This window comes from Candidatus Omnitrophota bacterium, assembly GCA_030688425.1.
GTDB lineage: Bacteria > Omnitrophota > Gorgyraeia > Zapsychrales > JANLHA01 > JAUYIB01.
This window is the reverse complement of sequence record JAUYIB010000030.1, coordinates 1-111,611: the sequence shown is the minus strand read 5'-3', so window position 1 is coordinate 111,611 and position 111,611 is coordinate 1. Positions and strand designations below refer to the sequence as shown.

Here is a 111,611-nt window from a genome sequence, read left to right as displayed (position 1 = left end):
ACCATAACCCATCATATATTGTGCCTTATTCGAACCGTCAATAATGAGAGTGTCGCCGCCTTTCAATTTGGTAGGATGCTTTGAGGGCGCGTGGGCCCAGAATGGATGGGAGAAGGCGCAAGCTTTGCCTGTGCCTGTGCCAGGATAGGGGGCGTCCGTAAGTCCTGTGCACTGGGTTGCGTCTCCCCCATCCACCCGGACGTAATATGTTGAACAAAAACCGTTATCAACCGCCCATAAGCCAAAACCCAACAACGCGACAGCGATCATCAAAATTTTCCTACTCATGACTACCCCCTTGTAATGCTTTTGCGTAAAATCTATGTGAATGCTTTCGTTCATATCAAATAAAAAACCCTATTCTTTTTTTGGACACAAAGAATAGGGTTAAAATCCCGAAATCAGGCTTTTAACTTGTCTACTCTTGTTTGGCAACTGGCTGCCCCTCCGGGATCCGCAGGATCCCGAGTGGGCCCTATAGCTTTGTGTCCCATCCTTACGAATGGTTTACCTTTTCAAACAAGAACATGAATTGCCAAGTTAAGTGTATACGGCTTTCTCCCCACTGTCAAGGCAGGGAGGCCACAATTCCCGCAAAAACAAAAGATATTGCCATTACTGACAGTTACAGCATCAATACGCCATCGTGATGCTCTTGATTTTCATGGACCCCTGGTAATAGTTCTCGTGGGGATCGCCAATGACGAAATACTCATCGGTCATCTCTCCGGAACGCCAGACATTCTGAACAGGAACCTCTCCTCTTTTGACCAGGCGGCCGTCTTCATGCGAAATACTCATGATATATTTGGCCTTTGTCTTCTCCAACTCAATCCTATACCACGCGGACGGCTCATAAGACGCGGCCTTTTCCCATTTTTTCTGCCATTCCTGCGATTCTCCGTTATAAGCCACCAGGGTGTTCTCACGATTGAAGTAAACCATAAAGATCGGATTAGGCATGCCATGGCCCCAGGAGTTGTTGTCCACATCTATCACGAGTTTGCGGTGCTGGTGCCACCAGATGTTGGTGTGATGGCCTATGGGGGCCGTGTCGGTGACGGACAACAGATAACAGCCGTTCTCATTCAACGGTCCCTCGGGATATTCCGGGTCCGTGGAAAGCCCGGCAATCTTCTCCAAACCGTAATCGATGTCGCCCACGACAACGGTGATCTTATAGGTTTTGGGCAGGGGTTTTGTGGAACGGATAAAGGCGGAATCGCGGTAACTGTCCGACCTCTGCCATGCCAGCCCGGATTGACCGTTGACGATGAACGTCCCTTCCCGGAACAATTCAAAGGTCAACTGGCCTTCCTTGCCGAAACTTTGGCCGCTGACCGCGTCAACCGGCTGGGTAAAATCTTCCTTAATCACGCGCCGGTAAGACGCAGAAGGCCAGGGAAACGCATTTTGAACGGAACGCTTGGCCTTAGAAAGATTCGCCAGGATCTGCTTGGGGGAGGTCCGGAAGCCTTTCACGTAAGCCGCCCCGCCAAGGCCGATGATGAAAACTCCTCCTAAAAAACCTATCACAAAATATTTAAGAGTATCTCTATTCATATTAAATCCTATGGCTGCGGGACGGGATCGGTCTGGGCCTTGTAAAACCGGTCAAATTCCTCGATCTTTTCCGCGATCGCGTTACGCCGGGCCTTGAGCACTTCCCCGTCCCTGGTGAATTTGTCCATGGCCTCGGCGATCTTGGCATCAACCGTGAGGAGAGACTTGCTCTGATCATAAAACTTTTCAAAAGGCCCGGCCAATTTCTGCCGCTTGATGATCTTCATTTTATCCAGAAGCGCCTGGATATATTCATAATCTTCCATCCCGTCCCGGAAGATCTCAATGCGCAAAGAAGCGATGGGGCCGTCCTCTCCCGGATACAGCAGCAGGCCGTTTGCGTTCTGCTCCCACTTGGAATTCTGGGCGTTCTTGAAGGGATCCACCTTCGGCCACCAGTTCACGCACCAGTACAGAAACCCCTTGATATCGTATTTCCAGCAGAGCCAGGGAACGATCCGGTAATCCATGGAATCGAAATCCATCGCGAGGTTCGGGGTCCCGTATCCGCCCGGTCCCGAGATATACATCCATATCTCCAGGCCGAGGTCGGTCAATTTGCGCATTTTTTCCAAATTAAAATTATCAATCTGAAAAGTCCAAATATCGATATCCTTGCCCCACCCGGGGTGCTTGTCAGGGTCCCAGAAGCCGTGATAACAAACCATATTTTTCAACCCCGGATAAGCCCGGTGAATCATGGAGCAAAGCTTGGCAACGTCCGGGTTGCCGAGCTTGCCCTCGTCCCAAGTGTAGATATAAGTGTAGGGAAGAAATTTATTCAGCTTTAACATTTCCCCATAAGTCCTGTAAAGCCCCAGCAGTCCCTCGATCCCGCCGTCATCTTTGGGCCAGTTGTTGCCGAGCGTCCCTCCCCTCTTGCCGATGGAAAAATTGTTCAATCCCAGGACCCGGTAACGGTCCACAAGCGCCAGCTCGCTATCCTTGGTCGGGTCGATATTCAAAATGGGATTGATACGGTACCGGAGCATCGCCATGATGAATTTGTCATTGATCGTGGCCAGCCGCGCGTCATAGGCCTCGGCGCTTTCCTTTTCGCCCTGCGGATAACGCTTAAACGTTTCGTGCCCGTAGAAATCAAAGGCCGTCTTAAAACGGCTTTCCACCGGCAGGGTGAAATCATAAACGCGCAGTTTCAGCGGGATCTCCACAGATGACGCCCCTTCGGCCTTGACGGTGATCAAACCGGAATAATTCCCGGCTTTCGCGTCCGGAGGCACATAAATGGTGACCCAGAACGGCTGGGTTGAGCCCGGATCCACCTCGGTCGCGGCGGCCGGCATCAGCGGATCGGGCCATAGCCCGACGTATTTCACCGGGTAGTACGGTTTGATCGTTGGGACATACCCGACGACCCTCCAGGAAATGTTCGCCTTTTCGATCTTCGATTCTCCATTTTCTTCCGTCAGATCCGATATCTCCAAGGAAACCGTCCGGACCGGCTGTTCCCCGGCCTTGACCACGACCTGAAACGACTCGTATTCATGGCGGGCCGCGGAGACATCCACGGATTTGCGGATGGCGGGTTTCACAAGCGTGTGGCCGTCCTTGAATATCCTGTCCAGACTGGAGGCCGCGTATACCAGGCCGCCTCCCGGCAAAGGAATCGTCATGTCCTCTGAAAGAGAGACCTGGTAACGCTTGGGTCTCTTGGCTTCAAGATAGACATTGTAAGCGGCGACTCCAGCTGCGGCCGCGATCCCAACGCCGGCCACGAACCCGATCAAGAGAGGAAACCACGCCCGTTTTTTATTTTTTGTCATGGATCAGTTCTCCGTAAATTTTTGTCAGCTTCTCCCCCACGATGTTCCAATCGTACTTTCCGACAACCAGCCGTCGGCCTTGCTCACCCAGGAACTTCCTCAGCTTTCCGTCAGCCAGCAAGGCCAGGATATTGTCCCTGAACGCCTCCGGCGAATCCGCGACCGACAGATGAACACCGTCCTGGTATTCGATCCCTTCCGCGCCGATCGTGGTGGAAACGACCGCTTTTTGCATGGACATCGCCTCCAAAATCTTCAGGCGCGTGCCTCCGCCGATCCTCAACGGCGTGATAAAAACCGCTGCCCTGTCCATGAACGGCCTCACATCCTCCACCCGCCCGGTCACGACAATCCGGGAATCCTGCCGGGCCCACTGGCGTAGTTGCTCGGACGGATCCTTTCCGACGATGTAAAGTTTGACCGACGGCCTGGCCTTCCATACCAGCGGCAGGATGTCCTGAATAAAATACGCCATCGCGTCGTCGTTGGGCAGCCAGTCCATGGACCCGGTAAAAACCAGCGCCTCCTCCTCTGGTTGCTGACCTCTGACTTCTGACTGAAAGTATTCCGTATCCACCCCGTTCGGGATCACATAAACGGGGACCTCTCCCCGGCACAACTGGCGCAGGAGAGCGGCGTCATCCTCGGACACAGCCGCGCAGGCTTGGAATCCCGCAATGGCCCGCGCCTCAAACCGCCGCATCTTCGCGGCCTGCAAACCGTACAACGCTCTTTTTAACAAAGATTTCTCAACAAGCGCGCATCGCTCCAAAATTTTATACTCGACGTTGTGCTCATCCACAAGGCACGGGGCATCCGCGCACTGGGCACGGTAATGCGCCATATGGATATGGTCCACATGGACAAAATCGAACTTCTGGGACCTCACCAGCGCTTCCACCGCCCTGGCCATGGCCCGGGAAAGGTATTTCCTGGTGGAATACGGCATGGGGTCCGCGATCACCGACCAGGCCTTGCCCATCAGCCCCGTCTCGGAAACCGAGACAGCCGTGGTCGCGACGTTCATCCTCCGGAACTCCTCAGTCTGGCGGGCGTCCGTTTCCTCAAAGGCAAAATAAACGAAGTGAACCTCACAGCGCCTGGCCACCTGCTTGAGGATATTGAGCGTCCGGATTTTCCCGCCGGTATCCGCCGGCAGCGGACAGCGCGGGGCGATAAAAAGAATTCTCATTGAAAGATTTATCCCAGGACTTCTTGATACACCCGTTGATATTGCTCGGCCATGTGCCTGGCGCTGAACCTGGCGCAGACATCCTCAAAGGCATGCTGCGCCAGCCGACGGCGCGTTTCGCCTTGCCCCGCCAGTTCTCTCATCGCCCCGGCCAGGACAGCAGGGTCGCCCGGTTCGATCAAAAGCCCGTTGGCCTGGTCGCGGATCACCTGCGGGACCGCCCCCACCTTCGTTGCGATGATCGCCAGCTTTGACGCCATGGCCTCGAGGATCGTCATGGGCAGCCCTTCGATCGAGGACGAATTGACCAGGACGTCGGACAGGGCATAAACCGCCGGCATGTCCTTGCGAATGCCGGTGAAAGCAACCGCGCCAGACAACCCAAGATCTTGCACCCTGGCCTCCAGCGTCTCCCGCAGAGGCCCATCACCGACAATCAGGAATCGGGCGCCCTTGAAGTCCCGGAGGACTTCAACCGCCGCCTTCAGAAAAATCTCATGCCCCTTCTCCGGGGCCAGGCGGCCGATGATCGAAAACACGATATTTTCCATCGTCCATCCCCATTCGCCGCGCAGCCGTTCGACAGGGAATGACTGCTGGAATTCCGAGACATCAATCCCGTTATGAATCACCCACACGCCGTTGTCCGTAAACCCTTTCGACAAAAGATCGCGCTTGATCTCGTCCGAGACCGCCACGACTTTATCGGCAAACTTGAGCGCGAACGCGTCCATCCGTTCGTACAACCGGAGCTTCTGGTCGGTGCTGTGCCACACGTGGTTGGTGGCAACCCACTTTTTCCCCGCTCCTTTCGCGGCGAAAAACCCGATGATATCGGATTTATAATTATGCGTATGGATCACGTCGATCCCGTTATCCCTCAAAAAATGCCTGACGCGGGACACGGCGCCCCCATCGAACCGTCCGCCCGAATCGAAGACGGCTTTCGGCAATCCCAGGCGGTCGGCTTCGCCGATGATCTCCAGGTGCGGATTGTGCCGGTTATGGAGCGCCCCCACCACAGACTCAAAGCCGCACCGGGAACCGGCCAGGGTCAGGATGACCCTCTCGGCCCCGAACAGACCGCCGCTGCTGACCAAATGAAGGACTTTCATCGCGAAATCCCAGGTCTTTGTGCGGCCAATAAAGTCTCAAACAACTGCTCGTATTTCCGGACCATCGCCCCCATGGTGAATTCCTCGGTGATCCGTTGAAACCCGCTGTTGCCCATCTCCCGGCGCAGAGAGGGGTCCTGCAAAAGGCGGAAAAGAGCATCGGCCAATTGAGGAACGTTTTCTTTCTCGACCAGGATCCCGTTGACCCCGTCCTCGATCAGTTCCGGATTTCCGCCGACACGCGTTGCCACCACGGGCTTTCCGGCCGCCATGTATTCCAGGATCGAATTGGACATCCCCTCGCTCAAAGACGGCAGGACACAAACATCCGCCAGGGGCAAAATCCTGGACACATCCATCCTTTTACCCAGAAACAAAACACGTTCGGAAATCCCCAGATCGCTTGCCAGCTTTTGCAGTGAGCCTCCGAGCTCGTCCTGGCCGATCAGCACCAGTTTGGCCGAGGGACAGCGGGCAACCACGTCCTTGAACGCCCGAATCAAATGCATATGCCCTTTCACAGGCCGGAGGTTCGCCACGTGCGCAACCACCATATCGCCGGCATTCAATCCCAGATCAGAACGGCCCAACGGGGACGATTTCGCGGAAAGCTCCACTCCATTGGAAATGACCACCACCCTGTCGTCCCCCATCCTTTCGGATTCCAGGACCATAGCCTTTATCGGCCTCGCATTGACAACAATACGCAAGACCCACCGGTTGATCAAGCGGTACGCCCAGACATGCCAGGACTTCCGCCAAAACCCCATGTCCCGACGGTTAGAGAGAATCACCGGGACACCCGCCAACCAGGCCAAAAACGCGCCCCAGATGTCGGAGCTGAAATGATACGTCTGGACAATGTCCACGCGGGAATCTTTCAAATAACGGAAAAACCGGAGTCCCTGCAAAAACCCGGACAGGCCGTAAATACGCACAACGCGGAAAATCTCCAGCCGGCAGACCGGCTCGATCACGCTCCGGGGAGCCCGGCCGTAACAATCCAGGCTGGCGATAGTCACATCATACCTGGATTTGTCCATTCCCTTCGCCAGCTCAAAAATCTGCTTTTCCGCGCCTCCGGCCAGGTCCGCCAGGCAATCCGTCAGAAGAAGGAGATTGATTTTCCTCGCACTGCCGCTCATAAAATTTTCTCATCACGGGTTTAAGGGGAAATCCCCCGGCCGGATTCCCGCGCAAACACTTTACGGACGCCGGCCGGCCTGACGCATGTTCACTTTGACTTTTTTGGGGGAAGACGCAGCATGGGAAGAAGTCTCGGCGAGGGCCCGCAGGCGGCAGACGAGCCCGGCAAAAATCCATAAATACCCGCTGAGCTCCAAATAAGTCCAACGGTTGCCGAAAAAATTATTGATCATCAGGACGACAATGCTGATGGCAAACCCGAGGCCAAGCCCTCTCTCATAGTCATCCTGCCCTTTACGATACAAGCGCCATCCTTCAAGAATGAAACACCAGACCAAAATAAAAAATATCCCAAGCCCGGTCAGGCCCTGCTCCACCAAAAGCTTCACATAAATGTTGTGCGTGTCTCCCAAGTTGTAACCCAGCCGGCTGAAGACCCCGAGCCCTATGCCGAAAACCGGATTTTCCTCAAAATACTCAAGCCCCACTTTCCATATTTCCACCCGCCTCTCGGCAGACTCTTCCAGTTCGCCGAATTCATTCGTGGTCCCCTGGATCCGCTCTACCGCTTTTTCAGGAAGGGCTACCTGCCAGAAAACCGCGACCAGGATCAGGGGGATCAACAAAACACGCTTTTTCATAGAAGCCAAAATGAACAGCCCCGCCGCCAGGGCGGCATACGCCGCGCGGGAATAAAGAAAAAGGATACAATAAATGTTCAGAAGGATCAACAGGGCCGTCAGGACCTTGTGGATCTTTTTTTTCATGAAAAAGAACATGGTGATCAAGATCATGGTGTATTGATTGAAAAACGCCCCCACCTCATTGGGCCCCAGGAACTGGAATGTCCCGCTGATTTTCGCCCGCGAAAGCAGGTTCGAAAACCAACTGATTTGCGTGCTCGTGTAATACCCCGAGATAAACATCCCCAAGCACATCACAAGAAAAACCCTCCACACCCATTTAGCGTCCGTCACGTTGTTGAAGGTGATAAAAAACAGGATCGGCAAAAGGACAAAATTCTTCCAGTCCTGGACACGGGGGTCGCTGATGTCGAAAAAACTCACGGACTTAAGGTAGGCATTCCCGGATTGCAGGGAAATGAACGTGTAAACGATCAGGACAATGGAAATCCAGTTGAGCGACGATTCGTCAAAAAGCTTCTTTTGCCCTCCCGTGAATGCGGAAACAAACCAGCCTACGATCATCGCCATGAACAAAACGTCCAGGAATTGGTTGCCCAGGGGCAGGCCCTGCAGTTTCTCAACGACGTTGCGCAGAGGCAAAAGGAAGGCCACGAGGAGCAGTGCCCAACGGACCTTGCCGACAAAGGCGGCCAGGGCCAGGGCCACGCCCAGGAGATAAAAAGCCACCGGGGCAAGAATTTTTAAATTAGCAATAATTCCAGATCCCATTTATTTCCCCTTTTAATATGGCTGAAAAATAATTATGGATGCATTCCACGGGAATCGTTTATAAATAATCTGCGGGTAAAACGCTTCAATGTTGACAGCAAAATCCTATGTTCCTTCTCGGATTAACACCCCTTTTCTTGCGATTTGGCCAAACAACAACTGGTTGAATAAAACATGCCTAACTTGAAAAAGGGTGTGCTGGCAGGCCAATTGCCACATCTCCCTGTTGGGATGCCTTAATAGAAGATACGGCAAATGATGCGGTGAACCCCAGATCCTACAGGCATACCGCGGGGCCTTTTGATAATGCGGGTTTATAGCGCATTGTATGGCCACATCCGCAAAATTGACACCATCACTCATGGAAGCGAACGTCGACGCCCAAAAACGCGGATTAACCTCAATCGCATAGACACGGCCGCTATGCTCCTCAACGCGCAGATCTACGTGAATGGGGCCCGAATATCCCGTCTTCTCAACGATTGTTTTACCAATTCGCAATATCTCATCGTTTCTAAGGAACTGGAGCCATCGCAACGGCTGTTTCTTGTCCCGCGGTATTTCAATAAATTTTTGAATAGTCCAGGCACTCAGACGCCCCTGATAACCGAACCCGTTAAAGTCAATATCAAAACCCGGGATATATTCCTGCAACAAAAGAGGCAAAGCATTACTCCCATCCTCCTTTTTTGTCTTTAAATATTGCAGGAGCTCATCTCTCCCTTGAAATGTATATATCCCCTTACTGGCGGACATCCTGAGCGGCTTGGTTAAAAGCGGAAATTTAACTAGCAACCTGTTTTCTTCGACAGCGTTCATATTCTCTAAAAGATAGGTCTGGGGATGGGGAATGCCATAATTCCGGCAGAGAGACGCAAATACGTATTTATCACTTAGTTCTTTGATCGTTTCCAAGGCCGGCACAGGCACGCAAAACTTCATCTGTGTCAGTTGATCCAGAAAAAGGCTGAGGAACTTGACGCTTTCAAAACCCGATGGGCAGATGACATCAATATCATTTTGCTCCAGGACCCTCCTAATCAATGGGACAATTTCGGGCGACTTTTTCTCAAACGAATATTCTTCTGGGATAGCATAAAATTTGCGACACAGCGGGGAATGCGGGAGCTCGGTATTTTTCGAGAGATTTCCCATGACCAGGCACTGGTGACCCGCTTCACGCAAACCCCATAAAACTACGGATTTAGCGTCACTGGCATTCGTCGCCAAAACCAAAATCCTTTTCATAGTCGCTCCTAACTAATCGATTGCTCTTTAGAATTTATCCTTTATAAAATCAGGCAACCTTCGTTCTTTAATGCAGCGGACGATTTTATTCAAATACCAGCGCAGGGACCTGTGCTTAAAGGAGGAGGCCGTGAGCTCATGCTTATCCCGGACAATACACTCGACATTATCAGTGTTATTCTCGGCAAATTTCTTTAACCACCAATCGCACGGTTGCACAGTCATGTGCAGATTTTCACCAAACTGTTCCTGCTCCTTGACGGTATCAACATAATGAATGGTTTTTCTTTTTGTTACTCTTAAAATTTCTTTGATGGTCAGATCGACCTTTTCCGTTGGGATATGTTCTAAGACAGTCGTGGAGAATGTCATGTCAAATTCCTTATCGGCGAAGGGGATTTCCCACAAAGGGGCCTCATGCAACCTGTCTTGCAGCACTTTGAACGCGGGATTAACTTCGCTCTTTTTCATCCAACCCGCGCTGGTGATATCGACACCATAGGCATCAATGCCGTTATCGACCAACCTCTTAACGACAAAGCCGTTGCCACACCCCAAATCAAGGACTTTGGATTTCGGATTCAAGCTTTTGATAATTTCAGTGATCCAGAAGCTTTGCTCAGATTGCACATATCTCCCTGTCCCCCAGCAAGATGTATATTTTCCTTTCTCGTTTTCTTTCAGGAAGTCATCTTCCATTGTTTACATCCTTTCGTAAACCCATCAATCTTGAGATTTGACACACTTTTTTCAACCCCTATCATAGATCTCTTTCATCTGGTTGGCAAATCGGTCCCAGCCGAACTTCTTGGCCTGCTGAAAGCCTTTTTCAATCATCCGCTTGCGCAGCTGCTCGTCCCGGCAGACCTGATCAATGGCCTCTGCGATCTCGGCCGGCTCCGCGGGATTGACCAGGATGCCGGCGTCCCCGGCCACTTCCGGGCATGAGGAAGAGTTCGCGGTGATGACAGGAGCTCCGCACTGCATGGCTTCCAGAATCGGCAGGCCGAAACCTTCATACAGCGACGGGAACACAAAACAATGGCAGGCGCTGTATAAGGCCACGATGTCCGCGTCCTTAAGGTTGCGCAAAATGCGCAGTCGCGGCCCCACCCCCAGGTCCTGCGCCAGGGACTGATATTTTTCAACGTCCATGTTGCAGCTTAACGCCAAAAGAAACTGGTCCTTGGACCGGGACGCCGCGAACCCGCGGATGATCCCGTCGATATTCTTCCGCGGAACGGACCCCACCGAAAGCAGAAACGGCTGGTCCAGGCCGTAGCGCGCCTTGACGTCCGCCATGTCCCTGTCAGGAGCCGGCCGAAAACGGTCATCGGCGCCAAGGTAGGTCACCCGGATCTTTTTCTCATCGATCTTAAAGTGCTGGACCAGGTCCCGCTTGGTGCATTCGGACACCACCGCGCAGGCATCGAGGGCGTTGAGGGCCCTTTTATACTTTTCGATATTCTGGGCCCAGCGGCTGTCCCCGATCGTCAGGGTCCTCAAATCATGGACCGTCAATATCTTGAAAACGCCTTTAACGTCCGGCATAGTATACCCGGCCGGCCGGTGAAAAACCTGAATTTTGCTCTTTTTCAGAAATGCCGGCAAAAGGAAATCATCAATCAGCGCCTGCCGCCCCCAGAACGGGCGGTCCGGGACCCGCAGGACCGCTTTCCGGAAATTCCCGTCCGAAGGGCCGGGCATCCCGTCCGCCGACCGGCGCAGAGAATAATACACCAGGGCATACGCGTTCGCGCGGTCGTTGCGATGGACGCCGTTCACCAGCCCCTCGGTATAGGTCATCAGACCCGACCGCCGGGGATGATTCAGCACTTGGGATTCAATGCAGACATTCATATCGTATCTCTATTATTGGCTATTTGGATTTTTCTGCAAAAGGTTTCAGAAATATTTTTGTGCCCTGGCCGGCGGCCTTCAGCGCGCAAATCCCAAAATATAAATAGGGCTTAACCAATTTGAAGGCTTTCCCCCCGGATCCGTCCCGGGACTCCCAAAACAGCGTCCCCACGTGAGGATACCGCAACAACGTCTCGGCCAGATTGCGCAGGGCGTCCGTGTACAGGCGCCTGTCATAATACGAACGGCTCAGCATATACTGGTTGGAGGCGATCCGTTTTACCATGACGTCACGGGGGGCGTCCGGGAACGTCTTGAAAATCTTTTTATAGATCCTCACCAGCCCGCCGTAGACCTTGACCTTGTCGCTTGTGGCCTGGCTGCCGTGGCGGCAGTAATACGCCAGGACCTGCCCCTCGATCTCATAAAGGTCGTAGAGCCGCGCGATGCGCAGCCACATGTCGATGTCCTGCATGGTCGTCAGGGACGTGTCGAACATCCCGGCTTTTTCAAAACAGACACGGCGGGTCATGACGGTGGACGTCGGCAGGTCTCCCCACACATCCAGCAGTTCTTTGAAATTCCTGCCGGAAACGCCGGCGGGTTTCATCCCTATCTTCTCGCCTTTTTCATTGACGATCGGCATGCGGCCATAGACAATCCCGACCTTGGGATGGGCGTCGAGGATTCTCACCTGCGCTTCCAGCTTGTCCGCGACCCAGTAATCGTCCGAATCCAGAAACGCGATGTATTCGCCTTTGGCTTCTTCAATGCCGCGGTTTCTCGCCGAAGCGCTTCCTCCATTCTTTTGACGGACATACGTCACGCGCCCTTCAAACGGCTTCATGGCTTGCGGCGTCTCGTCCGTCGACCCATCATCCACGACAATGACTTCATAATCCCTGTACGTTTGCGCCAAAACGCTGTTCAGCGCACGGGGAAGATATTGCGCGCGGTTGTATGTCGGGACAATCACGCTAACCTTGGCCATCATTCCCCCTTGCTCTCTTTGCCAAAACCCGGTACTGAAGGATCATGCCCAGTTTCCTAAAAAAGCCGCGGAAATTCCTGAAGAATTTGACCCGGTCAAAGGCGTTCAGCGCCATTCCCAAGGCATCACCGCAAATTCCCTTCAGGAGGTATCTTGGAAAACCGAAACAACAGACAAACATTTCAGATTTGTCCTCCGATTCCAAATCAGCGGCGCAGCGGCCCGCAGCCATATGCCAGCGGACCATGGGCCGGAACCGCAACCGCTTTAAATCCACCGGATGCCAAACAACGGCCTTTCCGCAATAATACAAGACCTTACCGGTTTTGATCAGCCGCCGGATAAATTCGCGATCTTCGCCGATATGAACACCGTTATATCTTAAATCCGTGCGGAACATCCCGCAATGGTCAAATACTTCCCGGTGAAAAGCGTAATTTGCCCCGATAAAAAGTTCCATTGTCTGATCAAATTCTCGCACGCCTTCGCCGTGATCATAAATGACAACGGCCCCGGCAACCTGATGGGGGTTCTCCCGGACCCAAACCGGAGTCCCCTCCGGATAGATCGGCAGCACCCGCCCCCCCACGCCGTCACAGCCATGTTCCGCGAAGCATTGATATAACTCATAAAGCCAGGATGGCGACAGAACAACATCGTCATCCGTGAACGCGACAATATCGCCTTTTGCCAAGGGAACAGCCATATTGAGCGACTCGGATTTTCCCTGGACTGGTTGAAAAAAATACTTCATCTTCCCTCCAGACCGCGGGATGAATTCCTCGACAACCGATTTACTGTGATCTGTTGAGTTATTGTCTATGACCAGGATTTCATAATCAAAGGCCCCATGGACTTCCTGGCGCAAGAGGCCGTCCAGTGTTACCTTTAAGACTTCGGCCCTGTTATAGGTGCAGACGACGATGCTGATGAGGGTCATAATGTCTTCCTTGGGGCTTTTCGAATATGCCTGATTTGCGACGCTTTTCCGTATGAAACGCATAAATCCACCCAGGCCCTCAACAATTCTCTTTGATTGAAAATATGCGTCAAAAAATACCGGGCCTCGGACGCCATTCTTTTGGCTAATGGATTCGGGACGCCGAAAAAATAGGCGGCTTCCTGGAACAAGGAATTTTGCTGTCCCATCATGACCCGATATCGTCCCAAAGCCACATACCAGGAGGTGACATATTTGAGTGTCATGCGCTCAGCCTCCACCGGGTGCCACACAAGGGCCTGACCGCAGTAGTATAAACGCTTGCCGGCCTGTAAAAAACGGTTGGTGATCTCGGTGTCCTCGCCCAGGACCTTTGTGCCGGGGCCGATATCCGTGCGGAAAAGCCCGCATTCCTCGAAAAGGCCTTTTTTAAAAGCAAAATTGGCGCCCAGGAACTCATACATGGGCTTTTGGTAAACCACCGTGCTCTCCCCCTGGTTATAGTTGACAACCGGGCCGACAATAAGGTCCTTGTTGTCAACGAGCCAACGCGGCGCATGGGGGGGATATTGCGGCAGGATCCTTCCTCCCAGGCCGTCACAGGAGAAAGTTTCAAAACAGGAGAGGATATTATTCAGCCATCGGCTGTCGACAATGACATCGTCATCCGTGAAGGCGAGGATCTCTCCGGCGGCTTCCTGGATCCCCTTATTAAGCGCGTGCGACTTCCCCTGTTTTTGTTCGAATATATAGCGCAACCGGTTGTTAAACGCCGGAGTCAAGGATTCAACGACACTTTTTGTGTTGTCTTTCGAGTTATTATCGACAACGATTACTTCAAAATCCAAGGGGCGCTCCGTCTTTTGCTCTAAGAGACTTTGAAGCATCCTGGACAGGGATTGGCTGCGATTATATGTGGCAATAATGACGCTCAGGCGCATAGCGGCCCTTTCTTGAAGGAACGTTCATTCCTTCAAACGCTGTTGGGAATCAACCATCATGTTCCAATTCTCATCCATGCACTCGGTAAACGCTTCCGGGGAGTACTGATCTTCCAGTACCGTAAAAGCGCTCCGGGTCACATTGCGATAACGCTCCTCGTCCAGTAAGCTTTCGTAAGCGTTTAAAAAAGACCGGCTGTTCTTAAAAATAAAAATATTCTTCCCGTCCTCAAAATTCAAACCTTCCATTCCTTTCGAGGTCGCCAGGACGGGCCGGCCGTAGGCGGCGGATTCCAATATCTTTAAGCGCGTCCCGCTGCCGTTCAGCAACGGGACGACCGACGCGAAACAATTTTGGTAATAAGGCAGCGTGCTGGGGACATTAACGGCGACTTCAAGATTTTCCGGGTGATTGAACAGTGAACGCACGTGCTCGGCGTCATTCCGCGTTTTTCCGACAACAGTCAGGATGCTGTTAGGATGTTTCTCATGAAACCCCGGCCAAATATCGCGGCAGAACCACTTAAGACCGTCTATGTTCGGGAAGTAATCCAGAGAGCCGATAAAGAGCAGACGATTCTTCGGGCCAGGCTCCGCGTAAAAGCCTTTCGGGTCAACATTGAAAACATTAGGGATCACCCCGGCTTTGTGCCGCCAGCTCCCAGGCACCTTCAAGAGGGCCTCCCGCGCGCAGACAAAGATCCTTTTGAAGCGGACAAGCGCCTTGTGCTGATACAGCATCAACGAATAACTGTTCTTATAAGCGGTAAAGATATTCCTGTAGTGATTCTTGTAAATATCCGAAAGAAAATCATCATAATCGACAACCGTCCGCTGGCGCCACTTGGCGGGCAGCTGAAGAAAATAGAAAACCGGCTCCAGCTTAAACACAAAAATCAAATCGTATTGATTTTCCTCGACGATAGCGTTGAGCTCTTGCTGAAAATCCTTCGCATAGTGCCCCGTGATCTGCCAAGGCAGGAGGTGTCTCAATTTCTCGAGCCTTGTCAGGCGCCGGGGATTGCCTTTCTGATTAAAGTGATAATGGCGCCGGAAATGGCGTTCTATATAATTTATATCGGCATGCCCGCTCGGAGACGTCATCGTCAACAGGTCCACCTCCCCCTTCCGGCGCAAATAATCAACGAAACGGCTTGCCCTCATTTCGGAGCCGTAATTGATGGAGTGCGGACAATATGTTCGGACAAAAAGGATTCGCATCACATTTCCCCGGCATTATTTACGACAAGTGCCCCCGCACCGCCTCATAATATTCACTCAGAGGGATGCAGGCGCTTTGAACAACCAAAAATAACGAATCGTCCCGGCGAAACGCCGAATCGATCCGATCCCGCAAGACTCTCGCGTCGGATGCCTGTTCACGATACCACACGCTGCCGCCCGCATGCAAAGCATAGCCTTGCCGCTGATCTGAATAATGGTCGCCCTTTTCGCAAAACTCCAGCAGGAACAACCAGTATAGCGTATATTCTGTCCAGGGGCCATTTTGAGAGAGATACTCAAGCAGGGTCCGGGCCCCCTTCTCCCTTGCTTTCGACATCAAATAGTCCATAAGGCGGTTGACCACGGACGTTACCAGGACCTGGGGCGTGACTGATATCACCTCGTCTTCCGGCCCAAGCTTCAAGGAGATACCGAGCACCCTGGCGGCCCCGGCCCACCAATCGTATTGCGTTTTCAGTCTGTCCCGCCCGAAGAGCGCTTTCCCATCGGGGAAAATGGTCTTTAAATTCGCGGGGCGCATCAAACACAGGTCGGAATCCACGATCAAAAAATAATCTGTGTCGACCAGCCGCGCCGCAAGAATCTTAAGTATTTGCTGCCTTCGCCAACCATTCAGAGAATGCCATCCGTCGCGAGGCCGCAAATATTCGGATAACAACCCCTCCCCGTTTAATTTACGGACAATCCTCCCCAGCCCCCTCATCATGCCGTGGACGATCCGGTCCCTCGTCCATCCCGGGACCGATTTCAGAAGCGTCTCCTCATTTTTAATGGTTATTTTGAGGCGGTCCCGGAATTCCCAAAGCTCCCGGGCGATCTGCTCCTGCTCATCGGCCGGGACGATAATCCAGAACCGGCTGATCTGGCTCAAATCGAAATATTTGGCGAGCGAAGGAAGAAGGATTTTCTTGGCCCTTTCCAGGTCGCTCCCCAGGGGATAGGCGTTAATTTTCAAGGTTAAAACAAGAGATATTTTGTCCATGGGGCCCCGTCATGAATTTTCTTTAATCAGCTGTTTCATCTGTCCCAGGTTGAACAACGCCTGGCATCGCCTGTACACTTTTTGGGTCAACGAACGGACAAAAACCGACGTCACCAGCAGCTTAACGGTCTTGGCGAGCATCGCCCACTGAATGCCGAACGGATGATAGATTTTTTCCCGGTACCGGCCCTGGAAATCCAGAAGATACCCTCTCTTGAAATACCAGCGATAATAATATTGCGGTGTTAACCGGTCGGCCGTGATTTTATGATAAACCTTGACCTCCGGCGTATAAAGGCCGCGCGCCCCTTCCCTTAAAAAACGCAGTTGAAATTCCGTATCATGTGTATGGTATTTTTCAATGTCAAAATGACCATGATGAAAAAACAGCTCTTTCCGGACCGCCATATTGGCCCCGTAAAACAGCTTGAGATCGGATAAGGGTAGGCCGCGCTTGTCGATGATGAACGGCTCTTCCCCATAATCCAGGACCGCCAAAGGTCCCCAGAAAAATTCTTTATACCACCACCCCGGCTCTAATTCGGCGAACCACGCCGGTTTGCTGCAGCCGACATACCGAGGAAGGATCCTCCCCCCGATAAAACCGATCTCCAGGCCGCCTTTCTGAAATGCTTGATAAATCTTCGCGATATAATCGCTTTCAAACGTGCAGTCATCATCAGTCAGGACAATGATTTCCCCCTGGGCTTCTTGAATGCCCTTGTTAATAGCGAAGGATTTTCCCTGCCGCGGTTCAAAGAAATACTTGAGTTTCCCGCCGAAAGACGGGATCAGCGATTCGACCACCGCCCTGGTGTCGTCATTTGAATTATTATCAATGATGATGACCTCGTGTTCCAACCCTGCGGGAAGCCGCTGGTTCAACAGACAGCCCAGGACCAGCCTGAGATCCGGACCACGGTTATATGTGGCGATGAGTGTAGAGATCATATCGGCTTCAGCTCTATTTATCTTCCAGCGTAAAGTTGCCGTCGTATCTGTTTGTCGAAACAATATCTCGCACAGTCTGTTCGAACTTCTCAAAGGAATGGACCTCCTGGACATACCGGCGGGCTTCTCTAAATAGGCTTTCCCGGTCTAATTGTCCATTGATAATCTTTTCAATCGGTTCGGAATAACGGTCCAAGGTCGCACTATCATATCCATCCCCAGTCATTTCCCCCGTATAAAAGCCGAAACGCTCAGCAATTCCATCTAAATTCCCAGAGGCAATGCTGGTTTTTCCATAGGAAAATGCCTCGACCATGGTGACGGGCAATCCTTCGTGCACACTCGTATTCACCAGAGCCCAGATACGGCGGAAAAGGGCGTCTTTTTCCACCCCAAAAACCCCGCCTAAAAATTTCAAATTGGGAACATCTTTATATTTTGCCAATACCTCTTCCATGATTTCCGGATTATTCACTTTGCCGGCAACCACAAAATCTGCGTCCTTAAAACGTTTGGCCAACTCACAGAAAATCCATGGGCGTTTGACCGGGTCAAGCCTCGCCATAAACAGAAATAACGGTTTTTCTGCATACTCAGGCCCCTCCATCTTCGGCAAAGGGATGGGTTTGGACAGGATCGCGGGATTTAAATCCTTCAAGCCATAGAGACGTTTTCCGATAGGAATAAAATCTTTGGATTCCGCGGCAAAACAGACCTTGCGGCCGAACATGCGGCTGCGCTTTAGCACAAGACGAAACGAGTTCAAAGTACGATGGGAACGCTCCACAACTTCATCCGGACCTTCATAACCCCAAGCCTTTAACTGTAAGCTCACGGTGGCGTACTTTCTAAACTTTACCTCATCCCTGGGATCCTTAAGCCAGATGACCCAGGGGATGTTCGGAAAGGCCATCAAAGGATATTCATACGATTGGAAATGGTCCACCGCGATAAAAACATCCGGTCGCTTTTCATGGATAAGCCGGGCATAGTTCCGGAAATCCTTGCCCGTATCCGGCATGCGCTTGGGCATCATGACCACATCCGCATTGTGGGCCGAAGATTGTTGGGGGCTTGCGATATCAAGCGGATACATCAGGATGACATCCGCCTTGAGTTTGCTGTTGGCCACGTTAAAATGTTCAGCAATATACTTAACCGTCATCCCATAGCCGCCGAACCCGCGGAACTTCTCATCAAAAAACTCCTCCACCAGGAACCCGATCTTGACGGAATGGTTTCTGATCAACGTCTTCCTCAACCAGAAAAAACATGCATAAAATACGATCGTGCCGTACCGGATGAGCTTATTTAACCACCTCATGCCGTTGTCCCTTTCCTCTTCTGCACCGCCTGCCGGATGACCTCATCCAGATCCTTTATCGTTTTGTCCAAAGTGAACTGAGACAACACTCTTTCCCTGGCGGCCTGCCCCATCCGTGCGGCCAATGCGGGCTCCCGGGCGATCCTGGTCATTCTTTCCGCCATGGTATCGATATCGTATTCATCAACCAGGAATCCCGTTATGCCATCATCCACCACATCCGGAATCCCGGCATGGCGAGTGGCAATCACCGGCAGGCCGGAGCCTCCGGCCTCCATCACCGCCACCGGAGTCCCTTCTGAATCTCCCGACGAAGGCGTAATGAAATGCTGGACATAAGCGCGCACTTCACGCATCAGATGGGCAACTTCCTGATGAGACTTAACCCCCGCAAACGTAACAGAGTTCTCGATCTTCAAGGCCTTTGCCAACGCTACGCTGGAATCCCAGAGCAGGCCGTCCCCAACCATGATCAATCTGGCCTCGGGGGCCTGTAGCAGGACTTTCCGAAATGCCGGCAGGAGCAGATGCGGGGCCTTTTTGTCAACAAAACGGCCGATTGTCAGAAAAACAGGGCCGGCCTTTGCGGGGTCCCCGCCATAAAACATTTTCTCGTTCATCCCGCAAGGGACATGATGGACCCTCTCCCGCGCGGCGCCGAGACCGACGAGCCGCTCGACCATGTGCCGGGACACGGCAATGACCGCGTCCGCGGTCTGAAACATCGACTGGTATTTCGCGCCGTAATCCTCAATCGTCTTCTTCCGGTAGGCATCAAAACCATGAAAATGGACGACCAGCGCGACATCCGCCTTTTTACAGGATTCCATCAAGCGCACTCCTGTCGGCCCGAACTCGGCCAACACGGCATCGATCCCGTTGTCCGTCAAGTATCTCTGAAAAGCTCGCTGCCACAAACAATGTTCATCGAACCTGACCCCGAACAAGCGGTATAAAAAAGAACGCCTCACCCTTTCCAGGAAACCCGGCGGTTTCAGCAAGGCTCTCCCATCGGCGGTAACCATGTGGAGATCTGTGCCATATAAACTCGTGACCTCTCCTGCCAGGCGCTCGATGTGGGCCCGGATAAAGGTCTCCGAGTAAATGTCCTTCTGCGGGACCACCACGCAGATATTCATAACGGATATCTCTCGTCTTTTGATTCGTTATTCGCGTACCTTAACCCGACGTAGGGGCAGCTGCACAACGGGGCCCCGCAGACCAAGTCCTCCTTTAAGAATTCCAAGGGGCCGCGGAACATATTCCCCAGATGGTACCGCTTCTCATCGATGCACCGATAAACCTCGCCGTCCTTCTCCATCCTCACCATCTTTCTGCCAGCCGAGCACCTCTTGCCCGCATAAGACGGTATTCCGGAGACCCAATGTTTGTCCAAGGCCAGGTCCACGGTCCTTTCTCTCAGGGGCACCGTATTCCCGTACCTCTGCGCCTCGTCACGCGCGCTGCGGTCAATATATTCCCTGATAAACCGCACCTGTTCCGCGGAATACGCATCTGGATACGCCCGCCCCAGATACTTCAATATCCGGTTATTGCAGGGCCGTTTAACTTTCGCGTCGAGCACCCCGTAATAATCGCCCCAATAAACCTTGGGACGGAGGATCACTCCCCGGGACTTAAAATCTTCGTAGTCCTTTGGGAACCGCTTCATCAGAGGAGGATACATCAGGTACGAAACGAAAATGTTGAACCCGGCGTTTTTCAGCATCATATAGGTATCGATAAAACGGCCGACGCCTCTCATCTTCTCCCGTTCCAGGATATGCAGGCTGACATGCATAAAATCCACTTTTTCCGGATCGACGGTCTCCGCAAAGCGCAGGACATTCTTGTGCGACAAGTTGGTGTTGATGCTGATATAGTGGCGCTCGGTCAGTCCCCGGCACAACTCCAGGAAGTTTGGAAAAAAGAACGGCTCCCCTCCCGTCATATGGACGAGCCAGGTCACTCCCTTGTTATTGAACCCTTCCAGCAGTTCCTGCGTGTCCTTGCGGCCGAGGTAACGGTCGCTTTTGGGTCGCTTTTGCAGCCAGCAAAACGGACAATCAAAATTGCACACCTCCGTGATCAGCCAGTCCACCTCCACATCATAAGGGATCATCCGGGTCTCCTCTCCGCCAATCCGCCGGCGCCAGGGGCGCCTTTCAGCCATGCGATGATTTCCATCCATGGGAAGAAGATGACCAGAGCCAGCTGGACCGTTTTCAGTTTTACCCAGAGAAAGCTCTCATTCGGCAAACCCAGGATGAACACGTACAGAAAATAAAAAAACGGCGAGTATAGAACGATCCTCTTAAAAGCCAAAAACCCCTGATAATGACCATCAAACACGTTCACCTGCAATCGGCCCTGTTCAGGGATCCATGCCGCCCGTTGATCGCAATCCACTTTCTCAATGACGGCTTTTATTGCACGGTGAAGCCGGCGCTGAGGATTGAACCGTATGGTCAACCGGTCCGGCCAAGGGACCAAGATCAAATATGAGGACAGTGTCGCGATCGTGAAAACGTAAAAATCCTGCCAGGCCAGAAGAAACGCCATTGAATGAAAATAGATCCCGGTGAATATTGTCAAACCGCGCAAAGGTCTCAACAAAAAACCGGCGGACAGGAACGCCTCGATAACAATCGTCATCCAGCCCATCATTTTGGACAGGACCATGGGAGGCAATAGCGCGGCGGCCTGGATATAAGTTTCTCTTTTTATGATCGCGCTCATCCAATGCTCAAAATACTGGCCGGAACGCCAATCGGCGTCAAATATCTTGTTGACCCAGGCCCCCAAATAAACAATCGCCATTTGACAGCGCAACACCAGCAGAGGGTTCTTGGGATCCGCCAGGGCCGTCAGCAAAAGCAAACAACTGCAAAAAAATTTGACGTTGGAATAAGCCGTCCGCGAGGACAAGACCGTTGTCAGCATAACCAGCCCTAAAATGAGGCAGCCTGTGCGTATCGCGCGGCTGAACAAAATCCCCCCCGTCCCGAGGAGAAAGAAAAACTGCAGAACAAACCTGAAAACTCCCGGCGGCCCCATGCCGTCAAAGACCGGCCAATACGGCAAAAAATGGTCGGACAGGTCGAAGAGATACCCTTTCATCAAAAGGCCGACCGCGATGAGCTTGACCATCAGGACAAGGTTTACCGGCAAGGATTCCGACCGGCACCCGAACGGGTTTACCGTTTCAAACACCGTTTTCATTTTTTCTGCGGGATGTGCCGCCATTTCCAGGGCTCCATGCGCCTTCCGTTAATCGTATAGTCCATGGCCACAAGCACTTCATCATTCCTTCCATAGGTCCGGCAATGCTGGATGACAACGGCCTTGACGTTGCCGGCCGCACGCGGGTCGCGCCCCGTTTTTCCCAACCGGAACCGCCGCGATATTTCCCGGCCATCCAGCTCTCGCCCGTTGACATTCACCGCAAGTTCATATTCCGTCTGCATGTCGTGCGGGGCCCAGCAGAAATACCGATCTTCGCCGAACCTGGCAAGAACAATTAGGGCCACCTGGATGGCCAAAAAAATAAAGGCAAAAGATTTTCGCCAGCTTATCTTCTGAAAGAAAATGAGACAATCTTCAAAACGCGCAAAGGGCCTCATGCCCGGGTTTCTCCTGTGATTGCAATAAGGCAAACTAATTTCTCGAAGCCAAAGAAACGGGGTGGGAAGGCCTCTGCATCCAACGGGACCCGGCAGGGGGATTGAGGTTTTCGGGGGAATTGAGCGCGCGGCAACCATGTCAGAAGACGGGTGGCCGGGACGGGTGCGCTCACGATCCATGTGTCATGGCTTTCCGGCAACCCTGTCATTCCCTGTTATCCGCTAAATTCCCATTTAATCTCCGGCAAGAGAACCGCGTCCGTCTGACTGTGGCGGTTGTTCGACGCAATCCTAAGGATGTCCTTGCTGCGGACCACATAGGTGTGGATCAAATTTCTGTCCCATACCGAAAGTTTGGCCATGTAAACTCCCGGGGCCAGGTATAATTTCCCCAGATCAATCTTCAGCCGCCCCCGGCCGTCAAGAATGCCGGGATTGGCTCCCGCCTCATCAGAGCGCGCGTGACTGCACACAACACCATCGGACCTGACAAGGTCCACGATAAATATCGGGCTGTCGATCTGCTCTCTCACCGCGTATTCCAGTGTCAACTCCAGGGAATCGCCGATATCGAACGTGTCTTTATGGCCGGGCGCCCCTTTAGAGAAATGGACTTCCGTGATGTCCATCAAAGGCCGCGCGTCGTCTTTCAACTGTTTGTTCAAGACATTCATGCGGTGCCTCAACTCCTTTTCCCTGTTTTCAAGCACAATGTTCTGATACAGCGGGATCACATCGCCGACGGCCCCGTCGCGGACTACTGCCCCGTTCTGCAATAAGATGACCCGGTCACACAGGCTCTGGATCATGCCTAACTGATGGGAAACGAGCACGATCGTGGCCCCGGACTTTAAAAGTTCGCGGATTTTCTGGGCGCATTTGGCCTGGAACGCGATATCCCCGACCGACAAAACTTCATCGACCAAAAGGATGTCCGGTTCCATGTGCGCCGCCACCGAGAACCCGAGCCGTGAATACATCCCCGAGGAATACCGTTTGACCGGCGTATCAATGAATTCTCCGACGCCCGAGAACTCCACGATCTCATCGAATTTATCGTCAATCTCCTTCTTGCGCATCCCCAGGATGGTGGCATTGAGGTAAACGTTTTCCCGGCCGGTCAGTTCGGGATGGAACCCGGCGGTGACCTCGATCAGGGCCGAAAGCCGGCCGTTGATCTTAATGTCCCCTTTGTTGGGCTCCATGATGCGGGAGAGCAGCTTGAGGGTCGTGCTTTTCCCGGAACCGTTGGGACCCATAATGCCGATGACGCCGCCCTTTTCAATGTTGAAGCTCACATCCTTGACCGCCCAGAATTCTTTGTCCTCAAGGGTCAGACTGCTGTCCTCCCTTTTAAAAAGATTCGGGATGGCGTCGCGAAGAGAATTGAACTTCTCCCCTTTTCTAAACTTCTTCCAAACATTGGTGAATTCGATAGCGTTCATAAAGGAGTTCTCCTGTTAACGAGTTCGATGAGTTGCGAATTATATAAGGCTTCGTAAATATTTCATGATCCCGTGATCATTTTACGGATTTCTTCAACCTCTTTGAAACAACCGGGATTAGATATTCTCCGCGAACAGCGGCTCCTTTTTATGGAACACATACATCCCGAACCAAAACGCCGCCAAGGACGTGACGACCGCGTAATTAAGCCAAAAAATGTCCGGCATCTGGTGCAGCACGACAGCGCTCCTGAGGGCTTCCAAAATGCTTCCCAGGGGGTTGATCAGCATGAGCGGTTCCCACCGGCCGAACGCATCGGAGTTATAAAAGACCGGGGTAAAGAAAATCCCGAACATGAGCAGGATCTCAACCACATATTTGACATCCCGGTAAAAAAGATTGGCGGAGGATAAAATAAGCCCCAGGCCGATGGTGTAAAGGATCAAAAGGAGCACCAGCAGGGGCACCCACAAAAGATAGATGCTGACCCCCACCTGAAAGACCGCGAGAAGAATAACCGCGACCACCAGGGCCACGCTGAAATCGAACAGGCAAGCCAAAATGGAGGCAAAGACCAAAACCGCGCGGGGGAAATAGATCTTCGTCACAAGAGAACTATTGCCGACCAGCGCCTGAACGGCGAACCGGATTGAACTGATAAAAAAGGTCCACGGCAGGGTTTTGACGATAATGGAGATAATCCCCTGAATCTCCAGGGGCTTCTGGGACACGACGGCCATGGCTTTTTTGATCAAAATCCCGGCGCAAACCGCCACAATGGGCATGAAGACGGCCCAGAGAAACCCCATGGCGGCCTGCTTATACCTGACCCGCAGGTCCCGCATTGTGAGCATCACCAATAAATCCCGGTACTGAAAAATTCCCTTGATCGCTTTAAACATTTCGTTCTCCTTTATTCTTTAGCTCAAGACCCCTGGTGTTAAAACCGTCCGAGAATATTTCACCTTCCTCTTCAATGAAAAATACGGCCAAAGATATCACCACATTACGCAAGCCTGTATGGTTTTTCGACAAAATCCGCCAACTGCGTCAAAAATAATACCCGCGGCATGGGCAGCCAGTTCAAGCTTGCCGCGTATTTGGTTGAACAAAGGCATCGCATCATGCGCGGCAACAAATAGTTCGTGTCAAATATAGACCCCCGGAATTTAAATCGTGAAAGGTAATAAAAGGCTACCCCCCGGTTGATCTCTGCCGTCTTTTTATCCAGAATGGCGGGCGATTTCTTAGGTCCTTCATTCTCAAAAGGGATATGGGCGTGCCGGGGGTAAGCCCGGCGGATGCTGTCCGTGTGAAATTCTCTGTCGCCTGCCATGTCCCCAGGCAGGGACGATAAAAACCGGAACAGTTCATGGTCGAGGTACGGCGTAAAAACGGTCGGGACTCGTTCAAGAACCCGGTAAGGCAGGAGGGCGATGTCTCTCCGTGTCCGGTTCCAAAAACGAAATGCCGTAAAAGGGTCTGCCGCCGCCGCATATTTTTTCAATTCCGACGCCAAGGCGGCAATGGCCTGATCGAAATTAATTTTCGCATAAAATTGCTTGTGAAAAAAACGGCGGAAATCATTCTCATCACAAGAATAACGCCGGAAACAGTCTATAGCCAACTCCTCATATTTCTGCTTCCGGTACAGCTCAACATAAGCCAGACTCGGGTAATTTGATTTTGATAAAGTATCGCCCGCAAGACCGTCATAGAGGACTTCTGTGCTGTCGGCGAGATACTCGGCCAGAACGTACATTTGCTGGTGTTTATCACTGCAAAAATTCGTGTGGTAATTCTTTCTGATTTCCACCGCAGAATATTTTTCCGTTTGGTTCAAACAGACATGCTTGATCTCAAGTTCCCGGCACAACGCCGCCGCAACACGGACATCTTCTCCAAAGGATTTGCCGGCGAATTGCTCGTACGTTATACAAAATTTCGGCTTGCGGCCCTGCTGGACCAACTCGAGCAGGATGTGCCGGGAGTCCCGGCCGCCGCTTAACGGGACAACGGAATCATCATCTTTCGGCAACCGCCTTGCAATCGATCTTCTGAAAAGATGGATAAACTGGTCAATGGCGTCGTCCCTGGGGATTTTATTAACCTTTTCGACTGCCATATGTGACTTGACCGACAGTTGTCCTCGCGACCATTTCAATTCGGCCCCGGGTGGCAGCGCCTTGATATGTTTAAAGACAGTGTATTCACCGATGAGAGAGCTTAAACGCAAAAATATGGCCAGCCCCGTGTAATCCAATTCTTTTGGGGCCCCTAACTCAAAGAGCTTCATAATGGATGTTGATATGGCAAATTCCTGACTGCCGCACCAATAATAGACGGGATAAAAAGCAAATTGATCCGTCTTCACCTGGAGGGCCGCCCCATCCCATTTCCATTCCACAAATACCCCTTCACTCTCCCGGCCGGATTCCCCCGGGACTTTGTGCCCCAAGAAGCAATTTTGATGCCCACGGACGACAGGGTTCCCCCCTGTGAGTTTGACATGAAAATACTGTTCCTGTTTTAAATTTCCATTCATATCAGTTCAATGGCAGCTGCTTTTGGGCCATCCCCAGCCGTTCAAGGGTCTCGCGCGTGCCTCTCTCCTGATTAAACCGGGTTAGAATACATTCCCGGGCCTTCGAAGATATTTCTCGCGCCTCTTGCCCTGACAACATCAAGGCCCGGCGCAAACCGGCGTACATGTCCTGGGTTGATTTCTGCACGATAAACCCGTTAACCCCGTTTTGCATCGCTTCGCCGGCCCCCGGGACATCCGTCACCACGGGGACCAGGCCCACGGCCATGGCTTCCAGCATCGCGTTCGAAAGCCCTTCAATATCCGAAGGCAGGGCGAAGATGTCGCTCATCTGCAAAAAATCCATAACGCACTCCTGAAACCCTACAAAGACGATCCGACCGGCATTTTTTTTCGTTCCGGCCAGCCGTTCCAAATCCTTTCTGAGCGGCCCCTCCCCCACAAGGAAAAGCCATGAGCTGGGAACGCCGTCAATTTCGCCAAACGCGTCAATCAGGCGGTCGATGCGTTTTTCCGGCGACAAGCGCGCCGTTGAAACGATCACCTTGTCACCCGGTCCGATCCCCCACGAATGGCGCAATCGGGCCTTGGCCATGGCATCCGGATGAAAAACTTCCAAATCCACGCCATGATAAACCGTCACGGTCTTGTGTCTGGGATAACCATACCACTTGACCAGCCTGTCCCTCGAATCATTACCATTGCACACAATATAGCGGCACAGCCATCCCTTTAAGCCGCAGGCCAGCATGTGCTTGTACCACCACAATCCGAACCCCGGGATAAAGCTGAAAAACTTTTTATGGCTCCTCGCCGGCGGCTCCGGCGCGCCGAGCGCTTCCAACGAATATATCCGGCCAGGGCAAACCATAAACGCGGCCCAAAAATCCGATAGGATAAAATCGGTGAACGCGCCCTGGGTCAGGACGATCACATCGGGCTTAAGAGAAGCCAGAAAACGATACCTGGCGCCCAACGGCATATGCGGCTTACTCGGATTGGCCAAGGGAAAAAGCTTAACCTCGACCGGAAGCCCCTTCTGGCGTATCCGTCCAGAATGGATATCAAAATTGGTCACCAGGGTAACACGGGTCTTGGTATAATCCACGCTTTCAAAATACTCCAAAAGCCGTTTTTCAAAGCCTCCCCAGCCGCAATTTTTTCTTAAAATACGCAAAAAAATGTAGTGTTTCATTCCGCCGTCCAAAATGATTTTACACGAAGATCGTTTAATATCCCTATCTCAATTTGAAAATCTTCAAAAAATCACCGTTTAACATGTCTGACCAAAAGAACGGATGAGCCAGAATGATCGCTTTAATCCATCGGGGCATTTTTTTTGTTTTGTCCCAACGGCCCGCGATGCCTTTCAATCCGCAGTACAGCCCGTCCAGATACGCGTCAACAGCTTCCAGACGGCCCTCCTTTTGGGAATGGCCCAGTTCCGCAAAGGTCTTAGCAAGAAATTTGCGATAAAACCGGAACTTCCGAGAACTGTATTTTTGAAAGAAAAAGAAATTGTTCCGGGTAATATAGAAAAAGAAATACGGGGGCAGGTCTGCCTGCCCTTTCACATCGATCTCATGGCAGCGGTGAAAGACCTTCGCGTCCGTGGCGACCGCGATCTTGAATCCGGCCCGGTACGCCCGCAAGGAGTACTCCTGGTCCTCGCAGTAACAAAAATATTTTTCCTCGAACAGCCCGATGACGTCAATGACCTTGCGCTTGACCAGGGTCGCGGTAAACCACACCCAGAACCGGTCCGGTGGTATCTTGTCAATATCCCGGATGTCCGTCGGGCATATCTTCGTGCATTTCTCCCAATTGATCCCGGCCCCGCAATGCTGTAAGCGCCGGGAACTAAAATAATACAAGACCGGGCTGACCAACCCGATGTCTGGAGAAGATTCGGCCTTTCGGACCATCTTCTCGATTGTGTCCGGCTCCACAAAGGCGTCGGCATTCAATAACAGCACATAATCAATCCCTTTATTCAAGGCGTCCCTCACGCCCAAATTGTTCCCACCGGCCCAGCCAAGGTTATCTTTGCTTTTGATAAAGACAATGCCCGGGATGGACTGCTCAACTTTTTCCGCGGAACCGTCGGTGGAAGCGTTGTCCACAACGATGATTTCAATATTCTGATACGTGCTTTTTTTAAGGGCCTCGACGCACTCTGCGGTGTCCTGGAAACAATTCCAATTGATAACAATGACCCCTACTCGCGGATTATTCATGTTGAAGGTCCTTGAGCTCCCGCTCAAAATACCCGATCAAAAATTGAGTAAAACGTTTGCGCGCGGGAAGTGTCAGGTGCGTGAAATCATTGAATTCGCCGGCCGTAAAGACCGGCAATTCTTTGTTGGGCGTGTAAGTAAAACCGGTCTGCCGGGACTGGTCCGCCAAGAACCCCTGATAGGCCGCCATGACCTGGGGCGAGCAAATCTTGGGGAACAGCGGATGTAAAGGACAGGAAAGCACTATAAATTTGATGTTGCGGGAAGCCACGTCCCGGACAAAGATCGTAAACAATTCCTGGTAAAGGTCAGTATAACGGGTATATCGGTAGCGCGGATTCTCTTGTTTGCTTTCAATCTGCCTTTTATAGTAGGATCCGTCATAGGGCTTCGTAAAGAATGACATTTTTTGTTCCGGGCGTTTTACGACGCCCAAAGAATATTGCAGGCTGGTGAAAAAAACTGAATCGAAATGATTGCGGAACTTGTAAAACAACGAGAAAGAGCCAATCAAGGAGTCCAGCAAGTCGCCCCGGAAATCCTTGTCGTAATCTTCCCAGCGCAGGTGCTTGGCCAGTCCGGGGATGATGTTGGGATTGAAATAATATTCCAGGTTGTTGGCGGGCTGCAGCTTATATGGTGCATAAAAAGTTTCCACGTGCGGCGAATAGACGACAACGTCGGGTTTTGTGGCAAGAATGCGATCCTTTAACATGTAAAGGTCGATGGGATGAAAGTTCCCGATGACTCCCAAGTCATAGAAACGAATATTTTGACTGCTAAAATGGGCGTTCAGAACATCAAAATCAATCCCCTCCCTGCCCTGACTTGTCCCGATCATGAGCACTTTTTTAAAAGACGCATCAGGCGGAATACGACGCAATACGCTTACCAACCGGAGGGCGTCGTCGGAATGGAAGCGGTAATTATGCTCGGCATAACGCCAGAAGGCCGGGCAGCGGTCCAGGCCGACCTGCAATAACGTGAATAAGAGCAGGCTCGCGATAAACGGCCAGGGCAGTTTCTTAGAATTGGAAATAGATAAATTGGTTACCATTGGTCACTCCGTAAACCGTAAAATAAAAAATACAAACTACATAAAAAAGGACCTTCCAGACAGGGTGCGCCTTATACACACACAGCACATCCTTTGTCCGGTATTGAATAACCTGAACGGCAAGCAGGATCCAGATGAAATAAACGGTTTTTGAGATCATCGGCACAACATTCTCGCTCATGGTAAAGTTGAATATGACAGAGGACAGCATGTGCAAAGCGACGGACGCGCCGTTAATGCTGCGAAACAGCAGCATGCCGATGGAGATCAATTGAAACATGAAAACAACGCGCGCGGCATACCATAGCGCTTTTCCCCAGCCGGATTTCGGGACGATCCAATTCTGGCAGTGCATCCGGATAAAAGTATAGGCGCACAATAAACACCCGTAATAAACCCCGAAAAGGATATAGTTCCATCCGGCCCCGTGCCACAGCCCGATCACGGTCATGTTGATCATCAGCGCCGCGTAGACCCGGACGTTCCCCGCCAAAAACCGCATCCCGCGGAACAGGGGGATATACAAATAGTCCCGCAGCCACGAGCTTAAGCTGATATGCCACCTGTTCCAGAAATCCTGGACATTGGTGACAAAAAACGGCAGATTGAAATTGATCATCAGCTCAAACCCCATGATCTTCCCCAACCCGCGCGCGATGTGGCTGTAACCGGCAAAATCACAATAGATCTGAAATGTAAAGGCGTAGGAGGCAAAGAGAACTTCCATACCGTTAAAAGGCGGTACTTTGACCGCGTAGACAGTCTCCACCACCTTGGCAAGGTTGTCCGCTATCACGGCTTTCAGAAATAATCCCCAAAAAATCAAAAAACACCCCTCGTAAAACTTGTCGAGCCGGACGATCCGGGGTTTGAGGACCTGCGGCAAAAGGTTGACGGCCCGCTCAATGGGCCCGGCAACCAGCTGGGGAAAAAAAGACACATACAGGGCGAAATCAAAGAATCTGTCCGTGGGTTTTAACGCCTTTCGATAAACATCGATGGTATAGCTCATTGTTTGAAACGTGTAAAAGGATATCCCCACCGGCAAGATAATATTCAGGTAAAACGGGTCAGCCGCGATCCCGAAGACATTTAACAACCTGCCCAAATTGCCGGCAAAAAAATTAAAATATTTAAAAAAGCCCAGGATGCTCAGACTTGAAAAAATGCTCAACATCAAAAATCGCTTGCGGACAACGGGGTTCTCTGTCCGGGAAATGTTAAGCGCGCAAAAATAGTCAACCGTGGTCGTCAGCAATATCAGGGACAAAAAACGCCAATCCCACGATCCGTAGAATACATAACTGGCGACGAGCAATAGCCGATTCTGCCACCGATGGTTTAACCGCAGGTAGAGCAGGTAAACCGGAACCAGGAAAAGAAAGAATTTTAAGGAATTAAATAACATCTGTGAGAACCTTTGTTTTACAGAAGCGGCGCCTGACCGCCAGTGACCATGATCTTCTGTCCCGTTGTGTACGATGAAAAAGACGACGCCAGAAAAACGACCGCCTGGGCCACGTCCTCCGGGGAGGCGTTGCGCTTCATCGGCGAATCGCTTTTGATCTTTTCGACAAAAACCTTGGCCATGTGCCCGGTCAGATCGGTCTCCAGAAAAGCGGGGACAACCATGTTCACCTGGATGTTCTGGCCGGCAAATTCGACCGCAAGGCTTCGGGTCAGGCCGACCAGGGCGCTCTTGGCAACGACGTATTTGGCCTGATGAGGCGGCGGATTATCCACGGCCACCGTCCCCACGTTGATGATCTTTCCCGCTTTCCTTGCCACCATCAGCGGCAAAACTTCCTGACAGCAGTTGAACGCGCCCTTCACGATCACGTCCATATCCTTCTGGGCCTCTTCCCACGTCGTTTCAAGAAACGGCGTCGGCCGAAAATCCCGGACCGCGTTGTTAACGAGGATATCGATCCGGCCGAACTTCTCAACGGCCGCCCTGACCATCGCTTCGACCTGACGGCGGTCGGCGACGTCGGCCTGGAACGCCAGGGCTTTTCCTCCGGCCTGCTCGATCTCCCGGACAACGCGCAGGGCATCCGCTTCTCCACGATGATAATTAACAACCACCGAAACCCCGAACAGGGACAACAGTTTGGCCGTGGTCTCGCCGATTCCACGGCTGGCGCCGGTGACCAAAGCGACCTTATTGTTCAACTGAAGGTCGAGGGCCCTCTCCTTCAATTCTGCAACGCTCGGCATCAATCGCCGCGGATTGTTGACACGGGTCTTTATGTCGCCTGTTGCGAGCATTGGCCCATCCCCTTCCGCATTTAGAACCTCCCATTTCTCAACCAGGATGTTGGTCGAAGGCGAGTGGAATTTGATCTCCCCGGCAAACCGGTACGTTTGATCCCATGGCAAAGAGGACAAAAATTCCGCATGAAAGTCTATAAAAGTGGCCTTTTTCCCGGGGATGCACATTCCGACAAAAGTTGAGCACAGGGAAACGGACAGCAGGTTCGCCGAGTCACAGTGCGTGTCCCACGCGTCCGCTGGGAAGGCATCTCCATTCAACAAGCCGGCGCGAAGGATGTCCAGAAGCCCTCCCTTGGTCCCGAGGGACAATCGAAAGGGAAACGAATCACTCGTCCCTTTTTCTACTGTGACATTTTCACGCTCTTTTAACGGCGTCAGCAACAAAGACCCGGCATCCGGAAGTGGCCGTTCCGGCGAGGATTCACCCGGGTGGCCATAACACAATTCAATCTTTCCCATCGTCACAACCGCCTTGGAAGCGGTATGAATGATACTGAACTCAAATGCGGCCGTATCCTGGTCCGACTGTGCCGGTTCCAGGGCCACGCGCAGTTCATCTCCCGCAAATACGGGTTTGAGAAATGTTCCTGACAATTTTTGGATCCATGCCCTTTTCCCATGCCTCCAGCACACGGACGGACAAAGCACGAAAAGAACGGGCAGCATGCCGTGCGCGACATTCGCCCGGAACGCCGAGGTCCGCCCGAAATCGGCGTCCATATGCAGAGAGCTGAAATCGCCGGTCAGGGCAGCGAACATTTTGATCATCTCCGGCGAAATGATTAACACCGCCTCAGAGACAGGCTGGTCATAACCAGCTTTGGATGGATTATGCGATGACATCTGTCGCTCCCTCGGAGATGTCCACAGTCAATTGTTCCGGGACCTCATATCCCTGGGTCATGTCCCAGACAAACAGCTGAGGTTCGGGTTCATTCACCTTCAAGCGCTGGAGAAATTCCAGGCACGGCTTGTTTTTTGCCGTCGGGAGATATCTGGCCTGCAGTTGCGTCACCCCGCGTTCCCGTGCGTATGCATAAACGACATGGAGCATAAGGTCCTCGACCTTCCGGCCGAACACCCGGCAGCTTAAAATGAAATCCACGATCAGGGCGACGGGGCCGTCGATCTCCACGCTGGCGATCCCGGTCAGGCCGGAGTCCCCGAATTTGTCGGCGACGCGGAACGTCCACAATTTTCTCGATGGATGAGCCGCCCAGGCCTCCAGCTCGGGTTCCGACATCCGGCGGGTGGAAAGGTTCATCTGGTTGGTTTTATTGAGCAATTGTGTCGTCCGGGCCAAATCCATTTTGGACAACGGAGTGACCTTCACTTTAATATCCAGACTTTTAAGCCACTCGTCTAAAGAACCGACCTGGGTCAGCATGTCTTTGCGGCCCCTCTCCTGCGCGTACATCCGGGAACGTTCCAGGTCCTCGGCCGTCACGTTTGGACTATCGAAACAGCCCAGCGACAAAAGCGTCTTGCGGTATAACAGTTTGTCCTGCGGCCAGTCCGGGACCAAAACTTCCGGCAGGGTTTCCCGGACGCGGGCCCGTTCGATCGGGTTATCGTCGATAAAAATCACGGACTGCAGGCCGAGGTTCAACTCCGCCGCAAGTTCGGCGATATTCTGCGCCTTATCGTTCCAGTTGATCCGCCAGCCGGAAAAATCTTCCTCTTTCAGGACCATCTCCGGATGCCGGCGGATGGCCTCCAGGGCTGTCGCTTCCTCGTTCTTGCTGACGATCCCCAGCAGGATGCCCTGCCGCTTGAGAGATCTTAACGCCAGCTGGAAATCCGCGAAGGCCTCGCCGATGGGGTCATGGCCTCCCAGGCGGATGTTCTCCCAACCCTCATCGCCGACGATCCCGCCCCAGAGCGTGTCGTCCAGGTCGAGAACAACGAGCTTCCGGCTCAAGCCCCTGATGCCGCGCAACGCGGCCTTGATGTCGCCGGCCGCCTCTTTGAAGACCAGGGAATCAAAAGGAATTTTTCCCATATACCACAGCTTGGGATTAAAAGCGTTCCGTCCGACGGCCTCAACCCAGCCCCGGGGATTCAGGACATGAATCGAAGAAGAATCCGCCGTGTTCTCGATCAGTCGGGCGTTCATTTTCATCAATACGTAGGACAGCCCACGCCGCTTTTTCATGTCCTGAAGAACATTGACCTTGTGCTGATACGGCGCCAGCATCCACCCGGCGATCAAAATGACCGTCTTCCCCTTCTCCCGGGACCGGAGCAGTTGGGAGAAGCGGTCTACCTCTTCCAGGATCTCCTCAAGAGAGACGTCTTCAAACGCCAAAAACCGCCGGAAAGAATCGAACAGCCGGTCCGGCTGCGTCCAGATGAACAAAAAGTCCTTCCCCCGGGCGGACGGATCGTCGGGGTTCAGCAGGACAGCCATGACCTGGTTGAAATCCGCGGACGCCACCTCCAGCGCGGGCAGACCTTCGGCGTTGTTCAGGTAGTTTGCCAGCACTTCGGCGTTGAAATCCGATATCAGCAGTCCCTGTAACGGGGAGTCATCCATTTTGTCCCTCGACCAATTGCGAAATGTACTTTGCCAGCGTGTCCACGTTCTGAAAAGGGCTTGACTCTTTTGAAAAGGCCTGGTCATTGACAAGCGTGACCCGCGCGCCCAGTTCCTCTTCGATCTTCTGCTCAAGCCCGACGATCAGGAGGGTCAATCCCAGGGAGTCCACCGCTCCGGACTCGTCAAACAAAGGGGCCTGGGGAGATTTTTGAATCCTCCTGTCCTTTGGAAGGGAATCGTTCAATGCGTCGATCGCCGCGTAAATGACATTTAGAATTTTTTCAGAATTTATGATTATCTTATCGGCCATGTTCGATTACCCCTTTCGTAAATTGGATAACAACTTCAGTGCAATATTTGCGCAGCGGCATAAACGGCTTCGGCTATTTACATTTTAACGGCCGCAAGTATGTCATTTTTTATTTAAAATACAAGCTGCAATCAAAAGTAAAAAAATAAATATTAATTCATCCCTTTTTCCTGCGCCACGCCAACTCTTGATCAAGGATCTTTTCCCCATAACCCCTATACATCAAACTGTTTTTAATAAAAATAAGTTGATTATACCGCGGGTACCCAAGACATTTAACCAAGAAAGGCGCCATGCCCCTGCGTTCTGAATACTGTTTTTCCATAAAACGGACAGCCTCCGGCATAGTCGAAGCTGTATCGATATTGAGCGCCAAACAACGTTGAAAGTAAACACGGTTTTTATCCATTAATGCTTTTAGCTGTTCCTTTCTCAACAAACCCGGTTTTTCCATCAACATGCGGCTCAGCTTATTAATTATTTTCGCTTTATCTTTAATCTTATTCTCAATCTGCTCCGATATACCCACTTTGTGAATCGTATAATCACAGAGCGTTTCATGGGTGTGCGCGACAACAGCGCCTCCAGCCAATATCCTCAAAAACAAATCGTAGTCCTCAGTATTAAACAGCGATTCGTCAAAAAAACCTGCCGCTGCGACAACATTTCTTTTTATCATCGTCGCAACTGGAGGACTTTGATTTTGAATAATCCATTGATAAAACTGGTCCTGACTTTGTATGCCGATAATAACATTTTTTCGGGTGCCATCCCAGTACACCAAGTCAAAGTCACAGACTGCCATGTCGCTCTCTGCTCTTCGCATTGTTTCTATTTGGCGTTCAAGGTATTTGGGATACAACAGGTCATCTGAATCAAAGAAAACAACAAATTCTCCCACAGCCATTCTCAAACCATTATTTCTGGCCCCTGCCGCGCCCATGTTTTTTTGATAACAATATTTGATTTTCTCTGATTTAATATTTTCCTGAACAATTTTCCCTGTGTTATCCGTTGAACCATCATCAACAATAATCAGCTCAAAGTCCTGGAATGTTTGAGCCAATACGGATCGCACGGCATTTTCGATGAATTCCGCATGGTTATACGTGGCCATGATTATGCTTACCGCAGGCATTAAGAAACCCTTTCCTTGGAATGTCCGGCGCTTAAATGGCGATAATCATGTACGAGCTGTTTCAAGAAATCTTTATCGTTAAATTGTTTTACGATTTGCATGACCTCCTGAAGAACAAAGGCTGTCTTAAAACTGCCGGGATATTGCCTTTTAATAACCTCGTAAAGCACAGAAGCTCCCTCGGTGTCATTTTTAGCCAGAAAATATTTGATAAAAGCGATTTGTCCACGGGAAAAGGCGTAATATTTACGGTAAAGATCGCCATTAAAAATACAGTCCACCCAATTCTGCCTGACGCAATTATCATCTTTAATTCGATATTCGCTTGTGCAACAGCTAATATGCTTAAAATCATAGCGGCCGGCGCAACGGATCCAGAGGTCCTCATCTTGCCCAGGGCGCAACTTTTCATTAAAAAGCCCAACTTCCCTGAGGATCCCTTTCTCGTGCAGGATGGTATTTGTTCCCATGTATGGCCTCGAAACCATGGTCCCTCTATCAAAGGGGACATCCCATACAGGGCCCATCCGCTTTGATTTAAATCGTCCCTGGTCAAGAGAGCCAATGCAAAAGACCATATTCGTATAACCGAGCTTGAATTGGCTCTCTCTCAAAAGGCCAACCAGCGCCTCCAGATGATGGGGATAATAGACATCATCATCATCCAGATAGGCCAGATATTTCCCGCGGGCCTTTAGGATCCCCAGGTTTCTGGCGGCTCCCGGGCCGGAACGCTCATCTAAACAAAAATATTGGATTTTATTTGAATGGAATGATTCGACAATCTTTTGGATTTCCTGCGGGCCGCCGTCATTGATGACAATGAGTTCAAAATCCTTGAAGGTCTGGTTTAAAACGCTTTGAATGGCCTCCTTTATTTCCTGACTATCGCGATTTGCAGGCATAATCACGGAAACTGTTATCTCATCATCCAGCAAACGTTCGGGAAACTTGTATTTGAATTCTTTTGATAATAGTTCGGCGCGCTCATAAACCTTGTCTTGTTTGCAATTCAAGCGCAACGACTCCAGAGAACACATAAGCGCCAGAAAAGTTTCATTACGGTTTATATAAATCTCGGTTAATTTATTTAAAGCAAGCCAAGGTTCACGGGAATGCATGCCTTGCAGCTGTAAATACTTTTTCACATCATCTTTGCTCTGTTCTTTAATGGTTGAGGAAGCTTGAAAGTATGCCTGGGCTCTAGCGCGATCCGCCGGGTTTTGGAAGGCTTCAGAAGCAAGCTTTTTATAATTTTCAGCAATTGGTCTTTTTGACCGGCCGCTGGACAAACGCTTCAAGAGGATTTTCAGCAGGAACAATGTCATTACAATAAATAGCGCTCCGGAACACACTGCGAGTGCCGTAAAAATTATACTGAAGGCCTCCTGCACCATACGCCCTAACCAAAACGAGACAAAAAGCAGTATCGCCGACAGTATCCAGAAACGCTTAAGGCCTATCTTTTCGAAAATGGTGATGAGCAACGCTGCCTTAAGCAGGACTTTGCCATAACTTTTCATGTCAAGGTTATAGCGTCGAAATATCTTTATGGGATGGGCGGCATGACGGCTGGCAATTTCCGCCCACGCGCGCGCCTTGTGATCCACAAAGCGTATCGACTGAAAAGAAGCCGGCCATTGCCGCAATTCTTTGGCGGTCAAGAATCTTACACGATCATCTTTCGCAAGACTGGATAAAAGGCTGTCTAACTTCTCAAAATCCGTCCCTTTAAACATCCAGGAGTGAAAAACAACATGATAAAGAACCGGGGTCCTCAGATCGCCATTGCTAAACTCCCTGGCAAACTCAAAAACATCTTCCCTGGCATTGTGAAGAGCCATCAAATTTTTAACGGAATAATAAGGCTTTTCTCCGCAAAGCGCTGTCTTGAACCTTTCATCCCTCAGGGCCTCTAAAGCGTTTCGATCTAACGTCCCCCAGGGGAAAGTAAACGTCTCGATCCTTGTCCGGAGCACCGCCTCCAAATGGTCCCTGCCTCTTTTAAATTCAGTTCTCACAAAATCCCTGTCCAACCCGTTAAACTCGCTATATCCTTTTTCCGGATAAATGGGGGCAAAAGGCAACCATTTGTATCCCAGCCCTTGATATACGGCGTCGGATAGAGCCGATTCTCTGCCGGGATGGAGATGGTTTGTTTGGTGCGTAGTCCCGTGCTGAACAATTTCTATCAGGCCTTTAGCCGAAAACTCCCGCAACAAATCGACCATGGCCGAGTTCTCGGATAATTCATGAAACCGCGGCCCGCGATAGTTGTGCGGATCCTCGCTCATAAAGGGGATCACGGAGACCACCTGAGGGATACCGTATTTGGCAAAAACATCCAGAAAACGGCGTTCATGGGCCGCGTCGCTTAACGCGCACGGGTCGTCGTTACGAAAAAGGATGTTAATGGGCTTGATATTCAAACGCATAATATGCTCGATGATAGCGGGAATCAGACCTTAAACTTTCAAATTTTCCTTAGCCGGTGGTTGCTTGCCCTGCCGCATCAGCTGCAATACCACGTTGTCTTCGGCCAAATCGATCATTTTCCAGGTCAGCGGCACGTCTTGTGGGATATCTGTATTCACAACGGCCTGTTCCGCCAGCCCCACGGGAAAAAGGTTCTGCGCCCGCACCGTTTCCGCCGCGTCGATCAGACCGTAAACCGTGTATCCCCCGATGCCGTCCAGCCGTTCCCCGGCCTTCAAATCGCGTTTGGCCACGGCGAAAACATCCGCGCTGCGGCCGATGGGGGCCATGGTCGGGACTCCCAGCAATACAACATCGGAGATCGACCGCGGGGCCTCAAAATAACACAGGTGGTGGTCCCTGAAAAAGAGATAATACGGCCCTTCGCCTTTTTTCAGATACGCCATGTCTTCGGATATCCGGTCACCCTCTCTTTTGCCGATAACAAAGATCCCTCCGCCTTGATCAACCCCGTCGATCCCAAGGGTGTAATCCACAACGCCCTTTTGAGTGATGATTTTTAAAAAATCCTGTACCAGGGAAGACTTGCTGGTTTTGGGGCCGTGCATCCCCCGCTTGTCCGGTTTTAGACCGAAAGCGTTAGCCACAGTCGCCAATTCCATGGCCTGTTTGGTCCCGTCCGTAAACGCGGTGATCATTTTCGGATTCTGCCCCGGGCGGACCCAGGGCATGATGTCTTCCGGCGTCTTGTGGACATCCAGGAACCCCTTGCAATTGCCGGCCACGATGATCTCCATGCCGAAAGATTTCGCTTCATGGATCACCCGCGCTAAACAGCCGGGCTGGTCGCCGTCACAAACGGAATAAATCACCTTGTTTTCAGCGGCGATCGCGGCCAGTTCCGGGCCAACCGCGCAGTCCAATTCCGCGCTGATCGTTATAAAATGCCGCCCGTTTTGCAGGGTGTCCAGCGCGGCCTGGGCGCCGAACAAAATATTCCCGGTCGTGTCAAAAACCGCGTCGATCCCCTTCAGTTCCGCGATCAGCTCCGAAACCTCACTGACTAAATATTGTCCCTTGTCCAGGCCACGACGTAACTCCGCCGGCGTCCGGACGGCCCGGATATTTGATCTGGAAACGCCATTGTCTGCCAGGATATCCGTCGCCTTCTCCGCATCCTGGGTGAAAACCACGCGCGGCTCCATTCCCCGATAGCGGAACAACTCCTGAATGAGCCCGCTGCCGAACCAGCCTGTTCCCAGCACAGCAATATTGATCAGGGTGTCGGCTTTCTCCCGTTTAACCAGCAGCTGATGAATATGATCACCTACCATGACGTCTCCTTTAAAGGCCCGCTTTGAACAAGGATATCCAGCATAAGCCTATTCCACAATTTTAACTTCCGGATGAGGCAGAATGAATTTTGTCTTGGTGTTGCCCCAAGAGCGTACCTTGCGGATAATTTCATCTTTATAGTTCCAAATTGTCAGCAAATAATAGTCGGGAGGATCCTGACGCCCTTCCTCTTCGCTGATTATCTTGATGTTCACTAAAGGGATGAATTTCCCATGCTTGATGCTCGTCGAATCGACAACGCAGGGGACAATATCATCCGTAATTCCGTAATAATTGAAAAGTGTCACGGATTTGGCGGATGCCCCGTAGGCATGGATCGTCGCGCCCGAAAAAGATAACGACTCTAATAACTGTTTCAGCTTTTGCTTGTTCTCCTTCAAGCCATCGATAAAGTCGCGGTAGAATTCCTTTTTGTGCATATTCTTTTCTTTCCCCAGGTATTCTCTCACGCGTCCGCTCACGGAAAGGTTTGAGGACTGCAGTTGGGCGACATACAACATGGTCCCGCCGTGAATATGGCCATGGAACACGTCGACCAATTCAAAACCGTTGCGCGTTAACATCTCGCGGATGCTGCGCAGATTGTAATAATACATATGTTCATGGTATATCTGGTCAAACTCTTGGTGCTTTACGGTATCGAGAAAATAGGCGTTTTCGATGACGAGCACGCCCCGAGGGCTCAGGATCGTTTTAACGCCATCCAGCATGAGCCATGGCTTTTCATTATGAGCAAAGCAGTGTCGGGCGATGACCATGTCCTTTTTTCCGCTTTCTTTTAAGACTTTTTCAGCAGATGCGATGTTAAAGAAATCATTGATGGTCGGGATGCCGCCCTCATTGGCCATTTTGGCGATATTTTTGGCGGGGTCCACGCCAAGGACAGAATTTACCTGCGGCTTGAGGAATTCCAGAAATTTTCCGATATTACTGCCGATTTCCAGGACATTGGCCGTGGCAGGCAGATACCTATTGTTCTGCAAAAAAGAAACAATTTGTCCGTAATGCTCTCTCAGTTCCTGGCTGTCGGGGGTAATATAATTGTACGTGTCGTAAAGCTCATGGTCATCCGCACAGTAGCTCAATTGGGCGGACGAGCATCGTTTGCAAATCAACAGGGCCAGGGGATAAATTTTGATAGGGACCAGAGTTGAATCCACTAAGGCATTCGCAAAGGGATGGTGCCGCAAATTGAGCAGCATGAAGGTCTCTCCCTCGCAAATCCGGCATAAATGCGTCTGCCCGGCATCACGCCTAAAGGATGTGCGGTCTTCTAAATTTTTGATCGTTTTGGCACTCATGATGAATCTCCCTCTACCGCTTATTTTAAAACACGTTGCGCAACCGTATGCCAAGCCTTCAACGCTAAACTCTCCGGGACCTCAACATCGTCCCAGCGAACCATCTGCCCCTCGTCGACGTCACGTTTGAAAATCACGTCCGACAACAGCCCCATCGGGACGTGGTCGGCGTGGTCCTTGATCCTGACGGCGATCCCCCGGATGTCGAAACTCCCCAAGGGATGGCGGATGGCGTGCCCTTTGACGATCTTATGCTTGGTGATCGCCGCGATGCTTACGGTCGGAGCGCTCGAATTGTCCAGCAGGACCGGGCCTCCGTTCAGGATGCGGCGCACCGTTTTGATGATCTCCATGTGGCAGAGAATCGCGTTATTATGGAAAAAGTAATAGGGCCCGGGCCCCATTTTCAAATATTCCAGCGCGTCCTTCTGCCGCGGGTCCCCCTCCGCGACGATGAAAACGCGGACGGGCGATTTGCCGTTGACCACATAGTCGCTGATGGGCTGACTGAGCTTGCGGGCGTGCTCGACGAGGTCAAAGGCGCTCTTTGCAATATTTTCAGCGTCCCATCCCAGCATCCCGTCCTGATAGATCGCCGCCCCGAAACCGTTGGCCACCAGGGCCTGCTCATACTGCAATTTGGTCCCATCGGTGGCCCCGGTCACCATTGCCAAGCTGATCCCCTGCTTTTTTGACCAAAAACGCATGTCCTCAATCGCAGGATTAGGATTATAAAACCCCTTCACATTCCCATAAACAACCGGTTTAAATCCCATCGCCGTGACGTCTTCACGCAGCGCCGCCAGGCATCCGGGCTGGTCCCCGTCCGCCTCGGTCACGACCCCCTTCCCGACAAAATAACTTCCAGTCGTCACATGGAACTCGGCATCCATCGTAACAACGGGAATCCCGGCCTTCAGGACCCGGTCAATGGTCTCTGTCGCGTGGATGACGTGCCCGCTGCATTCCAGGACAATGTCGGAATGGTCTATCAATTCCTCAATGGAATCGGTCAACAGATCCTGCCCGGGGAAATCGCGGCAGTCCCGGGGATCTCGGCGCGTCAGGGCCCTGGAAATCGCGACATCCGGCGACTGGACCGCCGAATAGTAAAATCCCTTAGAAATGAACCCGGTCCCGATAACGCCCACTCTTTTTTTAAGAGAATTCTTTTTCATGCTTTCTCGCCTATTCTGAGCCAGCCGCGGCGTATGGCATACACCGCTGCCAGGCCGCCGAATAGATTGATGGCAAGATCAATCACCGAAGGCTCCCGTCCCTGTACATTTCCTTGCAAGACCTCTATCAGGGCCCCGTAAGCGACAGCTATGGCTAACGCCGACCCTAAAACCCTGCGGCAAAACTTCATGACCCTTAAAGTGCCGGCCCACAAAAACGTTAATCCGGCATAAGCCGGCGCATGGAGAGAATTATGCAGGATCACTTTCCACAACGGCGGCTCAACCTGCCGCACATACGGCAGCAAGGAACCCCACAACAGAACGAACATATACAGTCCAGTTATGGTCAGCCATAAAGCAAAAGCGTTATCGTTCCGTTTCTCCATCAGGCGCGAACCCCCGTCGTCTCACGGTATTCGCCGCTCTTGATCCGGTCCAGCCAAGGCTTATTCTTGACATACCATTCGATGGTGGCCTTTAACCCCTTCTCAAAAGGAGTCTGCGGCTCCCATCCCAGGTCCCGCTTGATCTTGGAGGCGTCGATCGCGTAACGGCGATCGTGCCCGAGCCGGTCCGTCACGAATTGAATCAGGCTCTCGGGCTTACCCAGTGTTTTGAGCAGAAGCTTCACAATATCGATGTTGTGCCACTCGTTATTCCCGCCGATGTTATACACCTCACCCGGCTTTCCCTTTTCCCTCACCGCGTCAACGGCCCGGCAATGGTCTTCCACGTAAAGCCAGTCCCTCACATTCATCCCGTCGCCGTAAACAGGCAGTTTGATATCCGCCAGCGCGTTGGTGATCATGAGCGGGATCAGTTTTTCCGGGAATTGGTACGGACCGTAATTGTTGGAACACCGGGTGATCACGCCGGGAAACTGATAGGTGTGCCAATACGCCCGGACCAGGAAATCGCTCCCCGCCTTGCTGGCGGAATAGGGGCTGTTGGGCGCCAGCGGCGTTTCCTCCGTAAAATACCCCGTGGGGCCGAGACTTCCATAAACCTCATCAGTGGAGACATGGATGAATTTCTTGACGTTGTGCCGCATGGCGGATTCCAGCAGATGATAAGTCCCCATAACGTTGGCTTTAACAAAGAGCGACGGGTCGGCGATGCTGCGGTCGACGTGCGTTTCCGCGGCGAAATGCACGACCTCGCTGACGCCTTTCATGGCCGCTTCCACGTCCTGCAACTCGGCCAGGTCCCCCAACACAAACGTGTAGCGGGGGTCCCCTTCCATGTCCCGGAGGTTGTCGCGGTTTCCGGCATACGTCAATTTGTCCAGATTGACGATCTCAAGGTCCTCATGGGCCTGGAGCATGAAACGCACGAAGTTGGAGCCGATAAAACCGCACCCGCCTGTGACCAGGATCCTCTTCATATCTTTTGGCTCCGCATGGATGGATTACTGGGAATTTGAGTTTTCATGGACCCTTCCACAAACCGTTTGACGGCGTCCTGCCAGTCCGGGATCCGGACATTCAACGCCGCGCTGAGCTTCTCATTCGACATGGCCGAAAACGCCGGCCTGCGTGCCGGCAGGATCAAGGGACTTGATAAAACCGGCTTGATGTCCTTGTTCTTGAGATGGAAATAATACCGCGCCCATTCATAGCGGGCGCAAAACCCGCTGTTGCACAGATGGTACAGCCCTCTTAAAGATTTATGCAAAGCCAACATGACCATTTCCGCAATATCCCGGGTGTAGGAAGGAGATGAGGTCTCGCCCGAGGCTATTTTTAACATGCCCTTCTCCTGGTCCCATCCCTCCAGCTTCGAAAGGAAATTGTTCTCCCCCTCCCCGAAAACCCAGCTTAAACGGAACACCAGATAATCTTTCATTTCCTCGGGCACGCTTTTCTCCCCGGCAAGCTTGCTGGCCCCGTACACGTTCACAGGGTTGGGCCGGTCCTCCTCCTTGTAAACCGTCCCTTGAGTGCCATCAAAAACATAATCCGAGCTGAAATGGACAAGAAATATTTTGCGAGTGTTGCATAATCGGGCCATATGGCGGACCGCATCGCTGTTCACCCGGAAGGCCTGCTCCCTGCTATTTTCCGCCTCGTCGACACGGTTATACGCCGCGCAGTTGAGGACCACCCCGGGCCTGACCTCATCCAACACTTCTTCCAACCGTTCCGGATCCGTGATATCCAGGGACCGGAACTGTTCGGCCCGACAGGGAACACCTTCTTTTTCTAATTTTTCAACGAATGCCCGGGCCAACTGTCCGCCCGCACCTGTGATCAAAATTTTCTTATTTTTCGGCATAATGAAAATTATTGTCCGCATTCTTGAGAAAAGGCAAATCACTGTCTTTCTTGGACAAAAGCGGCTTTTGCAAAGGCCACGAGATACCCAAGGCGGGGTCGTCCCACCGGATACCGCGCTCTTCAGGCGGCGAATAAATCTCCGTGCAGTAATAGATCACCTGGGCCGTCGGGGTCAACGCGCAGAATCCGTGAGCGAACCCTTCAGGGACATACAGCATTTTCTTTTTCTCGGCATCCAGGTTCATTCCGAGCCAGCGGCCGAATGTCGGCGAACCCTTGCGGACATCCACGGCCACGTCAAAGACTTCCCCTTCAATAACGCTCACAAGCTTTCCCTGCGCCTTCGGGCTCTTCTGGTAATGCAGGCCACGCAACACGCCCTGGATACTGTGGGAATGATTGACTTGAACGATGTCTTTGGCGATGCCGAAACTTCTGAAATCCGTCGCCTTGACGATTTCGGCAAAATAACCGCGCTCGTCAGGAAAAACCGCGGGTTCAATCAACAGAACCTCGGGAATGTCCATTTTTTGACAACGGAACGGCATGATTAACCCTTCTTGGTCAAAGAACGCAAATACTCACCATAGTTGGTTTTGATGTTGTCGGCCAGCCGCAGAAGCTGGTCCTTGTCGATGAACTTCATGTGGTAGGCGACTTCCTCCAGACAGCCGATCTTGAGCCCCTGCCGGTCCTCAATGGTGCGGATGAACGCCGAGGCATCCAGGAGGGATTCATAGGTCCCGGTGTCCAGCCAAGCATAACCTCGCCCGAGCAGAGCCACCTTGAGCTTGTTGTTCTTCAGATAGGCCTGGTTGATGTCCGTGATCTCGACCTCGCCCCGGGCCGATGGTTTGAGGGCTTTGGCGATCGAGACAACATCATGGTCATAAAAATAAAGCCCCGTGACGGCGTAGCTTGATTTCGGGACTTTGGGTTTCTCTTCAATGGAAACGGCATTGTTGTTCTTGTCGAATTCCACAACCCCGTAGCGCTCGGGGTCCTTGACGTAATAGGCGAACACCGTGGCGCCGGTTTCCTGGCCAACAGCGTGCTTCAGTTCATCCACAAGGCCGTGGCCGAAAAAAATATTGTCCCCCAGGACCAGGGCGACGCGGTCTTCGCCGATGAATTTTTCACCGACCCGGAAGGCGTCCGCGATGCCGCGCGGCTCGTCCTGAACGGCGTAGCTGATCCGGATACCGAAGTCGCTGCCATCCCCGAACAGCTCCCGGAAAGACGGCAAGGCCTGCGATGTGGAGATCAACAGGATGTCCCTGATCCCGGCCAGCATCAGGACGGAAAGAGGGTAATACACCATCGGCTTGTCGTAAACCGGAAGAAGCTGTTTGCTGACACCCTTTGTGATGGGATAAAGCCGGGTGGCCTTCCCTCCCGCCAGAACAATTCCTTTGATCGCATTGGACATGCCGTCTCTCCCGCCGGTGCCGGTTACTTGTTAAAGATTTTCCGGAAATAATCCACGGTCCGCTTCAGCCCTTCCTCGAATTCGACAACCGGCTTGTATTTGAGCACCCGGGTGATTTTCGAGATGTCCGCTTCCGTCCTGAACACATCGCCGGCCCGGACCGGAAGAAGTTTGGGCTGAATGTTCTTGCCGATAATTTTGTTCAACGCCTCTATAAGATAAAGGACCGTCTGCGATTTCCCGTTGGCCACGTTGACCACCTCGTGCTTGATGCCGGGTGTGGTGGCGGCCAGATAATTCGCCGAGATAACGTTTTCAATGTAGGTGAAGTCCCTCGACTGCTTGCCGGTCCCGAAAACGGGCGGCTGTTCGTCATTGAGGATGCAGTGGGTGAACTTGGGGACAACGACGGCGTATTCGTCATCCAGCGCCTGCTTGGGGCCGAACACGTTGAAATACCGCAGGCAGACCGTTTCCACGCCGAAATGCGCGGAAAAAATCCGGCAGTAATACTCGCCGGCCAGTTTGCTCAGGGCGTAGGGGGAGATCAACAACGGATACTGGCTTTCCGTTTCGGGAAACTGGTCGGTGTCGCCATAGACAGAGCTTGAGGAGGCGAACACGAACCTCTTCACCTTTTGCTTGGCCGCGGCCTTGAGCATGTTGAGGATGCCGTTGATGTTCACGTCGTTGTAACTCTCGGGGTCGTTCATCGACTTGGGGACGGACCGCAGTGCCGCCTGGTGCATGACGGCGTCAACGCCCGCGCAGGCCTTTTCCGCGGAGTCCTTGTCGCGGATGTCCCCGCGGACCAGCTCGAACTTGTTCTTGCCCAGCCCCTTGGCAAAGGATAGGTTCTCTTCCTTCCCGGAATAAAAATTATCAAGCACGCGGACATAATGCCCCTGTTTGGTCAGAAGCTCCGCGATATTGGACCCGATGAAACCGGCGCCGCCGGTGATTAAAAATTTGGCCATGACTTATCCTTTCGTCAATGGTGAACGGTTAAAACTGATTCAAAACGTCAGGAATCACAAGTATCGATAAATGTACTCCGGGAGGTGGTATTCGATGTTCGTCAGGACGTGACCCAGGAGCTTGGCACGGGTCTGCTGGAGCAGTTCGGTTGCGCGCTTGACGATCCCGCGCTGGGTGCGCCCGGCCTGCACAACAAGGATAACGCCGTCGGCCAGGGGGCCGACGATCCCGGAGTCCGTGACGGAGATGATGGGGGGGGTATCTATGAAGACGTGGTCGAATTGAGTCTTAACGTCCGCGAGAAGGCGGCGCATCTGCTCGGAGCCGAGCAGTTCAGCGGGGTTGTCCGGAACGGCACCTGAGGAGATGAAGGAGAGGTTATCCATGTCGATCTTGAACAGCGCGTCGCCGAGTTCGGCATTGCCGCTCAAGACCTCCGAAAGTCCGGTTTTCTGCGAAACGCCGAGATATTTATTAAGGCGGCCGCGCCGCAAATCAGCATCGATCAGGAGGACCTTGGGCTTCTGGACGGATTGGGCCACCGCCATGGCCAGATTGATCGCCGTGATGGTTTTTCCCTCGGAATGAATGGAACTGGTGATGACAATGGCCTTCGGGGGCTTGCCCTGGTTCAGAGAGAGGACGTTGGTCCTCAAAATTTTATACTGTTCCGTGATAAGGGCCTTCGGATCAAAATAGGTGATGATCCGGGGGTCCACATGGGATCCCTCCATCTTCTTGATGATGAGAACCTCCTGCTCTTTCACCTTGCTGATTTTTTCGATGCGGTGCAACCGATCATCCGCGGCTTTCCGTAACGCTTCCGTAATTTTTCCCATGACTTTGGCTCCCTTTCGTGTTGAAATCCCGTGATTCTGAAACCGGCTGAGGCGTCCCGGCCGTTAAGGCAAGGATATGACCTCGGACATATTCTGGGCTTTCAGTTTCCTGACCTCATCATTCAAATCAAAATATTTGTTCATGATGGTCCGGTCGGAAATCTTTAGTGAATCCACCGAGACCTTGATTTTCGCCTGGTCTTCCAGGAGTTTCGAAAGCGCCTGCTCGTTCCCGTCCGCCTGCTGGACCATAGTTTGAAAACTTTTCTCAAGAGCGGTCAACTTGCGGTCCTGGAAGTCTTTCATCGCGGCGACGTCGCTTTCCAGGGCCTTGATCCTCTTGCCCTGGTTATTGGCCAGGGCAATCAACTGCTTCGAAAGTTTCCGGTCTCTTTCGACCTGTCCCGTGGTCCTCAGACTGACCACCACGGCGAGGAATCCCACAATGATCACCGAACCCAGGAGAGTATAAAACGTGGCTCCCCGGAGGACAATGGTATCGCGCGGGTGGGTTGGAGCGGCCGCCTGGGCCTCCGCGCCTTTCTGAACCGCCTGAGTGAATTTATTGACATGACTCAAATCCTGGGTCTGCGCCAACTGATTGAGAATTCTACTCATCGGTGATTATTCCTTTTTTTGGTTGATGTGATCGTCTCTGCCCGTTATCCGGTTTGGATCAATCCCTCGACTTTACCGGCCTCAAAATCGTCCAGTTTCCTGATAGTTTTCTGGGCCGAAGCCGCAATCTGCTCCATCGGAGATTCCTTGATGACCTCCTGCATGATCTTTTCATCAATGATCGAAGCGCCGTAAATGAACCCGCTCAAGAGAGCGCTGTCGCAAATCTGGTTCATGAGACGCGGGACGCCCCTGGAAAACTCATAAACGCGCTGCAGGGCCTCTTCTGTGAAGTACTCGCGGCCGGAGGCGCTGGCGACATGAAGGCGGTGCCGGATATATTTGAGGGAATCCTCTTTGTCCAAAGGGGTCAAATGAAAATACACCGCGATCCTCTGCCGGAGCTGTTCCAGCCGGGGCATCGCGAGCTTCTGCTTCAGCTCCGGCTGTCCCAAGAAAATGATCTGAATGAGTTTTTCATGCTCGGTCTCCAGGTTGGAAAGCATGCGGACTTCCTCAAGGACCGAGGGAGAAAGATTCTGGGCTTCATCGATGATCAGGACCACGTTGTGGTCGTTGCGCAGCTGCTCGATGAGATACGCGTTGAGCTGGGACAAAAGCCGCGCCTTGGATCCAGGCGTGTATTCGACCTCAAAATCCTCGAGGACAGTGCACAGAAGGTCTTTCCCGCTGATATGTGTGTTGGTGATAAGCGCGGTCTGGGTGAACGCGTTCAGACGGTTCAGGAGAGCGCGGCAGACGGTGGTCTTGCCGGAACCGATATCACCGGTGATGACCACGAACCCCTTGCGCTGTTCAATCGCGTAAACAAGGGTGCTCAACGCCTCGGTATGCTTGGCGCTCTCGAAGAAGTAACGCGAATTGGGCGTCATGTTGAACGGCGATTCGTTAAAACCATAAAATTTATTGTACATGTTGTTTCCTCCCCCGTCCTTCGCCCGGGATAAATATTTTGGCTTCCTGGGCCAAACCACCATGAATGCAAGTGAATAGGTTCGTCCCTCCCTTTTTGTTTTGCAAAGCAAAGCAGGAGGGGCTCATTTATTTCAAGAAATTCGTGAACGCCACGGTGATGATCACCAGTGCCACACCGGCCACCACCGTCAGGCTGTAAAGCCACCGGATCCGGTCCTGCTCCTGTTTGATTGTCTCCAGCGTATTGATCTTGGAAATCCCTCCCAGAAGCGGGACACCAAGGAATTCCTTGGCCTCCTCCACATCGATAAAACTCTTGTCGAGAAACTCGCACGCGACCACCAGAATAAAACCGATAAAACCGCCGAGAAACAGGCCCGTCAGCGCCACGAGGACGCGGTTGGGCTTGAAAGGTTCCAGCGGCACACGCGGCGGCTCGGTCACCAGGTAACGGGTTCCTTCTTTGGAGGACTGCAGGCGCTGGGTGATCTTGGCGGTTTCCAGTCTCTGCAGGAGAAGATTATAGATGCCCTCGTTCACCTGGACATCCCGTGCCAGGACATTGCCGATCTTGTCAAAAAGCATGACCTTGACCAGCGCGTCTTCGGGTTTTTCCGGCGCGCCGCCCGCTTCCGGCCTGGCCTCCACGGTATCAAGAGCGTTTTTGATCGTGTCGATTAGAGGGCTTGTCGTTTCCACGGCGAGCTTGTCCGGCTCCGTATACGTCAAATTCTCTTTTTCCAGCTCGTCTCTCTTCATGGAGATTCTTTCCCGTAGCTGGCGGACCATCGGATGTTTGTCGGTGGAATCCACCAAGAGCTCGTTGAGCTGGTCCTGCAGCTTGGCGATCTCGGCGGACTTGATTTTTCCCTTGTAAACTTTCAATTGTTCCTCGATGAACAGGATGGCATCGGAGGTCTCGAGGTTCTGGATTTCCTGGTTGCGCTCGATAAAGATCGTGGTGATACTCTCAACGACGTCCTTGGCGACCTGCGGGTCCTGGTCAATAAAGGAAAGATAAATGATGTTTGCACCCCGGAGTTTGAGCGAAATGTCCCCCCGGATCCGGTCGACAAGATTTTCATATTCCCGCGTGGACTTAACGTCCTTGTCCAGATGAAGCCGCTTGATCAGCTTGTTGATGTTGTCCCAGCCGAGCATTGACTCCTTGATCGTGTTCAAGCGCTGTCCGACGGTCGTGGAAACGGCCAGTTTGTCAAACAACGGATTGTCGCTTTTCCCCTCCTGGACGAGGATCACGCTTTGGGATTCGTATTGTTTGGGGAGAAGGAAGCTCGTGCAAATCCCCAGGATAAGCCCCAAAAACGCCGGGATGATAAACAGTTCCTTGCGCCTGAAAAAAATCTTCAGGTAGCTCATCACCGGGAAACTTTCTTCGTTCAATTCACTCATGACTCAACCGTCCTTTCAAAAATTCACTGAGACCGATATTTTTTTGCGCCCGTTAGAAACCAGTACCAGAGGCTGCTCTGGCACCCCCGGAGGCATCGCGGATCGGAGTGGTGACAGGGGCAATGGCTCGCATTGTTTTCGTCAAGAATGTGGGCGGGATGTAAAGGATATCCCCCGGATTCATGATCAGATTTTCCCGCAGATCACCCTCATAGAGAAGAGAATACACGTCGACCTCTTTTTTGACCATGTTCCCACCCTCGGAAGGCGTGATGAGCCGGCTCTTTTTCGTGATCCCGCTCAGAAGGGGCAAACCGGCCTGCATCAGGGCCTCGCGGACGGTGATCGTGTTGCCTCTCATAAAAATCTTGCCGGGTTGGCCGACTTCGCCAACCACATAAACGACCTTGCTGTTATATCCCACGATCGTGACCGTTACCTCGGGGTTGACGATATACTCCGAAAGCCTTTCCTTGATAGACTGGGACACCTGCTCTTTGGTCAAATCCAGGACGACAACATCCCCCACAAATCCATACTGAATTTTGCCTTCGCTGTTGACCTCGTATTGTCCGCTGACTTCCGGATGCCGCATGATGGTTACTTCAATGACGTCGGTCGGCCCAAGGGTGTAGCGCTCGGCCTCATCCGCGGTCAGGGCCGATTCCTTGGTCATGTCCACAACGGCTTTCAAATTTTCATCGCTCACCGGATCGATATGAACAACCTCGGCCGGCTGGGCGCCCTCTGCTGCCTGTGGGGCCTGGGTCTGCTCATCGGCAACCGATTGTTCTTCCATGTCCGCAAAATTCTGCGCCAATGCCACGGGACCGGCTCCTTGCCATGTCCCCGCCGCCAGCACAGCCGCCAACAAAATCCTCAATCTGCAATTCATCATGTCGCACTCTCCTTAAAATAATTCATGATTCGCGTTTATACTTCAATCAATGTGTCGTGAAATTTCTTAATTTCTGAAAGATCCCCTTCCTCATAAACCCGCCATCCCCGCCAATCCCGCTTGGGCTTGCGGATCTTGCCAAGCTTTTCCCAGCGCGTGAGAGTCTTGGGACTGATCCCGACAATGTCGGCAACCTCTGTAATTGTCAATCGCTTGTTCACTGCGCCCTCCTTACCTTCACACTATAAAATCAAGCCGCTCCCTTGGATTTCAGCTATTCCGCTATGCTCTCATAGCAGCAAGCTCTGTGCCACTTTCACCTTGACACGTTAATCAATTTTCCAAGAGTTGCAACTTATTCCAAATTAACATCTTATAGGTCTTATGTCGATCTTACCGGGTAGGTGCTGTCTTGAGTGATTCTGTACGAATGTTTAAAAGATTGGACACGTCTGTCCTGGACAAAGCAGGACATTCAGGAAAACTCTATTATAACACCGATTTACGTCATGTCTATTTTTATCACCGCACCGGGTATTTACAGGTAGCATCCTTAAAAGCCTCATTTGTCTCAAAATCCCGGGTATGGTATACTTCTTGCATATGAAAATGACCACCCAGACAGGCCAAAGGCAATTTTTGGCTCCGACCATGCAGCAATCCATTGAGGTTCTTCTCCTGCCGATCATGGACCTGACAATAGCCGTGGAGCAGGAACTCCAGAGCAATCCTCTCCTGGAGATTGATGAGGACCAGCCCAAAGAACTCTCTCCTTCCGCAGAATCACAGCTCAAACGCGACCTTGAAAACCTTCTGAAAGCCTCCAACTCCCGCCAAAGATCCGAGGACATGGAAGAGGAGGCAGAAGAAAACACCGGCCTGAAAATCCAGGAAACCCTTGAAGAGCATCTTTTAAAACAATTCCGGTTCGAATTTTCCGACCCGGTCGATTTGAAGATCGGGGAATTCGTCATCGGCAATATCGATGAAGACGGGTATCTCACGGTCACAACAGAAGAAATTGCCAGGGCCGCCGGCGTGACCGGCCTCTCCCGGATTGAGGCCGTCCTCGGGGCCATCCGAAAATTTGATCCGCAGGGCATCGCGTCCCGGGACCTGAAGGAATGCCTGTTGTCCCAGGCCGGCGAAAAACTGAACGGGCACAGCCGCCTGGCCGTCCAGATCATCGAACGGTTCCTCACCGAAATGGGACATAAAAAATATGCCCTGATCGCCCGTGAACTCGGCGTCCCTGTTGAGGAGATCAAGGAAGCCGGCCGGATGATCGCCCTCCTGGACCCCAAACCGGCCAGAAATTACCGCCCCGTCCCTTCCAACATTTATATCAAACCCGACGTAGTCGTCACAAAAGGCCCGGACGGCCGCTACCAGACCATCATGAACAAGGACGCGGTGCCACGGTTGAGGATCAACGTCACCTACAAAAATATGCTGAAAAACCAGAAGCTCCTGCCGGCGGAAAAAGAATTCATCCAGGAAAAACTCAAGAACGCCGTCCTTTTCATGCGCAGCATCGAACAGCGGGGACAGACCATCCAGGAAATCGCCAAATTCGTGGTTGAAAGGCAGAAAGAATTTTTTGAAAAGGGGCACACGTCTCTGGTCCCCATGTCCCTCAAGGACGCCGCCCAGGCCCTGGACCGCAACGAGTCCACCATCAGCCGGGCGATCAACCAAAAATACATCGATACCCCGCAGGGATTGTTTCCCCTCAAATTCTTTTTCTCGCAGGCCGTCGGCAATCCGCACGGGCCGACCTCAACAGAACCCTCCTGCAGCCGGGGAATCAAGGAAGAGATCAGAGATTTGGTCGAAAACGAGGACAAAGCCCGGCCCTTGTCGGACCAGGACATTCAGGATCACTTCAAGGGGAAAGGCGTGGACATCGCCCGCCGGACGATCAACAAGTACCGCCAGCTTCTCCGCATCCTGCCTTCCCACCTTCGAAAGCAGTAATCCGAATCAGCGGTTGTCTTTTCTGTCGTAGTCGTCCTGAAAGCGGATGATGTCTTCTTCGGAGAGATGCTTCCCGCAGGCCACTTCAATAAACACAAGGATATCTTTGCCTGTATTGCCTATCCGGTGGACGGCCCCGAGGGGAACGTCCAGGATGGACCCGGCGCTCAAGGGGATGTCCTGCCCGTCCATGACGGCAATGCCCTGGCCGGAGACGACGATCCATTTCTCGGAACGGTGCTCATGTTTTTGAAGGCTGAGCCGCTGGCCGGGCTTGACCTCGACCCGCTTGACCCAAACCCCCGATTCCTGATACAACTTGATGTAATGCCCCCAGGGACGCTGGGATACGGTGTCACCGTTCTGCATGATGTTCTCCTTGTTGACTCGCTTTACTATGCCTGGAGAAGTATACCATCTCTCCGCTTTAAAAAGCCAATGGCATCCTGAAAAGCAATCTGCCGGTGGACGTTGTCCTGCCCCGGGGCAGCTGACGTTGGTAACGCTCCAGATCTCTGCCCGTGTCGATATCAGACTTCACGCCCAGGAGTGCGCACGCCTTCTTCTCCTTGCGCAGTTTTTCTAAACTCTTGGCCAGAACCTCTCCCGTCCCCCAGACCATTCCGCGAAACAGCTCCGGAACCGGCGCCCGCAGTCCGATCAGATAATACCCGCCGTCCCGGCTGGGGCCCAGGACACAGTCGGAATTTTCCAGGTTGCGGAAAGCCTTCTCGATGTCCCGCGCCGTGATCGTCAGGCAATCTGTTCCGATCAGGACAACCCGGCCGAACCCCCGCCGGAAACAAAAGCGGAAAGCCGACGCCATCCGGTCTCCCAGCGTGCGGCCGGATTGGCGGCGAAGAGTAAAATCCTTTCGGAAACGCCCCAAAAAAAATGGACGCCCCGGAGCCCCCGCGTAAAAAATCAGCCGGGTATCACACCGCGCGTTCCGCGCGATCCCGCAAACATCGAGAACAAAGGCCTTGTATAACGCGTCGACCTGCCGGATGGACAATCGCTCCAGCAGACGGGTTTTGACCTGTCCCGGACGCGGCTCGCGCGCGAAGATTACCAGGGCTGTCCGCTCAGGTTCAGGTCTCAACGCTCCCACCGGTCAACAATCTCCCCGGGATTTGATGATCTTTCTTACGGCTTGAATGACGTCGGCCGCGTCCTCGTCGGTCAGCCTGGCCGACAACGGAAGGCTGACGGTCTGCCGGCCGATCCGGCAGGCGTTCGGATAATCCTGCGGTTTCCAGCCCAATTTTTTTTGATACAAAGGATGCTCGGGCGCACTCCGATAATGGACCCCGACGCCGATGTTTTCCCTGGCCATGGCCGCTCGGAACTCGTCCCGCGTCAATCCTGAAGTTCGCTCATCGATCAAAACGGGATACAGATGATACGCGTGCCGTGTGTCGGGATCCGGTGGTTTCGGGGTGGCGATGGGAATATCTGCAAAGGCCTCCTGGTACCTCTGCCAAATCTCTGCGCGCCGTTTCCACCTCTCCTCGAGCCGTTTCAATTGAGGGATCGCGAGGGCGGCCATAATGTCCGTCATGTTGTATTTATATCCGCATTCGACAACCTGGTAATGGTCTCCCCCTTCGCCGTCGAACCGCTTCCAGGCGTCCTTGTCCATGCCCTGCAAGGACAGGGTTCGGATTTTCCGCGCCCATTCCTCATTATCGGTCACGGCCATTCCGCCGTCCCCGGTCACAATGCTTTTCGTCGCGTAAAAGCTGAAGCACCCCGTGTCTCCGAACGTGCCGGACTTTTTTCCGTGGAATTCGGCCTCAATGGCGTGCGCGCAGTCCTCGATCACGGACAAACGGCGCTTCCGGGCGATCGTCATGACCGCGTCCATATCGCAGGGCCTGCCGGCGAAATGGACAATTAGGATCGCCCGTGTTTTCGGCGTGACCTTCGATTCAATCTCGGCAGGGCTGATGTTCATGCTGTCCGGCTCGCAGTCCGCCAGGACGGGTCGCGCCCCGCTGTGGATGATCGCGTTGATGGTGGCGCAAAACGTCATCGGGGTGGAGATCACTTCATCCCCGGGGGCGATGCCGGCCGCCAGAAGCGACAAATGAATGGCCGCGGTGCAGGAATTGAGGCCGACCGTGTGCCGGCTCCCCTTGTAATGCCGGAACATCTCTTCGAAACGACGGACCTGGGGACCGGCGCCGACCCACCCCGAACGCAACGTCGCCGTCACTTCCCGGATGTCCTCGTTCTCGATCAAGGGCTGACCGAAAACCAGAAAATTGTTTTTGGGTCTGACGGGCGAGCGGCTCGCCTTGGTGAGTGTCATCGTCTTATCCTCTTCTTGCCCTCCGGGAAATTTACCTGATCCCGAAAGACACCGGATTTCGTCCAGAGTTCCAGTAAGTTTGCCCATACCGGAGCAGTGTTCTCCAGAATCCCTCTTCAGACCACCGGCGGGCGGACACAAGAATGAAATCCTCCAGAACAACGGGCTTGGCGATCCGTCTCAATTTTCGCGAAAAGAAGATATCTTCCATGATCGGCACAGGATCGAATCCGCCGGCCCGGCGCCAGACGTCCCTGGTGAGAAACATCCCCAAATCCCCGTCGATAATACCGAGGCGCTTCGCCCGGACATTCACAAGCCATTCAAAAAAAGAAAATGCGGCCCCGCGCCGGTCGATCCTCATGGTCAAACATCCGGCCTCGGCCCCGCCGTCAAAGGCCTGCCGGACCTTCCTCAAAGTTTCCAGGGACACATCCGTGTCAACGTGAAGAAAAAAAAGATGATCGGCCAGCGCGGCCTCGGCGCCGACGTTCTTCTGGGCTCCCCGGCCCCGCCGGCTGCGGATGACCCGGCCGTATCCCGCCGCCACATCCACCGTGCGGTCCGTACTCTCTCCATCCACAAAAATCAAAGAGCATTCCCTGCCGAGCCGGGAAAAATATTGTGAACGGCCCAGCAAAACTTTTTCCTCATTATAAACGGGGACAATGATGTCAAGCACGGGCCCTCCCCGCCTCTCGGTCTTCATGGAGCCGAAAAACATACCACAGGATCAAGCTCATCACAACCATCTCGCCGCCGTCTTCCAAAATGCTGAATGGGGCTTCCCAGGACGTTTTTTGGAGAACGAGATGGAGCATGTCAAAAACAATGCCGCAAAAACCGAGAGCCAATAAGAATTTCAACAAATCGTCATTGATCTTCCGGTGCAGGCTGTCATGACAGTGGAGATACCAGCGCCCCATCCCCAGGACGAACACCAGCCCCACGGACGCACTCACGATCAGCTCTCCGAAGTCCTTGGCGCGCAACCCGAACGCGGGAACAAATTGAAAAAAATCCGCCATGATCCTGCCCAAGGACTCGTGGATACAGAGGGCATCATCGATGAGAAAATAAGAAAACAGCCCTGCCCATAAAACATAGATCCTGAACCGTGTGTTGAAGGAAAGAAGGACGAACAGAATGATCAGCCAGAATTCTTTAACATACTGGAACACCTCCGCGTAGCCCCGGTCCGTTCCAATACAATAGAAATGAAATGTAATCCAAGGTGTTCTGTGATAACCAATATCCAGCAGGATGAAGCCCAGGTCCGTCAGAAGGAGCAACCACGCCAATAAGTACCTGCCCTGGAGCCAGCGGCGCATCAGCAACATCCCCCCTGCGAAGGACTTTCCGTGTCAGCAAGCGAAGGGTTGCCGCAGGCTTTGAAGAGCCCGAAATGCCGCGACAAATCGCCGGCCACCTGGAAATGGTCCCGGAAACGCGTCTTCAGCAGCATGTCCGCCGTGTTGGCGCAGACGAGCATCGGTTTCCCGGCCTCAAAGACATGGTGGTCATCCAGAATAAAGCGGAAAGGGGTTTCTTGGACAGTGCCCTGATACACGGCTGTCTGCCCGTAGTCCTCGCAGGCGTCTTCCAGTTCAGGGATCTTGAACAAACGATACGTCCTGGATTGGAAATTGGCAAACCCGACTTTCGCGATCGTTTCCGGGTCGAACAGGCCGATCTTGGACGAAACAAAAACCCTCGGGTCACGAAACCCGGCCTTTTTCGCGAGCCGCTCAAAATCTTTCCAGTACAACGCGCCGCCAAGGCATTCCCCCAGAAGGACCGGATCTTCCTTGGCCCAGGCCGGAAGCCGGCGGTCGCAATAAACGTCGGAGAAGAAAAACTCCCCCCCCTTCTTCAGCACGCGGTAAACTTCGCGCAGCACCGCATCCTTGTCCGGGGACAGATTCACCACACAGTTGGAAACAACGATATCGAAATGATTGTCCGGCAGGCCGATGCCCCGCAGGTCCTCGATATACCCTTTCTTAAAAGCCGTGTTGGGCCGGGCATACCCGAATTTCCGCATCTGGACCGGCAGATAGCGGTTGGCGATCTCCAGCTGCTCGTCCGTCATGTCCACGCCGACGACCTCGCCCTCCTGCCCGGCCAGACAGGACAAGACAAAACAGTCCCGGCCCGTGCCGCAGCCCAGGTCCAGGACCTTCATGCCCTTTATCACAAAGGGAAACGGCGTTCCGCAGCCGTAGTATTTGTTCTGAATTTCGTCTTCAATGAGTTTGAGCGGTTCCTGCACGTAGGCCGGCAGTTTTTCCAGACTGCAGCAGGCGCTGGTCTTCAAATCTTTCCTGGATTTCAAAACCCGGCCGTAATATTCCGCGACTTTGCCGCGGACAACGCGGCTTTCAAGCGTTGACATGGGATCCTCCTCCCGGAAGTTCTTTTCTTTTCGTCCTCGCGGACTGGACCTTCAAATAAATGGTGGCGGCTGACCCCAGCAAAAGAAATCCCGCCAAGGCCGCCCAAAGCCAGGGATTATTCCAGCGGAAGCTGGACACCTGGTCGGAAAAAAACGTCTGGACCAGGACCGCCGGGAAGATGCCGATCAGCGTCCCAAAGACATAATCCCGGTAACGGATCTTGGACAGCCCTGAAACATAATTGACGATCTCCCAGGGGATCAAAGGGATCAAGCGTATGAATAGAATCGCGGCGAACCCGTTTTTATTCAGCTGGTCCTCAAAATCCCTGCCCTTGCCGCGGGCCAGTTTTTCCACAAACCTGCGCCCGATCAAACGGCTGATCAGGAAGGTCAGGCTCGTCCCTAGGAAAGATCCCGCCATGATCCCGACAGCCCCCCAGAAAACCCCGAAAATAAAACCGGCGGACAGGGACATGAAGACGATCGGAGGAAAAATGCTGACGGTATTGGCGGCGTACAAGAGGATGTAGACGGCCAGCGCCCAAGGGCCGAACCGGAGGACGGCTTCCTTGATTTCCTGAAGGCGCTGAAGTTTGCTGCTTTCCTGAGAGGAAGATTCCGCAGAATAGAGATCCGCTTGCGCAGCCGGCGCGGACGGCACAGACTGGGCATCAGCCAGCGCTCCGGACGCCAGGCTCAGGACGAAAACCATGGCCCGCAAAAAGGTGATCATGAAAGCATTTATGGAAGGGCCTGCGGTTTCCCGGCTGCCTCCATCGCTTCGCGAGGCAAAGCGCCGGGACTAATTCCGGCATTGACTTGCGTTCACTCTCGTTCCGCAAGTCAAGCCGTCATTAGAGATATTTCTCGATGGCGGTCAGGACCATTTCCGAACGCAATTTATCGCCGATCATGCCCACGCGGATCTTCATCTGCGCGGATTTCTCGGTGATCGCGTTGATGTCAATCTTGATATCCTTCCCATCGGAAAATTCAGACCGGATCTTGGCGGAAAGCCGGTCGCCCTTGTCATATTTGATGTCCAGATTCAGGCTCTTGAGGCCCTGCAGGCCGGCTTTATGGACTTGATCGGCGGGAACTTCGTATTGCTTGACCAGGATCCCCCGGACGTAAGCGTATCCGCCGGCCCCGGCCGCCGCTCCCAGAATAAGGGGAACGCATCCGGCCGCGCTCATCAAGCACCCCACAAGCAGCATCGGCATGAAAGAATTCTTCATCATCTTGAACATTTGTCCAGCTCCTTTCGAGTGACGGGCGCCTGCCTTTCGGGCAGGAAAAATGCTTTCAACTCCTCTAATAAAGTATCTAAATCCTTCTTCTTATGCAAGCCCGAGATGAAAAATGTCTCCAGGTCCGCCGGAGGCCAGTAAATGCCGGCTTTGAGCAGATGATGGAACACCCGGGCGTATTCTTTCCCATTGGACGCGGCTTGAGCGGATTTGTAATCGTTCACCGGTTTTAAAGAAAACCGCAGACTCATCATGGGACCGTAATGCGACAGCCTGGCCTCCAGGTTGTTTTGCTCAAAAAACAGATTCGCGGATTCGGCGAATTGACGGCTGCGCTCGTTGAGCGTCTGATAGAACTCCTTGCTCAAAAGCTTTAAGGTCGCCATCCCGGCCCTCATCACGACCGGCGCGCCGGCAAAGGTCCCGGCCTGGTAAACATCCCCCAAGGGAGACAAACGGCTCATGATGTCCTTGCGGCCGCCGTAGGCGCCCACGGGAAAACCGCCGCCGATGATCTTTCCCAGGCAGGTGAGGTCCGGGGCAATCCCGAATTCGTCCTGAACGCATCCCGGCCGGAAACGGAAACCCGTAATGATCTCGTCAAAGATCAGAAGGATCCCGTATTTTGTCGTCAATTCCCTCAATATCTTCAAAAACCCGGCGTCCGGAACAATCGTCCCCATGTTCCCGGCGACCGGCTCGATGATGACGCAGGCAATTTGATCCTTATGTAGTTCCAAAGTCCTAGCCAGAATTTCCGCATTATTATAGGGAAGACTGAGCGTATTTTCGATGTGTTTCTGGGGGATGCCGTTGCTGGACGACTCCGGCAGGCCGGCCACACCGGATCCTGCCGTGGTTAAAAGATCGTCGCTATGGCCGTGATAACATCCGTCAAACTTGACGATCATCGGCCGGCCGGTAAAACCCCGGGCCAGGCGGATGGCGCTCATGGTCGCCTCGGTGCCGGAGTTCACGAACCGGATCATCTCGATCGACGGCACAGCCCGGGTGATAAAACGGGCCAAGTCGATCTCGGACTTGGTCGTGGTGCCGAAGCTGATCCCGGATTCCGCGGTTTTCTTGGCCGCCAGGACAACGTTGCGGTGCGCGTGCCCGAGGATTAGCGCGCCCCAGGACAGGCAGTAATCGGTGTATTCCTTCTGGTCCTCGTCAACGAGGATCACGCCCTTGCCGTATTTCATGACCAGGGGGTTCCCCCCCACACCGAGGAAAGACCGGACCGGGCTGTTGACCCCGCCGACCATGACCTCGCGGGCCTGCTTGAACAATTCCTCGGAACGCTTCAAATCCATTTCAGGGCATCCTCGGCGTAATAAGTGATGATAACATCGGCCCCGGCGCGTTTGATCGCGGTGAGACTTTCGATGACCACGTCCTTTTCCTCGATCCACTGGTTCTTGGCCGCGGCCTTGATCATGGAATATTCCCCGCTCACATGGTAGGCGGCGATCGGCACGGTCAGTTTCCGGCGCAACAGGCTGATCACGTCCAGGTATGCCAGGGCCGGTTTGACCATCACGATGTCGGCGCCTTCAGCCACGTCCTGGCTCGCCTCTTTCAGGGATTCGCGAAGGTTCGCAAAATCCATCTGATAAGTTTTGCGGTCTCCGAACCCCGGAGCGCTGTGGGCGGCCTCGCGGAACGGGCCGTAAAAGGACGACGCGTATTTGACCGCGTAGGACAAAAGGATCGTGTCGTGAAACCCGTTTTTCTCAAGCCCCTCCCGGATGGCCCCGACGCGGAAATCCATCATGTCCGACGGCGCCACGATGTCGGCCCCGGCCTCGGCGTGCGAGACCGCCATCCTGGCCAGGACAGGAAGGCTCTTGTCATTGTCGATTTTTTTATTGTGAATGATCCCGCAATGTCCGTGATCCGTATAGGCGCACAGGCAAACGTCGGTGACGACCACGAATTCCGGGAAATGCTTCTTGATCGCCCGGATCCCGCGCTGGACAACGCCGCTGGGATCATACGACCCGCTGGCCCGGGCGTCTTTCTTGTCCGTGATCCCAAAAAACAATCCGGATTTGCCGCCGGCCTTCACGAACCTTTCCACCGCCGGCACAATCAGGTCCGCGGAATAGCGGTAAATGCCCGGCATGGACGGAATGGGCTGCTTCTGCCCCTTTCCCTCCACAAGAAAAAACGGCTGGACCAGCCCGTCCTTGGACAGCCGGACTTCCCGGACCAATTCACGGATGGCCTTGCTTGATCGTAATTTTCGGAAACGGTTCTGCATATTTTCCCCTTTAAGAACCCTTATTCTACCACGACGATCCCGTTTGTGTATCCTTCCTTTTTCAGGGCCTCCAGGGTCCTGGGCCCCTTGCCAAGGATCTGCCAGTCCGGAGGGACCGGCCCGTGGTCTTCAAGGAAATTGCGCACCGTGGAAGGGCTGGTGAAGACAATTTTCTGGATCGGAACCTGCGGCAAAGGCCGTTTCGCGGGCTTGGTGTTCCGGTAAACCGTCACCTCATCCACACGGCTGCCCAAGCGGGTCAGCCCTTCCCTTAAATAAGGGTTCGGGAGTGAGGACCTGGGAAACAGGATGCGTTTGCCCTCCAGCGCGAAGTTCTTTTCCAAAGCCTTCAGCATGCCCTCGCTCGTCTCCTCATCAGCCACCAGGGACGGCCTGATGCCAAATGGCACCAGGGCCAGGGCCGTGTCGCGGCCGACCGCGGCCACGTCCTTGCGCTGAACGATTTCCCGGGCGATCTTCTTTTCCTGCAAAATCCTGAAAAAATGCCGGACGGCAAAACGGCTGGTGAACAAGATCATGTCATAGCTGTCCAGGTCGCGGAAATTTTTCTCGAATCCCGGCGTCATCTCGGCCGCGGAGATCTCTATCATCGGGTGGTGAATGACGCGTCCCAGAGACCTGTACTTGTCCGGATTCGTGCCCAAGTAAAGGATGTTCTCGTCTTTCTCCGCTCCCGGTGTCCAGAATTTGACAACCTCCCCCACCACCATCAGCGCCGGAGGTTCTGGCTGGGCCTTGGCGGCCTCGCTCTCGATCGTGGCCAGCGTGCCATGAACGATCCTCTCCTCGACCCGGGTCCCTTTGGAAACAATGACCATCGGCGTTTTCTCTTTCCACCCGGCCTGCAACAAAGAACGGACAATGAGCCCCAGACGGGTCAACCCCATCAAAAACACAAGCGTGTCCGCTTTGGGGACGGAAAGAGACTCCGGGGGGGCATACTCTTCCTCGGAATGACCGCGGACAAACGCCACGGATGTGGAAAGCCCCCGCGCCGTCAGGGGGATGCCGAGACTGGACGGGATGCCGGTCGCGGAGGTGATCCCGGGAACCACAGAAACGTTGATATGAAAAGACCTCAGGTATTCAATCTCTTCCGCGCCGCGCGCGAAGATCAGAGGATCTCCGCCTTTGAGCCGCACAACCACCTTGCCGGCCATGGCTTTGTCTTTCAACCGTCGCGAAATTTCATCCTGCGGGATCGTGTGCACTCCCTTTCTTTTTCCGACAAAAAATTTTTCGGCCTGCGGAGCGTATTCCATGAGACTCGGGTGGACAAGAAAATCGTAAAAGACGCAGTCCGCCTGCTGAAGCGCGGCCACGGCCTTGAGCGTTATCAGCTCCGGATCGCCCGGGCCTGCGCCGACCAGAGTGACCGTGCCAAATTTTTTGCGAACGTCCAAGAGGCCAAAGACGGATTCCAGATCTTTCTCTCCCTTGCGGCCGGTGACCGCAAGCTGTCCCTGCAAAGGGGCCGCGTCAAACGGCAGGATGTCCGTGATCCGGCCCGCCAGCCCCAGCCGTTTCAAGGCGCAGGCCGCGACGATGATCCCATCCAGCTTTCCCTCGTCAATCTGGCGCAGTCGCTCCTCGATGGTCCCGCGGAGGTCGACGATTTTCAGGGATGGATTCAGGGCGTGGATACCTTGCTGGCGCGCAAGGCTGCTGGTGCCGATCCTTGCGCCGGGCTTTAAATCCGCGAATTTGCACGCGCCGACAAACGCATCGCGAGAATCGATGGGCTCCGTCAGGGCGTAAATGGCCAGCCCCGGCCTCAGGTCCTTCGGGAGATCTTTGGCGCTGTGAACGGCAACGTCGATCTCGCCGCTCAACAGGGCCTGGTCCAGGGCGTCGGTAAAAAAATCGTCCGCCGGATTTGTCGTCAGAGACGTGACCTTGTCCTTGTCTCCCCGCGTGTCGCAGACCTTCAATTCATAAGCGGTTTCCCGGCCCGCCATTTTCAGGAGATCAAAAATCTCCTTCACCTGGACAAGCGCCAGGCGGCTTCCCCGGGACCCGACACGCAATTTCTTTGATGGCCCGTTCATCGGCATAACATCCCTTTCATCAATGTTTATGGGTGCAGGTCGGATGCTTGATCCAAAGAATAGGAAAGGCGATATCACTGGCGCAACAGGGGATCATCACAGCCGCAACCGTGATCATGAAGACCCAGCCGATCTGATGAACCCAGTCATGAAGGCCGAAAGAGACCAAATAAACAATGGAGGCGGCGCTGCTGACAAAAATATGGGCCGCGTGTGTGTAGGCCGTAGAGCTCTCGATGGACTCCGCGATCACCAGCCCCGCCACCATGCCCGTTACGGCAAAGGGGATAACGATCGACGGGGTGTCGATCACGCAGACATGGAGATCCATCTTGACCCCCAGCAGCAGACCGCCAACATAGGGGATCAGGATGTCGCTCAGCGTGCAGATGACGAGAGATCCGAGGATCCCGACCACAAGAGCTTTCCACCAGGTCTTTTCGTTCTTCCAGAAGATCGCCGTTGAGGTCACGGAACTCAAAAGGACGTGGGCCGGATGAAAAACATGAAAGAGGTCTTCATAGGCTTCGGGCTCGATGTGCGGCTTACCCAGGATGGTAGCGACAAACGAAAAGAATCCGATGAGGATCAGGGCTGCAGTTACGCCGAACACGGAATACGGCAAATGATGGGCCAGCTCTATGACCAAATATTGCAACTTATTGTCAGCTTTCATCCCTTTCTCCTTTGATGTTGACGTTCGCATTTTTCGCAAAGCCCTTCGACTTTCAGCTCGGCCTCTTCCCCGGCCTTCAGGTATTTTTTCTGAATCCGGCCCAGAACGGCGTTGATCTCATGGTCTAACAAGCACTTCATTCTGCCGCAATCCCGGCAATAAAAGTGCACATGCCGGGGATTATGCTTCTCGCAGGCAACTTCATAAAGGACGGCGCCGCGCAGCGTGGGGATGCGTCGCAGGATTTCCTTTTTGGCCAAATAATCGAGCGTCCGATAAAGGGTGACCTTGTCGAAGGAGTGTTCCCGGCGCAGGAGGGACAGGATATCCACCGGAGAAAGGGCGCCGGAAGATTTTGTCAGGACGTCCAGGACAAGGGTCCGGTTGCGGCTGGCCTTGTCCCCGCATCGCTGCAGCAATTCTCTCGGAAGGCAGGTATTCTTCACGAGGGGCAGTATAGCATACTGCAACAGTGTTGCAACAAAAAACCTGCGGGCGGACCGGGGGACGATTACCGGAGGACGATGTCGAGGAGGTCGTGCTTGCTGATCACGCCGACCAGTTCTTTCCTGTCAAAAACAGGAAGGGTATGAACTTTTTTCTCGTGCATGACCGTGAGGACCTTGAGGATCTTGTCGGTGGCCTTAACCGAGATGACGCTGCGGCTGGCCACCTTCCCCACACTCGTGTCGGACACTTTCTTCAAATTCTCGGCCAGGTTGCCTTTTCGGGAAAACGCCTCGTCCAGGAGGCCAAGCATGTCTGTGGTCGTAAAGATGCCCACCAGGCGGTTCTGGTTGTTCTTGCCGACCACCAGCACGCCGTTGATCCGGTAACGCAGCAACAGATGCGCGACCATCCCCACTCGCACGTTCTCTTTGATCTTGATAGGATGGTCCGTCATGATGTTCTCGACGGGAGTGTTGAGGATATGTGTCATCGGGGCACCCTTCCTATTCCTTGACCAGGGCCTTGATCTCGTTAAGGGCGTTCAGCGCCGCCTCCCGCCCGCTCTTGAGCAGGTCGTCCACCCTGTAAAGCTCAAACCACTTCACGCTCTCGAGATTGGGGTGGATCACCACGTTGGCGGCCTGGGCGCTTCGGATCGCGGTTTCGTATTCCGTGGCCTGGAGGGTCCGGACGATGATGTCCGCGATGTTCGGGGTAAAGATCTTGGCAAGCCCTTTCTGGAAACGGTGGCTGAGGAATTCTCCGGGCGATTGCAAAAAACGGACCCGGTCATTCCTCTGGAGCAACTGCTGCTCCAGCTCATAACCTTTGATGACATGCGCCGGCGACTGCAGCACGTTGACGGCGATGATCCGGTTGATCCCCATCTGCACGAGGACATTCGTGGGCAGGGGGTTCAAAACACCCCCGTCAATGATCACCCGTCCGTCCTCCTGGACCGGCGGGATGACACCCGGGATCGCGATGCTCTTGCGGACAGCGTCGATGATCTTTCCCGATTCGATCACCAGCTCCTGCCGCTGGGCCAGATCGTAAGCCACGATCTTGAGCGGGACCCGGGTGTCAAAAAACGTCCTGTCGCCCAGGGTCTTTTTCAGCCAGCGCGCGATCGCGCCGCCGCCGACCAGTCCCCGGATGGGAAGGATCGGATGATGGAGTTTCCACATCCGCCACCCGGGTTCAAATTCTCTCGCCAGAGCTTCCAGCTCATCCGCGCTTTTCCCAATCGCCCAGAAGCTTCCCAAAAGGGCCCCCATACTGCTGCCCACCACGATGTCGATCGGGATCTTTTCCTCCTCCAGGACCTTCAGGACTCCGACGTGGGCCACGCCCAATGCCGCGCCTCCTCCCAGAACGAGCCCCACCAGCACCCCGCCGATCCGCCTCGCCACGCGCCGCACGGCCTGGGCGTATTCCGTGTCGGAAGACGGCAGCAGGATCGAGAGCCCCTTGGCGGCGACACGTTCCGTCAAAAACGAAGATTCCAGCGTCGGCAGTTTGATGAAAACCGGGTAATCCAGCTCCTGGTTAATGTCTGTCCCGGACAAGGGGTCGCTTTGCTGAAGGCCGCTGGTGATGACCTGGATCTTCAGGTGTTGAAAATTCTCCCGGAGCCGCTCTTCGAGTTTATAAATGACCTGCCGGGTCGTTTTCAAATGCTCATAACTCACCGGCGTGACCAATTGGACGATGTCGCTCTGCGTCAGGGTCTTGATCACGATCTCATCCATGTGCGACGGGAGATCGACCACGACAAAACGGTAGTTGTTCACCAGCGCGGTCACAAAATCGCTGATCTGGTGGACGATGGCGGTATCTGCCGGATGGATCGAGACGTGCATCAGGTCCAGGCCGTTGTCTTCCCGGCCCACGCTCTGGATGATGCGCTCATAATCGCCGATGATATCGCGCAGCTTCACCGGGGCGGATATCCACTGCGGCGCGGCCTCGGGGGCCGTCCCTTCGCCCGCCGCCTCTCTCTCCGCCTCGGACGAGATGTGCACCAGGATGACTTTGCGTTTGGTTTCCCTGTGCAGGCTGAACGCGAGGTTCGCCGCGTACGTTGAGCACCCCGAGCCCTTGACCGGGCTGTAGATCGAAATGATCTTGCTCTCAAACGGCGCCTTGTCCTGAACGGTCTGGTTATGGATCCGGCGGGACAGGCTCTGGCTCAGCTCCACGCCGAGCTGGGGGATGGATTTGAGGATGAGCAGAAAATCGCTTTTGACGATCTTCAGCAAGACCGAATCATTGACGACTTCGTATGTTGACGAATGGCTCTCGGAGGTCAGCAGGGAGATGATGCCGAAATGCATCCCGCGGCGGATGAAATCCACGTCCCGCTTCTCACCATCGGCGCCTGTCTTGTAGGCGAGCACGCGCCCGGAGATCAGACAGTAAAAAGCGTCCGGGGGGTCGCCCTGCCGGCGGATGATCTCGCCTTTTTTGAAATCGACAAGCCGGGACTTGCGGGCGATCCGCTGAAGCTCCATCCATCCCAGCTTCTCAAAAACAGGGATCTTCTTCAGGATGGCGTACCGGTTGAATATGGAAGAAATTTTGGGCATTTAATGAGCACATGACTTGCGGAAGGCCCGCAAAGCGGGACGACGCAAGTCATACGTGCGAACCCGTTCGACTTCTCTCAGGGTGGTTTGGCCCAGAAGGGCCAAACCATTAACCCCGGCCGATTTGCCCCGCGCAGCGGTTGGGGCAGCCGGGGTCGTTTAGACGATAATATCATTCTCCAGCCACACATAATCCCCGGCCAGAAGTTTCCGGGCGTTGCCCGCGTGAAGCCGGTCATGGTTCGACTGGTTGTCGTGGAAGGCTGCCTCGATCCTTGTTCGGGCGTCCCGGCAAAAGGCATCGGCCAGGTCCACGGCGTTCGCCTGCCCCTTCTGGGCCAGGGAATCCGCGTAGGAACAGCAGGCCGCCATCACCAGCAGGTCTGTCCCGATGTCAACAATGCGGTTCAGGACGCCCTGTTTGGCCTCCAGCTTCTGCTGATACTTGGCCATTTTGTGAAACGTGTGCCGGGCCAGGCGCTTGCTCGCCCTCTGGACATAGGCCATATGGCCTCTCAAAGGTTCCGGCAGAGCGCCGGGTTTTCCTGAGAGGAACGACGGCATCCACATCCGGGGATACCAAAACGCGTAATATTTCAACAGCGAAAGGGCCGTCGATATCTTGGCCCCCAGCGGCGTGCGCGGGCTCAACAGCGGCTTGGCCCGGCTCAGGTGCGGGTCAATCGCCTCGCGGGCGATGAACAGGTGCATGATCTCCGATGTGCCCTCGATGATCATGTTGATCCGGATGTCCCGCAAGACGCGCTCCACGGGCCAGCCGATCATCCCGCGGGCGCGCAGTGAATCCGAAGTTTCATATCCCTGACCGCCGCGGATCTGCAGGGTCTCATTGACGATCTTCCAGGCGTGTTCCGTGCAGAAATATTTGGCGATGGCCGCCTCCAGACGGATGTCTTTCTTTTTGTCATCCGCCATCGAGGACGTGAGCCAGCTGATCGCGTCCATGGCAAAGGTGTGGCTGGCGATGTATCCCAGCTTGAGGGCGACGGCCTCGTGGTCGCCGATCCGCGTGCCCCACTGCACCCTCTGCGCCGACCACTTGCGCGCCACGTGCAGACACCATTTGCCAACTCCGGTGGACGCGGCCGGAAGCGTCAGCCGCCCGGTGTTCAGGGTCATCAGCGCGAGCTTGAGCCCCTCGCCTTCGCCGAGGATGATGTTTTCCTTGGGGACTTTGACGTCGCGGAAACGCATCAGGCCGTTCTGGATGCCGTGCAGCCCCATGAACTGGCAGCGGTGGACGACCTCGACGCCGGGGGTGTTGGTCTCCACGATGAACGCGGTGATCTGTTTACGCTCTTTTCCGTGGACGATCTTCGGAGGGGTCACGGCCATGACAACGAGGACGCCGGCGATGAGGCCATTGGTGCACCACAATTTCTCGCCGTTTAAAACAAAATATTTCCCGTCCTCAACCGGTGTCGCCGTCGTCGTCATGTTGCGCGGGTCGGAGCCGGCTTCGGGTTCGGTGAGCGCGAAGGCGGACACCGTGCCATTGGCGAACATCGGGAGGTATTTTTTCTTCTGTTCATCGGTGCCGAAAAGTTTGAGCGGCTGGGGCACGCCGATGCTCTGGTGCGCGGACAACAGCACGGCTGTGGAGCCGCAATAACTGGCCACCAGATGGATGGCCCGGTTGTAATTGACCTGGCCCAATCCGAGGCCGCCATACTCTTTGGGGATTTTGATGGCAAAGGCGCCGATCTCCCCGAGGGCCTTGACGACCTCATCCGGAATGATGCAGGTGCGGTCGACCTCATCCGGGTTGAGTTTTTCGCGCAGGACCTTCTCTAATTTGGCGATAAAAACATCGCCTTCTTTTTTGTCTTCAAGAGATTGCTGGGGAAACGGCAGGATCAGGTCCCAGTCCGGGAGCCCGTGGAAAAGCCTGAGGGCGAAACTGGGGTATTTCCACTCGCTCTCGCGAGCGTCTTCGGCGAATTCGAGAGACTTCCTCTTCTCCTCCGAGATACTTTTGTCGAACATGCTCATATGGAATCTCCTCTCCGGGATGAATGGAAATCCCTGGACTAAAGCCCAGGATCTCTGAACATGCCCCGTCTCCGTCCCGCAACTTCCGTGCGGGACTTCGCCGGGTTCATCCGTCTTCGGGACCCGATTGATGGGATCCGACGTAGCCGGAGACTTCTTTTTGACATTCTGTCTCCGGCGAAAACGGATGAGACGCCGAATTATTGTATCTTCTTAAAAGATAGAGGATTACATCACTCTTAACTTAAGTATAAAAGGGCCCTGGATAAAAATCAACAGCCGGGTTGGAATTTTGCAAAGACCCGGGGGGCCAAGAGTGCTCTAAGATGCTGGGGACAAATACTTTTCCGCAAGGGCCGGAACATCGGCCAGAGTGACACCGCTGTGCCAGACATTGTCCGGGTAAGCCATGACATTGCATCCCTGGCTGCAATATCCCAGGCACTTGGCCTGGGCCACCCGGATGCGCGGATGCAGTCCCCGCTCCTTAGCGATGCGGCGGAGTTCTGTAAAAATGGCCTCGCCCTGCTGGTCACCGCAACTGGGCTTTTCGCCCTTGCGGTCATTGGTGCAGACAAAAATCTGTTTTTCATAAGGATTTTTTTCAGACTTCATTTCTTTACCTCCTCAATAAAACGAGCGTTTCCAAATGCCTGGTCTTTGGAAAGAAGTCAAAAGGAATCACCCGGGACATTGTCCAGCCCCGAGCACAAAACCCCGCCAGGTCTCTCACCAAGGTCTCCGGATGGCAGGACAGATACAACAACCGGTTGAGCCCCGCTGATGAAGCCACGCATTCCAGAGCGGTTTCCGACAATCCGGCCCGCGGCGGATCGATCATGGCCGTGATCTTCTCCCCGGAGAGCGCGGCAAGGGCCGAAGGCAGGGCCTCCTCCACTCGGCCCTGGACGACCTCAAATCCGTCCATGTGGTGGAATCCCTTGTTGTGCTGGGCAAGGCGGACGGAATGAACGTCGCTCTCGATCAGGATGGTTTTCTTTACCGCCGGATGAAAAACAACGCCGAACAGCCCGACTCCCCCGTAGAGATCAAGCAACACGGTTTCATGATCCAGGACCGCCAAAGAACGGATATTGTCCATGAGCGCCGGCAGGATGGACAAATTGGCCTGGAAAAACGTGTCCAGCGAAAAATGGATCCGCCGGCCTTCCACCTCGGTCCAGAGATAATCCGCTTCCTCCAGCCGCAAGGATCTCCGCCCGACGCCGCCCCAGAGCACCCGCCCGTCATCGCCGGTGCGGACGACCAGATTGGCGTTGCGGTGTTTTTCCTTGAGTTTGCCGACGGCTTCCTCCTTGACGCGCGGGATCGAATCGGAAACAGCCGGCATAGAGATGGGGCAGGCCTGGATCGGCACCACGTTCGGTTTTCCTTCCGGCGTAAACCCGATAAAGATCTCCCCGCTTTTCGTGCGCAGAAGACGCAAGTCCACGCGGTGGCGGTAATGATATTCCTTCGGAGACGGGACGATGGGATCAAAGACCTCTTCCCCAACCCCCAAAGCGTCCCGAAACATCCTCCGCAAAGACATCTCCTTCATCACCAATTCCTCGGAGTAAGGGATGTCCTGGTGCTGGCAACCGCCGCACTGCCCGAAGACCGGGCACAGAGGCGCCGCGCGCAAGGGCACAGCGACCGTCGGCAAGGAATCATTCTGCTTCATAGGAGGTCACACCGCGGGGTGAGTCAAACGATGGGGATCTGCGACGCCGGCATCCGTCACCGGAACTGGAAGGTTTTCAAGATGGTATCGATCTCCGGCTTATAATTATCGAAATCTTTGACAGCCGCCATATAAGTGAGAAAAAAAACCCTCTGCCCGCCGACAACCGTCCACACCTGCAGGGTCTTAACGCTCAGCTCCTTCGTCCTCATTTCAAAAACAAGCCGGTGCGCCGGCAACCCTCCCAGGCGGGTTTTCTTGGATTCGAGGACCTTGACCATCCCCTTCCACATCGTGCTGGACATCCCGTCAACCACTTGTTTGGTAAATTTACTCAAGGTGGTCGTTTGCCCGAAGTAATCGTGGACCACGATATTGAAACTTTCCGAAAATGGGTCCATGGCGCTCTGCAGCGGGGCGTTGAGCAGGACAAGGGCCCCGCTGGAATGGTTGTCCTCACGCTTCCAATAAGCCGGATACGTAAAACTGATCCCGAACTGGGGATTGACATACTCTGCTTTCGGAAAGACCTTGATGGTATTGAGAAACGCCAGGACAATGAGCAGCGAGCCCACGATGATCCCCGTCCAGATCCAACGGAGCTGCCTCTTTTTTTTCTGGCGGATGTCTGTGACAGGGGGCTGTTGAACGGGCTGGCTCATCGATAGAATCCTTTTTGTTGGTCCTTGAGGTCAAGAAGATACCGGCAAGGCCTGAAACGGTCGGCCTGGAATTCTTTCTCGAATTGAGCAAGGGCATCGACCACATTCCCGATCCCCACCTGGTCCGCGTAACGCATCAATCCTCCCCGGAACGGAGGGAACCCCGTGCCCATGATCATGCCCACGTCCACCGCGGCCGGCTCGTCCACAACCTTGTCCTCCAGGCAACGTGCCGCCTCGTTGATCATGGTATACACCATCCGGTCCCGGCATTTCTGGTAATCCTGAATGGTCATCTGCCCGCGCATGGGCTTCCCCACCAGGCCGGGGATGTCCGGGTTGGGGACCGCATGTTTGGAATGGATATAAAAACCCTTCCCCGATTTCTTGCCGAGCAATTTCTTTTCAAAAACTTTCTCAAAAATACCGACGGGTTTGAACCTCTCCCCCAGTCCCGCCTCCAGAATGTGCAGGACCTTGACGCCGATGTCCGTCCCCACTTCGTCGGACAGCAGGAACGGCCCCATGGGCATGCCGAAATCCGTCATCATCTTGTCCACAACCGCGGCAGGGACCCCCTCTTCCAATAACCGTCCGGCTTCGTTGATATAGGCCAGCAGGATTCGGTTCACCAGGAACCCCGGGGCGTCCTGGACAAGGATGGGCGTCTTGCCCAGCCGTTTGGCCAACTGCAGGGCGCCGGCCGCGGTTGCCGGCGACGTATGCCTCGTCATAATGATCTCAACAAGCGGCATCCGGTGGACGGGATTGAAAAAATGGAATCCGATCACGCGGGACGGATCGCGCGCCGCCTCGGCCATGGCCGTCACGGACAGCGCGGACGTGTTGGTGCAAAAGATCGCCTGCGGGGGGATCAGCGCGCTGACTTGCTGGAACACCGCCTTCTTCACATCCAGGTTCTCGACAACCGCCTCGATCACGCAATCCGTTGTCCCCAGGCCCGAATATTCCGTTGTCGGAGAGATCCTCGCCATCCGGGCCGCGGCCTGGGCCCTGGAGAGACGGCGGCGTTTGACGGCCTGCCGGAACAATTTTGCCGCCGCCTGCAATCCCTTGGCCACTGCGTCATGGTTGATGTCTTTCAACCGGACCAGGATCCCGTTCTGGCTCAACAACTGCGCGATCCCTCCGCCCATGACCCCGGCGCCGAGCACCGAGCATCTTTTGATCTCCGGGGATGAAATCGTCTCTCCGCCGGGGATGGACAGCTTCTTGTATTTCTCGGACAGATAAAAAACATGAATGAGATTTTTGCAAACCGGCGTGACGGACAAGTCCCCGAACGCCTTGGCCTCAAGCCGCATGCCGCTGTCCCTGTTCATATACAGCGTCTTCTCAATGACGTCCAGGGCCTTCAGCGGCGACGGGTAAAAACCTTTTGACTGTTTGAGAACATTCTTCCGGGCTTCGCGGAAAACAATGGCATGGCCGACGACCGTGCGATCAAGAATTTTCTGCGGAAGTTTCAGTTTGCGGGGCCGAATATGGCTGCTGCGGCCGGCGTTGTCCGAGACCTCCCCGGCAAACGCGCGGACATGATTCTCCAATCCCTGTTGAGGGAACTGCCGGTCCAACAATCCGAATTTCAGGGCATCCTTGGCCGGGACCACCCGGCCGCCCAGGATGATGTTCAACCCTTGCGACAACCCCAGCAGCCGGGGCAGGCGGTACGTGCCGCCGAACCCGGGAAGGATCCCCAGATTCACTTCCGGCAGTCCGATCCGGATCTTTTCATTGAACGTCGCAACACGGTACCGGCAGGCCAAAACGAGCTCGCACCCTCCGCCCAGGGCCACCCCGTCGATCACCGCCACCGTCGGCACCCGCAGATCTTCCAGTTTATCCAGGATCTTCTGCCCGGACCGGGCCTTCAGCTCGCCTTCATGGGGCTCCGTGATCCCTTCGATCTCCTTGATATCGGCTCCGGCGATGAACACGTCTTTTTTCTTGCTCTCGATGATCACCGCTTTCAAGGCGGCGTCTTTGGCGATCTCGTCCAGAAGCGTGTCCAGCCGCTTCATGACGTCGGCCGTGAGAAGATTCACTTTGGAATCCGCGAGGTCGAAGGTGATAAACCCGAAATGCCCGTCTTTCCGGTAGAAAACGCTCATCGTTATTGGGCCTCCAGAACAGCGGCCGCGCCCTGTCCGCCGCCGACGCACAACGACACCACACCGGTTTGAAGGTTGTTCCGTTTCAAATGCTTCAGCATGGTCAGGAGCAACCGCGCCCCGCTGGAGCCGACCGGATGCCCCAGGGCGATCGCCCCGCCGTTGACGTTCAGGGTATCGCGGGGAATCGCGCCGGTGTATCCTTCATAACCGAAATCTTTGGCGAACTTATCGGACTCCAAAAGACGCAGACAGGACAGGACCTGAACGGCAAAGGCCTCGTTGATCTCGACCGACTGCATATCGTTCAGGCGCAATCCGGCCTTTTTCAAGGCCTTGGGGATGGCGTGCGCCGGGCCGATGCCCATGCGGTCGGGCTCCACACCCGCAAAGGCGAACGAACGCAGATACCCCAGAGGGTTCAGGTTCATCTCCTTCGCCCGGCTCTCCTTCATCACAAGCAAAGCCACAGCCCCATCGGTGATCTGACTGGAATTGCCGGCTGTCACCGTACCGGAATTCCGGTCAAAATAGGGCTTCAATTTCGCCAGGGCTTCCATGGTCTGGCTTTCACGCGGGCCGTTGTCATCGAGAACAGCGCCCTTGTAAGCCGGCGACGGGATCACCGGAACGATCTCTTCGCGCAAAACCGCTCTCGCCTTGACCGCCTTCTGATGGCTGGCCAGCGCGAACTCATCCTGGTCTTTGCGCGTGATGCCGAATTCCTTGGCCAAAACCTCGGCGGTCTGCCCCATGTTGAGCCCGCAGACCGGATCGGTCAACCCCATCTGCAAACCGATGCGCGGGGCCAAAAACGGCAAACGGACCTTGGACAGCACCCGCAGTTTCGGAAAAAGCGCTTTTTCGCGGGACAATTGGAACAAAATCTCCTGAAGGTCCTTGGTAAAAAAATACGGAATATTGCTCATGGACTCGGTGCCGCCGACCAGCAGGCAGGACGCTTCGCCGGTCTGGATCTTCAGGGCCGCGGTCGCGACCGATTCCAGGCCCGATGCGCAGTTGCGGTGCACGGTGTAAGCCGGAACATGCTTGGGGATCCCGGCCAGGAGGGCGATCACGCGGGCGATGTTGGCGGCATCCGGCGGCTGGCCGACGTTGCCGATGATGACTTCGTCAATGAGGCCCGGGTCCATCTCGGAACGCTCGATGAGCTCGCGGGCCGCGAGAGCGCCCAGTTCCTGGGCGCTCATAAAATTGAACGCCGTGCCCATTTTGCAAAAGGGCGTCCGGACTCCGTTGACAATCGCGATGCGTTCCATAGGATCTCCTTATCGGAAGAGGCGGAGCCAAATCTTAACGGCTCTTCAAAACCTCATACCCAAACCAGCCGTCCGCCAAAATCCAACCTTTAATCCCGGTGTCGGCGTAACGCTGATCCATGTCCGTATTGAACAAAAAAAATTTCACTTTCGCATGTGTGTCTCTGATCTTTCCCCAAAACGCCAGCCATTCCGCCCTTGAATAATTCCCCTTCCCGGCATCGCTGAAATAATGCGAAAAAGACAAGGTCTTCGTGTCTGACTCCCCCTTCAAGACCGTTTCGATACGGATGCTAACCTGGCCCCATCCCACGGCCCCCTGAGCTTCAGGGGTATCAACGTCCGTCACCTGCGCGATCACGACCAGGTGCGCGGTCTCGGTCAACTGTTCGTCCGTCGGCTGGACTGTCGCAAACGCCGGGATGGCAACGGACGACATCAAAAATACGGCAAGCAGGCTAATCTTTAGGCCGGACATCCAGAATTCGTTTCTCTTTATTGGCGGTCTCCAGCTCGAGCCGTTTGATCATCTCGGCCAACGGCAGGAACACGACGGCGTTAGGGGTCACTTCCATGGAAGACAGACTCCTCTTCACCGCCTCTTCCAGGATACCCCGGTTGACCCCCTCCCTGCAAGCAATATAAACCACCAGCTCATCGATTTCAAAGGGATCGTTGTTTTTCTTGCGGATCTCCACCTGCCATTCGTCGATCTCCGGGAAGTCCGTGAGGATCTGGGAAAAATGGTTGAGATCGATGAGTGTGCCCTTGACCTTGGACATCCGCAGGTCTTTCACGTCGCTCAAACGGGTGATGTCGCTCGACAAGCGGGGAACGGTCCGCCCGCAATGCGGGCACGCCCCATACCCTATGCCGCCCTTCACGAAATCACCCGTGCGGTAACGCAACACGCTGCTGCCGCGGGAGTCGATAGACGTGTAGACGATCTCCCCGTCGCCCCCTTCCCCGACCGGTTCGCCGGTTTTGGGATCGATGACCTCAAATATCTCTTTGTCGGAATACAGGTGATACCCGCTGGATATGTCATTGACCGTCGGGCATTCCGCCCAGGCCGAACGCGCTTCGGTAAACCCGTAGGTACCGAAGACGGAGACCTCCTGCGCGCCCATGGATGTCAAGAGCTCGGCGAGCTTGAGCTTGAACGCCATGGACACGCGGGACGCTCCCAGGACGATCTTCTTCACATACTCCATCCGGATACCCTTTTCCTGGGCCATCCGCAGGACGTGATACACGTAACTGGGAACGCCCAGGACCACCGCGGGCCTCATCTTTTCCAAGACCCCGATCTGGCCTTCGGTCCCCAAGACCTTTCCGCCGCCGGTGCTCAACACCAGGGCGCAGGACGACAATCCGCCGAACACAACCTGCCAGAACGCCAGGTGCGGGGCATACGGGAACATGTTCACGATGTTCTGGCTGCGCGGAATATTGAACAGGTCCAGCATCCGGGACCCGGAAAGATGAAGGTTCCTGATGTCATGGCCGGAATAAACATACGGGACCGGCCGGTTGGTGGTGCCGGTGGTGAACGTAATGAAACACGGGTGAAATTCACGCTCCAGCCGGTCACGGACAAACTCCTTGCCGTTAATCATGGACATGGCCTTGAGCCGCAGAAGGTCCTGCAAAGGCCATGCCCCGCGGATCTTTTCCTGATCGGGCTGAAGGATAAAATCCCGGAATCGCTGGGGGTTGTCCGGCTGGATAAAGTCGAGCTTGGATGTGAATGGGATCCGCCGGAGATCATCCACGGTGCGGATGGAGCGAGGATCGATTTTGTTCTTGTCGAAAAGGCTGCGGTAATGCGGACTGAACGGATAAAGGTAGCGCGTGATGAAACGGCTGAGCTTTTGATTCTGAAGTTCGCAGGTTTCGGACTTTGAAAGCTGGGCAATGCCGGTCCAGGGGTTCAGCAAAACTCTTCCTCCTTTTGGCGGTCAGGGCATTGTCATTATAACAATTCCCGAAAAGGGCAGGGAACAAAAACAAGGAATTTTATCCCGCCACCCCGAAGGCCGGGAATCGCGGGACTCACATCTCGCTGCAGGACGCGCCCTGGGAGAAGCAGGAATAACAACGGTGGTGTTTGAGCATGACCCGGACCTTCATGCTGCCGGTGAGGGTGCGCCCAAGATCGTAATCCGGATCGTCGTCCACCAGGGTGCAGGCATAGACGCGCATCTGCCCTTCGCGTTTGACCACCATCTTGCTGTAGCTGCACATGAATTTCCGGCGGGCTTCTTCGGCCTGATAGGCGGTCATGCAGTTTTCGGTGATCTCCGGGGTCCTGACATTCGCTTGGGGAAGAAAAAAATCCGGGAAGCTGACGATCCGGGTCTCCTCCGGCAGGCCGGCTTTCTGAATAAGAGGCTGATACGCGGCGTCTCCTTCTTTCACGTTTTCCCCGGGCAGTCTCTGGCGGGCGATGGACACGCCGAATCCCGCAATGTAAAGCTCTTTCAAGCTCGCCGCAGCCTGGGCAAAATTCCCCTTCCCGCGCCCGGCATCATGCCTGGCCTCATCCGGATAATCGATGCTGACCCGAAAATTGAGCGGGTGCGGCTTTTGTAAGAACGGCACAATTTCAGAAAGGCGGGTCCGGAGAGGATCAGTGCCGTTGGTCAGCACCAGGCAGGGCCGCAGGTCCAGCGCGTAATCCAGTATCCTCACGAAATCCTTCACCACAAACGGCTCTCCGCCGGTGAACGAAAATTTTTCGACACCCAGCCGGACCGCTTCGTCCATGAATGGCCGGGCGTCCTCGAACGCGATCCTGTTCAAACGGTCGTCCCCGGGTTTGGAACCCTCCAGACAAAACGGACAGCTCAAGTTGCAGATCGTGCCGGTATGGAACCAGAGTTCTTTGAGGGATTCGGGCTGGATGTAGCCGCGAGGGTCGTTCTTTGACGTCCGGAGCCAATCCGGACGCTGAATATGATGAACAGGTTCTGTGCCGGTCGGCATAAGTTTTGGGGATACCGTTAAGCTTTCCCGCTAAGCTGTTTGGCTTTGGCTTCGATGGCCTTGAGGAGGTCCTCGAACGACGTGTCAAACGCCTTGAGCCCCTCTTCCAAAAGCTGACGGCAGGCGTCGTCGATCGAAATGCCGAATTCTCCCAGCGCCTCAAAAACGGCGCGGGCGTCCTCGACGCTGCCCTGAAGGGCAAGCTTGGCCTCTCCGTGATCGAGAAACGCCATCAGGGTTTTTTCGGGAACGGTGTTAACGGTGTCCGGGGCGATCAATTCCGCCACGTATTTGACGTCCGGATACTGCGGATTTTTCGTGGACGTGGAACCCCAGAGCACGCGTTGCCAGCGGGCGCCTTTGGCCGCGAGAGTCTGGAATCGTTCGTCTTCGGCCATTTCCTTTGATTTCTCATAAATCAAACGGCAATTGGCGACGGCGGCCTGCCCCTGCAGGGGCAGAAGTTTGTCTTTGGTGGAATCGACCATTTTGTCGTCCAATATTTTATCAATCAGGGTGTCCGTGCGGCTGACAAACACGCTCGCCACGGATGCAACACGGCTCACATCCCCGGATTTTGCCGCAAAACGATCCAGGCCGGTGATGAAGGCCTCGGCCGTGTCCATGTACTGCAGCATGGAAAAAATCAGCGTGACGTTCACGTTGACGCCGTTGGACAAAAGCTCCTCAACGACAGGAAAGCCCGCGTCTGTGGCCGGGACCTTGATCATGACGTTCGGCCGGCCGACCTTTTTGAAAAGCCGCAGGCCCTCATCGATCGAGGCCTTGGCATCGTTGGCGAGCAACGGATTGATCTCCAGACTCACATATCCGTCCAGCCCCTTGGTCTTTTCGTGAACCGGCTTGAACAGATCGCAGGCGTCCTGGATGTCGGCAATGGTGATCTCGTCATAGATATCAAAAGGAGACTTTCCCTGGCCGCTCAACGCCGAGATCTTTTCGTCATAATCCTTGCCCGCGCTGATCACCTGGTTGAAGATCGCCGGATTGGACGTCATCCCGCGAAGTCCATCGTCGATCAGGCCCTTCAGTTTGCCGCTTTCAATCATGGGGCGGTTGATATAATCAAGCCAGACGCTCTGGCCTAAATCTGCAAGGACTTCCATTTTGGATTTGGACATCAGAGGATCTCCATAATTAAACAACGGTGGGAAAATTATTTCTTGCGATTGATCGCCCGTTTGACGGCTTCAACGATGTCGACGTCTTTGAGATGATATTTTTTGAGGAGTTCCGCGGGGGTGCCGGTCTCGCCGAACGAATCACGGACCGCCACCATTTCCAAAGGGACCGGGTGCTTCTGGACCAGGACTTCGGCCACCGCGCTGCCCAGGCCGCCGTTGGCCTGGTGTTCTTCCGCCGTGACGATCGCGCCGGTCTCTTTGGCAGCGTCCACAACCGCTTTCACGTCGATCGGCTTGATCGTGTGCATGTTGATGACGCGCAGGTCGATCCCGTCTTTTTTCAGGATCTCGGCGGCCTGCAGGGCTTCGGACACCAGAGTGCCGCAGGCGATCACGGCCGCGTCCTTGCCCGGACGCATGACCTTGGCCTTGCCTATCTCAAACGGATCGTTCTCTCCAGTCAGAACAGGCAGTGCCGCGCGGGACGTGCGCAGGTACATGGGGCCATCTTCCTTGACCATGGCGCGGGTCGCCAGTCTGGCCTCGTTGGCGTCCACCGGACAAATCACCTTGATGTTAGGCAACACGCGCATGAGCGCGAAATCTTCCAGGCACTGGGCCGACGCGCCGTCCTCACCGACGGTCACGCCAGCATGGGAGCAAACGACCTTGACGTTGCGATTATTATAACAAACATCCATCCGGAGCTGATCATAAGCGCGGTTGGTCAGGAAGACCGCGAAGGAATTCACAAACGCGATAAAGCCGTGGAAGGTCAGCCCGGCCGCCATGCCAACCATGTCCTGCTCGGCGATGCCGACGCTGAAAAACCTCTCGGGGAACTCGTTCTTGAAGTACTCCGCGCGGGTGGCGTCCTCCAGGTCCGCGGAGACCATCATGATTCTTTCGTTCTGTTTGCCTAAGGCGACAAGCTCTTTGCCGAACCCGTCACGTGTGGCGATCATTTCAGGCATCGTTATACCTTTTGTAGTTGCGCCAAGGCGTCTTTCAACTGCTCGGCGTTCGGGGCCTTGCCGTGCCAGGCGGCCTTTCCTTCCATGAACGGAACGCCTTTGCCCTTCACGGTATTGGCGATGATGACCGTGGGCTTGCCTTTGACCGTTTCGAATTCGTCCAACGCCTTGACGAGCGCGCTCAAGTCGTGCCCATCCACTTCGATCGCGTGCCAGCCGAAACTTTTCCAGCGTGCCGCGAGCGGTTCCAAATTCTTAATATCGTTCACAGGCCCGTTTTCCTGGACCTTGTTGTAATCCACGATCGCGCAGACATTGTCCAGCTTGAAATGCGAGCCCGACATGGCCGCTTCCCAGACCGAGCCCTCCTGGATCTCGCCGTCGCCCATGATGCAGAAAACCCTGTTGGGTTTGTTCAGCATCTTCGCGCCCATGGCGATCCCGTTGGCCACCGAAAGCCCGTGCCCCAGCGACCCGGTATTGAACTCGACGCCCGGGGTCTTCACATGCACGTGCCCCTGCAGCCGCGTTCCGAATTTACGAAAGGTCTTTAATTCCTCTTTGGGAAAATACCCGGCATTGGCGAGCGTCACGTACGTCACCGGCGTGCAATGCCCCTTGGAGACAATGCAGTAGTCCCGCCCGTCCCAATGAGGATCGTTCGGCCTGTGGTTCATCTTGTAAAAATAAAGGGAGATAAAGATCTCGACGGAAGACAAGGACCCGCCCGGGTGGCCGGACCCGGCCGAGTGGAGGGTCTCCAGGATCTCTCTGCGAAACTGAAACGCCTTATCGCGAAGGGCGCTGATGTCGGGTTTGGAAGGCATAAGAAGGTTTTAAAATGGGCCATGCAGGACTCCATCCTGCGGATTAGAACCTGTCGCCTTTCGCTTCGCTCCAGGCTCCCCAAGGGGCTCCGCCCCTATGGCGCTCGCTTCGCTCGCTGTACCCCGAAAACACGGGGGAACGGTTTCCCCCGTACCCCTTTCGGTTCTCGTCCTGCATTTCAAAAATTTATTTATGGGCCATGCAGGACTCGAACCTGCCACCCTCTGATTAAGAGTCAGATGCTCTACCGGATGAGCTAATGGCCCGGAATTTCCTCTCAACTACCAAATTTATCAAAACAATTACGGGCCAATACTTGTTCCCCTTGTGATTTTTAAAAAACAAGTATGGCCCGTCTACAGGAGACTGAAGGATATCTTACAAAATCCTTTTCAAAAAAAGTCGCCTCACAAAAACCGCACTATTATAACATTCCATTGCCAATAGGCAAGTCGAAAAATAAGAGGAAAACCTAAAATTTTTCCGCCCCCCTCTTCAACAGCCCCAACACCACCAGGACCACCCCAAAACCCGTCACCAGATACAGGACCCCGGTATCCTCGCTCCCATTCTCCAGAATCGCCTGATCAGGCTTCCTGGGATTGTAATGAACCGTCACCGTCTTGCCCATGGGGTAACCCTGCAGGAAAGCTTCGGCGTCTTCCCGGCTAAGGAAATTTTCCCCGCCCCATCGGACCCGGCTGGACGTATGGCGCACCCCATCGGCAACGTATTCATAGATCACCTCCGCCTTGAACTCAATCCCATCGGCGCCTCTGCGATGAATGGTCTGGGCGGAAACCTTGGAAGAGACAACCCTGCCCTCGGCCGGGGACCAGGAGGCGCTGCTTCGGGACTCTCGAATCCCGGACCAGCCCATCCACAAACAGAAGCCTCCGATCAACAGAAACGCCCACCACGGTCTCCGCCGCCTGCCAAATAATCCCATGAAGTGATCCTCCCTTGAATTCCTGCGTAGAGCCGGTTGTCCGTCCGCGTCACGCTCACGCCTGCCGGGATTTCCCCGCCCCTGCAAAATACCACCGGAAGTACAGGAATGTTCCGGCCAAAAACAGGATGACGAAGACGTGCGCGGCAATCGCCAACGGAGAGAAGAACAGGGATTTGAAAAAACCCCCGTTCGCAGACACGAGAAAACGGCTGTCGGAGACCCCGAGCAGTTGTTCGGCCTCATAGCCGACCTGCATGACATACGCGGGCAGAGACGCGGCGTTAAAAACGACGTACAGGACATCCGCGTAGATGAGAGCGCAGGCCGCGGCGCTAAAAATCACAGAGAGAAAAGCCCACGACTGGCCCATGACGAGAGCCACAATGGTTACAGAAAGGCTGACGGCTCCGGCGATCTGAAGCATCCCGGCCAACCGGCTTTGCCCGTCCAATTTTTGCAGATAGATTTTCTGCCGGCCGGGAAATTCAGTCTGATACTTTCCGATGAGCGTATTGAACTTGTCGCGCTGCTCAGGAGAAATCGCATCTCCGGATTCCTGAAGTTTTCTGTCCAGGGCCGTCAGAGAGGTCTGAAACACGTCGTCGATCACGATTTTCAAACGAGGCGCCTGAGGGTTGGCCAGCAAGGACACCCCGGCGACAGTCAAAGCAACCCCCAGCAAAATGAAGGTGGCCACAAAAATAATAAACGGCATCGGCCGGTCCATAATGTCCATCGATTCCCTCCCCGACAGGCGATACTCTTAGATTCCTATCAATTCTACCCCTCCGCTGCCTTCCTGTCTACTCTCCAAAAACTTTGCGCAGACCGTTTACTCCCCTGATCCGGATAAAACCCCTGCCCCGCAAACGGAGACACAACAAGAAGAGCAGAAAAGGCATGGCCTTGACGCTCAGCCGCGTGAGAACGTCCCGGTAATAGGGGCCGATGTCTTCCAGCGGCCAGCCCATCCCTCCCAGCACGCTGAAAACGATCATTCCGAACCAGGCAAGCAGCAGAAAGAGTTCCTGTTCACTCCACTTTTTCCCAAAAATATCAACGAAGAAAAAGAGAATGCTGGCAATGACGAAAACTCCTGCGGCCTCAAACACTGAGAACTGTTCCTCAAAAACCCCCTGCAACGCCAGAATCTTGTCCCAGGAGAACGCGTTGCCAAGATGATGAACGGATATCGAATACCCATTGGCATCAAGCCACAACATCCAAAACCACTGGACACTGACCGGCAGCAGGAATAAGACCACAATCCTTAAGTGCCATTTAAAAGGAAGCCTCCCCCTCATTGATGCCCATAACGCCCCCCCGAGAACCAGCGAGTAGATCATGCCCTCAAACTTCAACGAGCTTACACCCACACACATGATCGCAAAGCATATCAACGCGCGCGGAGCCGAAGGATTTTTCAGCCAGGCGAGCGCGAAAGCCACCGCCGCCGTCAAAACCGCCAACAGCATATCCTCAGGAAGCCCCTGGTAAGCGGTCCAATTATCACATCCGATCATGAAAAGACCCGCCAGCGCCCAGGCCGCCCAAGAGACCAGGCCGGTCATTCCCAGGCAGGCCCTGATCATCACCAGCAGGCACAGTGAGGCGAGCGCCGAGTTCCACTTGGAGACAAGATCATAGTCACCACCCAATAGAAAATATTGCGAAGCGATGGTCAACGGCCACACCGGAGGTTGATACGCCGCCGAAGAGTTGAACGACTTGACAAATTGTCCCTCGTAAAAAAGCGTCTTGGCCCGCATTGTCCAGCTCGCCATTTCATCCCAGGTGAAAAGCATGACATTAAACGTCCTCAGCCACGTCAGGAATAAGGGCAAAAAAATCCCGATGAAAATCAAAACCCACCGGGCTTCGATTTTCATGTTATCTTTCCCCGGCAACGGAAAAACCCGCTCCCTCCTGCGATGTGTCAGCCAAAATCCGCCCATGGATAAAATCCCCATAATCCCCCAGACCCCCAAGACCGAATCCCGGGTCATCAACCCCCCCGCCATCAAATAAATCCAAAACGCCCAGGCAAGCGTCAATGTTCCCGTCAAATATGATAACGCCACCCGCGTCGCGAAGGATGGCAAAATCGAATCCACACGCATCATTGAACAAAATCCAAAACCGACAACGGTCATATATGCCGCCGACATCAGCAAGGCGACCCCAAATATCCACGCAGACTGGTACGGAGCATCGGCCTTGGGAGGGAGGACGGCTCCCGGTTTGACATACAAGCGCACCCTGTCGCTGAAATCCAGGAAGCGCCACCCAGGCCCCGGCGGTTGAAAACTTCTGCGAAAATCAACGACATGCGCGCTGCCGGGCTCATGCCGTAAAGGATAAAACAAAAACGGCACAAGGCAATTTCTCAAACGGTCTGGAAAATTCTTCGGGACGGAAACATCGACCCCCGACAGGGGGAGGAACATCCTTTTAACAGCCCGAAGCTCCGGATAAGCATCCCCCGTATTTGAAATAATCCCCGGCCAAGCGGATAAGGATAAAAACCCGGGCGGGGTTTCCACAAAATTCCTCTTCAAAAATTGGAAGTAGTGCCCCAGGAAGGCGAGCCCAATCACGCCCAACAAAATGGCCAAAACAATTTTTCGTGTCATGGGTCACCCTATTCCCGCGGGACAACACCTTATTTCCAAAATCCTTCAAACGCCTTCCGGCACTTCTCCCGATAACCCTCCTCAAGCTCAATCCGCCGCACGTCCTCCCCTTGCCAGAAAGCGGGATGATGCGACGCGACAATGAACTGGCAGCCCTGGCGGCAAAGGGTCCAAATCCCTTCCCTTAATTTCAGGACCCACGGCAAATCCAGGCCCCCCTCAGGCTCGTCAAAAAGAAAACAGTCGCCCTCCTTAAAATTGAGCGTACTCAAGACGTCGCGCATAGTTTCCCCATGGGAAGAGTATTGGGACCGCACCTTGACCTTGGCGCCCAAAGGCCCTTTGAGGTGGTCCTGCGAACGGTGAGGATTCATGGTCTCGCTGTTGTAATAAAGGTAGGCCGTGCCGTTGTCCTCTGTTTTGCGGCAATCGGCGCACTCCTTGATCGCTTTTAAAAGGGTGCTTTTACCGGTCCCGTTGGGGCCGATCACGGCGTTGAGACCTTTGCTGAAATTCAACCGGGGATGCCGGCTGACCATCCACCGGTGGCGGGGGCAGAACTCGATCGCGGAAATCATGATGGATTCATTTTAGCCGAGGGCAGGGTTATTCGCAAAGCAATTTCGGAGGAAAACAGAAAGACCCGGCCGGGATTCTCATCCCGGCCGGGTCTTGGACCTGACAAGATAACGGATCACCAAACTTTATCCGGCGACTTATGCAGAATTTCCCGGACCAGCTCAGGGTTGTCTCGAATCACAAAATAACAGGATGCGCAGATCGGCTTCTTTGTCCGGTACGAAATCATAATGACGTCATCCAGATCGATTTCGTCCGCCTTGTCCGGGTTTTTCTGCAAATACTCCAAAAATTGCGCGCGGATCTGGTCCGGCGTCTTCTGGCAAAACCAGCAGTGATCGTCCTTGATATCCGAGATCTTGTTCAGGTAATCCTGTAACTTCTGGGACATCTTGGAATTCATGACGCATCACCTCTCTTCTTCCAGCCCTTGCCGGGCCGGGGAAAAAAGACGTATACCTCGCCTTAGTTAAAGTATACCATCCTCAAGCAGGCCAAGGGTAGGGGATGCGGCACAGGGGGCGCAAGCCGGGGCAAAAACTTTCTAAATATTGTATTTAAAACAAGAAGGAGAAAGGCAACTATTTGACGTTCAGGCTGCCGAAGGTGACCATGCCGCGGACGAGGAAGATCACGCCGCCCAGGACCGAAAGGCCGTTGAGCAGGCCCCCATCAAAAAAATTCTGGGCTCCCATAAGGATGAGACACACCCCGGCCGCGATATACAAGACCAGGACGACAAGACTTTTCCAAATATGCTCAAAACCCTCCTGGAGAGACTTGTCCTTGGCCCGCTCCTCCCGTTCTTCACGTTTTCGGCGCTGTTCTTCTTCATCTTTGGCGTCATCCGGCCAGAGGGGCAGTTTCGGCTTAGGGGGGGACGAAGACGCCCGGGAATTTTCAGGAAGGGGCGCGGGCCGGGGGATGGAATTGGGGTTTGCGTCGGGAGAAGGAGCGTTCATGGGCTCTCCGGCTAAGCGGGGTTATGGATCTGCCGGTTGAGCGATTTCCGGATCGCGCTCAACAATTTGGGATTATGCAGGGGCTTCGCGAAAATCGGGTATTTTTCCCCGTCGATCTCGATCTGCTCGTCCCCCTTGTCGTTTTCAACGCCCATGGTGGACGTGATGAAAATGATCGGAATATTCCGGGTGCGCTCATCGGCCTTAAGCTGCTGGGTGACGGTGACCCCTCCGATGTCCGGAAGCATGAGGTCCAGAACGATCAAGTCCGGGACCTCTTCCTTGGCCCGGCGCACGGCGACAGTCCCGTCCGAAGCGGACAGGACGTTCTTGCCATCAATGTTCAGCCATTTTTCCAGGAGACGGATCATCCCCAGATCATCGTCAACAACCAGGATGCGCCGCGGTTTTTTTCTGCTCATAGCCAGAGGCCCAATAAAATCTTACGAACGAATTTTCTGAATTCATTTTAACACAAAACATCCCTCCTGGCCCAAAAACGTCAGATTTTCGACGCTTCAACTCATCCGCCCCGGCAAAGCCGCGCAAAAGGCGGCTGGCGAGATGGACTCAAAAACACCTCAAGCCTTGCGCTGGGGAATCGAAGACGTTACAATGTTTCCGATACCAAGGAGAATCCCGTGCGTTCCATGACGATCCGAGCGTCGCTGTGGCTGGTCCCGGTCCTCTGGACAGCCGGTCCCGCCCTGGCCCAGACATCCATCATCGACCAGATGCAAAGGACCCAGCAGTCGGTTGTCAGCATCCGATCGGACAATACGGCGGCTTACCAATCCAAACCCCTGGCGGCGCGAGACCCGCAGTCCGGCAGAATCGTCATTCTGCGCAACGTCGCCGCGGCCTCGTACCGCAGGCAGGGCGCCGGCGTTGTCATCCACGGCTCCGGCGTTATTGTCACCAACGCCCATGTGGTGGAGAAGGCCCAGCACATCTTCGTGACCTTCTCTGACGGGACAGAATTCCCGGCCGACGTGATCGGATTTGAGGGGGACATCGACATGGCCCTGCTGAAAGTCGTGCCTCCCCGCCCCATCGCCGCCGTCCCGCTGGCCGATTCCGACCGGGTGGAACTCGGGGATGAGATCTTCACCATCGGAAGCTCCGCGTTCCTGAAACAAACGCTGACCGGAGGCAAGGTCATCGGGTTGGGGACCAACCGCACGGAGCAGAATCACGGGAGAAAACGCGTCGATCTTCTTCAGACCACCGTGAACCTTTATGAGGGCGACAGCGGCGGCCCGCTGTTTAACCGCGACGGCCAACTCATCGGGCTAATGACCGCGAAAGAGACCGCCGCCGACCATTCCAGTTTCGCCGTGCCGTCCAACAAAATCGCCCTTCATCTGTGGGAATACCTCAAAACGCTCCAGGAAAAACCATGACCGGGAACAAAATCCTTTCTCTTCTTCTCTTCGCCGCTATGGGCGCCGTGGTCTGGGGCCTGGGGATCTATTTCCGGCTTTATCCTCTGCTGAACCACACGTCGCACAACGCCTTTGAAAAGGCCTCGATGATCGTTGTGACGAATCTCCGTCAAAAGATCACAGAGACCCTGCAGGGGCAGTCGCCGGACATGCCCCCGGTCTCCCGCAACCAGCTGGCCACCCGCCGGCTCAACGACCTGTTGCATACCCAGGGCGCCCAGGTGAGAAAGACCATCCTCCAGGTCGCCCGGGAAATGGACAAACTCGACCCTTCCCGCCAGCCGTTTCCTTACCTGCTGGCGTCGGACGGATTTTACTACTTCCGGCTGACCCGGAATATCGCCGAGACCGGCGCCATCAGCACCGCCGTCAAGGGCAGCAAGTATTTCAATCCCATGATGCAGGCCCCGCTCGGTTACTGGGAACCCCTGAACCTGCATCCATACGTCGGGTTCCTCGTTTACAAAATCCTGTCTCTGTTCTCCCCCGGGATCCCGCTGATGTTCGCCGTCAGCTTCACCGCACCGTTCATGACCGCGTTGATCCTCGCGGCGTTTCTCTGGGTCGCCTCTTGTCTGAATTTACGGCCGCCGGCCGTCTTTGTGGGTGCCGTCTTTTTTGTCCTGGCCCCAATTTTTATCAAACGCAGCATGTTTGCCTGGTATGACAACGATCCGTACAGTCTGCTGTTTCCACTGCTGTCGCTGGGGATCGTCTTTACGGCGATTGACAACCGCGGCCATCTCCGACGGGTCCTTCTCCTGGCCGTATGGGCCTCTCTGTGCGTCAGCCTTTACGCGCTGTTCTGGCAGGGATGGGTTTTTCTCCTGAGCATCCTCGTGCTCGGCGGATTTCTGGCGGTCATCGCCCATTTGATCCTCACCCGCAGCGCCGTTGAAACCCGCAATCTCGCCTTTTTCTTCGGCGCCCTGACGGCCGGCGCGTTTTTCGCCGTGGCGGTGATCTTCGGTATCAAAGATTTTTTTATCCTGTTCCAGGAGGGGTTCACGGCCCTCAACGATTTTCTGAACCAAAAAATCTCCCTCTGGCCGGACATGTACATCGCCGTCGGAGAACTCCGCAAAGCCACCCCGGGAATGATCGTTGAGCTGACCGGGGGGGTCCTGCCCGCCGCCCTGGCCGCGTTCGGCCTGGCCATGGCCATCCAAGGACTCCGGAGAGGACGCCCGACGGACAACCTGATGAAGGTCCTTGTCATGTTTGTCTTTCTGTCGGTAGCGGTCTTCCTGTCGCTGGGGGCGCAGAGATTTATCCTGCTCGTGCTTGTTCCCATGGGCCTGCTGGCCGCCCTGGGAATTCACCATCTCCTCGGGCTTCTGTCCGAAACTCTCCCGCCCCTTCTGAAAAAACACAATCTCCCGGCCGCGATCCGCCCGGCTCTGATCGCCCTCCTTGTCACCAGCTGTCTGGCCCAGGCCCTGCTGCAGGCGCAGCGGCAAACGCCGACGCTCCTCAATCAGATTTACAACGGGACCTGGGACAAAGCCCTGGCCGAGATCCGTGACAAAACGCCGGCGGACAGCATCGTGAATTCCTGGTGGCCGCCGGGGCATTTCATCTCATCCATGGCCCGGCGCCGGGTGACCTTCGACGGCGCGACGATCAGCAAACCGCAGGCCTACTGGATGGCCAGCGTCTTCATGGCCAATGACGAAAAAACCGCGTTGGGGATACTGCGGATGCTCAATACCAGCTCTAACAGCGCCACAGACTATCTTCTGGAAAAAGGCATGCCGTTGTCCAGGGCCATCAAGCTTCTCAAATCGGTTGTGTCGCTCAACCGCGGCCAGGCCCTAACAAAATTGCGCTCCGAACTCGACGCGCAACAGGCGGAACACGTCCTGACGCTAACCCACGGCCAGCCGCCTCCATCCTACCTGTTCGTTTACAACGACCTGGCGGAGAAACACCAGCAGCTTCCGTTTGTGGCCCGGTGGAATTTTGAAAAAGCGGAAAAAATAAGCCGCTCGCCGGAACTCAAAAGCCAGGTCCCGGCCAAAAAATCAGCCTCATACGCCTCGTTTCTCTGGGAGATGGCCGGGGGGATTCCCCGGGTCAGTGATCCAATGAACCTTGTGTCCAGAAACGCGGACACGATCCTCTTTACGGAAGGGATGAAGGTCAACCTGAACGACATGACCTGCACGGTGAATTCTGAAAAATACGGCCAGGGGACCCCGTTCAGCGTCATCTATCCGAAGGGTGACTCCATCGCCGAAGACATCCAGCCCGCCGCGACACTGCCCTATACCGCGCTCCTGTCTCTCAGGGGCGACCTGGTCCAGGCCTTTCTGATGGAAAGAGATATCGCGAAATCCCTGATCATGCGTCTTTACTATCTGGAGGGAAAAGGGTTGAAGTACCTGCGCCCGTTTGCCAAAGAACGGGACTTGACCGGCCGAACGCAAATATACGTCTATGAAGTGCTGTGGGAGGAATATCTGAAGGATATCGGAGACCGGCCTTGAAAACCAGGCCGGGAAATGACGTCAAGGGACCTCGCTTCGCTCGGCCACTTGGCCGTAGCATGACCACGGCCAAGTACGGCATCAAGCACGGGCAAAGCCCGTGGCATCTGATTTGTTAATAACGCGGAACCGCAGTTTCGCCCCGCCGTCTTTGCAAATCCCGGATTCTCTCAACAGCTGAACGTGTGTCATCCTCTCCATAAACAGGAGGGGCTTCGTTTTCCTTGTTCCCGGGACCGGCGGCGGACAGTCTGCCGCGCAGGCGGATTCGGCCGGCCGCGGCCGGGTTCGGCTCCGGCTCTTGCTCCGGAAGAGGCCGCATGGCTTCAACGATCGTTCCCGCTTCCTGCCGCTCCGGCATCGCGATGGCTTCCAGCGGCGGGGCGGATGGCGGGGAACTCGTCCGCAAAGCGTTTTCCAGCTTGCTCGCCAATTGACTCTCTCCCAGGCCCTGCAAGGTCGTAATGACGTCCAGGGCCTCGGCGGAATTCCCGGTCTGGATGCAAGCGACCCCCAATCCGTAATAAATCATCGGCGACTGGGTCTTTTTGAGGACCTCCCGGAAATACAGGACCGCGTCCTGGGGCCGGGACTTGGAAAGGCTCATCCAGGCCAGCATCAACTGCGCGCTGCCAAGATTGGGATTCAGCGAAAGCGCCTTCAGGCAGGACGCCTCGGCGTTGGACAGATCGTTGTTCTGAAAATAAAGCTTACAGAGACTGTCGTGCGCCTCCAGATAATCCGGCGTAATGTCCGCGGCGACTTTAAAAAACCATGCCACATCGGCAAACCCCGCGTTCATGTCCCGATAAACGGTCCCCAGGGCATAATAGGCCTGGGCATGATTCGGGTCCAGCTCAATCGTTTTCTCGTAATACTGCACGGCCTTTTTATGGTTCGCCTCCTGATAGGCCTGGTTCCCACGCTCAAACCATTCCTGGGCCGTCTGGGCATAAGCAGACACAGCGAAACACCCCCAGAGAACCGGCACCATCTTCCAGACATTGCCGTCAGCGATAAAATTTTTCATTTGGCCTTCTTGTCCCCGATCATGCGTTCCCACAAATTCTGACTTTCATCATCATCCAGAATGACCGGAGGGATGTCGTCTTCCGGCGGGATATACTCTCCCGGCTCTTCAACGGCCTGGGGGGCCTTACCGATAAATTTCAGCCACAGGGTCTTCATATCCATGATTTCCACACGCGGCCCTTTTTTGACCGCCTCAAGTTTCTTTTGGGCCTCGGTTTTTTCTTGAGGGGTCATTTTTTTAGCCGTCTCAGGCTTTTTCGGAGGAGTTTTGCCTTGGGATTTTCCGCTGCCGCCCGGCCCCGCAGTCCCGCCGCTGGCACTACCGCTGCCCGATCCTGACGAAAGGGAAAACGATTCCCCTTCATCACCGCCGCTGTCTCCCGGCTCAGAGCCCCCCGAATAAGCGCCTTCAACAGGTTCGGAGACACGCCCTCCTCCTGTTTGTCCTGAGGATCCACCTCCGGGCATATTCGCTTGCGCGCCCCGGCCTGTCCCAGCCCCACCGCCGCCCCCGCCAGCCGCCGCGCCTGTGCCGGTCCGGCCGCCCGCAGCCCCCTGGCCGCCAGCACCGCCGGAAGATCCGTCTGCTCCGCCGCTTGCTCCACCGCCGGCTCCGCCACCGGCGCCGCCTGCACCCCCGGCCGTTCCTGCCCCGCCCGCGCCGCCTGTTCCACCGGAGGTCCCTTCAGACTTCTCTCCTCCTTGACCGCCTGATGTCCCGGTACCGGACGTTTCCATTTCCCCGGAAACATCCTGATTTTTATCTCCACTGGATGACGAGCCTCCTGACGATCCTGCCGACCCGGTTCCTGCGGCGCCCTGGCCGGATGCTCCCCCCGGGCCGCCCGGGGAAGATTCACCCGATCCTTTGTCCCCTCCACCCCCGGAGGACCCTGAACCGGTGCCGGACTTACCGGACGATTTTCCCCCAGCGCCGGAACCCTCCTGCCCTTCCCGGGGCTCCGCTTCCGACGGCTGTCCTTCCCTGCCGGCGGCATCAGCGGCGCCGGATCCCTTCCGGCCGGATTTGATGTCCAGCTTCTCCAGCAATTCCATGTCTTCAGCCGAAGTTTCTGCGCCGTCACCGATGCTCTTGGGGTCGATGATCAGCTTGGCGATCTTCATGGAAACCGTCACCTCTCCGGCGCTGGCCTTCTTGCCCAACATGTCCACCTTAACGATCTTCAGGAGGTTCTCCGTGGCGTCAATTTTGTGCATGAATTTGATCATGTCATCCAGCTTGCCTTCGCACTCCAGGTTCGCGAAATACTCGATATACCCGCGGTGCGCGCTTTTCTGACCCGGGTTCAGTTTCACCAGCACGACCTTGGATTCCGACAGCAAAGTTTCCAAAGTCCCCAAAAAACCGGCGATGATCTCATCCTCTTGCTTCGACTCCCCGGTCTCAAAAATCCCGTACTCTTCGTTTTCCAGGAGGATCTTGTCCTTATAGGAAAGGAAACGTATGTCCCGGCGGATGTCGTTGGCCTTCTGCCCGATCTCCTGATCGAGATTCTTGATCTTGGAGGACACCGGCCGCATGAACAGGACATCAAACAGGGCCAGGACCGCGACCGCGGCGGCCGCGTAAAAGACCTTGCGCTCCTGAGGGGAAAGCTTGTTATAAAAATTCTGGATCACGACCGGCTCCTTACGGCTTTTTCCAATTCATTGTGCCCCTGGACGGGAAACGGGCCAAGAGCTCATTTCTTTTTTTCATCCTTGCCCTCTTCCCCGTCTTCTCCTTCCACGGCCTCGGCCTTTTCGACGACATCCTTGGCGCTTTCCAGCTTAAACACGATCTCAAAGCCCGTTACGTCTTTGCCCCTCTCCTTTTTGGGAGTGGTCGACTTCGTCGTAGCCCCTTTGAAAAAATCAGAATCCTTCAGGGCCTTGTTGAATTCGAAAACCAGCGACGGAGATTCAGCGATCCCCTGGATGGCAATGTCCCCTTTCTCGTCCAGGGCGATGCTTTGCAGGTAAATATCGTCGGGCGTCAGGTCGTACAGCTCCCGGAGGACATCCAGGCTCGCCATCCGGCTGTTGACGTAATCTTTGACGATCCGGGTCTTTTCGGCGATGCGGTCCAGCGCCGCCACGGCCCGCTGTTTTTCCGTGTATTCCCTTTCTAGATCGCTCAAATACGCGGCCTTGAAATACATGTCCGCAAAAAACTTGGCGCAAACCACCAGGATCAACAGCATCACACAGATGCCGGTCGTCACCATCTGCCGCCCTTTTTCCTGGAGCGCGCGCTGCATCTTGATCTCATCCGGGATCAGGTCCACCTGAACGTCGGCGGCCGTCCCGCCGGCCGCGACCACGTCCAGAAAAGAATCGTCGTTGTACTCGGAGATGAATTTCAGCATGGTCGGCTGGGCCGCCTGGATCCGGTCCAAATAGGGCGAAACCTTGACGATGGCCTTCAGCTTTTCCTGCAGGACAGGCTGCAATTCCTTGATCTTCGCGTCGTCGCTGGTCAGGTAATACGTTTCCGGCATCTTGTGGATGTCCTCGCTCTGGTAGGCCTCGGCGGACTTGAGGATCTCGGCGACCAGGCGTTCCTGGGCCGCGGCGCCCTCCTTGATCAAATGGGTCAGCCCCACCGCGATGTTCCGGCAGGTCGCCACCGTGCGGTTGAATTCGATGATGAAGTTGGTGTTCTGCGCGGCGATGTCAATGATCCCCAGGGGAGGGTCCTCCTCCTTGACCCCCATGTCCTGGGCGTAAAACCTGGCGATGCCTTCCGGCGCGAAGAGCACCCGGTCGATCCGCAGCCCCGCCGCCGCAAGGATGTCCAGCTGCTTGCGGACGACCTCCCGGTTGACGATGATCAGAAGGACCTTGGTGTAATTGCGCTGAAAAACGCCGATGGTGATATACCCGATCAGGATCTCTTCGCGGGAATACGGGGTGTGGCGGCCGGCCTGCAGATCAATGATGGACTTGATCTCGGCCGGGTCCAAAGACGGGATCTCAATGTTCTTGGTCGTGACCACGCCGGGCCTGACGATGCAGATCGACTTGACTTTCCGGACCGGCATCCCTTCCAGCGCGGACCGGATCATCTTCGGCAGCTCTTCCTCGGCAACGCCCGAAACGCTCTTCTTCACGACATCGACGATAAAAGGCTTTCCGCCGACCGTCTTCAGATGGACGATCTTGAAATCCTCTTCACCGGGAGCGATGACGATATATTCTTTATCCTGCTGAAACATAACCAACGCTTTCCCCGTCCATCGGACGGTTTATTCCCTCCAATAAATAATTTTACCACCCTCCCGGGCAAAAACACAGGTCGCGTATTTTGTTTCGCCGGTCCCGGAGATGGACGCCCGGGCCTGGATCCGGAACGCCGTTGACCAGGTGCCCAGCAAGCCGGACGAGACCAATCCGTCGATCCGCTGGATCTCCTCATCCTCCAGCGTGACCAGGCTCACCAGCACGGCCGGGATGCCCTGAGACTCCTGAAAAATATAATCGTCAAGCGTGGCGTCCTGTCCGTCCGGCCCCCGGCGGACCATCAGGATCTTCGTGACCAGCGGCTCGCCCATGCCCAGCGCCGCGAGCACAGGCGGCGAAGCGGTGTTGATGTTGACCTGGCCGTGCGAATAGACGGTGACAAACGGCGTCATCATCCCGTAAATTTCCGGCGTCATTCCCTGCACAAGGAGCAATTCATCCAAAACCTCAAAATCCGCCTTCTTGGGCTGATACGGATGCCTCAAATTCTCATAAAAAGAATCGCTGTAAAACCCCTCGAGTTCGCTCGATCCCGGCTCCCTCCAGTCCACGATGGCCCGGGCCAAAACCACCGCATCCACGGAGCTCATCCCTGTGACATGGGCGATCAGATGGGAGAGGATGCCGACACCGGAGGTGTTGACGTTGATCATCCCGTCCTCATCGGCGACGCCGTAGCGACGGCCGGGAGATCCGATCCCGTCATGAAAATCCACCTGGCTGATCTCGACCGTCCCTCCCCCCAACGGGACGGCCTTGAACATTTCAGGATTATTAAATCTGAGCATTTTTTTCGCGGCGCTGGTATCCGGCCCCGGCAATTGATCCGTTTCGCGGATCACGGCCACGGCCTTGGTGACCCCGGACTGCACCATGGAAGAAAGCCGCGCCCGTTTTTCCAGCCGCGACAGCAAGGTGATTTTCTGCCGGACCTGAAGGGCGATATGGACCGCAAAGACCGTCAGCAAGGCCAGCGTCCAAAGCGCCAGGACCAGGATGGAGCCGCGCCGGGACACGTCCTTCTTCGGACGGAAAAGAATCCGGGGCCGCTTCATCACGACGCCCCCAGGGGAAGGTTGAACAGCCGCGTCAAGGCGTGCTCCTCCCCGTCTTTGTCCTTAAAACGGATTTCCAGCAACACCGCCGCGGGGATGTCTTTTTCCACGCTCCTGGCCTTTTCGACTCCCTCACGCCTGCGGAGAAAATAAACCGCCTGAAACGACGTCACCCCGTCCATCACAACGCGGGGAGGCCCCATCTGCCCTTGCAGGGCCTGGCCGTATTCGGCCTGCCGGCGAAAAAGGACGTGCTTGTCCCGATCGAACACATACTCCACGCGCCCGATCTGGGGCACAATCTTCGCCGGACCTCCCGCCGACGCATCGGTCAGGACCCGGACAGGAGATGCGAACGACAATCGGTCCTCGCTCCCCTCGAAGGCGATGAGGGAAAAACGCAGAGCGCCCCTCATTTCGCCGCCGATCCGGTCAAGAAAAATGGCCGCGTCTTCCTCCCCGGAACTCCGGGCGGCGCGGTCCCAGATGGTCATGCCCGTGGCCATGGCGCTGTACAAAGCCAGGGCCGTCACGCTCATCAGCGATATGACCAGGAGGATCTCCACCATGGTCATGGCCTTGCGGGTCAGTGTCGGAGCTTTCATGCGCGTCTTTCTGAAAATCTTTCGGGATGATTGTCGCCGGGCGCGATCCGCCGGGACTCCCCTGCCGCTTCCTGCCGCCGGCTAAGGGTCAATAAAACGGCGAATCAAAACTGCGACAGGTACACCGTCCGCTGAACCTGAAGAATCCGCTTCCCCTCCTGCCAGGACAACGCCACGTCTGCCTGGAGAATTTCATCAGCCCCTGTCACCGCCCCCAGGTCCACCGCCCACCGGAACGGGACATCCTTGCGCCCGACCCTGACGGCCTCGGCCGTTTGGGCGCTGGGCAAAGGGACCTCCCCCCCATGCCGGAAGGCGTATTGCATCGTCGATACTTTTTGGTCAATCAGAAGATTGGCATGGAGACGGCAGGCCAGGTGGTGCTGATAATCGAGCGACAGCACGAAGGAGCGGTAGATCGCCACGATCCCGGTGGAAAGGATCACGATCGTGACCATCATCTCCAGGAACGTCAGGCCGCCCGGACATCCGGGCTTCACGACGCTGGCTCTCGCACGGAATTTCGCCGGAGCCCGTTTCTCCCGGAAAACAACGGGAAAAAGCATCGCCCTGAGGGAGCCGGACAAACCTTCTCCCGGGGGGGAAAAAAACGGCTTCCGGGACGCACCCGCTGGCGGCCTAACAAACCTCATTGCCAATTGACGATGTCATCGTCTTCGCTTTTATCATTTTTCCCCTTGGAGGACAAATCATAATCCAGACGGTGCTCCCCGGGCGACACGTAAACGTACGTCCGTCCCCAGGGATCCGTCGGCGGATTTTCGATGTAGGGACCGTTCCAGACCTCCGGGACCGGCGGATTGGCCGGCTTTTTCATCAGCGCGTTCAGCCCCTGTTCGGACGTCGGGAAATTACCGTTCTCCAGTTCATAAATTTTTAAGGCCGTCGCGATGTTCGCGATGTCCGTCTTGGCGATGGCGATCTTCGCCTGTTCCGACCGGCCCGAGATCCTGGGCACGACCATGGCGGCCAGGGCCGTGATGATGATCACGACGAGCATGATCTCTATCAAGGTGAATCCGTATTTCCGTAATGTCATGGTGCCCTCCTCGGGGGTGCGCAATTCAAAAAAACATCATTATAAAGACATCCGCCTGACCCACTGAATTTCCAGGTCCGCCAAGGACGGAAGAGACGCGGCATAGGCGGCGGCCAAGGCCTCCGGGAAAGGCCGGCCGTCCCTCAGGTTCCGGCACAAACGTCCGAACGTATCGCTCCCGTATTTCTTGATCAAAAATTCCACTACGCTCAGTGACTGAGCGTAGAAAATCTGCGCCTTCCGGGGGTCCTTTTCCCGCCGGACATCCATCGCCATAAAAAGGCCGAAAGGGATGTGCTGGCGGCGGGGGACGAGCAATTTCATGGTCCGTGACGCCTCGGCGCTCTTGCCCGCCTCTTCCAGCTGGGCCACGCCCTCTTCAAACCATATCGGGACGCTGGCCTCGCCGATGAAATCGCGCAGGATCAGGTGGCTGATCTCATGGGGCAAAAGGCCGTCGACAAGCCGGTCCTCCTGAAAATACGTGACGATGGCCCGCGATTCGAAAAGATACGAATCCCGGTCCGCGTATCCCTTGGACCAGGCCGGCTGTCCGGTGGCCTGCATAAAAGAACGCTGGTCCGGAAAAATAAAGATCTTCGCCCTCTCATCCCACGTCCAGAAATCCTGATACCGGGAATAGCCGATGCGGGCGCCGATTTTTTTGTAATACTCCTCCGCCCGTCTCAACACCGTCCTGGCGGTTTCCCGGCCCGACGCGGGGGCAAAATAAACGACGAAGTGGTCCCCCTTCAGCTCCTGCCAATCTTCCCCGGCGGCGGGACCTGCCCCCATCGCCGCAAAGGCAACCGCAAAAAAAAGAACGTTCCGGGCCGAAGCTCGGGAAATTTCTGAAAAAATTTTATGCATGGGAAAACTGTCCCTGCAGAACAAGGCCGTTACCGCGCAAAGACATCCAGTTGGAAGACCGGCAGGAGCATGGCGATGATCAAAAATCCTATCGATCCGCCGATCAGCACGATCATCAACGGCTCCAGGAACGTGGTCATGACCTTGATCGCCTCGTCCGTCTCCTGTTCAAAGGCCTGGGAGATTTCATGCAAAGAGGAATCCAGGGATCCGGATTCCTCGCCCACGGACACCAGGTGCCCCACGATCGGCGGCACAAAAGAGATCCCCCGGATCTGGTTCCCGAAGGATTTACCGGCCGCCAATTCCTGCTGGCAGCGCTGAAGTTCGGATTTGATGATTACGTTGTCGACGATCGGCGTGGAAAGCTGAATGGCCCTGAGGATCGGGATGCCGCTTTTCAAGAGGAGTTCCAGCGTCCGGCAAAAGCGGGCCAGCTCCAATTTGATAAAAAACTCCCCCAACCAGGGCAGGCGCAACGTCAGCCGGCTCTTGAGCATCCGCGCGGCCTGGGTCTTGTTCCACTGTCCGAGTCCGGCGGCGATCAGCACTCCGCCCAGCAGGAGCGCCCACCAGTATTCCAAAAGAAAAGCGCTGAGACGCATGACGAACAACGTCGGGGCAGGCAGCGTCTGGTTCAGGTTGGAAAAAATGCCTGCGATCCTCGGCATGACGTACGTCAGCGTGAAGACCACTGTGGCGGCCCCGAACGTGGCCATGAACAGGGGATACGCCAGCGCGGTCCGGACCTTCGAAAGGATCTCCACCTGCCGGCGCTGATAACTGGCCATATCATTGACCGTTTCTTTGAGCCGGCCGCTTTCCTCCCCGGCCTTGACCATGACCACGTACAAGGAACTGAACACCCGGGGATACTGGGCCAGCGCTTCAGAAAAAGACCGGCCTTCCTTGATCTCAAAATGGACGTTGCGGACGATCTGCTGAAAAAAAAGATTCCGGATCTGGTCGGCGATGATCTCCAGGGCCCGGAGGATGGGGACACCGGCCTTGATCAGGATGACCAGCTGCCGGCTGAAAAAATACAATTCTTTGGACGAGACCCGCCCGTTCTTCCGGGCCGCCCGTCCGCCCGAAGAACCCTCCTCAACCGTGATGGGCGTCAGCCCCATCTGGATGATTTTTTCAACGGCCGATTCCTTGGATTCCGCCGCGACCTGTCCGGCCACGGTCTCGGCGGTTTTCTTTTTGGCCTTGTAAAAATAAATGGGCATGCGGCCGTTCTCCTTGGGTTAGTCCATCACCTGAGCCGCCGGTGATTCCGCCAGTTTGGCTTTTACGAACGCATCGATCTTCACCCGGTCGGCGCTGGTCATGTCCAGATAATAAACGACCAGGCTGAACATGGCCGAGAGACTGTCATCTTCCACCCGGCAGACCTTGGCCAGGCAGTCGATGCTGCGCTCGGTCTTCTCGAGCTGGATTTTCAGCTCCAGGATCGTGCCCAGGGGCAGGGTATATCCGGAAACGAACCTGACCCCGCCGGCGCTCAAATCCTTGGTGATCGAAGAGTGCTCAATGCCGTCGCTGATCAACCGCGACGGATTATGTTCATCCTGGCGGACGATCTGATACCGGACGCCGACGCGGACCGCCGCCCGCGCATAAGCGCGCAGTTCATACTCGTTTTTCGCGGACAGGACTTCCGGGGCAACGATCCTGGACTTGGCCTCCCCCGTTCCCCTGGCCGCCGGCTGTCCAGACGGCACGGGCGCGGCCGCCGGAGCGTCATCATCCCGGACCGTAACGTTCATGATTTCCGCCGGGGTCGTGACCCCGGACTGGACCTTCTTCCATCCGTCCTGACGCATGGACACCATGCCCTGCCGGATGGCGAGATTTTTGATGTCGTCCGCTTTCTCCCGGCCCAGGATCGAACGCCGGACCTCTTCCGAGACGACCAGCATTTCATAGATCGCCGTGCGGCCGTAAAAGCCGGTAAAATTGCAATGATCGCACCCCCGCCCGGCCCAGATATTGGCGTCCGCCGGCTTGGCCAGCCCCAGAGATTTCGCCATCTCTTCCCGGATTTCCGGCAGAGCGTCCTTGACCTCCTCCCTGCACTTGGGACAGAGGATCCTGACCAGGCGCTGGGCGATGAAGGCCTCAACGCTGGAGGCGACCAAAAACGGCTCCAGCCCCATTTCGATCAGGCGCGTGACGGCCGAGGCCGCGTCATTGGTATGCAGGGTCGAAAAGACCAGGTGCCCGGTGAGCGCGGTGCGAATGGCGATCTCGGCGGTCTCCAGGTCGCGGATCTCGCCGACCATGATCACGTCCGGATCATGCCGCAAAACGCTTCGCAACCCTGTCGCGAAATCCAGGTTGACCTTCGTGTTCACCTGGATCTGGGTCGCGCCTTCCATCTCGTACTCGACCGGATCTTCAATGGTGATGATCTTTCTCTCGGCGGAATTGATCTCCTGGAGGCAGGCGTACAATGTGGTGGTCTTGCCGCTCCCCGTCGGCCCGGTCACAAGAATGATACCGTGGGGCTTCTTGATGAGGGAACGGAAAACTTTCAGGGAATGCGCGTCCAGCCCCAATTTTTCCAAATTCAGAAGGGTCACCTTAGTCGGCAGGATGCGGATGACCATGCTCTCCCCGTGGGGCGTGGGGATGGTGGAGATGCGCAGGTCCAGCGCCTGCTCCTTGGTGGAAACGACCGTGCTCCCGTCCTGGGGCAGGCGCTTTTCCACAATGCTCAGGTTCGCCATGATCTTGATGCGGGAGATGATGGACGGCAAAAAATGTTTGACCGCCGGCGGCAGGTTCGCGTCCATCAGGACCCCGTCGATGCGGTAGCGGACCCGGACCTTGTTGCGGTAGGGCTCGATATGGATGTCCGTCGCCCGTTTTTTATACGCCTCGAGGATGATCTGGTTGACCAGCTTGGCCACCGAGGCATCCTCGCTCTCCTTCTCCACGTTCTCAACCCATGACGACTCCTGTCCCGGATCCGCGGGGGCAGCGGTTGCGGACTTTGATTCCTTGGACAGGATACGGTTGATCGTGTCGGCGCCGAGGCCGTAATGTTTGTTCAGGGCGTTGGAGACATCGCTTTCCCGGGCGAGGAGCATCTGCGGCTCAAGTCCCAGGTGCACCCGGATCTCGTCCTGGATCTTGACGTCCAAAGGATACGACGTGGCCAGGCTCAGCATTTTGCCGTCGATCTTGATCGGCATGAACTTGTAATACCAGGCAAACCGCACCGGGACTTTTTCGAGGACAGCCTTGTCGACGGCGACAGCCCTCCAATCGACGGTCTTCATCTGGAAAACGCTCATCAGCGTTTCCAGCACCTGATTTTCATTGAGCTTGCCCGTCCGGAGAACAGCGTCCTTGAGGGTCTCGTTGGGCTGAAGCGCGGCCAGAAGCTTCTCCGCCTCCGCCTGCGAAAAAACGCCTTTTTTAACCAGCTCTTCGGCGAACAATTTATCTGTATTCTTAATCATAAAGGCGGGAGACTTCCCCAAAAATCTTCCCCTCACACACTGGGGGCTTTTCCGATCATATAAAAGTCCGAGACCTTGACCTTGTCATAGACTCCGGTCAGGATCCCCTCGACACCGTCCAGATTCTCGTTGATATGGACGTACTGCCCTTTCTTGCCGGTGAAGACTTCGCTGACGGAAAACGGCTGTGTCATAAAATTGAGCATTCTTTGCGCGCGGCCGTAAATCAGGCGGTCCTCTTTGTTCAACTCCTCCACGCCGATGACCGCGACGATCCTTTTGAGACCGTTGTACTTGTTGATATACTGGATGGTTTTCTGGGACAGCTGGTAATGCCTCTGCCCGACGACGTTCGGATCGAGGTTGGCGCAGGAGCTCTGCAAAGGGTCGATGGCCGGGTACATCCCGCGCTGGACCAGGTCGCGGGACAAGACGATGGACCCGTCCAGGTAACTGAAAATCGCGACGACCGCGGGGTCGGTCATGTCGTCGGCAGGGACGTAAACCGCCTGGAGGGCCGTGACAGACCCGCCGCCCTTGATGGAACGGATCCGCTCCTGAACGCCGCTGACCTCGGAGGCCAGCGTCGGCTGATACCCGGTTTCCGCCGGGACCCGGCCCAAAAGGGTCGAAACCTCCTGCCCCCCCTGGATAAAACGGTAGAGATTGTCCATGAACAGCAGGATGTCCTTGTTCTTTCCCTGCAGATATTCCGCGAGCGTGATCCCCGTGTTCACGACCTCCGCGCGGGCACCGGGCGGCTGGTCCATCTGCCCGTAGGCCAGCATAACGTTCTTGAGCAGGTTGTTGTCTTTCAATTCGTGAAACAACTCGTTGCCTTCGCGGATGCGCTCCCCGATCCCCGTGAACACGCAGGCCCCGCCGTGGGCCTTGACGATATTATTGATGAGTTCCAAAATAACGACGGTCTTCCCGCAACCGGCGCCTCCGATAATCCCGGTCTTCCCGCCTTTCACCAGGGGGAACAGCAGGTCGATATACTTCATCCCGGTCTCCAGCACCTCGGCTTTCGCCGCTTTTTTTTCCTTCAAATCGAAGGAGTGGGTCTTCAACAGGATGCGGATAGGACTGCGCGCGGGAGTGTTGATCGGCCCCTCGTTGTCGATGGGGTTGCCGACCGCGTCCATGACGCGGCCGAAACACTCATCGCCGATGGGGATCGTGATGGGTTGAAACGTGTTATACGCCGGTGAATTGAGTTGAAGGTTCAGGGTGTCCACCAGGGCAACGGTCCGGACCACGCCGCCGGGGAGATGCTCGGCCGTCTGGAGAGAAATCTTTTTCTTGTCGAACGTGTAAACCTCGATCAGATCGTAAAGGGCGGGGGTGTCGTCCGGATTGTCGAAACGGACGTCCACAACGGGCCCCTGAACAGCGATGACCCGCCCCAGTCCGCGGCGAGGCTCGTCCTTGGTTCCCTTGGCATCTGCCTTGGGCTGTGCGGATTCTTTCACAGGAGCAGAGACGGGGACCGCGGCCTGCGTCGGCGTTGGTTTTGGTTGTTCAGCTGGTTTTTCCAACTTTCAACTCCTCTTGTTCCCTCTCCCCGCACGCCCCTTTGCAGGGGGTGGAAGAATTTCCGGCTCTGACTTGCGTTCCTGCTTCGACTTTCGCTCAACATCCCGAGCGAGAGCCCAGGAACTCTCGTTCCGCAAATCAGGCCGTCGTTTACCGCCTCGTCATCATCCGGGATGTAAAGACTTCCCTCATACCCTTGTCGATGTCGCCCTTTTTGGCTTTGGCAAACGCCGCGGCGATGCCCTTCTTGTCCTTCTTCATTTTCTGGACGCTGGCCTCCAGCTGCTGCGACTGGGCCGCGGCCTCGGAAATCTGGGTATCATGCATCATTTCATAAATCCGGCAGACCAGCCACATGTCGGCCAGGTAACTGATGACGTCCACCGGATTGCTTTCGTTGATGACTTTTTCGATCGAATCCACGAACTCCGCCTGCTTGGTCAACAATTCATCGCAGGGCAAAAGTTTGACGGTCCGGGGCTTCTGCAGGTTAAAATTCTTTGACCAGGGATAGACCACCATGACCTTGCCCAGATGCCCCTCCATGACCTGGTCGATCATATAGTCCTTGATGCGGATGGACGTTTCGTAAAGGCCGACTTCCTCGATGTCCCGGAAGATCTTCATGTTCGGCTCGACAGGTGCGAGCTTCTCGGCCCCCTTGCGTCCCACGGCGATCAGTTCGCTGTCCGGATACCGTTCCTTCTCGGCCAGGGCATGGCGGATGACCTTGGCGTTCAAGTCCCCCATGAACCCGGCCTCGGAAGAGATGCAGACGATCCCCACCTTGGGGTTATCATTCGAGACCAGGGGATGGCGGACTTCCGACAAGCTGATCATACGGAAAAACTCCACAAAGGATTCCCCAAAACGGGCGAACCGGTCCTTGCGGGTCGCCAACTGGTGGAACTTGGTGTCCGCGACGTCCTTCAAAACCTGGATGATCTCGACCAGCTCCGTGATGTCTTCCAGGTCCGATTTGATCTTATTGGCTTTTCCCATGCGACTCCCCTGCCCTGCGGCTATGAGGCGGAAAAATTAAGCAACCCTTTTTCAATGCGGTCTTTGACCGACGTGCCGGCTTCCTTCACGGTGCTCTGCAGGCTGCCGTCCAGCTTCAGGCTGCCGAAACTCAAGATCGCCCCGCTTAAAACCTTGGCGTTAACCGAAACGGTGATCTTGACCGTCCGCCCCAATTTCTTCTGCAAAATTTCCGATAAACGGTTCCGGAACGGTTCCGCCAAAGGTTCGGCCGTAAAAATCTCAGCGGTATCAACGGCGGCCCCGAGCATGTCCATGTCGGTCTTATCAAGATTGTCCAAAAATTCTGAAATCAAAGTGTCGTTGAGCGCGCCCCTGGCCTTTTTGCTGAGGACCTCATTGATGATCACCTCGACAAAATCCACGGTCTTCGCCTGCATCTCCTTCTCGATGTTCTTGCGCAGATCATCCCGGGTCCGCTGGGCCTTATTGATGATCTCCTCGCTTTCCTGACGGGCCTTGACGATCAGCTTCTCGCGCTCTTCCTTGGCCTTTTCCTCGGCTTCCTCGGTCATCTTCTTGACAAGGGCGTCCGCCTCGGCGCGCCGCTTCTGCAATTCTTCGTTCGCCAGCTTGATCTTGTCCGCCAGCTCTTTCTGCTGGGCCCGGACGGCCTCGGTGTCGCGATTCAGGCGGTTGACCGCGCTCTCGGTGTCGCTGAACAACACCCGCTTCAGGATAAAAATCACTACCCCCACAAAAATCGTCTGCAGGACGAGGAATTGGACAATCCACATGAATGACATTTTGGGACCCCCTTCAAATTGGATGCCTTAAAGATTTTCCGGTAAAAGCGCCTTGAAAAAAACCAACAGGCAGGTGACCGAAACCACTTCAATGACGAGCAAAGGGAAAATGATGTTCTTGTTCAGCACCGGCGTCTTGCTGGGGTACCGCCCCAGATTGTTGATAAACTTCGACCCCAGCCACCCGATCCCCAGGCAGGGGATAATCATGATCGCGTACCAGGACACGACGAAAATCAACATCGTGCTATCCATGGGGCCTCCGTCTCAAAACTTTACGATTTGCCGAACAGCTGAAAGACGACCAGGATGGCGATGATGGATATCGCCTCCACAAAAATCAGCATGATCACCATGCCCATAAAAATTTTGGACGCCGCCGACGGGTTACGGCTCAGGGCCTTGATGACAGAATACCCCAAAACCGCGATGACCACCGAAGGCCCCAGGACGGCGATCAGCATAACGGAAACAATCAGCAGGGTTTCTGCCCATTGCATGGCGGCAAGACTCCTCGATTGAACTGCGGCCGATCAGATGATGTTCTTCTTGTCGGCGTCCTCGATGACGATATCCTCTTCCTTCTTGACCTTCTTGGGCCGGATCCGCTCCAGCTCCTCAACGAGAATGATGCAATCGTTGGCGAAAAATTTGACCAGTCCGAACTTGACAGGCACGGCTTCCTGCCAGTTGATGATGATATTCCCTTCCTGAAGGACCCCCAGGACCGGGTAGTGATAGGGCATCAGTTCGTATTCGCCCAAGTCGCCGTTCAGAAAAACGCTCTCGACTTCATTCTGATACAGCAGGGCTTCCGGGGTCATGATGGACAGCTTAAACGTCGGCCGGTATTCTCGCGCCATAAGGCTCCCCGTTATTTGGCCGGGGCCCCCTCTTTCTTCTTGGACGTGGCCTGGTCCAGGACATCCACACCGACGGCAGAATCGCCTCCGCCTTCGACTTCGTCTTCCTCCTTGGGACGCTTGTCCTTGACCTCCTTGACATAGACCGCAAGGACTTCATCGATGACCTTTTTCATTTCATCGTCCAGGTCCCGTTTTTCGCGCATTTTTTTGATGAGCTCCGGCTTCCGTTTTTCAAAATAACCGAGAGCCGCGTCCTGAAAAATATTGACTTCTTCAATCGTCAGCTCATGCAGAACTTTCTTGTTGTAAGCGTACAGAATGATCGTCAGGGCCTCCATGGCGATCGGCTTATCGCGATCCTGCTTGAGGAGTTCCGTCAGAATGGCGCCGGTCTTCATCTGGTTTTCGGCTTCGTCCGACTGTCCCGACGTCTTGAGCTTGGACACGCGAAGGACTTCGCGGTATTGAAGGTATTCCAAACGCAGGGCCCCGCTCAGCTTCTTGACAACCGGCCACTGCACCTTGCTCCCGACGCGGGACACCGACAGGCCCAGGTCAACCGCCGGCTTCTGCCCCTCGCCGAACAGCGGAGTGCTGGTGTATATCTGCCCGTCGGTCATGGAGACCAGATTGGACTGGACATACCCGGTCAGGTCGCCTTCCAGCGTTTCGACAATCGGAAGATGCGTCATGGAGCCGCCGCCCAAATCATCCGTCAAGAACGCGGCCCGTTCCACAAGTTTGGAATGAAGATAAAAAATATCTCCGGGGTAGGAATCCCGGCCGGGGGCGCGCCCCAAGAGGAGGGAAATTTCACGGTAGGCCCAGGCATGCTTGGTGAAGTCGTCAAAAATCACCAGGACGTCCTTCCCCTGGAACATGAAATGTTCGCCGACGGCAGCCGCCACATAAGGAGACAGATAAAGCTGTCCCGAAGGAGCGGATGCCGTGCCCGCCACGATAGTGGTGTATTCAAAGCAGCCATGATCCAGAAAAAGCTGAACAACCTTGCCCAGGGCGGAGTTGGCCTTCCCGATGGCGCAGTATATGCAGATGACCCCGGTCCGTTTCTGGTTGATAATGGCGTCGGTGCAGATGGTCGTCTTGCCCGTCATCTTGTCGCCCAGGATCAGCTCACGCTGTCCGAACCCGACGGGGATCATCGCGTCGATAACCTTGATGCCGGTTTCCAGTGTCTTGTTAAGGATTTTGCGCTTGAGGATCGAAGGGGCGTCGATGAAGATGGGCCGGGTGGTGTCCACCTCCAGAGGCCCCAGGCCGTCCAGAGGTTCGCCCAACGGGTTCAGGATCCGACCGATGAATTTATTTCCGACGGGGGTGACGAACGGCTCCAGCGTGGCAACGGCCTTGTCCCCGGTCTTAAGCATCCGGGTCTGACGGACGATCAAAACCTGGGCTTCTTTTTCATCAAACCCCAGGATAATGCCGGACGTCCCGTAACCGAACCGGATGACCTGCCCGTTGATGCAGTTCTTGAACCCTTCCACAAGAACGATGCATCCGCGGATGACACGGACCACACCCTCTTCCGTATAACGCAATTCTGTCATAATTTCCGTTGCTCTGAGGACACAGTTTCAGCACCCCTGCCAGGGAGCTGTTTTCTATCCTAAACCATTCTGTTTTAATGTCTTCGACGTGATTATAACACAACAAGCCGGGCAGTTGGTCATAAAATCAAAAAAATCTGAGGATCGGATGCGGCAAGGGACAGCGGAACCTGTTACGATTTATTGGGCTCGGCCCCCGGTTTGGGGACCTCCTGGATGGGTTCGCGGGGCTTCGCCCGTTTCTCCTCTCCCATGGATCCGGAGCGTTTAGCCCAAACAAAAAAGTTGATGGTCGTGAAGAACGCCACAAACATCAAAGTGCCGAAGATGATGCGCCAGACCATCGTGACGGAAATGCCGCGCTTGAAAATGGCTTCCGACAAAGCGGCCAGCCCGCGCAGGGCGCGTAGTCTCTGCAGGACGTTTTTGACCTTTCCTTTCTCCATTTCATCCAACTTCTTGGCGCGGAGGATGGCCAGCATTTCCTCAAGCTTTTTCAGGTCTTCCTCGGCCTTGGCATATCTCTCCGTGTTCACCCGGTAAAGGCCGATATGCTGCTGGACGGGAAGGGACTCCTGCTGGGAAGACCTCAACTCCGCCAGCTTATTCACCATAGAATCATAAAGATATTTCCCGCTTTCCGCGAAGGCCGGGTCTTCCGAAATCTCCTGGTAGGCCTCCTTGGCCCGCAACTCAACGTCGTTGACTTTGGAAAGAGGGAACGTCCAGACATCCTTCAGGACGATTTCATACCGCTTGATCTCCGCCGGCTGGAATGTTTCCTTTTTGGTGAGATATGCCATTCCCTTTTTGTCATCGAACCGGACGTCAAACCCTTTTCCGTCAATGACGTCTTCCTCACGGATTTCCTTGGGGAGATAATGTTTCTGCTCAACGGTTTTCTCTTCCTTCTTCGAAGGGTTCTGGACCTCCAGCACCAATTTCACCGTCTTGTTGAGGTCCAGTTCCTCCAATTCCCTGGATTGCCTGACAAGATAGTCGATGGAATAGACGTTGTTTCTGATCTGGTCCATCTCTTCCTTATAAGCGCGATACTGTTCAATCCGGCGTTCGATATTGTCCGAATAAGTCTGTTGCTGCACCAGGATGCGGTCCAGGTGGTCGTTGATCTGGTCCCGGACGATCGCGGCGTTGCGGCTTTCCTCGAGATTCTTGATCTGGTCAAAACTCTGGTCGAGCTGATTCTTCAGGATGTCCACTTCCTCCCTGGTGATCACCCACACGTCCCTGACCTTCACCCTGAACGTCTTGGATTCCTTGGGCCCGAAGGGGACCGTCCCGTAAACAAAATACAGGCTGCGATCTACGTCGTAATCAACTTTCAAAGGCCCCGTGTCCACAACATCCTGGGGCTCCAGTTCCCGGGGGAGGTGATACTTGACGTCGATCTCCTTGCCCTGCTCATCGGGATTGACCGCGATCAAATTGATGGTCAAATCGGCCCATGCGGTGACCGGCGCCACCGCCAGGAGGAAAACGAGCATGCCGATCCCCCTCTGCCGCGCTATGCAAAAGATCTTATCGAACATTACTCCCCGCTTTCAAACCAGCTCTTGATGACCACATCATTGGTCGCCAGGGCTTCCTTGATGGCGTTCAGCTTGGCATTGATCTCTTCCATTTTTTCGTAAACCTTCTCCTCCTGCGACGCCTCCTCTTCGGTCAGAGACTCGACCTGCAAATCCTCCCCCTCAAGCCCCGCGGCCTTGGCGCTTTCATTCACAAAATTCGTCAACGTCGTCAGGATATCACCGGCCACCTTCCCGGTATCCATCTGGCTCTGGGAAATCGTCGCCGCGGCGGTCTTCAAATCCTGCAAGGCTCCGTCAAGATCCTTTATTTTTTCATAAGTATCCGGGGTCTTCCCTTTGGCTCCCAATTCTTTCCTGATCCCCTGGGCTTCGCCCAATGCGGCCTCGGCACTGCTTTTGGCTTTGCTGACATTTTCCTTAATGACCGCCAGTTTGCTCAATTCACCGAACACAGACTCAGCATCTTCGGCGTCTTCGACGGTTCCCATCAGTGTTTCCAAAGTATCCACAAACTCCTGGATTTCCTTCAGATCGCCAAACACGGAATTGACGGATGAAGCATCTGTCGTTGCCCCCAGCTTCGCCTCGATGCTTTGAACCCCCTCATAAATCGGGTCCAACAGTTCACTGCCCGTGACATCCTGCACAACATCCAAAACCTCATTGATGGTCCCGAACAAGGTCCCTGAAGCCAGCGTATCCGAGGAAGACCCCACAACGGAATTCAAGGAGTTGACCGCCGTCAATATGGTGGAGACATTCGTCACCAGCGTCCTGGCATTCTCCGCGAGATAAGCGATCTCGCTCCAGTTAATATTGGAGGACGTCATCACCGCCAGATCCCGCCAATTGATGCCCGAAGTGGTCGAGGATCCCACATCGGTCCAGTTCACCCCGGTTCCCGTCATGATGGCCAGGTCATCCCAATTGATGCCGCTGGCCGTCATGGCGCCCACGTCATTCCAGTTGATTCCCGCCGCGCTCATGCTGGCAATATTATCCCAGTTGATCCCCGCATCGCTCAACACGTCCACGTCCAGCCAATTCACACCGGCATCCGAAAGCTCCCCGATATCGAGCCAATTGATTCCCGACCGGGACATCGTATCAATGTCCGCCCAGTTAATGCCTGTCTCGCTCAGACTGCGCAGGTCAACCCAATTGATCCCCGCCGTCGTTAAAGCGTTGATATCCACCCAATTGATCCCCGTATCGCTGAGGGCCTGCACATCATTCCAGTTGATCCCCGACAAGGAAAGCACCGTGATATCCGACCAATTGATACCGGCATCGGCCATGACGCCCATATTATCCCAATTGATACCGGCGTCGCTCATCTCATCGACGCTCGTCCAGTTGATCCCCGCCGCCGAAAGATCGTTGATGTTCGCCCAGTTGATCCCGGTATTGCTGAGGATGTCCACATCCAGCCAGTTGATCCCCGCAGAAGAAAGCGCGCCCCAATCCGCCCAGTTGATCCCCGCGTCGCTCATGGTGTCCACATCCAGCCAGTTGATCCCCGAGATGGTCATGTCGCCAATATTATCCCAATTGATCCCTGAATCGCTCAGGACATCAATGTCATCCCAGTTGACGCCGGCCTGCGAAAGGGTGTTGATCTCCACCCAGTTGATCCCGGCGCTGGACATCTCGCCGATACTTTCCCAATTGATCCCGGCGGTCGATAAGTGGCCGATATCCGTCCAATTGATCCCGGCAACACTAAGCTCATTGATATTGGCCCAATTCACCCCGCCGGCCGACAAATCTCCGATATTGGCCCAATTGATGCCGGCGTCTCCCATGATATCCAGATCCGCCCAGTTGATCCCGCTCGCGGACACCTCATAAAGATTGTCCCAATTGATGCCGGCGCCTGAAAGGGCGCTGATATCCTCCCAATTGATCCCGGCAGCAGACAAATCATTGATATTGCCCCAGTTGACTCCCGCGTCACTCAACACATCCACGTCCAGCCAATTGATCCCCGCTCCACTCATATCATTAATGCTTGTCCAGTTGATCCCCGCGTTGCTCAACACGTCCACATCCACCCAGTTGATCCCGGTCGCGCTCATCTCATTGATATTCGCCCAATTCACCCCTGCCCCGCTCAACACCCCCACATCCAGCCAGTTGATCCCGCTCGCCGCCATCTCTCCGATGTTATCCCAGTTCACTCCGGAATCCGACATCTCTCCGATGTTCGCCCAGTTGATCCCGCTCGTCCCCATCTCACCAACAGTCCCCCACTTGATCCCCGCATCGCTCAGCACATCCACATCCACCCAGTTGATCCCGGCCGTGCTCATCTCATTGACATTTGCCCAATTTACCCCCGACCCGCTCAACACCCCCACATCCACCCAATTGATCCCGCTTGTTGCCATCTCCCCGATGTTGTTCCAGTTCACTCCGGAATCCGACATCTCCCCGATGTTCGACCAGTTGATCCCGCTCGTCGCCATCTCCCCGATGTTTTCCCAGTTGATCCCCGCATCGCTCAGCACGTCCACGTCCAGCCAGTTGATCCCGGTCGCGCTCATCTCATTGATATTCGCCCAATTGATTCCACCGACGCTCATCACCCCCACATCTACCCAGTTGATCCCGCTCGCCGCCATCTCCCCGATGTTGTTCCAGTTCACTCCGGAATCCGACATCTCCCCGATGTCC

At 54.7% G+C, this 111,611-nt stretch carries 104 protein-coding genes, 1 tRNA gene and 1 riboswitch; of the genes, 3 read left to right on the top strand and 102 right to left on the bottom strand.

The features are described 5' to 3' along the window. From Q8Q08_11845 to Q8Q08_11610, 48 genes are all read right to left on the bottom strand, one after another. Positions 1 to 342, bottom strand: a 342-nt coding sequence (locus Q8Q08_11845) for a hypothetical protein (protein ID MDP2654706.1), incomplete at its 3' end; no start/stop codon positions are given. An 85-nt stretch (positions 343 to 427) separates the two neighbouring features. Then, a riboswitch (cyclic di-GMP riboswitch) is annotated at positions 428 to 522 on the bottom strand. 111 nt (positions 523 to 633) lie between these two features. Then, complete coding sequence (locus Q8Q08_11840) at positions 634 to 1,563, bottom strand: hypothetical protein (GenBank protein ID MDP2654705.1); 930 nt, start codon at positions 1,561 to 1,563, stop codon at positions 634 to 636. 8 nt (positions 1,564 to 1,571) lie between these two features. Continuing rightward, a complete protein-coding gene (locus Q8Q08_11835) occupies positions 1,572 to 3,347 on the bottom strand; it encodes a DUF6067 family protein (protein MDP2654704.1) in 1,776 nt (591 codons plus the stop codon). Then, positions 3,334 to 4,539, bottom strand: a complete 1,206-nt coding sequence (locus Q8Q08_11830; protein MDP2654703.1) for a glycosyltransferase — start codon at positions 4,537 to 4,539, stop codon at positions 3,334 to 3,336. Before Q8Q08_11830 ends, Q8Q08_11835 begins: the two co-directional genes overlap by 14 nt. A gap of 8 nt (positions 4,540 to 4,547) precedes the next feature. Next, positions 4,548 to 5,654 (bottom strand): glycosyltransferase family 4 protein, encoded by a 1,107-nt coding sequence (locus Q8Q08_11825; protein MDP2654702.1) that lies wholly within the window; start codon positions 5,652 to 5,654, stop codon positions 4,548 to 4,550. After that, complete coding sequence (locus Q8Q08_11820; protein ID MDP2654701.1) at positions 5,651 to 6,799, bottom strand: glycosyltransferase; 1,149 nt, start codon at positions 6,797 to 6,799, stop codon at positions 5,651 to 5,653. The genes Q8Q08_11825 and Q8Q08_11820 overlap by 4 nt, the downstream gene beginning before the upstream one ends. A 60-nt stretch (positions 6,800 to 6,859) precedes the next feature. Next, positions 6,860 to 8,215 carry an O-antigen ligase family protein gene (locus tag Q8Q08_11815; protein ID MDP2654700.1) on the bottom strand — a complete coding sequence of 452 codons (1,356 nt, stop codon included), beginning with the start codon at positions 8,213 to 8,215 and terminating at the stop codon, positions 6,860 to 6,862. Between the two features lie 105 nt (positions 8,216 to 8,320). After that, a complete protein-coding gene (locus Q8Q08_11810; GenBank protein MDP2654699.1) occupies positions 8,321 to 9,463 on the bottom strand; it encodes an ATP-grasp domain-containing protein in 1,143 nt (380 codons plus the stop codon). A gap of 27 nt (positions 9,464 to 9,490) precedes the next feature. Further along, positions 9,491 to 10,162 (bottom strand): class I SAM-dependent methyltransferase, encoded by a 672-nt coding sequence (locus Q8Q08_11805; GenBank protein ID MDP2654698.1) that lies wholly within the window; start codon positions 10,160 to 10,162, stop codon positions 9,491 to 9,493. Between the two features lie 51 nt (positions 10,163 to 10,213). After that, positions 10,214 to 11,323: a glycosyltransferase family 1 protein gene (locus Q8Q08_11800; protein ID MDP2654697.1), complete on the bottom strand. Its 1,110-nt coding sequence runs from the start codon at positions 11,321 to 11,323 to the stop codon at positions 10,214 to 10,216. A gap of 19 nt (positions 11,324 to 11,342) precedes the next feature. Continuing rightward, positions 11,343 to 12,317 carry a glycosyltransferase gene (locus tag Q8Q08_11795; GenBank protein ID MDP2654696.1) on the bottom strand — a complete coding sequence of 325 codons (975 nt, stop codon included), beginning with the start codon at positions 12,315 to 12,317 and terminating at the stop codon, positions 11,343 to 11,345. Next, positions 12,301 to 13,254, bottom strand: coding sequence for a glycosyltransferase family 2 protein (locus Q8Q08_11790; protein ID MDP2654695.1), 954 nt, complete (start codon positions 13,252 to 13,254; stop codon positions 12,301 to 12,303). The genes Q8Q08_11795 and Q8Q08_11790 overlap by 17 nt, the downstream gene beginning before the upstream one ends. Then, entirely contained in the window at positions 13,251 to 14,195 is a 945-nt protein-coding gene (locus Q8Q08_11785; protein ID MDP2654694.1) for a glycosyltransferase family A protein, read from the bottom strand. Before Q8Q08_11785 ends, Q8Q08_11790 begins: the two co-directional genes overlap by 4 nt. A 24-nt stretch (positions 14,196 to 14,219) precedes the next feature. Beyond that, positions 14,220 to 15,416: a glycosyltransferase family 4 protein gene (locus tag Q8Q08_11780; protein MDP2654693.1), complete on the bottom strand. Its 1,197-nt coding sequence runs from the start codon at positions 15,414 to 15,416 to the stop codon at positions 14,220 to 14,222. A gap of 19 nt (positions 15,417 to 15,435) precedes the next feature. Next, on the bottom strand, positions 15,436 to 16,422 hold the full coding sequence (locus Q8Q08_11775; GenBank protein ID MDP2654692.1) for a DUF6492 family protein: 987 nt from the start codon (positions 16,420 to 16,422) through the stop codon (positions 15,436 to 15,438). 9 nt (positions 16,423 to 16,431) lie between these two features. Then, a complete protein-coding gene (locus Q8Q08_11770; GenBank protein ID MDP2654691.1) occupies positions 16,432 to 17,373 on the bottom strand; it encodes a glycosyltransferase in 942 nt (313 codons plus the stop codon). A 13-nt stretch (positions 17,374 to 17,386) separates the two neighbouring features. Next, positions 17,387 to 18,622 (bottom strand): glycosyltransferase family 4 protein, encoded by a 1,236-nt coding sequence (locus Q8Q08_11765; protein ID MDP2654690.1) that lies wholly within the window; start codon positions 18,620 to 18,622, stop codon positions 17,387 to 17,389. Positions 18,623 to 18,693: 71 nt separating this feature from the next. Next, the gene (locus Q8Q08_11760) at positions 18,694 to 19,836 is read right to left on the bottom strand and encodes a glycosyltransferase (protein MDP2654689.1); all 1,143 of its coding nucleotides are present in this window, start codon (positions 19,834 to 19,836) and stop codon (positions 18,694 to 18,696) included. Further along, positions 19,833 to 20,819: a radical SAM protein gene (locus Q8Q08_11755; protein MDP2654688.1), complete on the bottom strand. Its 987-nt coding sequence runs from the start codon at positions 20,817 to 20,819 to the stop codon at positions 19,833 to 19,835. Before Q8Q08_11755 ends, Q8Q08_11760 begins: the two co-directional genes overlap by 4 nt. Continuing rightward, positions 20,816 to 21,943 carry a hypothetical protein gene (locus tag Q8Q08_11750; GenBank protein MDP2654687.1) on the bottom strand — a complete coding sequence of 376 codons (1,128 nt, stop codon included), beginning with the start codon at positions 21,941 to 21,943 and terminating at the stop codon, positions 20,816 to 20,818. The genes Q8Q08_11755 and Q8Q08_11750 overlap by 4 nt, the downstream gene beginning before the upstream one ends. After that, entirely contained in the window at positions 21,916 to 22,320 is a 405-nt protein-coding gene (locus Q8Q08_11745; GenBank protein ID MDP2654686.1) for a hypothetical protein, read from the bottom strand. The genes Q8Q08_11750 and Q8Q08_11745 overlap by 28 nt, the downstream gene beginning before the upstream one ends. A 215-nt stretch (positions 22,321 to 22,535) precedes the next feature. After that, positions 22,536 to 23,765 carry an ABC transporter ATP-binding protein gene (locus tag Q8Q08_11740; GenBank protein ID MDP2654685.1) on the bottom strand — a complete coding sequence of 410 codons (1,230 nt, stop codon included), beginning with the start codon at positions 23,763 to 23,765 and terminating at the stop codon, positions 22,536 to 22,538. A gap of 117 nt (positions 23,766 to 23,882) precedes the next feature. After that, complete coding sequence (locus Q8Q08_11735; protein MDP2654684.1) at positions 23,883 to 24,668, bottom strand: ABC transporter permease; 786 nt, start codon at positions 24,666 to 24,668, stop codon at positions 23,883 to 23,885. 104 nt (positions 24,669 to 24,772) lie between these two features. After that, entirely contained in the window at positions 24,773 to 25,891 is a 1,119-nt protein-coding gene (locus tag Q8Q08_11730) for an asparagine synthase-related protein (protein MDP2654683.1), read from the bottom strand. Between the two features lie 421 nt (positions 25,892 to 26,312). Further along, positions 26,313 to 27,506, bottom strand: a complete 1,194-nt coding sequence (locus tag Q8Q08_11725) for a glycosyltransferase (protein MDP2654682.1) — start codon at positions 27,504 to 27,506, stop codon at positions 26,313 to 26,315. 43 nt (positions 27,507 to 27,549) lie between these two features. Further along, the gene (locus Q8Q08_11720; GenBank protein MDP2654681.1) at positions 27,550 to 28,548 is read right to left on the bottom strand and encodes a glycosyltransferase family 2 protein; all 999 of its coding nucleotides are present in this window, start codon (positions 28,546 to 28,548) and stop codon (positions 27,550 to 27,552) included. Then, positions 28,541 to 29,605 carry a hypothetical protein gene (locus Q8Q08_11715; GenBank protein ID MDP2654680.1) on the bottom strand — a complete coding sequence of 355 codons (1,065 nt, stop codon included), beginning with the start codon at positions 29,603 to 29,605 and terminating at the stop codon, positions 28,541 to 28,543. Before Q8Q08_11715 ends, Q8Q08_11720 begins: the two co-directional genes overlap by 8 nt. Further along, positions 29,574 to 31,013, bottom strand: coding sequence for an MBOAT family O-acyltransferase (locus Q8Q08_11710; GenBank protein ID MDP2654679.1), 1,440 nt, complete (start codon positions 31,011 to 31,013; stop codon positions 29,574 to 29,576). Before Q8Q08_11710 ends, Q8Q08_11715 begins: the two co-directional genes overlap by 32 nt. 17 nt (positions 31,014 to 31,030) lie before the next feature. After that, positions 31,031 to 32,722, bottom strand: a complete 1,692-nt coding sequence (locus Q8Q08_11705) for an SDR family oxidoreductase (GenBank protein MDP2654678.1) — start codon at positions 32,720 to 32,722, stop codon at positions 31,031 to 31,033. Next, positions 32,709 to 34,415, bottom strand: a complete 1,707-nt coding sequence (locus Q8Q08_11700; GenBank protein ID MDP2654677.1) for an HAD-IIIC family phosphatase — start codon at positions 34,413 to 34,415, stop codon at positions 32,709 to 32,711. Before Q8Q08_11700 ends, Q8Q08_11705 begins: the two co-directional genes overlap by 14 nt. Beyond that, on the bottom strand, positions 34,408 to 34,728 hold the full coding sequence (locus Q8Q08_11695; GenBank protein ID MDP2654676.1) for a hypothetical protein: 321 nt from the start codon (positions 34,726 to 34,728) through the stop codon (positions 34,408 to 34,410). Before Q8Q08_11695 ends, Q8Q08_11700 begins: the two co-directional genes overlap by 8 nt. A gap of 157 nt (positions 34,729 to 34,885) precedes the next feature. Beyond that, positions 34,886 to 35,866, bottom strand: a complete 981-nt coding sequence (locus Q8Q08_11690; GenBank protein ID MDP2654675.1) for a glycosyltransferase — start codon at positions 35,864 to 35,866, stop codon at positions 34,886 to 34,888. Further along, a complete protein-coding gene (locus tag Q8Q08_11685; protein ID MDP2654674.1) occupies positions 35,866 to 38,301 on the bottom strand; it encodes a glycosyltransferase in 2,436 nt (811 codons plus the stop codon). The genes Q8Q08_11690 and Q8Q08_11685 overlap by 1 nt, the downstream gene beginning before the upstream one ends. 30 nt (positions 38,302 to 38,331) lie before the next feature. Next, positions 38,332 to 39,636 (bottom strand): SAF domain-containing protein, encoded by a 1,305-nt coding sequence (locus tag Q8Q08_11680; protein MDP2654673.1) that lies wholly within the window; start codon positions 39,634 to 39,636, stop codon positions 38,332 to 38,334. A gap of 48 nt (positions 39,637 to 39,684) precedes the next feature. Next, positions 39,685 to 40,959, bottom strand: a complete 1,275-nt coding sequence (locus Q8Q08_11675) for a methyltransferase domain-containing protein (GenBank protein MDP2654672.1) — start codon at positions 40,957 to 40,959, stop codon at positions 39,685 to 39,687. Between the two features lie 20 nt (positions 40,960 to 40,979). Then, entirely contained in the window at positions 40,980 to 42,137 is a 1,158-nt protein-coding gene (locus Q8Q08_11670; protein ID MDP2654671.1) for an NAD(P)-dependent oxidoreductase, read from the bottom strand. Then, positions 42,134 to 42,526 (bottom strand): VanZ family protein, encoded by a 393-nt coding sequence (locus tag Q8Q08_11665; GenBank protein MDP2654670.1) that lies wholly within the window; start codon positions 42,524 to 42,526, stop codon positions 42,134 to 42,136. The genes Q8Q08_11670 and Q8Q08_11665 overlap by 4 nt, the downstream gene beginning before the upstream one ends. Next, a complete protein-coding gene (gene rfbB / locus Q8Q08_11660) occupies positions 42,526 to 43,524 on the bottom strand; it encodes a dTDP-glucose 4,6-dehydratase (protein ID MDP2654669.1) in 999 nt (332 codons plus the stop codon). The genes Q8Q08_11665 and rfbB overlap by 1 nt, the downstream gene beginning before the upstream one ends. After that, positions 43,521 to 44,414 carry a dTDP-4-dehydrorhamnose reductase gene (rfbD, locus tag Q8Q08_11655; protein ID MDP2654668.1) on the bottom strand — a complete coding sequence of 298 codons (894 nt, stop codon included), beginning with the start codon at positions 44,412 to 44,414 and terminating at the stop codon, positions 43,521 to 43,523. The genes rfbB and rfbD overlap by 4 nt, the downstream gene beginning before the upstream one ends. Then, positions 44,401 to 44,964: a dTDP-4-dehydrorhamnose 3,5-epimerase gene (rfbC, locus tag Q8Q08_11650; protein MDP2654667.1), complete on the bottom strand. Its 564-nt coding sequence runs from the start codon at positions 44,962 to 44,964 to the stop codon at positions 44,401 to 44,403. The genes rfbD and rfbC overlap by 14 nt, the downstream gene beginning before the upstream one ends. A 2-nt stretch (positions 44,965 to 44,966) precedes the next feature. Continuing rightward, positions 44,967 to 45,833 carry a glucose-1-phosphate thymidylyltransferase RfbA gene (gene rfbA, locus Q8Q08_11645; GenBank protein ID MDP2654666.1) on the bottom strand — a complete coding sequence of 289 codons (867 nt, stop codon included), beginning with the start codon at positions 45,831 to 45,833 and terminating at the stop codon, positions 44,967 to 44,969. 35 nt (positions 45,834 to 45,868) lie between these two features. Then, a complete protein-coding gene (locus Q8Q08_11640) occupies positions 45,869 to 46,822 on the bottom strand; it encodes an SDR family NAD(P)-dependent oxidoreductase (GenBank protein MDP2654665.1) in 954 nt (317 codons plus the stop codon). Positions 46,823 to 46,876: 54 nt separating this feature from the next. After that, positions 46,877 to 47,662, bottom strand: coding sequence for a CpsD/CapB family tyrosine-protein kinase (locus tag Q8Q08_11635; protein MDP2654664.1), 786 nt, complete (start codon positions 47,660 to 47,662; stop codon positions 46,877 to 46,879). A 63-nt stretch (positions 47,663 to 47,725) separates the two neighbouring features. Further along, positions 47,726 to 48,280, bottom strand: coding sequence for a hypothetical protein (locus Q8Q08_11630; GenBank protein ID MDP2654663.1), 555 nt, complete (start codon positions 48,278 to 48,280; stop codon positions 47,726 to 47,728). A gap of 44 nt (positions 48,281 to 48,324) precedes the next feature. Then, positions 48,325 to 49,215 carry an AAA family ATPase gene (locus Q8Q08_11625; protein ID MDP2654662.1) on the bottom strand — a complete coding sequence of 297 codons (891 nt, stop codon included), beginning with the start codon at positions 49,213 to 49,215 and terminating at the stop codon, positions 48,325 to 48,327. A gap of 127 nt (positions 49,216 to 49,342) precedes the next feature. After that, positions 49,343 to 50,629, bottom strand: coding sequence for a GNVR domain-containing protein (locus Q8Q08_11620; protein ID MDP2654661.1), 1,287 nt, complete (start codon positions 50,627 to 50,629; stop codon positions 49,343 to 49,345). Between the two features lie 52 nt (positions 50,630 to 50,681). Beyond that, positions 50,682 to 51,527 (bottom strand): polysaccharide biosynthesis/export family protein, encoded by an 846-nt coding sequence (locus Q8Q08_11615; protein ID MDP2654660.1) that lies wholly within the window; start codon positions 51,525 to 51,527, stop codon positions 50,682 to 50,684. A gap of 35 nt (positions 51,528 to 51,562) precedes the next feature. Further along, positions 51,563 to 51,748, bottom strand: a complete 186-nt coding sequence (locus tag Q8Q08_11610) for a MerR family DNA-binding transcriptional regulator (GenBank protein MDP2654659.1) — start codon at positions 51,746 to 51,748, stop codon at positions 51,563 to 51,565. Positions 51,749 to 52,112: 364 nt separating this feature from the next. Between Q8Q08_11610 and rpoN the strand changes: the two genes are divergently transcribed. Further along, entirely contained in the window at positions 52,113 to 53,504 is a 1,392-nt protein-coding gene (gene rpoN, locus Q8Q08_11605) for an RNA polymerase factor sigma-54 (protein ID MDP2654658.1), read from the top strand. A gap of 6 nt (positions 53,505 to 53,510) precedes the next feature. Here rpoN and Q8Q08_11600 read toward each other — a convergent pair whose 3' ends face one another. The 35 genes from Q8Q08_11600 to Q8Q08_11430 form a co-directional block, all read right to left on the bottom strand. Then, on the bottom strand, positions 53,511 to 53,903 hold the full coding sequence (locus Q8Q08_11600) for a phosphomannose isomerase type II C-terminal cupin domain (GenBank protein ID MDP2654657.1): 393 nt from the start codon (positions 53,901 to 53,903) through the stop codon (positions 53,511 to 53,513). Positions 53,904 to 53,931: 28 nt separating this feature from the next. Beyond that, the gene (locus tag Q8Q08_11595; GenBank protein ID MDP2654656.1) at positions 53,932 to 54,606 is read right to left on the bottom strand and encodes a TIGR04282 family arsenosugar biosynthesis glycosyltransferase; all 675 of its coding nucleotides are present in this window, start codon (positions 54,604 to 54,606) and stop codon (positions 53,932 to 53,934) included. 12 nt (positions 54,607 to 54,618) lie between these two features. Next, complete coding sequence (locus Q8Q08_11590; protein ID MDP2654655.1) at positions 54,619 to 55,818, bottom strand: DegT/DnrJ/EryC1/StrS family aminotransferase; 1,200 nt, start codon at positions 55,816 to 55,818, stop codon at positions 54,619 to 54,621. Between the two features lie 31 nt (positions 55,819 to 55,849). Continuing rightward, positions 55,850 to 56,500, bottom strand: a complete 651-nt coding sequence (locus Q8Q08_11585) for a TIGR04283 family arsenosugar biosynthesis glycosyltransferase (GenBank protein MDP2654654.1) — start codon at positions 56,498 to 56,500, stop codon at positions 55,850 to 55,852. Continuing rightward, positions 56,493 to 57,158 (bottom strand): hypothetical protein, encoded by a 666-nt coding sequence (locus Q8Q08_11580; protein MDP2654653.1) that lies wholly within the window; start codon positions 57,156 to 57,158, stop codon positions 56,493 to 56,495. The genes Q8Q08_11585 and Q8Q08_11580 overlap by 8 nt, the downstream gene beginning before the upstream one ends. Next, a complete protein-coding gene (locus tag Q8Q08_11575) occupies positions 57,149 to 58,213 on the bottom strand; it encodes a methyltransferase domain-containing protein (GenBank protein MDP2654652.1) in 1,065 nt (354 codons plus the stop codon). Before Q8Q08_11575 ends, Q8Q08_11580 begins: the two co-directional genes overlap by 10 nt. Beyond that, the gene (locus Q8Q08_11570) at positions 58,200 to 58,949 is read right to left on the bottom strand and encodes a TVP38/TMEM64 family protein (protein ID MDP2654651.1); all 750 of its coding nucleotides are present in this window, start codon (positions 58,947 to 58,949) and stop codon (positions 58,200 to 58,202) included. Before Q8Q08_11570 ends, Q8Q08_11575 begins: the two co-directional genes overlap by 14 nt. A 121-nt stretch (positions 58,950 to 59,070) precedes the next feature. Beyond that, a complete protein-coding gene (locus Q8Q08_11565) occupies positions 59,071 to 59,466 on the bottom strand; it encodes a DUF3568 family protein (protein ID MDP2654650.1) in 396 nt (131 codons plus the stop codon). Beyond that, complete coding sequence (gene hemL / locus Q8Q08_11560) at positions 59,454 to 60,782, bottom strand: glutamate-1-semialdehyde 2,1-aminomutase (protein MDP2654649.1); 1,329 nt, start codon at positions 60,780 to 60,782, stop codon at positions 59,454 to 59,456. The genes Q8Q08_11565 and hemL overlap by 13 nt, the downstream gene beginning before the upstream one ends. After that, entirely contained in the window at positions 60,773 to 61,732 is a 960-nt protein-coding gene (gene hemB, locus Q8Q08_11555; GenBank protein ID MDP2654648.1) for a porphobilinogen synthase, read from the bottom strand. The genes hemL and hemB overlap by 10 nt, the downstream gene beginning before the upstream one ends. A 20-nt stretch (positions 61,733 to 61,752) precedes the next feature. Beyond that, on the bottom strand, positions 61,753 to 63,801 hold the full coding sequence (cobA, locus tag Q8Q08_11550; GenBank protein MDP2654647.1) for a uroporphyrinogen-III C-methyltransferase: 2,049 nt from the start codon (positions 63,799 to 63,801) through the stop codon (positions 61,753 to 61,755). Between the two features lie 19 nt (positions 63,802 to 63,820). Then, positions 63,821 to 64,477: a hypothetical protein gene (locus tag Q8Q08_11545; GenBank protein ID MDP2654646.1), complete on the bottom strand. Its 657-nt coding sequence runs from the start codon at positions 64,475 to 64,477 to the stop codon at positions 63,821 to 63,823. Beyond that, positions 64,474 to 64,923 carry a transcriptional repressor gene (locus Q8Q08_11540; GenBank protein MDP2654645.1) on the bottom strand — a complete coding sequence of 150 codons (450 nt, stop codon included), beginning with the start codon at positions 64,921 to 64,923 and terminating at the stop codon, positions 64,474 to 64,476. The genes Q8Q08_11545 and Q8Q08_11540 overlap by 4 nt, the downstream gene beginning before the upstream one ends. A 65-nt stretch (positions 64,924 to 64,988) precedes the next feature. After that, positions 64,989 to 65,417, bottom strand: a complete 429-nt coding sequence (locus Q8Q08_11535; GenBank protein ID MDP2654644.1) for a CBS domain-containing protein — start codon at positions 65,415 to 65,417, stop codon at positions 64,989 to 64,991. A 13-nt stretch (positions 65,418 to 65,430) separates the two neighbouring features. Further along, positions 65,431 to 67,515, bottom strand: coding sequence for a patatin-like phospholipase family protein (locus Q8Q08_11530; GenBank protein MDP2654643.1), 2,085 nt, complete (start codon positions 67,513 to 67,515; stop codon positions 65,431 to 65,433). A gap of 159 nt (positions 67,516 to 67,674) precedes the next feature. Continuing rightward, positions 67,675 to 69,528: an acyl-CoA dehydrogenase family protein gene (locus tag Q8Q08_11525; GenBank protein MDP2654642.1), complete on the bottom strand. Its 1,854-nt coding sequence runs from the start codon at positions 69,526 to 69,528 to the stop codon at positions 67,675 to 67,677. A 321-nt stretch (positions 69,529 to 69,849) separates the two neighbouring features. Beyond that, positions 69,850 to 70,143: a (2Fe-2S) ferredoxin domain-containing protein gene (locus Q8Q08_11520; GenBank protein MDP2654641.1), complete on the bottom strand. Its 294-nt coding sequence runs from the start codon at positions 70,141 to 70,143 to the stop codon at positions 69,850 to 69,852. A gap of 4 nt (positions 70,144 to 70,147) precedes the next feature. Next, entirely contained in the window at positions 70,148 to 71,212 is a 1,065-nt protein-coding gene (locus Q8Q08_11515) for a hypothetical protein (protein MDP2654640.1), read from the bottom strand. 56 nt (positions 71,213 to 71,268) lie between these two features. Continuing rightward, positions 71,269 to 71,874 (bottom strand): hypothetical protein, encoded by a 606-nt coding sequence (locus tag Q8Q08_11510; protein ID MDP2654639.1) that lies wholly within the window; start codon positions 71,872 to 71,874, stop codon positions 71,269 to 71,271. After that, complete coding sequence (locus tag Q8Q08_11505; GenBank protein MDP2654638.1) at positions 71,871 to 74,006, bottom strand: 3-hydroxyacyl-CoA dehydrogenase NAD-binding domain-containing protein; 2,136 nt, start codon at positions 74,004 to 74,006, stop codon at positions 71,871 to 71,873. The genes Q8Q08_11510 and Q8Q08_11505 overlap by 4 nt, the downstream gene beginning before the upstream one ends. A 2-nt stretch (positions 74,007 to 74,008) precedes the next feature. Then, positions 74,009 to 75,286 carry a thiolase family protein gene (locus Q8Q08_11500; GenBank protein ID MDP2654637.1) on the bottom strand — a complete coding sequence of 426 codons (1,278 nt, stop codon included), beginning with the start codon at positions 75,284 to 75,286 and terminating at the stop codon, positions 74,009 to 74,011. Positions 75,287 to 75,320: 34 nt separating this feature from the next. After that, positions 75,321 to 75,725, bottom strand: a complete 405-nt coding sequence (locus Q8Q08_11495; protein ID MDP2654636.1) for a hypothetical protein — start codon at positions 75,723 to 75,725, stop codon at positions 75,321 to 75,323. A 19-nt stretch (positions 75,726 to 75,744) separates the two neighbouring features. Further along, entirely contained in the window at positions 75,745 to 77,226 is a 1,482-nt protein-coding gene (locus Q8Q08_11490; protein ID MDP2654635.1) for an AMP-binding protein, read from the bottom strand. Positions 77,227 to 77,341: 115 nt separating this feature from the next. Next, positions 77,342 to 78,274 carry a radical SAM protein gene (locus Q8Q08_11485; protein MDP2654634.1) on the bottom strand — a complete coding sequence of 311 codons (933 nt, stop codon included), beginning with the start codon at positions 78,272 to 78,274 and terminating at the stop codon, positions 77,342 to 77,344. Between the two features lie 17 nt (positions 78,275 to 78,291). Then, positions 78,292 to 79,416, bottom strand: coding sequence for a transaldolase (gene tal / locus Q8Q08_11480; protein ID MDP2654633.1), 1,125 nt, complete (start codon positions 79,414 to 79,416; stop codon positions 78,292 to 78,294). A gap of 35 nt (positions 79,417 to 79,451) precedes the next feature. After that, the gene (locus Q8Q08_11475) at positions 79,452 to 80,393 is read right to left on the bottom strand and encodes a transketolase family protein (protein ID MDP2654632.1); all 942 of its coding nucleotides are present in this window, start codon (positions 80,391 to 80,393) and stop codon (positions 79,452 to 79,454) included. Between the two features lie 2 nt (positions 80,394 to 80,395). Then, entirely contained in the window at positions 80,396 to 81,220 is an 825-nt protein-coding gene (locus Q8Q08_11470) for a transketolase (GenBank protein ID MDP2654631.1), read from the bottom strand. Between the two features lie 194 nt (positions 81,221 to 81,414). Continuing rightward, positions 81,415 to 81,487: transfer RNA gene (locus Q8Q08_11465), tRNA-Lys, on the bottom strand. Positions 81,488 to 81,693: 206 nt separating this feature from the next. Beyond that, complete coding sequence (locus tag Q8Q08_11460) at positions 81,694 to 82,170, bottom strand: DUF3592 domain-containing protein (protein MDP2654630.1); 477 nt, start codon at positions 82,168 to 82,170, stop codon at positions 81,694 to 81,696. A gap of 55 nt (positions 82,171 to 82,225) precedes the next feature. After that, positions 82,226 to 82,909, bottom strand: a complete 684-nt coding sequence (locus tag Q8Q08_11455; protein MDP2654629.1) for a hypothetical protein — start codon at positions 82,907 to 82,909, stop codon at positions 82,226 to 82,228. A gap of 67 nt (positions 82,910 to 82,976) precedes the next feature. Next, positions 82,977 to 84,806 carry a hypothetical protein gene (locus Q8Q08_11450; protein ID MDP2654628.1) on the bottom strand — a complete coding sequence of 610 codons (1,830 nt, stop codon included), beginning with the start codon at positions 84,804 to 84,806 and terminating at the stop codon, positions 82,977 to 82,979. Positions 84,807 to 84,835: 29 nt separating this feature from the next. Further along, complete coding sequence (locus Q8Q08_11445; GenBank protein MDP2654627.1) at positions 84,836 to 85,384, bottom strand: ABC transporter ATP-binding protein; 549 nt, start codon at positions 85,382 to 85,384, stop codon at positions 84,836 to 84,838. A gap of 116 nt (positions 85,385 to 85,500) precedes the next feature. After that, positions 85,501 to 85,788 carry a hypothetical protein gene (locus Q8Q08_11440; protein ID MDP2654626.1) on the bottom strand — a complete coding sequence of 96 codons (288 nt, stop codon included), beginning with the start codon at positions 85,786 to 85,788 and terminating at the stop codon, positions 85,501 to 85,503. 178 nt (positions 85,789 to 85,966) lie between these two features. After that, positions 85,967 to 86,347 (bottom strand): hypothetical protein, encoded by a 381-nt coding sequence (locus Q8Q08_11435; protein ID MDP2654625.1) that lies wholly within the window; start codon positions 86,345 to 86,347, stop codon positions 85,967 to 85,969. Positions 86,348 to 86,358: 11 nt separating this feature from the next. Further along, positions 86,359 to 86,769, bottom strand: a complete 411-nt coding sequence (locus tag Q8Q08_11430; protein MDP2654624.1) for a response regulator — start codon at positions 86,767 to 86,769, stop codon at positions 86,359 to 86,361. 228 nt (positions 86,770 to 86,997) lie between these two features. Here Q8Q08_11430 and Q8Q08_11425 point away from each other — a divergent pair, with 228 nt between their 5' ends. Together Q8Q08_11425 and Q8Q08_11420 are read left to right on the top strand one after the other, a co-directional pair. Then, a complete protein-coding gene (locus Q8Q08_11425) occupies positions 86,998 to 87,750 on the top strand; it encodes a trypsin-like peptidase domain-containing protein (GenBank protein MDP2654623.1) in 753 nt (250 codons plus the stop codon). Then, on the top strand, positions 87,747 to 90,281 hold the full coding sequence (locus Q8Q08_11420) for an STT3 domain-containing protein (GenBank protein MDP2654622.1): 2,535 nt from the start codon (positions 87,747 to 87,749) through the stop codon (positions 90,279 to 90,281). The genes Q8Q08_11425 and Q8Q08_11420 overlap by 4 nt, the downstream gene beginning before the upstream one ends. A 115-nt stretch (positions 90,282 to 90,396) precedes the next feature. Here Q8Q08_11420 and Q8Q08_11415 read toward each other — a convergent pair whose 3' ends face one another. The 19 genes from Q8Q08_11415 to Q8Q08_11325 form a co-directional block, all read right to left on the bottom strand. Then, a complete protein-coding gene (locus tag Q8Q08_11415) occupies positions 90,397 to 91,311 on the bottom strand; it encodes a tetratricopeptide repeat protein (protein ID MDP2654621.1) in 915 nt (304 codons plus the stop codon). Continuing rightward, positions 91,308 to 92,954 (bottom strand): hypothetical protein, encoded by a 1,647-nt coding sequence (locus Q8Q08_11410; GenBank protein MDP2654620.1) that lies wholly within the window; start codon positions 92,952 to 92,954, stop codon positions 91,308 to 91,310. The genes Q8Q08_11415 and Q8Q08_11410 overlap by 4 nt, the downstream gene beginning before the upstream one ends. A 62-nt stretch (positions 92,955 to 93,016) precedes the next feature. After that, positions 93,017 to 94,531: a pilus assembly protein PilM gene (pilM, locus tag Q8Q08_11405; GenBank protein ID MDP2654619.1), complete on the bottom strand. Its 1,515-nt coding sequence runs from the start codon at positions 94,529 to 94,531 to the stop codon at positions 93,017 to 93,019. Positions 94,532 to 94,561: 30 nt separating this feature from the next. After that, positions 94,562 to 95,611 carry a type II secretion system protein GspK gene (locus Q8Q08_11400; protein MDP2654618.1) on the bottom strand — a complete coding sequence of 350 codons (1,050 nt, stop codon included), beginning with the start codon at positions 95,609 to 95,611 and terminating at the stop codon, positions 94,562 to 94,564. Next, positions 95,611 to 96,216: a hypothetical protein gene (locus tag Q8Q08_11395; protein ID MDP2654617.1), complete on the bottom strand. Its 606-nt coding sequence runs from the start codon at positions 96,214 to 96,216 to the stop codon at positions 95,611 to 95,613. Before Q8Q08_11395 ends, Q8Q08_11400 begins: the two co-directional genes overlap by 1 nt. 104 nt (positions 96,217 to 96,320) lie before the next feature. Continuing rightward, positions 96,321 to 96,803 carry a prepilin-type N-terminal cleavage/methylation domain-containing protein gene (locus Q8Q08_11390; protein ID MDP2654616.1) on the bottom strand — a complete coding sequence of 161 codons (483 nt, stop codon included), beginning with the start codon at positions 96,801 to 96,803 and terminating at the stop codon, positions 96,321 to 96,323. Positions 96,804 to 96,865: 62 nt separating this feature from the next. Next, the gene (gene gspG / locus Q8Q08_11385) at positions 96,866 to 97,276 is read right to left on the bottom strand and encodes a type II secretion system major pseudopilin GspG (protein ID MDP2654615.1); all 411 of its coding nucleotides are present in this window, start codon (positions 97,274 to 97,276) and stop codon (positions 96,866 to 96,868) included. Positions 97,277 to 97,315: 39 nt separating this feature from the next. Next, positions 97,316 to 98,146, bottom strand: coding sequence for a hypothetical protein (locus tag Q8Q08_11380; protein ID MDP2654614.1), 831 nt, complete (start codon positions 98,144 to 98,146; stop codon positions 97,316 to 97,318). A 29-nt stretch (positions 98,147 to 98,175) separates the two neighbouring features. Further along, entirely contained in the window at positions 98,176 to 99,378 is a 1,203-nt protein-coding gene (locus tag Q8Q08_11375) for a type II secretion system F family protein (protein ID MDP2654613.1), read from the bottom strand. A gap of 18 nt (positions 99,379 to 99,396) precedes the next feature. Then, positions 99,397 to 101,619: an ATPase, T2SS/T4P/T4SS family gene (locus Q8Q08_11370; GenBank protein ID MDP2654612.1), complete on the bottom strand. Its 2,223-nt coding sequence runs from the start codon at positions 101,617 to 101,619 to the stop codon at positions 99,397 to 99,399. A 32-nt stretch (positions 101,620 to 101,651) separates the two neighbouring features. After that, on the bottom strand, positions 101,652 to 103,160 hold the full coding sequence (gene atpD, locus Q8Q08_11365; GenBank protein ID MDP2654611.1) for a F0F1 ATP synthase subunit beta: 1,509 nt from the start codon (positions 103,158 to 103,160) through the stop codon (positions 101,652 to 101,654). 148 nt (positions 103,161 to 103,308) lie between these two features. Next, on the bottom strand, positions 103,309 to 104,160 hold the full coding sequence (locus tag Q8Q08_11360) for a FoF1 ATP synthase subunit gamma (protein MDP2654610.1): 852 nt from the start codon (positions 104,158 to 104,160) through the stop codon (positions 103,309 to 103,311). Between the two features lie 20 nt (positions 104,161 to 104,180). Continuing rightward, complete coding sequence (locus tag Q8Q08_11355; protein MDP2654609.1) at positions 104,181 to 104,945, bottom strand: F0F1 ATP synthase subunit delta; 765 nt, start codon at positions 104,943 to 104,945, stop codon at positions 104,181 to 104,183. A 27-nt stretch (positions 104,946 to 104,972) separates the two neighbouring features. Further along, entirely contained in the window at positions 104,973 to 105,200 is a 228-nt protein-coding gene (locus Q8Q08_11350) for a hypothetical protein (GenBank protein ID MDP2654608.1), read from the bottom strand. 20 nt (positions 105,201 to 105,220) lie between these two features. Further along, entirely contained in the window at positions 105,221 to 105,445 is a 225-nt protein-coding gene (locus Q8Q08_11345) for an ATP synthase F0 subunit C (protein ID MDP2654607.1), read from the bottom strand. Between the two features lie 33 nt (positions 105,446 to 105,478). Beyond that, entirely contained in the window at positions 105,479 to 105,808 is a 330-nt protein-coding gene (locus tag Q8Q08_11340) for a hypothetical protein (GenBank protein ID MDP2654606.1), read from the bottom strand. A gap of 11 nt (positions 105,809 to 105,819) precedes the next feature. Beyond that, on the bottom strand, positions 105,820 to 107,382 hold the full coding sequence (gene atpA, locus Q8Q08_11335) for a F0F1 ATP synthase subunit alpha (protein MDP2654605.1): 1,563 nt from the start codon (positions 107,380 to 107,382) through the stop codon (positions 105,820 to 105,822). 173 nt (positions 107,383 to 107,555) lie between these two features. After that, on the bottom strand, positions 107,556 to 108,932 hold the full coding sequence (locus Q8Q08_11330) for a hypothetical protein (protein MDP2654604.1): 1,377 nt from the start codon (positions 108,930 to 108,932) through the stop codon (positions 107,556 to 107,558). Then, a partial coding sequence (locus Q8Q08_11325) for a hypothetical protein (GenBank protein MDP2654603.1) occupies positions 108,932 to 111,611 on the bottom strand: 2,680 nt, incomplete at its 5' end. The genes Q8Q08_11330 and Q8Q08_11325, both read right to left, overlap by 1 nt.

Bases quoted from the DNA above. Each gene is read 5' to 3' on its own strand.
- Q8Q08_11355 (MDP2654609.1), bottom strand. From the start codon at position 104,945: ATGTCATTCATGTGGATTGTCCAATTCCTCGTCCTGCAGACGATTTTT.
- atpA (MDP2654605.1), bottom strand. From the start codon at position 107,382: ATGACAGAATTGCGTTATACGGAAGAGGGTGTGGTCCGTGTCATCCGC.
- Q8Q08_11580 (MDP2654653.1), bottom strand. From the start codon at position 57,158: ATGTTGCTGATGCGCCGCTGGCTCCAGGGCAGGTACTTATTGGCGTGG.
- Q8Q08_11690 (MDP2654675.1), bottom strand. From the start codon at position 35,866: ATGCCTGCGGTAAGCATAATCATGGCCACGTATAACCATGCGGAATTC.
- Q8Q08_11475 (MDP2654632.1), bottom strand. From the start codon at position 80,393: ATGCCTGAAATGATCGCCACACGTGACGGGTTCGGCAAAGAGCTTGTC.
- Q8Q08_11785 (MDP2654694.1), bottom strand. From the start codon at position 14,195: ATGCGCCTGAGCGTCATTATTGCCACATATAATCGCAGCCAATCCCTG.
- Q8Q08_11455 (MDP2654629.1), bottom strand. From the start codon at position 82,909: ATGGACATTATGGACCGGCCGATGCCGTTTATTATTTTTGTGGCCACC.
- rfbB (MDP2654669.1), bottom strand. From the start codon at position 43,524: ATGAAGAGGATCCTGGTCACAGGCGGGTGCGGTTTTATCGGCTCCAAC.
- Q8Q08_11760 (MDP2654689.1), bottom strand. From the start codon at position 19,836: ATGAATATCTGCGTGGTGGTCCCGCAGAAGGACATTTACTCGGAGACC.
- Q8Q08_11535 (MDP2654644.1), bottom strand. From the start codon at position 65,417: ATGACACATATCCTCAACACTCCCGTCGAGAACATCATGACGGACCAT.
- Q8Q08_11565 (MDP2654650.1), bottom strand. From the start codon at position 59,466: ATGTTCAAGATGATGAAGAATTCTTTCATGCCGATGCTGCTTGTGGGG.
- Q8Q08_11460 (MDP2654630.1), bottom strand. From the start codon at position 82,170: ATGGGATTATTTGGCAGGCGGCGGAGACCGTGGTGGGCGTTTCTGTTG.
- Q8Q08_11790 (MDP2654695.1), bottom strand. From the start codon at position 13,254: ATGACCCTCATCAGCATCGTCGTCTGCACCTATAACAGGGCCGAAGTC.
- Q8Q08_11570 (MDP2654651.1), bottom strand. From the start codon at position 58,949: ATGATCACCTTTTTGCGGGCCATGGTTTTCGTCCTGAGCCTGGCGTCC.
- Q8Q08_11495 (MDP2654636.1), bottom strand. From the start codon at position 75,725: ATGTCGTCCGTTGCCATCCCGGCGTTTGCGACAGTCCAGCCGACGGAC.
- Q8Q08_11775 (MDP2654692.1), bottom strand. From the start codon at position 16,422: ATGGACAAAATATCTCTTGTTTTAACCTTGAAAATTAACGCCTATCCC.
- pilM (MDP2654619.1), bottom strand. From the start codon at position 94,531: ATGTTTCAGCAGGATAAAGAATATATCGTCATCGCTCCCGGTGAAGAG.
- gspG (MDP2654615.1), bottom strand. From the start codon at position 97,276: ATGACATTACGGAAATACGGATTCACCTTGATAGAGATCATGCTCGTC.
- Q8Q08_11520 (MDP2654641.1), bottom strand. From the start codon at position 70,143: ATGAAGTCTGAAAAAAATCCTTATGAAAAACAGATTTTTGTCTGCACC.
- Q8Q08_11630 (MDP2654663.1), bottom strand. From the start codon at position 48,280: ATGAGTAGAATTCTCAATCAGTTGGCGCAGACCCAGGATTTGAGTCAT.
- Q8Q08_11415 (MDP2654621.1), bottom strand. From the start codon at position 91,311: ATGAAAAATTTTATCGCTGACGGCAATGTCTGGAAGATGGTGCCGGTT.
- Q8Q08_11720 (MDP2654681.1), bottom strand. From the start codon at position 28,548: ATGAATAATCCGCGAGTAGGGGTCATTGTTATCAATTGGAATTGTTTC.
- Q8Q08_11830 (MDP2654703.1), bottom strand. From the start codon at position 4,539: ATGAGAATTCTTTTTATCGCCCCGCGCTGTCCGCTGCCGGCGGATACC.
- rfbC (MDP2654667.1), bottom strand. From the start codon at position 44,964: ATGCCGTTCCGTTGTCAAAAAATGGACATTCCCGAGGTTCTGTTGATT.
- Q8Q08_11430 (MDP2654624.1), bottom strand. From the start codon at position 86,769: ATGAGCAGAAAAAAACCGCGGCGCATCCTGGTTGTTGACGATGATCTG.
- Q8Q08_11400 (MDP2654618.1), bottom strand. From the start codon at position 95,611: ATGAAGCGGCCCCGGATTCTTTTCCGTCCGAAGAAGGACGTGTCCCGG.
- rpoN (MDP2654658.1), top strand. From the start codon at position 52,113: ATGGTATACTTCTTGCATATGAAAATGACCACCCAGACAGGCCAAAGG.
- Q8Q08_11795 (MDP2654696.1), bottom strand. From the start codon at position 12,317: ATGATGGCCAAGGTTAGCGTGATTGTCCCGACATACAACCGCGCGCAA.
- Q8Q08_11815 (MDP2654700.1), bottom strand. From the start codon at position 8,215: ATGGGATCTGGAATTATTGCTAATTTAAAAATTCTTGCCCCGGTGGCT.
- Q8Q08_11740 (MDP2654685.1), bottom strand. From the start codon at position 23,765: ATGAACGCTATCGAATTCACCAATGTTTGGAAGAAGTTTAGAAAAGGG.
- Q8Q08_11755 (MDP2654688.1), bottom strand. From the start codon at position 20,819: ATGATCCCTTATGATGTGGAGGTGGACTGGCTGATCACGGAGGTGTGC.
- Q8Q08_11665 (MDP2654670.1), bottom strand. From the start codon at position 42,526: ATGGAGAAACGGAACGATAACGCTTTTGCTTTATGGCTGACCATAACT.
- Q8Q08_11470 (MDP2654631.1), bottom strand. From the start codon at position 81,220: ATGCCTTCCAAACCCGACATCAGCGCCCTTCGCGATAAGGCGTTTCAG.
- cobA (MDP2654647.1), bottom strand. From the start codon at position 63,801: ATGAACGGGCCATCAAAGAAATTGCGTGTCGGGTCCCGGGGAAGCCGC.
- Q8Q08_11525 (MDP2654642.1), bottom strand. From the start codon at position 69,528: ATGAGCATGTTCGACAAAAGTATCTCGGAGGAGAAGAGGAAGTCTCTC.
- Q8Q08_11485 (MDP2654634.1), bottom strand. From the start codon at position 78,274: ATGCCGACCGGCACAGAACCTGTTCATCATATTCAGCGTCCGGATTGG.
- Q8Q08_11375 (MDP2654613.1), bottom strand. From the start codon at position 99,378: ATGCCCATTTATTTTTACAAGGCCAAAAAGAAAACCGCCGAGACCGTG.
- Q8Q08_11515 (MDP2654640.1), bottom strand. From the start codon at position 71,212: ATGAAGCAGAATGATTCCTTGCCGACGGTCGCTGTGCCCTTGCGCGCG.
- Q8Q08_11700 (MDP2654677.1), bottom strand. From the start codon at position 34,415: ATGGATGACTCCCCGTTACAGGGACTGCTGATATCGGATTTCAACGCC.
- Q8Q08_11530 (MDP2654643.1), bottom strand. From the start codon at position 67,515: ATGCCCAAAATTTCTTCCATATTCAACCGGTACGCCATCCTGAAGAAG.
- Q8Q08_11840 (MDP2654705.1), bottom strand. From the start codon at position 1,563: ATGAATAGAGATACTCTTAAATATTTTGTGATAGGTTTTTTAGGAGGA.
- Q8Q08_11510 (MDP2654639.1), bottom strand. From the start codon at position 71,874: ATGAGCCAGCCCGTTCAACAGCCCCCTGTCACAGACATCCGCCAGAAA.
- Q8Q08_11360 (MDP2654610.1), bottom strand. From the start codon at position 104,160: ATGGGAAAAGCCAATAAGATCAAATCGGACCTGGAAGACATCACGGAG.
- Q8Q08_11445 (MDP2654627.1), bottom strand. From the start codon at position 85,384: ATGATTTCCGCGATCGAGTTCTGCCCCCGCCACCGGTGGATGGTCAGC.
- Q8Q08_11340 (MDP2654606.1), bottom strand. From the start codon at position 105,808: ATGGCGCGAGAATACCGGCCGACGTTTAAGCTGTCCATCATGACCCCG.
- Q8Q08_11440 (MDP2654626.1), bottom strand. From the start codon at position 85,788: ATGAATTCCAAGATGTCCCAGAAGTTACAGGATTACCTGAACAAGATC.
- hemL (MDP2654649.1), bottom strand. From the start codon at position 60,782: ATGGATTTGAAGCGTTCCGAGGAATTGTTCAAGCAGGCCCGCGAGGTC.
- Q8Q08_11710 (MDP2654679.1), bottom strand. From the start codon at position 31,013: ATGTTATTTAATTCCTTAAAATTCTTTCTTTTCCTGGTTCCGGTTTAC.
- Q8Q08_11420 (MDP2654622.1), top strand. From the start codon at position 87,747: ATGACCGGGAACAAAATCCTTTCTCTTCTTCTCTTCGCCGCTATGGGC.
- Q8Q08_11805 (MDP2654698.1), bottom strand. From the start codon at position 10,162: ATGGAAGATGACTTCCTGAAAGAAAACGAGAAAGGAAAATATACATCT.
- Q8Q08_11330 (MDP2654604.1), bottom strand. From the start codon at position 108,932: ATGTTCGATAAGATCTTTTGCATAGCGCGGCAGAGGGGGATCGGCATG.
- Q8Q08_11715 (MDP2654680.1), bottom strand. From the start codon at position 29,605: ATGGTAACCAATTTATCTATTTCCAATTCTAAGAAACTGCCCTGGCCG.
- Q8Q08_11350 (MDP2654608.1), bottom strand. From the start codon at position 105,200: ATGGATAGCACGATGTTGATTTTCGTCGTGTCCTGGTACGCGATCATG.
- Q8Q08_11820 (MDP2654701.1), bottom strand. From the start codon at position 6,799: ATGAGCGGCAGTGCGAGGAAAATCAATCTCCTTCTTCTGACGGATTGC.
- tal (MDP2654633.1), bottom strand. From the start codon at position 79,416: ATGTCCAAATCCAAAATGGAAGTCCTTGCAGATTTAGGCCAGAGCGTC.
- Q8Q08_11745 (MDP2654686.1), bottom strand. From the start codon at position 22,320: ATGAGGCCCTTTGCGCGTTTTGAAGATTGTCTCATTTTCTTTCAGAAG.
- Q8Q08_11835 (MDP2654704.1), bottom strand. From the start codon at position 3,347: ATGACAAAAAATAAAAAACGGGCGTGGTTTCCTCTCTTGATCGGGTTC.
- Q8Q08_11590 (MDP2654655.1), bottom strand. From the start codon at position 55,818: ATGACACTCACCAAGGCGAGCCGCTCGCCCGTCAGACCCAAAAACAAT.
- Q8Q08_11750 (MDP2654687.1), bottom strand. From the start codon at position 21,943: ATGGCGGCACATCCCGCAGAAAAAATGAAAACGGTGTTTGAAACGGTA.
- Q8Q08_11615 (MDP2654660.1), bottom strand. From the start codon at position 51,527: ATGATGAATTGCAGATTGAGGATTTTGTTGGCGGCTGTGCTGGCGGCG.
- Q8Q08_11395 (MDP2654617.1), bottom strand. From the start codon at position 96,216: ATGAAAGCTCCGACACTGACCCGCAAGGCCATGACCATGGTGGAGATC.
- Q8Q08_11625 (MDP2654662.1), bottom strand. From the start codon at position 49,215: ATGTACAATAAATTTTATGGTTTTAACGAATCGCCGTTCAACATGACG.
- Q8Q08_11800 (MDP2654697.1), bottom strand. From the start codon at position 11,323: ATGAATGTCTGCATTGAATCCCAAGTGCTGAATCATCCCCGGCGGTCG.
- Q8Q08_11810 (MDP2654699.1), bottom strand. From the start codon at position 9,463: ATGAAAAGGATTTTGGTTTTGGCGACGAATGCCAGTGACGCTAAATCC.
- Q8Q08_11730 (MDP2654683.1), bottom strand. From the start codon at position 25,891: ATGGCAGTCGAAAAGGTTAATAAAATCCCCAGGGACGACGCCATTGAC.
- Q8Q08_11545 (MDP2654646.1), bottom strand. From the start codon at position 64,477: ATGAAAGCTGACAATAAGTTGCAATATTTGGTCATAGAGCTGGCCCAT.
- Q8Q08_11825 (MDP2654702.1), bottom strand. From the start codon at position 5,654: ATGAAAGTCCTTCATTTGGTCAGCAGCGGCGGTCTGTTCGGGGCCGAG.
- Q8Q08_11735 (MDP2654684.1), bottom strand. From the start codon at position 24,668: ATGTTTAAAGCGATCAAGGGAATTTTTCAGTACCGGGATTTATTGGTG.
- Q8Q08_11500 (MDP2654637.1), bottom strand. From the start codon at position 75,286: ATGGAACGCATCGCGATTGTCAACGGAGTCCGGACGCCCTTTTGCAAA.
- Q8Q08_11780 (MDP2654693.1), bottom strand. From the start codon at position 15,416: ATGCGAATCCTTTTTGTCCGAACATATTGTCCGCACTCCATCAATTAC.
- Q8Q08_11675 (MDP2654672.1), bottom strand. From the start codon at position 40,959: ATGAGTGCCAAAACGATCAAAAATTTAGAAGACCGCACATCCTTTAGG.
- Q8Q08_11680 (MDP2654673.1), bottom strand. From the start codon at position 39,636: ATGGTAGGTGATCATATTCATCAGCTGCTGGTTAAACGGGAGAAAGCC.
- Q8Q08_11705 (MDP2654678.1), bottom strand. From the start codon at position 32,722: ATGTCATCGCATAATCCATCCAAAGCTGGTTATGACCAGCCTGTCTCT.
- Q8Q08_11575 (MDP2654652.1), bottom strand. From the start codon at position 58,213: ATGTCAACGCTTGAAAGCCGCGTTGTCCGCGGCAAAGTCGCGGAATAT.
- Q8Q08_11640 (MDP2654665.1), bottom strand. From the start codon at position 46,822: ATGGCCAAATTTTTAATCACCGGCGGCGCCGGTTTCATCGGGTCCAAT.
- hemB (MDP2654648.1), bottom strand. From the start codon at position 61,732: ATGCAGAACCGTTTCCGAAAATTACGATCAAGCAAGGCCATCCGTGAA.
- Q8Q08_11345 (MDP2654607.1), bottom strand. From the start codon at position 105,445: ATGCAATGGGCAGAAACCCTGCTGATTGTTTCCGTTATGCTGATCGCC.
- Q8Q08_11685 (MDP2654674.1), bottom strand. From the start codon at position 38,301: ATGCGTTTGAATATCAAGCCCATTAACATCCTTTTTCGTAACGACGAC.
- Q8Q08_11670 (MDP2654671.1), bottom strand. From the start codon at position 42,137: ATGAAAAAGAATTCTCTTAAAAAAAGAGTGGGCGTTATCGGGACCGGG.
- Q8Q08_11505 (MDP2654638.1), bottom strand. From the start codon at position 74,006: ATGAGCGTTTTCTACCGGAAAGACGGGCATTTCGGGTTTATCACCTTC.
- Q8Q08_11380 (MDP2654614.1), bottom strand. From the start codon at position 98,146: ATGCATAAAATTTTTTCAGAAATTTCCCGAGCTTCGGCCCGGAACGTT.
- Q8Q08_11435 (MDP2654625.1), bottom strand. From the start codon at position 86,347: ATGAACGCTCCTTCTCCCGACGCAAACCCCAATTCCATCCCCCGGCCC.
- Q8Q08_11770 (MDP2654691.1), bottom strand. From the start codon at position 17,373: ATGATCTCTACACTCATCGCCACATATAACCGTGGTCCGGATCTCAGG.
- Q8Q08_11370 (MDP2654612.1), bottom strand. From the start codon at position 101,619: ATGATTAAGAATACAGATAAATTGTTCGCCGAAGAGCTGGTTAAAAAA.
- Q8Q08_11695 (MDP2654676.1), bottom strand. From the start codon at position 34,728: ATGGCCGATAAGATAATCATAAATTCTGAAAAAATTCTAAATGTCATT.
- Q8Q08_11725 (MDP2654682.1), bottom strand. From the start codon at position 27,506: ATGAAACACTACATTTTTTTGCGTATTTTAAGAAAAAATTGCGGCTGG.
- Q8Q08_11425 (MDP2654623.1), top strand. From the start codon at position 86,998: ATGACGATCCGAGCGTCGCTGTGGCTGGTCCCGGTCCTCTGGACAGCC.
- Q8Q08_11450 (MDP2654628.1), bottom strand. From the start codon at position 84,806: ATGACACGAAAAATTGTTTTGGCCATTTTGTTGGGCGTGATTGGGCTC.
- rfbD (MDP2654668.1), bottom strand. From the start codon at position 44,414: ATGCCGAAAAATAAGAAAATTTTGATCACAGGTGCGGGCGGACAGTTG.
- Q8Q08_11620 (MDP2654661.1), bottom strand. From the start codon at position 50,629: ATGAGTGAATTGAACGAAGAAAGTTTCCCGGTGATGAGCTACCTGAAG.
- Q8Q08_11635 (MDP2654664.1), bottom strand. From the start codon at position 47,662: ATGGGAAAAATTACGGAAGCGTTACGGAAAGCCGCGGATGATCGGTTG.